Consider the following 114,286-nt stretch of genomic DNA (forward strand, 5'->3'; position numbering starts at 1 on the left):
TATTTTAGGTGCTGGACATTTTCTTATTTATTTTGCAGTTAAAAATGTCAAATATGATGAGGGAAATGCGAGTAAAGCAAGTGTTGTAACGCAAGGGAACGCGCAAAACCAAACTGAACCAGAAGGTTAACTTCTCGTTTGTTTTATGCTAGAATAGAAAAAGATGTAAGACAGCAGTGAGGACACCTGTATGAAGGTGTCCCTTTCACATTACATAGCTGTTGGTAGAGGGGGTTTGTATGAGCAAGAAACAGAAGCAAAATAAGAAAAAGACCCACGTTCCTTTTCGGTTAAACGTGCTGTTTTTCTGCGTGTTTTTAATGTTCTCCGCGGTTATTGTAAGGCTCGGATATGTACAAATTGTTCGTGGTGAAGAATATAAGAATGAAGTGGAGAAGAAAGAAAACTCAACGATAAGTAATCCTGTACCGCGTGGGAAAATATTTGACCGTTATGGGCGAGCTGTAGTAGATAATGTAGCCATTCGTACTATTACATTTACAAAAATGAAAGGATCAACTGCAGAAGATCGCTTAGAAACAGCGAAAAAGCTAGCAGATTTGATTGAAGTACCGACAGATAAATTAACGGATCGCGATAAAAAGGATTATTGGCTTGCTATGCATAAAGAGGAAGCTAAAGAAAAAATTACGAATAAAGATCGTCAAGAGTTTAAAGATAAAAAAATTGATGATAAAGAATTAGACGAGCGCCAGCGAAGTCGTGTAACAGAAGAAGAGGTTAATCAATTATCCGCAAAAGATCTAGAAATACTAGCGATTAAGAGTAAGATGGATGGCGGATATGCAATGACACCTCAAGTTATTAAAAAGGATGCTACAGAAAAGGAATATTCGATTATTAGTGAAAACTTAGCAGCATTACCAGGTGTAGATACGAATGTTGATTGGGATCGAAAATATACGTACGATGATTTATTCCGAAGTGTACTTGGTGGGGTGTCGACATCTGATGAAGGTTTACCTAGAGAAAGACTAGATTACTATCTTGTTCGTGATTATAATCGAAATGACCGAGTAGGAAAAAGTTATCTTGAGCAACAGTATGAAGATAGCCTACACGGTACGAAAGCAGAAGTTAGAAATGTTACAGATAAAAACGGTAATATTTTAGAAACGATTAATGTATCAAAAGGACAAAGTGGTAATGACCTGAACTTAACAATTGATATGGAATTACAAAAGCGCGTGGAAGATATTCTTGCGAAGAATTTAATGAGGTTTAAAGGAAGCGAACCTCTTTTAGATCGCGCATTCGTTGTAATGATGAACCCAAAAAATGGCGAAGTTTTATCTATGGCGGGGAAACAATTAGTTAACGAAGATGGTCAAACGAAAGTAAATGACTTTGCATTAGGTACCATGACAAGTTCTTATCCGATGGGATCAACTGTAAAAGGTGCAACAGTACTTACTGGATATCAAACTGGTGCGATTCAACCAGGATCGGTGCAATTGGATGAACCAATTAAATTAAAAGGTACACCTACGAAGTCGTCTTGGAAAACGATGGGATACATTAATGACCTTACAGCTTTAAAAATGTCTTCTAACGTTTATATGTTTAAAACAGCGATGAATATCGCCGGTGTTCCATATGTGAGAGGTGGTACGTTAGATATACCTCAAAAAGCATTTGATACGATGCGTTATTATTTCGGACAGTTTGGACTTGGTGTAAAAACAGGAATTGATTTACCGAATGAATCTGCTGGTCAGATGGGTAGAAGTAGTCAACCAGGTTTCTTACTAGATTTATCAATTGGACAGTATGATACGTATACACCGCTTCAATTAGCGCAATATATTTCGACGATTGCCAATGGCGGATATCGTATGCAACCACAAGTTGTAAAAGAAATTCGTCAACCGGCAGTGAAACCGGATGAAGTTGGGAAAGTTGTTCAATCTATGGAACCGAAAGTATTAAATCGTGTTGATATGCCAGAATCGCAAATTAAACGTGTTCAAGAAGGATTTAGACAAGTGTATAATGATTCAGGTGGTACAGCTACAAAATACTTTACAGGTGCAAAATATAAAGCGGCAGGGAAGACAGGTACCGCGCAAACTGTGTATGGCGGAGATAAAGAGATTGGTAGAAAGGCAAACGGTGAACGTGTGGAAACATATAACTTAACATTAGTAGGTTATGCGCCACTTGAAGATCCAGAAGTAGCATTCTCTGTTGTCGTTCCGTGGGTACATGATGATAAGACTGGTATTAATGGATATATTGGTCGTGAAATTATGGACGCTTACTTTGATTTGAAAAACAAAGAAGTAAATGGTGAAGCTCCAAAAGATGATAAAGACAATAAAAATAAAGAGCAAGATGATGAATAAAAAAGTTGTAAAAAAGCACACTATCTGAAAAGATAGTGTGCTTTTTTTTATGGTTTATGCATATCGTGTAATAAATGTGGACAAGTATACAACATTGAAAAAAACGCGGCCGTATAAATGATACTTGTATATGGTGGGATAGGGGATAAATATTTTATAGGGAAATCATCATAGGAAATGAATAGCTACTACTGAATTAAAATTGTACCGTATGTTGATTTATGTGGAACTTTACAAAACTTTTACAAACAATTAAAACCGAATTAATAGTTTAGCAGTATTCTTATATCTGTAATCCTGTTATTTCCGGTTACTTCTAGGAGGAAGAACACGTGAAATGGATGCGTACACCGATTAAAGTTTTCGTATTATCAATATGGTTCCTCTGTTTTGAAATGTCTACTGCATTTGCTTTAAATGATACGGGAGAAGTGAGAGTTGATGGATCCTCAACGGTTTTTCCTATTATAGAAGCAGTAGCGGAGGAATATACAAAGGTGCATCCAGACGTGAAAATTTCCATCAGTATTTCTGGAACTGGGGGAGGATTTAATCGTTTCAGTAAAGGAGAAGTAGATATAAATAATGCTTCGAGAGTAATGAAACAAGTCGAGAAAAATGAAATGAAGAAAAACTCTATTCAGTTCACACCTTTTGAGGTTGCTAACGACGGTCTTACGATTGTTGTGAATCGCCATAATACATGGGTAGACGATATGTCAGTAGACGAGTTACGACTACTTTGGAGTGAAGATGGAAGAGAGAAGCGATGGTCACAAATTCATTCAACATGGCCACGTGAACAAGTGAAGTTTTATGCACCAGGCGTAGACTCTGGTACGTATGATTATTTTCAAAATGTCATCTTACAAAATCATCGCATTGTAAAAAAAGTCTCTTTGTCTGAAGATGATCAAGTTATTATGCAAGGGGTAATGAATGATAAACATGCCATTGCTTTTGTAGGATATGCTTATTATATGGCTAATCGAGATAAGGTGAAAGCAATAAAAGTAAATGGTGTATTTCCGACGAAAGAGACCATTCAATCAGGTAAGTATAAGCCGTTATCTAGGCCACTACTTACTTATGTGAATAATGCATCTATCCGAAATAAAATGAATGTAGCAAACTATGTTGAGTTTATGATTCAGCATGTTGGTAACCTCGCTGAAGAGGTCGGGTATGTAAAATTAAGAAAAGAAAAATACAATGAACAGCTGCGTATGTTAACAGAAATAAAAAGGTAATGTCAGGGTGGAAAGGGGTTTTCATCTTTGGCTCATAATGACAAAAGTCAAATTACATTTTCTGTACAACATTTGATTGAAAGAAATACAAAACAAAGAAAAAAAACGCAGCGAATCAATCGAATAGTGCCTTTATTACTAAAAATAATTGCTAGCGTTTCTATTGTGACGACACTTGGCATTGTTTTTACGCTCTCTAATGAAACAATCATGTTTTTTCAAAAAATATCATTATACTCCTTTTTGACGGAGAAAGAATGGTTACCATTTTTTGAAGACCCTAAATTCGGTATATTACCACTTATATGTGGAACGTTCCTTGTAACAGCAATTGCTATGTTTGTAGCAATTCCTATCGGTTTAGCGTGTGCCGTATTTTTAAGCGAATATGCTTCAAATAGTGCACGGAAAATATTAAAGCCGATGTTAGAGCTATTAGCGGGTATCCCGACAATTGTATATGGTTTTTTTGCATTAACAGTTGTTACACCGCTTTTACAAAGGATTATACCAGATTTACAGTTTTTTAATGCGATTAGTCCAGGAATCGTTATCGGATTTATGATGATGCCTACAATTGCATCTCTATCTGAAGATGCGATGAGAGCTGTGGCGAAAGGGACGAAAGAAGCTTCATTAGCACTCGGAGCGACGCGGTTTGAAATGGTAAAACAAGTGGTGTTTCCGTCCGCTTTTACAGGGATTATGGCAGCAATTATATTAGCAGCTTCTCGTGCGATTGGTGAAACAATGATTGTTGTAATTGCAGCAGGATCCACACCAAATGTATCGCTTGATCCGACACATTCTATTCAAACGTTAACAGCCTATATTGTGCAAGTAAGTTTAGGTGATGCTCCGCATGGAACGATTACGTATTACAGCATGTATGCTGTAGGCGCAACGTTATTTTTGTTTACCTTTATTATGAACATCATTTCGCAGGCAATTATGCGCCGTTTTAGGAGGATGACATAATATGCGAATGTTAAATCATAAAAAAATACAAAAAAATATGGCATCACGCTTTTTAAAAGATCGAATTTACAAATTGTTATTTTATATAGCAATTTTATTTTCAATCGTAATTTTGTTTTTGTTACTGTTTCAAATTGTTGAAAAAGGTATAAGTTATCTTTCAATAGATTTCTTTACAAATTTCGCTTCACGTAATCCGAAAGAAGCTGGTATTGCTGCAGCTTTGTCAGGGACAATATTATTTATGAGTATTGTTATACCTGTTTCTTTTATATTTGGAGTTGGAACAGCACTTTATTTAGAGCAATATGCGAAGGAATCTCTATTTAAAAAAATAATAGAGATTAATAATCAAACGTTAGCAGGAGTACCATCCGTTGTATTTGGATTGCTTGGTTTAACTATTTTTGTATATGCTCTTCATTTAGGAGAGAGTATAGTTGCAGCAGCATTGACGATGAGTCTACTCGTTTTACCAACAGTTGTTGTGGCGAGTCAAGAAGCAATTCGATCAGTACCAAGTGTTTTATTAGAGGGTTCTTACGGATTAGGTGCTACGAAGTGGCAAACGATGTATCAAATTGTATTGCCATATGCTTTCCCAGGGATTATAACGGGCTGTACGTTAGCGATATCAAGAGCAATTGGAGAGGCTGCACCACTATTAGTTATTGGGGCACTTGCGTTTGCAAATTATGTTCCATTTAGTATGTTTGATAGATTTACAGTTCTACCAATTCAAATTTTTAATTGGATGAGTAGGCCACAAGAAGAATTTCAGTATGTAGCAGCAGCTGGGATGATTGTTTTGTTAGGTTTGTTGCTATTTATCAATATATTTGTTTTATGGTTACGAAATCGAAAATAAGTTGGAAGTGGATGAAAGGGGAATTCAAATGGTAGCAACAGTAGTAAATGTACAGGTGAAAAACGAAGAGAAAATCGAGACTGCGCCAAAGAAGGTAGTATTTGATACGAAAAACTTAAATTTATGGTACGGGGAAGACCATGCTTTAAAAGATATTAATTTAAGTATTCATGAGAATGAAGTTACAGCCATTATCGGTCCAAGTGGCTGTGGTAAATCAACTTACTTAAAAACATTAAATCGCATGGTAGAGTTAGTACCGATCGTTCGAACTACAGGTGTAATTGAGTATAGAGAACGCAATATATTTGATAAATCATATCCAGTTGAAGAATTAAGAACGCATGTAGGAATGGTGTTCCAAAAGCCAAATCCATTTCCAAAATCTATTTATGAGAATGTAACATACGGTCCAAAAATCCATGGTATTCGTGACAAAAAGACATTAGATGAAATTGTTGAAAAAAGTTTACGTGGAGCAGCGATTTGGGATGAGTTAAAAGATCGTTTGCACGATAATGCATACGGTTTATCTGGTGGACAGCAACAGCGTCTATGCATCGCACGCTGCTTAGCTATTGAGCCAGACGTTATTTTAATGGATGAGCCAACATCGGCATTAGACCCAATTTCAACATTAAAAGTAGAAGAATTGATTCAAGAGCTAAAGAAAGATTTTAGTATTGTTATCGTAACGCATAATATGCAACAAGCAGCGCGTATTTCAGACAAAACAGCTTTCTTCTTAAGCGGGGAAGTTGTGGAGTATACAGATACAAACAAATTATTTACGACTCCTTCAGATAAGCGTACAGAAGATTATATTACAGGTCGCTTTGGTTGATATCGTTTCAAAGCTAAGAGCAAATGCCCTCTTAACAGAGGGCATTTCTTATTTTATCTTACTGTTAATAAAGAAGTAATACTTCTCCTTATCTTAAGGTTTATTACAAGCGTAAGAGGCTATGTAGGAGATTTACCCCGCTATTTGCGGGCAGTAAGACCCCCACCTTAAAATTTAGCGAAAGCAAAGAAGTTAGGGAGGGGATCTTGCTGCCTATCAAATCCCGATTGATGAGGGTTGATTAAAGTTTCACTTTTATATAATGGCACATAATATTGAGGGGGAAGAAAAATGGTAAGAGAACAGTTTCAAGGTGATTTAAAAGCGTTACAGCAAAAGGTGATTGAGCTTGGAGAATTAGCAAATGCGGCTTTATTGATTGCTATGGAAGGTTTGCATACAAGGGATGTAGAGAAAGCGTTAGAGGTCATTGATGGTGATTACCGCATGGATAATTTAGAAGAGGAAATAAACGATCTTGCGCTTATGCTCATTACGAAGCAGCAACCTGTAGCAAGTGACTTAAGAAGGATTTTTATTTCAATTAAAACAGCGACAGATTTAGAGCGCATTGCAGATCATGCTGTTAATATTGCAAAGGCTACAATTCGTCTTGGGGAAAAAGAAGTGGCTGTTAGTTTGCACAACCTAGATGAAATGTTTGCGGTTGCAAATGAGATGTTGCATTTAGCGTTAGAAGCATATGAACAAGAAAATTTAACTTTTGCGAAACAAATTGCTGAAATGGATGATTCCGTTGATGAAATATATGGAAAAGCAATTCGTGAGTTTATATCTTCAGTTCCGGAACAACCAGAAGCAATTACGCAAATTACACAATTATCATTTGTCGCGAGATATATTGAGCGTGTAGCAGATCATATTACAAATATTGCTGAAAATGTCTTTTATTTAGTAAAAGGAAAGCATTATTTATTGAATGAGTAGGAAAAAAAGCAGGTGATGAGAAATCACCTGCTTTTTTTAGTCAAAACATGACAAAAAAAGCTCGTTGTTTCCTTTAGTTTATGATGATAAGATGTATCATAATGTAATGGAAAAATTAGTATATATGTTTGTCGTTAATAAGTATTATTTACCAATTTATAGTAAGCGCTTTCTTGTTGTTTGAAATGTACGTTTTTATAGGTTAGAAATTTAATTATATAGTCTTCTAAATGAGGATGTGTTTAACTAATCAAGTTTATGCTGCTAGTTCATGTGGGATAGGGAATATACATATGGTATATGGAGTTACTGAACATTATATAAGTGGAGGCTGAAGTATATGAAGGGGGTTATTTTAGCTGGAGGAAAAGGAAGGCGCCTTAGACCATTAACATGTAATACTCCAAAGCCGATGTTACCATTATTAGAAAAACCAGTTTTAGAATATAATATTGAGTTATTACGCCAGCATGGTATTCGTGAAATTGCAATTACTGTTCAATATATGAGTACGACCATTAAGCAATATTTTGGTGACGGTAGTAAATGGGGAGTTAACTTGTATTATTTTGAAGACTCTCCTCCGCTTGGTACAGCAGGGAGTATTAAACAAGCAGAACAATTTTTAGATGAAACATTTGTTGTGATAAGCGGGGATGCATTAACTGACTTTCAATTATCAGAAGGAATTAGGTTTCATGAACAAAAGAAAAGAATGGTAACAATGTTTGTGAAAGAAGTAGAAAATCCACTCTCATTTGGATTGGTTGTAATGAATAAAGACCAGGAGGTTACACGATATATAGAAAAGCCGGGCTGGAATGAGGTAGTATCTAATGTTGTGAATACAGGCATATATATTATGGAGCCAGAAATCTTTTCTTACATACCGCCTAGGCAATTTTTTGATTTCAGTCATGATGTGTTTCCGTTATTGGCAAACAAAAATGTGTTATTCGCATATTTGTCAGAAGGTTATTGGTTAGATATCGGCACATTTAATCAATATCGACAAGCACAATTTGATTTGTTAACGAAAAAGTTACAAGTACCTATTCCTTATACAGAAGTATTACCGATGGTATGGATGGGAGAAGGGGTGACGATTGGTAAAGGGACGAAAATTCATGGCCCCTCTTTTATTGGAGAAGGAGCAAAGATTGGTACAGGAGCTGTAATTGAGCCATATTCTATTATTGGGAAAAATAGTATCGTTTCAAATTATTCTCATCTTCAAAAAAGTATTGTTTTTGCAAATGCCCACATTGGGAAGTATTGTGAACTATTAGAAACGACAATAGGAGAGCGTACAATAGTTGAAGATGATGTTACACTGTTTCAAAAAAGTGTTGTAGCGGATCACTGTCATATCGGAAGAAGTACGGTAATTAAGCAAAAAGGAAAACTATGGCCTTATAAGGCGATTGATAGTCATTCGATAGTAGGAGCGGCTGGTATTCAAGAGAGTGAAATGAGTGCAGGGTGGTTACAAAAAAGCCGCATTGTAGGAAGAGGGAATGTTGAAATTACTCCCCAGTTTATCGTGAAGATTGCGATGGCGTATGGTTCTCTTTTTAAAAAAGGAGAAAGTATATTAATTGGAAGTCAAGAAAATATAGAAACAACCTCTTATAAAAATTTATTTTTACATGCTATTCATGGTATAGGGATTCATACGATGGAATGTAAAGAAATGAACGAGTCACTTTTTCAATATAGTGTTCACCAGTTGCAATGTGCAGGTGGTGTTTTCATTCAAATGGAGAATGAGAATGAGATTGTTATAAAGTTATACGGTCAAGCTGGCATGCCGTTAACGTATAAGCAGCAAAAAGAGATAGAACAAGTATATATGTCCGAATTGTTTTATTACGTGCATGAGAAAGAAATGGGGCGTAATAAGCTCGTTCATGTTTCTATGAATGAGTATATAGAAGTTATATTGGAGCATATTGATATCGAGAAAATACAGATGCAGAAGTTTCATCTTCTTATTAATAAGAGAAATGATACGTTGCAACATTTACTCATGCTCTTTCTGCAAAGACTTGGTTGTACAGTTACATGGATTTATGCAAGCGAACAAAAAGATCATGTGAAAGCTTTGATGAAATCAAGTAAAGCGAATATGGCTCTTATGTTTTCTGAGCAAGGAAATCATTTCGAGTTATACGATAAACATAGTAATATTTACCAAGGTACAGATTTGGAAGAGGTAGATATTCCAGATTTCTTACTCGAATCGACAGGAAATATTTACCCAATGTCTTTGAAGTTAGGAGAATGTTATCTTCTATTTTATACGCAGGATGAAAGAAAGTCGTTTCAAGTAAGGTGGAAGCGAGATATTTTATATCGGATTGGAAAATTATTCGAGCTAATAGCATTGCAAGGAAAAACGTTTCTCAGCATAGTAGAGCAATCACCTCCGCTCTATTTACTTTATGATGAAGTGGTATGTTCATGGAATGAAAAAGGGGAAATTATGAGGAAATTATTAGATGATATAGAAAGGAAGGGAGAAGGTATATTTGAAGGAGTACAGTTCAAATATACTGAAAAAGAGTGGTCTTATATCGTTTCTGACACAAAACAACCAAAATTTTTGGTGTATTCACATGCTAGAAACCCAGTAATAGCAAGGGAAAATATGAAAAATCTTATAGAAAAAATTAGACAATATCAAAAGGTGTAGAATTTTTATTTTAAAAGTGGTATTATAGTATAGTCTGATTTAAGTTATTAGTACTGGAGGGAAATAAGAATGCGTGTGAATATTACTCTAGCATGTACAGAATGCGGAGATCGTAACTATATCTCAAAGAAAAATAAACGTAACAACGCTGAGCGTATCGAGCTTAAAAAGTATTGCAAGCGTGACAAGAAGTCTACGTTACACCGTGAAACAAAGTAAGCAGTAGGAATATTTTCCTACTGTTTCTTTTTTTATTCGATTCCTATGTTAAAAGTGATACACTATCAGCATAGAGTAAAGTGTCACTGTAAGGGGGAGAATGTGTGAAAGCAGAGAAAGTACGTTTACGTAAACAAATAATAGAACACATGAATTCTTTATCAGAAGAACAGTATACAACTTTATCAGAACAGATTGCATTTTCGTTGTATGCGCAAAAAGAGTGGGTTGAAGCTAAAACAATTGGAATTACTCTTTCAATGGAAAATGAAGTGAATACATATCCTGTTATCGAAAAAGCTTGGGAAGAAGGAAAGAAAGTTGTAGTTCCTAAGTGTAATAAAGGAACTAGAACGATGTCCTTCCGGCAAATTAATAATTTTGATCAATTAGAAACGGTGTATATGAATTTACGTGAACCGATTCCTGGGCTTACGGAAGAAGTGAATATGGATGAAATTGATCTTCAAATTGTGCCGGGCGTAGCTTATACAGAACGAGGAGAGCGAATTGGGTACGGCGGTGGCTATTATGATCGTTATCTCGTGCATTATAAAGGGAAAACGCTGTCATTAGCGTATGATTTTCAAATGGTAAAACACATTCCAGTAGAGCCATTTGATAAAAACATAGAAAAAATTATTACAGAAAAAGGAACACTGCTTATAAATAAGCTTGTATAGACAAATAAAAATTGACGAGACTTTTTCTTCTTGATTATAATAAAATATGTGAACGTTTTCTTATTATAATTTTTTATAGTAAGTGAGCATAGAGGGTGATGAAATGGTATCTATTTATGATATTCAGCAATTGCTAAAGAAATTTGGTACGATTATTTATACGGGAGATCGAATTGCAGATTTACAATTAATGCAAGATGAATTGCGTGAATTAAATCAATCACAGCTAATCGATCCACAAGACTATCAAACAGCTTTATTTTTATTGAAGCAAGAAATTCAAAAAGAGCTAAATAAGAATTAGATAAAGGTAGGTAAGCAACATGGAAGAGAAATGGTTAGTTGGTGTTGACCTTGGTGGTACAACGATTAAATTAGCATTTATTAATGTATACGGTGAAATTTTACATAAGTGGGAAATCCCTACGAATACAGGTGAGCAAGGAAAACATATTACACTTGATGTTGCGAAAGCAATTGATAAAAAGCTAGAAGAATTAGGCGAATTGAAGAGCAAATTAATTGGTATTGGTATGGGAGCTCCTGGTCCTGTACATGTGGCGTCTGGAATGATTTATGAAGCGGTTAATTTAGGATGGAAAAACTATCCGCTAAAAGATTTATTAGAAGTAGAAACAGGATTACCTGTTGTTATTGATAATGATGCAAACTTAGCAGCGCTTGGTGAAATGTGGAAAGGTGCTGGTGAAGGTGCAAAAGATTTAATCTGTATGACACTTGGTACGGGCGTTGGTGGTGGTGTAATCGCCAATGGTGAGATTGTACACGGCGTGAGTGGTGCTGCTGGTGAGATTGGACATATTACAGTCGTTACAGAAAATGCTTTCCCATGTAATTGCGGGAAGTCTGGTTGCTTAGAAACAGTAGCATCTGCGACAGGTATTGTACGTGTTGCTATGCAAAAAATACAAGAGACTAATAAAGAGAGCATGTTGCGTTCTATGTTAGCTGAAGAAGGACGTATTACATCAAAAGATGTCTTTGAAGCACTTGGACAAGGTGATGAATTAGCAGGTGAAGTAGTAGAAAAAGTAGCTTCTTATTTAGGATTAGCTGTAGCGAACCTTTCTAGTACATTGAACCCAGAGAAAATTGTTATTGGTGGAGGCGTGTCTAAAGCTGGAGATGCGTTATTAGAACCAATTCAACGCTATTTCGAGCAATACGCTTTCTCACGTGCTGTAAAGAGCACGAAGTTAGCTATTGCAACACTTGGTAATGATGCAGGTGTTATCGGAGGAGCTTGGCTTGTAAAAAAGCACAAATACGAAGCGAAGATGATATAAGTTGTGAAATATGAAAAGAGGAAGGGGGAACCCTTCCTCTTTTTGTGTAAAATCTCGATGAAGAATAAAGTGTAAACGAATTAAGCTGCTGGTGGATACCCGTTATATAGAACAGTCATGATCGTAAACCATCCGAAAACGAGTACAGTTGCAATTGCAAAGCCGCTCGCGAAAAAGTTTTTTTCACGAAGTGTTCTAAGCGTAGCAAATACAGCTAACAGAGTGACAAGTGTAAAAATAATAACAAGGCCCATACAATATCCTCCTCTGTCTACCCATTTCTTATTATGAGTTTTTGGAATATTTACTCTTTTATATTGTACATGTTTTAAAAATAATTGTCGAGATAGCATCCTTTCTTTTCCTCAGAGAAAGAAATGTTGTATCATTAAAAGTAAGTTTAACAACTGGAGGAGATTTTCATATGAAATGGATACAAATGCCGTTAGGCCCATTACAAACAAATGCTTATATTTTAATGAACGATCAAAAAGAGTGCATTATCTTTGACCCTGGTCATGAAGGTGAAAATCTCGTTACATATTTACAAGAAGAACAATTAAAACCATTGGCTGTTTTATTAACACATGCTCACTTTGATCATATCGGTGCTGTTGATGCCGTAAGAGACGCTTTTCATATTCCTGTGTACGTACATAAAGAAGAAGCAGATTGGTTAGGAGATGCAACTGTAAACGGCTCTCAAATTTTTATGATGAACCGCAGTATTACAGCAAAACCAGCGGATCATATTATTGATGCAGAAGGTACATTAACAATTGGATCATTTAATTTTGAAATTTTTGAGACACCAGGACATTCTCCAGGAAGTATTTCTTATTATAGTAAAGAAGCGAATGCTGTATTCTCAGGAGATGTATTGTTCCAAATGAGCATTGGAAGAACAGATTTGCCTGGTGGAAGTTTTGCTGAATTAATTGGAAGTATTGAAGAGAAATTATTTGTATTACCAGATGAAACAGCGGTGTTATGTGGACATGGTCCAGAAACAAGCATTGGCTTTGAAAAAGAAAATAATCCGTTTTTACAATAAGGAGTCATTATGGGAATGGAGCTCATTTTAAGAGAATGGATGGGGAAAGAAAAGGATTATTCAATTTCATATAGTACGTATATGAACCTTGTATTGTATACGGAGGGTCATGGATATTATATGAAAGAACGTGAAAAGATTGGAAGACAAGGGGATTTTTTTACAAGTAGCAATGTATCCTCTGTTTTTGCAAAAACTTTTGCTAAACTTTTTATTCGTCTTGTTGAAAATGGTGAAGTTGCTTCGAATATTTGTGAGGTTGGTGGGGGAACAGGGAAGTTTGCCTATGATGTTTTACAAGAATGGAAGCAATTATCTCCAAACACCTTTATTAATTTAAACTATTCAATGATTGAAGTGAGCCCTTTTCATAGGAAATTACAGCAGGAGCAACTTGGCTCATTTTCTAATGTATCGTACTATACCTCCTATAGTGAAATGGGAGATTCTTTCGAGGGAATTCTTTTTTCGAATGAGTTGTTTGATGCATTTCCTGTTGAAGTAATTGAGAAAAGAAATGGTATATTGTATGAAGTACGTATTACATATACAGAGGAAGGAAACCTTTCAGAAGTATGTAGGCCGTTAAATAAAAGAATTGGTCGCTATTTATTGAAATATAATATTCATATTGCTGAAGGGCAACGTTTTGAAGTACCAATTGTTATGGAGGAGTATATAAAAGAAATTTCGAAATGGTTTCAAAAAGGTATATGTATTACAGTTGATTACGGATACACAAAAGAAGAATGGATGCATCCAGCACACCGCGAAGGAAGTTTGCGAGGATATTATCAGCATAAGCTAATGCGTAACCCACTAGCGCATCCAGGTGAAATGGATCTTACTACTCATGTTCATTGGGACGAGCTAAAGGAGATGTTTAGTATGCAAGGAATGAGTGCAGTATGGCATAAGAAACAATCTGAGTTCTTGTTAGCTGCAGGGATATTAGAACAGCTTACGAGCCATCAAGACACGAATCCTTTTTCTGAAACGCAAAAACAAAATCGAGCAGTTCGTTCTATGATTTTAAATGGAGGAGTAGGGAGTTCGTTTGATGTTGTTATACATACAAAAGATATGCAACATTTACATTTGGATCAGTATGTAACAATATAAAAAAACAAGACACAGTATATACTGTGTCTTGTTTTTTAATACGACTTATGTAGTATTATATATTTCCTCTCATGATATATATTTATATTAAAGATATGAGATGAAAAATATAGAATACGTTCTTTTTCTGCGATTATTAGTCCCTAACCTAATAATACACGAACGAGTTGAATGATTGTTTCATTCTCTACTTTGTAATAAATTTCCAATCCTTTTCTTTCACTAGAAACGATTTTAGCGCTTTTTAATTTTGCTAAATGCTGTGAAATTGTAGATTGTGGCATGTTTAAGCCAGTATACATTGTAGAAACGTTGCTTGGACCGCGCTCGATTAATCCTTTTACGATACATAAACGAACAGGATGAGCTAGCACTTTTAATAATTCTGCATTACTTTCATATAGTTCTAATTCTTTTTGAAAGGTTTCTAACATGTTCTTTTCCACCTCCGTGTGAGCTATTATACCATACTATACATACCAAAAATTTAAAGAAAAGAAAATAGTTGTTGCAGAAAAAAAGTCCTAAAGTAAAGAAATTGTAAGAAAAGAGACCCGGATGTAAATAAAATAGGTAAATTAGCATGTTTTTGTAAAATGACATTTTTGGGTGAAAATTTCGATGCGTTTTAAAAATTGAAAGATATAGATATATTTGTAACACAATTTTATCATGATTTTCTTATTCTTTCAAATGAATATACGAAATTTTTAAAATAATATGACAAAGGAATTATAATGATATATATAGAATATAAAACAGGTTAAAAGAAAAGAAGCTGAATGTCATTCGCTTCTTTATGGTGATAATGAAATATTTGATTAAGGCTGATAAATCTTAGGATGATCAAGTCATTAGTCATTTATTCTAAAATTCATCTTTTAGCAACGTTAAAAATCTGTGATTCCATATGTTCTCATAAAAATCAATTGTCTCTTTTGCGGACATAAAAGGATTATTCAACGTAGAGGTTGTTTTCTGTCCCATAAAGTTTTCGTATCCTAGTCCGTGGGCAAACTTAATCGTTGCATCCATACAGTACTCTGTTTGGGCGCCACAAAATTCAATGCGATTTACAGATAATTGATCTAAAATTTCTTTTAAGTTTGTTTTATAAAATGAATTTGCATGTGTTTTTCTTACAAAAAAATCTTGTTCTTGAACATCTAGATCGGTATGAATAGCCCAAAGTTCTTTCTCGGGTACTAAATCATCATCACAATGTTGAACAAAAAGGATTGGTTTATTTAATTTTCTATATGAAGAAATTCTTTTATTTACTTTTGTTAGTAAGTTCTGTAAATCAAATAAATGCTCCTCGCTATAACATACGCCATTTTGTAAATCGATAACGATTAAAATATCTGCACAAGTATCCATTATTTTCACCCCTTTTTATTTCTTAATATATCAATTAATCCATTATTTAGAAATAGATGATATACTTTTATTTTTTATGGACTATAAGAAAAGAAGAAATTCAAATGAATATAACTAAACCGCATAAAAAGAAGATATGAAAACCTAATCTCATATCTTCTTTTTCTCTATGCATTTACAGGTTCTTCTACATAAGAAAGGGCATTTTCAAAATCGGATATTAAATCGTTAACATTTTCAAGACCGACTGATAACCGAAGTAATGAATTAGAGATTCCTCTTTTATCACGAGCTTCTTGCGACAGTGCTGCATGTGACATTTTTGCTGGATAAGAAAGAATTGACTCTACAGCTCCTAAACTAACTGCAAAAACAGGTAATTTTACTTTTGATAAAAATTTGCGGAGTGCATCTTCTGACTGCAAAGTAAACGATAAGACCGCTCCAGCTGATGTTGCTTGAGATTGTTGAATATCAAATCCGAGATGAGTTTGTAATCCCGGATAATAGACATTTTTTACTTTAGAGTGCTCTTGTAAATAATGTGCGATTTTATTGGCATTTTTAGCTGAATGTTCGAGGCGTACATGCAATGTTTTTAGACCGCGAAGTACGAGAGAACAATCTTGAGGTCCTAAAATAGCACCGAATGCATTTTGTAAAAATCCAAGCTTTTGAGCGAGTTCTGAATCTTTTACTACTGCTAATCCGGCAGTAACATCACTATGACCAGCAATAAATTTTGTAGCACTATGAAGAACGACATCAGCTCCAAGTTCAAGTGGTTTTTGGAATAGTGGTGTCAAAAATGTATTATCAACAAAAGTAAGAGCGCCAATAGATTTTGCGAGTTTAGAAACCTCGCGAATATCTGTCACTTTTAAAAGTGGGTTAGAAGGTGTTTCTACATAAAAGAGCTTTGTATTTGGTTTAATGTTTTGTTTTATTTCTTCTAAATTGGTCATATCAACAAATGTATGTGAAACACCGTAACGGGAGAGTACCTCAGTTATCACTCGGTAAGTGCCTCCGTACACATCTTCTGAAATGAGTACGTGATCACCTTGTGAAAGAAGGAGGAATGCAGTGGAAATCGCTGCAATGCCTGATGCAAAGGCGAATCCTTTTGTTCCGCCTTCTAATAAAGCAATGATATCTTCAAGAGCTTCACGAGTTGGATTTCCTGACCTGCTATAGTCATATTTTCCGAACGTATCTACATCAAACTGGTGAAAAGTTGATGTATTATAAATAGGAACGTTCACAGCGCCTGTTTGCGAGTCGTGTTTATATTGGTTGTGTAGTAAGAGTGTATCTATAGAATAGCTCATATTCTTACACCTTCTTTTACGAGTTTAATTGCTTGCTTTAAGTCTTGAATTAAATCGTTACTATTTTCAATGCCAACTGAGAATCGAAGAAGACGATTGCATACGCCGTTTGCTGTTCTAATTTCTTCAGGAATATCAGCATGTGTTTGCGTTGCTGGATAAGTCATTAAACTTTCTACACCACCAAGACTTTCGGCAAATGTAATTAAGGATAAAGATTGTAAGAATGGATTAATCCAAGCTTCATCTTTAAGGCGGAATGAGATCATGCCACCTCTTCCTGGATAAAATACATCTGTCACCCCGTCCTCATCATTTAAATACGCAACAACTGCTTTCGCATTTTCTTCATGTTGCCTCATGCGAAGCGCTAACGTTTTCATACCGCGAATTAATAACCATGAGTCAAATGGGCTTAAAACTGCACCTGATGCATTATGATAATGAGCGATTTCCTCGCAAAGTTCCTTTCCTTTTGCAACGACAAGCCCGCTTAGTACATCGTTATGTCCCCCTAAATATTTCGTTGCGCTATGAAGTACAATGTCAGCACCTTCTGTTAATGGTTGCTGTATATAAGGTGTGTAGAAAGTGTTGTCTACAATAAGAAGTAGTCCGTTCCTTTTCGCTACAGTTGCGACAGCAGCAATATCAGTAACTTGCATTAATGGATTAGTTGGAGTTTCTATGAAAATAGCCTTCGTTTCAGTTGTGATAGCTTGCTCAATTTGTTTAATAGACTGTGTATTTACGTATCTACATCGAACATTCCACTTTTTTTCATGCTCAGAAAATAATCGATACGTTCCCCCGTATAAATCTTCAGATACAATAAGTTCGTCTCCAGAGCGGAATAGAGAAAGGACGAGGAGAACAGCCGCCATCCCTGAACTACAGGCATAACCTTGTTCGCCACATTCTAAGTCTGCAATCGCCTGTTCTAAAAGACCGCGAGTTGGATTGCCAGTTCGTGAATAGTCAAAGCCAGTAGATTTACCAATTCCTTCGTGACGATAAGCGGTTGAGAAATAAACTGGTGGATTAACCGTTCCAGTTGTAGTTTCACTGCGATTTCCGATTTGTGCTAGTTTTGTTTCGATTGTTGACATGTGAAAATTCCTCCTTTTTAAATTGAAACATTAAGTGAATATAAAATAAAAAAAGCCTTCTAAGAAGAAGGCTTTCGGTTTGAATAGAGTCTTCTTCTCATCTGTCAAATCTTTCACAATTTGCTGGAATTAGCACCTTATTAACAAAATGTTAATGGTTGCTGAGGCGTCACAGGGCCAGTCCCTCTACCTCTCTAGATAAGAATGTTCGTATGAAATTTTTATTATGTTTTTAACTTTACAATAAAATATAACTGAATTGCAACTTTATTTTAAATAATTTTTATTTTTCCGCAAGTGTCATTGACTTTTACTTTTGTGCATGCTAAATTTATTAAAAAATTAACAAACATTGTTAAAAGGGGAACGCATTTCCTTTTAGCTACATAAATAAAATAATAAAGACAACTCTTATTGAGAGCGGTGGAGGGAAAGGCCCTGTGAAACCCGGCAACCTTCAAACGAAATGTTTGAAACGGTGCTAATACCTGCAAAACGAATGTTTTGCATAATAAGAGGAGGAACGATTATGTCCCCCTCTTCAAAGTGAAGAGGGGGTTTTTATATTGATAGAAATGAGGGAGATTCGTGAAATTACTAGATTTATTATCAAACGGAATTGTAATAGGTGATGGTGCGGTTGGGACGTTATTGCATTCACATGGTTTGCAAAGTAGCTTTGAAGAATTGAATGTATCTGATCCAGACTTAATTATATCGATTCATAAACAATATGTAGCTGCTGGAGCAGATGTAATTCAAACGAATACGTATGGAGCAAATGAAGCGAAATTACGTATGTATGGTTTAGAAAATCAAGTTATAGAAATTAATAGAGCGGCAGTAAAACTGGCGAAAGCATCTGTGACAGATAAAAATGCAATTTTAGGAACAATTGGTGGTATGAAACATATCGGAGCTGTTACAACGACTGATATGGAAAGAGAGTTTATGTTACTTGAACAGGCAGGGGCTTTACTAGAAGAACAGGTTGATGGATTACTATTAGAAACTTTTTACGATGAATTTGAATTACTTCATGCCGTTAAAGTATTGCGTAAGCAAACGAATATTCCAATTGTTGCGCAATTAGCGTTACATGAAGCAGGTACGACTCAAAATGGAAATGATGTCAATGAAATATTAAAGCAACTTATAGATTACGGTGCAAATGTTGTTGGATTGAATTGTCAACTAGGGCCGCTTCATATGACGGAAGCTTTCAAAATGATATCGATTCCTCAAAATGGCTATTTATCAGCATACCCAAATGCAGGCCTCCCGAATTATGTGGAGGGACGTTACGTATATGAGGGAAGCCCAGCTTATTTTGAAGCGATGACACCGAGATTTATTGAGCAAGGTATTCGGTTATTGGGTGGTTGTTGTGGTACGACTCCAGAACATATTCAAAGTATGAAGCGCGCTGTTGCGAATATTACCCCTGTAATAGAAAAAGACACGATTCAAAGGCCGAAAGTCGTTCATACGCATGAGAAACGTTCGAAGGCTCACGTCACTCTAGCAGAGAAAGCGAAAAAACAAACGACAGTTGTAGTGGAATTAGATCCACCGAAAACGTTAGATACACAGCGTTTTTTTGAAGGAGCAAGAGCGTTAAAAAGAGCGGGAGCAGATGCTATTACTCTAGCAGATAATTCATTAGCATCGCCTCGTGTTTCTAATATGGCGATGGGTGCGTTATTAACGAAGCATGATATCCCAGTATTGACGCATTTAACGTGTAGAGATCATAACGTCATTGGACTACAATCTCATTTGTTAGGTTTATCGGCGTTAGGGATGGAAGAAGTGTTAGCTTTAACTGGTGATCCAGCGCGCGTTGGTGATTTTCCCGGTGCCACTTCTGTATATGATTTATCCTCTATTGAGCTTATTAAAATGATTAAAGAAATGAACGATGGACGTTCAATTTTAGGGAAATCAATTGGACCGGCGACAAGGTTTTCTGTAGGCGGCGCATTTAATCCTCACGTGAGGCACTTAAAAGCAGCGGTTAAGCGAATGGAACGAAAAATAGATGCTGGAGCGGAGTATTTTTTAACTCAGCCAATTTACGATATCAAGTTAATTGAAGAAGTGTATGAAGCGACAAAGCATTTGGAACAACCTATTTTTATTGGAATTATGCCGTTAGTAAGTAAGCGGAATGCAGATTTTCTTCATTTTGAGGTGCCGGGTATTACTCTTCCTGAAGAAATAAGAGAGAGAATGGATGGACATGAAACGAAAGAGGCAGCAATTGAGGAAGGGATCCGCATTTCACAAGAATTGGTCGACGCAGCGATGAAATATTTTAATGGTATTTATCTTATTACACCATTTTTAAAGTATGAAATTACAGAACATCTTGTTAAATATGTAAGAGAAAAGCAAGAAGTGAAAGAAGGTATTAATTGATGAAGTGTATAGAAGAAAAATTAAAAAATAGCATTTTAATATTAGATGGTGCAATGGGGACAATGATTCAGCAAGAGGATTTAACTGCTGAAGATTTCGGAGGAGAAGAGTACGAGGGCTGTAATGAATATTTAGTGGAAACAAGACCAGACGTTATTTTAAAGATTCATAAAGCTTACATTGAAGCTGGAGCGGATATTATTGAAACAAATACATTTGGGGCAACGAATATTGTACTAAGTGATTATGATCTGTCTCATTTAGATGAAGAACTAAATGAAAAGGCAGCACTTTTGGCGAAGCAAGCTGTTAAAGAAAGCGGGAAGGAAGTATATGTTGCGGGAGCGATGGGACCAACAACGAAAGCAATTAGTGTTACAGGTGGTGTGACTTTTGAAGAATTGATTGAGGCTTATACAAGGCAGGCACGAGGATTATTAAAAGGAGCAGTTGATGTATTACTCGTTGAGACGAGTCAAGATATGCGTAACGTGAAAGCAGCTTATATTGGAATTCAAGCCGCTTTTGAAGAACTGAAAAAAACGGTTCCTATTATGATTTCAGGAACGATTGAGCCAATGGGAACGACTCTGGCTGGGCAAACAATTGAAGCTTTTTATTTATCAGTAGAACATATGAAACCATTATCTGTTGGGTTAAACTGTGCGACTGGTCCGGAGTTTATGAGGGACCATATTCGGTCACTATCTGATTTATCGGAGTGTTACATTTCTTGTTATCCAAATGCAGGTCTTCCTGATGAAGATGGACATTACCATGAATCTCCATCTTCTCTTGCTGAAAAGGTGAAGCGATTTGCTGAAGAAGGATGGGTTAATATTATTGGTGGTTGTTGTGGCACGACACCAGAACATATAAAAGCAATGAAATCCGCGCTAGCATCTCTTAAGCCTCGTGACCATCATGAGAGAGAAGGACATGGAATTAGTGGATTAGAAGCACTGCAATATGATGAGTCTATGAGACCGTTATTTGTAGGTGAAAGAACGAATGTTATTGGGTCACGTAAATTTAAACGCTTAGTAGCAGAAGGGAAATTTGAAGAGGCTGCTGAAGTGGCAAGAGCGCAAGTGAAGAAAAATGCTCATATTATTGACATTTGTATGGCAGATCCTGATCGCGATGAAATAGAAGATATGGAAAACTTCTTAGCAGAAGTTACGAAAGTATTAAAAGTACCGATTATGATTGATTCAACAGATGAAAATGTGATGGAGCGAGCTCTTACTTATATTCAAGGAAAAGCTGTTATTAATTCAATTAATTTAGAAGATGGAGAAGAACGATTTAAAAAAGTGACACCGCTTCTTCAGAAGTATGGTGCCGCTATAGTTGTAGGAACAATTGATGAAGACGGTATGGCGGTTAGTGCGGAACGAAAGATAGAAATTGCGAAAAGAAGCTATGAATTACTTACAAAGAAGTATGGGATACGCCCGTCAGATATTATTTTTGATGCACTTGTGTTTCCAGTAGGGACAGGTGATGAAGAATATATTGGCTCAGCGGCAGCGACTATAGAAGGAATTCGCCTTATTAAAGAAGCGTTACCAGAGTGTTTAACGATTTTAGGTGTAAGTAACATATCATTTGGTTTACCACCGGCTGGACGTGAAGTATTAAATTCAGTTTTTTTATACCATGCTACGAAAGCAGGATTAGATTACGCGATTGTGAATACGGAAAAATTAGAACGCTATGCGTCGATTCCAGAGGAAGAAAAACGCCTTGCAGATGCATTACTGTTTGAAACGACGAAAGAGACGTTAGAAGAATTTACAAACTTTTACCGAGTTGCTAAAAAGAAAGATGTCGTTGTGCAAGAAACGTTAACGCTTGATGAAAGACTAGCAAATTATATTGTAGAAGGTACGAAACAAGGATTACACGAGGATTTAAGTCTTGCACTTGAAGAAGGAAGAAAACCTCTTGATATTATTAACGGTCCGCTTATGACAGGGATGGACGAGGTAGGACGACTATTTAATAATAATGAACTTATTGTTGCTGAAGTATTGCAAAGTGCCGAAAGTATGAAAGCCGCTGTAAGCTATTTAGAGCCACATATGGAATCTAGTGATAGTGCGAAAAAAGGGAAAGTATTGTTAGCAACTGTAAAAGGTGACGTGCATGATATTGGGAAAAATCTCGTTGAAATTATTTTAGCGAATAACGGATATGAGATTATTAATTTAGGAATTAATGTACGTTCGGATCGAATTGTTCAAGAAGTACAAGAAAAGAAGCCGGACATTATAGGCCTTTCAGGTTTATTAGTAAAATCAGCGCAACAAATGGTAACGACTGCTGAAGATTTAAAAGCGGCAAATATTGATGTGCCCATTGTTGTAGGTGGTGCAGCGTTAACGAGAAAGTTTACAGATAATCGGATTTCACCATCATATAAAGGACTCGTTTGTTATGCGAGTGATGCGATGACGGGGCTCGATATTATTAATAAGCTTCAAAAAGAAGAAGAGCGTGAGAAGATGAAGCAGGATAAAAAAGAACGTCATCTTCATATCGTAAAAAAAGAGGAGAAGAAAGTAGAAATTCCAGCAGTAATTGAGCCATTACCAAAATCAGAGGTTATGGTGCCTGATTCAACAAAACGAATTGTATTACGAGATGTTCCCGCCCTTCATCTCGCACCATTTCTGAATAGACAAATGCTACTTGGGCATCACCTTGGATTAAAAGGAAATGTGAAGAAGCTTTTGAAAGAGGGAGATAAGAGAGCACATGAATTAAATGATTTAATAGATGAATTATTGCAGGAAGGACAATCTTGGTTAAAGCCGAAAGCAGTGTATCAATTTTTCCCAGCGCAAAGCGACGGACAAAACATTGTAATATATGATCCAGAAGATCATACGCGTGTTATAGAGCGTTTCACATTCCCTAGACAAGGAAAGGCTCCCTATCGTACTTTAGGTGATTATTTGCGCCCAATAGGAGATGAGATGGACTATGTTGCTTTCTTATCTGTTACGGTTGGGGAAGGAGTTCGGGATATTGCTGAAGAGTGGAAGGCGAAAGGTGATTACCTACGTAGTCATGCCATTCAATCGTTAGCGCTTGAATTAGCGGAAGGACTTGCTGAAAAAACACATATGCTCATTCGTGACCGCTGGGGCATTCCGGACTCACCTGAACTGACGATGGAAGAACGTTTCCGTACGAAATATAGAGGAATACGAGTGTCATTTGGTTATCCGGCGTGTCCAGAACTTGCAGATCAAGAAAAGCTATTTCGCTTAATTCATCCAGAGGAAATAGGTATTTCATTAACAGAAGGATTCATGATGGAGCCAGAAGCGTCCGTAACGGCTATGGTATTTTCTCACCCTGAGGCAAGATATTTTAGTGTATTATAGTCTAGAAGGGGGAGACGTATGAAGAAAATAGTCTTTACAGGTGGCGGTTCGGCAGGACATGTAACACCTAATTTAGCCATTATCCCATATTTACAGGAAGACAACTGGGATATCTCTTATATTGGTTCTCACCAAGGTATTGAGAAAACGATTATAGAAAAGGAAGGCATTCCCTACTATAGTATTTCGAGTGGAAAGCTACGTCGTTATTTTGATTTAAAAAATATAAAAGATCCTTTTCTTGTAATGAAGGGGGTTATGGATGCGTATGTAAGAATTCGAAAACTAAAACCAGATGTGATTTTTTCAAAAGGCGGTTTCGTATCTGTACCAGTCGTAATTGGCGGATGGCTAAATAGAGTACCAGTTTTATTACATGAATCTGATATGACGCCAGGACTAGCAAACAAAATTGCGCTTCGTTTTGCTTCGAAAATATTTGTTACATTTGAAGAAGCTGCGAAACATTTACCGAAAGAAAAAGTAATTTATACAGGATCTCCTGTACGTGAAGAAGTACTAAAGGGAAATCGTGAAAAAGGTTTAGCATTTTTAGGCTTTTCACGTAAAAAGCCAGTTATTACAATCATGGGAGGAAGTTTGGGCGCAAAAAAAATTAATGAAACGGTTCGATCCGCGTTACCAGAACTTCTGAAAAAATATCAAATTGTTCACCTTTGCGGAAAAGGTAACCTTAATGAAAGTTTACAAAATAAAGAAGGATATAGACAATTTGAATATGTACATGGAGAACTGCCAGATATATTAGCGGTAACAGATTTTGTTATTTCACGCGCGGGCTCCAACGCAATTTTTGAATTTTTAACATTACAAAAGCCGATGGTTTTAATTCCATTATCGAAATTTGCAAGCCGTGGAGATCAAATATTAAATGCAGAGTCCTTTGAAAGACAAGGATATGCCTCCGTATTATATGAAGAAGATGTAAATGTAAAATCTCTTATAAAGTATGTCGAAGAATTAAGTCAAAATAATGAGAAGTATAAAACAGCACTAAAAAAATATAATGGAAAAGAAGCAATTAAAACAATCATTCAAAATATTTCAGAGGCATGATGAAACAATCATGCCTCTTTTAGTAGGGTGAAAGATTCCAAGAATTGATATTTTTATGTTACAATAAAGTGAAACTTTAATCAGTTGGGTGCATCCCACATCTAACTTCTTTACTGTTACTGAATTTTGAGGAGGGAGTCTTACTGCCCTCAAATAGCGGGATAACAAATGGGTTAATAGGGAAATTCCAATTAATGAGGCGTGAAAATACGAATGGATTAGGAGTGACTGTGTTGGAGCTAAGTCTCTATGAAAATACTGCACTTATTATATGCTTTGTGTTGTACGTTGGTAGTGTTATTGTTTATATTTCAAGGAAATTTTCGCAAGAAAGAGAGCTTGAAAAGTCAGAGATAACAGCTGAACTAGAAATGTTAGCTGATGAAAGTTATAAAAAACAAAAAATAAAAGAAGACCATGAAGCATCCCATCATTTAAACGCAAATAAGTTTTAAAGATGGGGATTTTTTTTGAAGTTGTTCTTTATTGTAGCTATAACAAATAACGCTAAAAAGGAGTTTCCCCATACATAATGAAGGAGTGTATATAAATGAATTTTTATATCGCCTCAGGTTTCCAAAATAAACATCTTGTACGTTCCGTAGCAAATGAACTGAAACATGCAGGATGGCACCATACATATGATTGGACCAAAAATGAAAGAGCAGCGAATGAAGAACAATTAAGAGAAATTGGTCAGGCAGAACAAAATGCTGTAAAAGAAGCGGATGTATTTTTACTTATATTAGATGGCGGAAACGGGAGCCATACAGAGTTTGGAATGGCGATTGCACTAGAGAAAACGATATATGTATATCATGCAGGAAACCCGCTCCAAACAACGTTCTATCACTTGCCAGAAATAAATATTTTTGAAGGAGATGTAGCTGAGTTTGCATCTTATGTTATGAATCATGTGAAATAATAGTAACTACCTAAAAGGTTATAAAAGTGATCTTTTGGGTACAGTGATGATAAGAAACGTATATAAAGGAGTACATAATATGAAATTAGAAAATGGATGGGAAACGAGCTTTTTAGAAGTCGTACAAAATAGTGAATTTAAGAAAGAGGCACTTCTTAGTCAATTGCTTTGTCAGGATAGTGAAGAAGTAGAAGAGCTTGTGGATGATTACGGCTACGAAGAACTTGTTGAACGTGAACATGATGATGAGTTAGCTGAAATCTTAGGAGAAGAACTTTTTAGTGAGATGGAACGCCAAGTATTCTTATCTTCAAACCCAGAAGAAAAATTGATTTCATTCGTCAATGGATTAGGTTTTCATGTGTTAGATTGGATCGTTCTTCTTGAAACAGAATTTGACATTGATAGTGCAAACTTTACATCAGATGCTGTGAAGGTGTTAGAAAAGCGTTTCAGACAGTTTCCATACATAGAGGACAAGACAATTTTTGATATGACATTTGGAGAATCGATGGATGTATTAGAATCTGTTACAGGATTACAACTAAAGGAAAAGATGAACGTATAATGAAAAAAGAACGTGATTGGATCACGTTCTTTTTTACATAATAATAATTTTATCATCTAGTTTTGTCTGCCCGGTAAGAAGTGCATTTAAATATTCCACTTTTCTTATACAAGCTTGTATATGTCTTTCAATCTCTTGTAACTCTGCTTGGTGATGCGTTTCAATTGGATGAATTTGTACGTTGAATTTTTCAAATTGACTACTATATGTTATTTCTGCATAGCCGCTCATAATATCGGTTTCGTTATGAAATAAAAATTGCCTCGTTTTGTCACAGAATGATACATCCTGAAAGCCATATACTTTTAATGCTTCAATTACTTTTTTAATCATTTTTGTATTCATTTTTTAACCCTCTTTACGAAGTTCTACTTATATATTATAACATAAAAAATTACATAGAAAGCGCTTCCAAGTGTATTTTATTATAAACTTTACGTTTCAATCACAAAAATGAAACAAAGAAAAAATAATTGTAAAGAAGGAAGGACTCTTTTATTGTTTCGTCATATATATAGAGAAATAGTGCAATGAAAGGAAATTTTCCGAGGTGGAGATCGTATTTCCAATTTGAGCGCAGTAAAAGAGGTGAGAATTTTGAACTTTGATATTGTAGGACAAAAAGCATATATAAAAGATGGACCGCATCGGAACCGAATTGGAATTGTAAAGAAAAACGAGACAAAATTAGCATCGCAGTTTGCTATTGTAATTGGAGAACAAGTCATTGATGTAGAGCTAAAGGATATCGTGTTAGTTGGAGTAGACGTAGGACAATTTCATAAATGGTGCGAACAAAATGGTTATTTGTGAAAAGGACGGGCTGTGAGATAATGAAATATATTTGAGGAAAGAGGATATGTTATTGTATTCTCTTTTTCTATGTTTAAGGAGGCGAAAATGAAATATAAAGAACAGGAGTTTACGTTGGAGTTAAAAGAGAACATTCAATGTATGGAGAAGGAAATAGAGCGAATATCACTTAAACTGCATAAAGAGTATTCACGTTTATACATAGAAAACCAAATGGAATTAGATATGGGATTTGCAAGGGAAAAAGAGAATCCCTTTGAGGTGGGTTATTATTCATCAGTTGCTATAGCTATATTAGATGAAGAAAAAGAGCTGATTGAATTTCATAATATTCCAATTTATAAATGCGAAAGAATCTTTTTAGGAATGCCAATTCAATCAAACATTTTGGGGAGTAAGAAAGTAGGGGAACTCGCTGATGAATCTTGTTATGAGATTGAGGAAGAGTTAAAAGAGCAACTAGAAGAATACTTAGAGTGATAATTCTCAAGATAAAATCTATAAAGAGGGAACGGAATAAAAAAGACGCTAACAATTGTATGTTAGCGTCTTTTTTTCATTATGAAGCAATTTCACCAGTTTTTGTATCATCTTGATTGTACGTATCTAGATCTAATTCACCAAGCCATTTACTTGAAATAAGACCTGCTGTCATAGAGCCACTTACGTTAAGAGCTGTACGCCCCATATCGATTAATGGCTCAACCGAGATAACTAGAGCAACAATACCGATTGGTAAGTTCATTGTAGATAGTACGATTAAAGCTGCGAATGTTGCGCCGCCACCAACTCCAGCAACACCGAATGAGCTAATAGCAACAACAGCGATTAAAGTTAAAATAAATTGTGGTTGTAATGGATCAATTCCTACAGTTGGAGCGACCATCATTGCAAGCATTGCTGGATAAATACCTGCGCAACCGTTTTGTCCGATAGATACCCCAAATGAAGCTGCGAAGTTTGCAATTCCTTCGGAAATACCAAGCTTTTCTTTTTGCGCTTCAATATTTAATGGCATCGCACCAGCACTAGAGCGAGATGTGAATGCAAAAGTTAGTACAGGGAACACTTTTTTCAAATATTGAATTGGATTTAAACCAGACAATGCAATTAATAATAAGTGAATGATAAACATTACGATAAGTGCTACGTAAGAGGCTAACACGAAGTTACCAAGTTTTAAAATAGCATTTATATCGCTACCAGCAACTGTTTTTGCCATAAGAGCTAATACGCCGTATGGAGTAAGGCGTAAAATTAATGTTACCATACGCATTACGATTGCATATACAGCATCAAGCATTTTCTTAAATAGCTCTGCTTGTTCTGGGTATTTTCGTTTTACACCTATAAAGGCAATGCCGATAAAGGCTGCAAATATTACGACAGAAATTGTTGATGTTGGACGAGCGCCTGTTAAATCAAGAAACGGATTTGTAGGCAATAGCTCTAATAATTTATCTGGAATTGTTGTCTTTTCAATAGAAGTAAATCTTTCTTCAACTAGTTTCAGACGAGCAGATTCTGCATCACCTTGTTGTAGGCCTGTTGCAGATACATCAAATCCTGCACTTGCAGCGATACCGACAGCTGCAGCGATTCCTGTAGTAAGAATTAAAATACCGATAATAAGGCCACTAATTTTACCAAGATTTTTCGTTAACTGTAATTTTGTAAATGCTGAAATAATAGATACTAAAATAAGTGGCATAACGATCATTTGAAGTAATTTTACATAACCGTTACCGATTAAGCCAAACCAAGTATTTGATTCAATAATTACTTTAGAAGTTGGCTCATAAATAAATTGTAATATAAGACCGAATAAAATTCCGACTCCTAAAGCGGTAAATACACGTTTATTAAAAGATACATGCTTACGTTGCATATAATATAATACGCCAACTAAGATGAGCATGACTGCAACGTTAATTCCGACAAGCAGTGTATTCATGTTGATTCCCCCTAATTCCAATCTGTTATATAGAATATAAGGTAATAAAACCTATAAGTCAACTAGGAAATTCCGGAATTAAAAAAAAGATGGCAAAATGCCATCTTTTAATGTCCGGCCCCAGGCACAAGTAAGAATGTCGTGTAGTATGTAAATCCTATGAAGAAAACAGTTAAATATGCCCCAAATACGTATATATACATACGCTCTGTTAATTTTAAATAGCTTAAAAGTACGAAGAAACCTGTTTGTCCTAAAAATAGTAGTGCGGCCGGTTGCATATCCCCTACGTAAAACATGACCGAGAAAATTCCAGTCCAAAAGCCGAGAACGCGAAACATGCGCTCCATGCGATCTCCCTCCTTTTCTAAAAAAAGTAAACCTCACCTCATTATAGTTTATTTTTCTTACTATTGTAAATATTCGTTCATATAAAAAGAAGCCAATTATTATTGGCTTCTTTTTATATGAAAAATTAAATTGTTAGTTTATAATTACAAGATTTACATCCATCTAATAGACTATCATTTCGAGTTAATTCCATGTTAGGGAATAGGATTTCAAAAATTCCTTTCATCATATCTCCGTGCATGTTACAAATTTCAGTTGGATGATGAACAGCAACTTCTTTAAATGGACAATTGTGTACATCATAGAAAATTTTTGTTCCATCTGCACTTAATTCAAATGCAGGTGATAAGCCAGCTGTTGAGAAAGCTTCTTTTGCAATTTGAACTTTTTGTTCCACTGTTAAAGCATCTTCACTCACATTTAAACGTTGCATATGTTGTTGCATTAATTCAGCTCCGAATTGTTTTCCTGTTTCGTATAGCGCTTTTTCACCAGCAGCGCCAAGGCTAAGTAAAGAATTAAATGCGATTCTTGCTAACAATTGATAATCACGGAATGGAAATTGTAATTGGATAACATCTTCAGATAAGACATACAATCTGCTCGGTCGTCCGCCTTTTCCAGTTTTCTTCGTTTCCGATTTTAGCATATGAACATCTTCTAGTTTAGATAAATGTAAACGCGCTACGTTTGGATGAATGTCAAACTCATCTGCAATTTCTTGTACCGTTACGTAACTATGTTTTTGCGAAATATATTTATAAATGTAATAACGAGTTGGGTCAGATAATACACCTGTAATTTTTAAAGCTTGTTCCATGAGGATCTCCACCTTTATCACTTTATCCAAGATAATAACATTATAATACAGATAAACATGAGTATAGGTAATTTCAGACAATAATTCGGAAATTGTTCATAATTTCACAAACATATTTTTCCTTTTTCCTCTATTGAAAATACAAAAGTCCAAATTTTTATTGCGCATGTTTTCATGCTATATACATAGTGAGGAGGGAAAAGTGATGAATGGGATTGAAATTTTTGCGAATGCAATTTTAAAAGAAGCGTGTAGGGTACAAGCGTCAGATTTACATATTGTGCCCCGGCAGAAGGATGTAGCGGTGCAACTACGTATAGGAAAAGATTTAATGACGAGACAGTGTATTGAAAAGGAGTTTGGAGAAAAACTTGTCTCACATTTCAAATTTTTAGCATCTATGGACATAGGCGAGAAACGGAAGCCACAGAATGGTTCGTTGTATTTGCAAATTGATGGACAAGAAGTGTATTTACGCCTTTCCACACTTCCAACAGTATATCAAGAAAGTCTTGTTATTCGTCTTCATTTACAAGCATCTGTTCAGCCCTTATCACATCTTTCGTTATTTCCAAGTACGGCAGCAAAACTACTCTCGTTTTTACGCTATTCACAGGGGCTACTTGTGTTTACTGGACCGACTGGATCTGGGAAGACGACGACAATGTATGCATTATTAGAGGTAATTAGAAAAAAGAAAACACGTCGCATCATTACACTTGAAGATCCGGTTGAAAAAAGAAGTGACGATGTATTACAAATTCAAATAAATGAAAAAGCGGGTCTCACATATGAAACAGGATTAAAGGCTATTTTACGTCATGATCCAGATATTATTTTAGTAGGTGAAATCCGTGATGAAGAAACAGCAAAAATAGCTATAAGAGCAAGTTTGACAGGACATTTAGTAATGACAACGCTGCATACGAATGATGCGAAAGGAGCAATCATTCGTTTCATAGATTATGGTATAACGAGGCAAGAGATTGAACAGTCTTTATTGGCTGTAGCTGCACAGCGACTTGTCGAATTGAAGTGTCCGTTTTGCAGAGGAAAGTGCTCAACTTTATGTAAATCAATGAGGCAAGTAAGGCAGGCTAGCATTTATGAGCTACTATATGGATATGAGTTAAAACAAGCGCTTAAAGAAGCTGATGGAGAATGTGTTACTTACAAACATGAGACTTTAGAATCATCAATACGAAAAGGATATGCTTTAGGTTTTTTAGAAGAAGATGTTTATGTTTAAGAAAACTTGGAGTTTAAGTGATCAAGTAGTATTGTTGAAACGTTTAGGAGAATTATTAGAAAAAGGCTACTCTCTTTTACAAGCATTAGAATTTTTACAGTTTCAATTACCTGTAGAAAAGAAAGTACAATTGCAGCGCATGATTGAGGAGTTAAAAGATGGGAAAAGTCTACACGATTCTTTTCATCAGTTAAAGTTTCATCAGGACATGTTAAGTTATTTATTTTATGCCGAGCAACATGGTGATATTTCTTTTGCTTTGCAACAAGGAAGTGCACTTCTTTATAAGAAAGATAAGTATAGGAGAGACATGATGAAAATAATGCAGTATCCTATGTTCTTGATGTTTTTTCTACTAATCATGCTCTTTATTTTTAAACTCATTTTATTACCTCAGGTTGAAATGGTTTATAGTTCGTTCGGTTCTAATACACCACTACTTACAGAAAAAATTTTAAGTGCAATAAAACTGCTACCTTACATTATTTTAGTCGCTATTTTAACTGTTATTATTGGAGGTATTTTATACATGTTGTATTTTAGGAAACTTCCACATATTAGACAGGTAAAAATTATGCTTCGTATTCCCCTCATCAAAACATTTCTTATTTTAAAGCATTCACATTATTTTGCTACTCAGTTGAGTGGTTTATTAAATGGTGGACTATCAGTATGTGAAGCTTTAACAATAATGATGGAGCAAAGATATCATCCGTTCTTTAAATATGAAGCGAGCCGGATTGAAAGACAATTAATTGGAGGAGAACAGTTACAATCTATCATTGCTAAAAGTGGGTATTACGAGAAAGAACTTTCTTATGTTATTACGCATGGACAAGCAAACGGCAATTTAGGGATTGAATTAGGTGACTATAGCGATCTTATTATGGAAAAGATGGAACGGAAAATTAAACATATGTTAGTTATCATTCAGCCTATTTTATTTACATGTATTGGAGGAATCGTTGTCCTTATGTATTTAGCGATGATTATGCCGATGTTTCAAATGATGAATTCTATTTAGGGGGCATTTGTATGCAGAATGAGGAAGGATTTACTCTGTTAGAGATGCTATTAGTGATGGTTGTCATAACTATATTATTACTATTAATTATTCCGAATGTAGTTACACAGCGCTCATCGGTCCAAGGAAAAGGGTGTGCAGCTTACGTGAAAGCTATAGAAGCGCAAATACAAGTATATCAATTACAACATAATAAAATTCCATCGTTAAAAGAACTGACAGATGAAAAATATATTACAACTGATAAGTGCCCGAATGGCGAATCTATTCATATTTCAGATGATGGCGCAGTATCAATTAGGGCATTGTGAAACAACAGGGGTTTACTTTTTTAGAAATGTTACTCGTTTTATTTGCTATTTCTGTATTAAGTATAGTTACGTATTTTAGCGTGCATTCCTTATACGAGCGACAAAAAGTTGAACAATTTTTGAGGCAGTTTTCAAATGATATTTTGTATATGCAGCAATTAGCGATAAACCGTCAAAAGCACTATACATTACGTTGGCATAAAGATAGAAATATGTATGCTATAAAAGAGTCAGGTACAAAGTATTATATCGTCAAGCGAGAGTATGAAGAAGATATACAAATTGATTTGCATACGTTTCCAAATCCGATGACATATAATCCAAGTGGAAATATTAATAGAGGTGGTACGATTATAATTTCGTATAGAAATTATAAATATGAAATTGTATTTCAGCTTGGAAGAGGGAGATTTACGTATCGTGAAATGTCAAAAAGGATCTATAATGGCTGAAATGATTGTATCGTTAAGTGTTTTAATGATGGCTGTATCTTTACTACTACCGCAAACAGTATTAGTTATGCAAGAAAGAAAAAATATACAAATTCGTTATAAGGCATCTGGATTATTAAAAAAAGAAGCAGCTATATATATGTATGGAAATGAAGAAAAGCGAATAATAGAAAAGAATATAAATGGAATTGTGTATTACACATATTGGGGAGGCAATGAAGTTTGTACCATGTGGAGAGATGTGAAAGACAGAATGATGGAACAATGCTTTTATGTAGGAGAAAAAATAAATTAGAATTTGGCTTTTCATTAATAGAAATGATTGTATGTCTGTTTCTATTATCAATATTTTTTTTGCTCCTTCCCCGCCTACATTTCATTGAAATGGGAAATAAACAGTCAAAAGGATTAAATGATTGGGAGTGGGATGTGTATTTAGGGCAAATGCAATTGGAGTTTCGTGAAGTATCATCTGGAGAACAGCTAGCATTTGAAAATGGAGAAAGTATTTTACGATTCCGATCGCGTAATGGGAGTGAAGTATCGTATGAAAAAGAGAATAGTCGTCTTATAAGAAAGGTAAATAGGCGCGGGAGGGAAGTTGTTTTACAAAATATTGGAACAGTTTCTTACAAACTAACACCTCATGTACTCATTATAAATGTAAAAGATACTAGTGGGAAAATATATGAAGGTGTAGTTATGCGATATAGCGAAATAGGAATAAACGTATGAGAAAGCAAAATGGATTTACAATGCCTGGAACTATTATCTTTCTTATTTTATTAACTTCTTTTTTTATATACGAAACAAATATGTTGTTTACAGATAAAAATTTTTATATAGAAATAGAACAAAAGTTTTTATTGGATGAATTACTTAACCGATCTATTACAGATATAAAAAAAGATTTACAGCAAAAAGAAAAAGAAGGTACATTTTTCTTTCAGTATGAAAAGGGAGAAGCGAGTGGAAATTATGTCTTTGAAAATGATTTAATTCTCGTTACGTTGCAGTGCACACTCAAACAGGAAGCTTTCTATACGGTGAGTTTTCGGTATAGAAAAAAGGATGGAAAAATAGTGGATTGGATAGAAGGATAATATGTGAAATATATGGAGATAAACCAGGATTTTCTATTGTAAATTGAATTGATTTTTTAGAAGAAATGGATAAATATAATGATTAAAAGTTTAAATTTTCTCAAAAAAGAGAAAGGTAGAAAGAATATGATATATTCATGCTATCCAATCATTATTTTTAGGGAGAATAGGGAAATGACAAACAACAATCAAATAGGTGAAAATAAGGAACAAACTATTTTTGATCATAAAGGAAATACGATTATGACAGAAGATAGAGAAATACACATTATTTCAAAATTCGAAGAACCTCTTATTGTCGTATTAGCAAATGTACTAAGTGATGAAGAGTGTGGTGAATTGATTGAAATGTCTAAAAATAAAATGGAGCGTTCTAAAATTGGTTCATCACGTGATGTAAATGATATTCGAACAAGTAGCGGTGCATTTTTGGAAGACAATGAACTTACTTCAAAGATTGAAAAACGAATTTCATCTATCATGAATGTTCCTGCGTCGCATGGTGAAGGATTACACATTTTAAATTATGAAGTGGATCAACAATATAAAGCCCACTATGATTATTTTGCGGAACATAGTAGATCAGCTGCTAACAATCGTATTAGTACGCTTGTAATGTACTTAAATGATGTAGAAGAAGGCGGGGAAACATACTTCCCGAAATTAAATCTTTCTGTACACCCTAGAAAGGGAATGGCAGTATACTTTGAGTATTTTTATCAAGATCAATCACTAAATGAGCTTACGTTACACGGAGGAGCACCTGTAACGAAAGGTGAGAAATGGATTGCAACGCAGTGGGTGAGAAGAGGTACTTATAAGTAAAAGCGAGTGTTACGTTTTGTTCTTCATAGTATAAGAACAAAACGTTTTTTTATTAAACAAAGTAGCATCTTTCGTTATAATAACAATTAATAAATGACGATTGAGAGGACAGAAAATGAAATCTATATACATAACCGGCTACATGGGAGCAGGGAAAACAACAATTGGAAAAGCGTTAAGTAAAGAACTTCATATGGATGTTATCGATACAGACCAAAAAATTGAAGAGAAGCAGGAGAAGGCAATTCGTGATATTTTTGCTGAAGAAGGCGAAATGGCTTTTCGGGAATATGAAAGTGAAATGTTACGTGCGCTACCAGTCCATAATGTCATTATTACAACTGGTGGGGGAATTATTGAACGAGCGGAAAATCGCAAGTGGATGAAAGAGAACGGAACTGTCGTGTATTTATATTGCGATCCGCATGTAATTGCAGAAAGGCTTCGTGAAGATACGACACGTCCACTATTTCAAAAGAAAGATATAGATGCATTTGTAAAGAAATTTGAATCACGCCGAGCTTATTATGAAGAGGCTCACATTCATATCGATACGACAAATAAGTCTGTAAAGCAAATTATGAATGAATTAAAGGAAAAGATTAATGTGTAAAAAAGTGGACATACTAATCAAGTAGAGGTGATGATAATATGTCTACTAATGATTATGTTCGCTTTGTGACGCAGCAGTTTGTGTCGTATATGGATGCTCCAAAAGAAGATCGAAAACAAAAGAAAGAACAACGCCGTGCTGAAAAAGAGCCATTTATGAATAAGTGGTTTGGTGTTATGCCGCTGAGTGCTGCTTTGTTTTACCGAAATGTAAAAAGTAAAAGAAAAAAATCAAGTTGAATTTTAGTCATATGTTTAGCAAACCAAAAATCCCCTAGTGTCGTATTACACTAGGGGATTTTTATTTACTGCACGGATTCTTGTTCTTCCGTAACGGCATGTATTTTATTGTTCACCCATACAAATCCTATTCCGATACAAATAGAAATGCCCCAGCCTACAGCGGTCATAATCGCTCTCATTTCACCATAGCCATCTACACCAAAAACAGAGATGAAATAAATTTTTAAGAAGCTTTTTAATATGAATTGTAGACCAAAAAAGAGCGTTAAATATTGCAATGCTGGATAGATACGACTATCACGATACAGTTCACGACTTTTATCACGGTCATGCCCTTGCAGCGCTGCAATATCCGCAGCGAAATATAACATGAGTGGTTTTTTTATGAAAATTGTACAGATGACGATAATACCGAGTACGATGTGATAATATGCATCATTCCACAACATTCGTTCAGCTGACCCAGATAATAAATCTACCGTTGTATTAGAAATGAGTGTAATTAAAATAAAGAACCCTGTCACGTTAAACTGTTTTTCTTTTTTAAAGGTATACAATGTATAAATAATCCCCGGAACAGAGGAAAGTAACATCGCGTAATAAGGATCGATATAAGGTTTTGCAAATTTCCAAATGAGGAATGGGATTACGAGATAAAAGACAAGATCTAATATAGCTTTTTTATTTTGATTCATACAAAGCCTCCTTAAGTCATACATATATTTTATAATATAATTTCTGAAAATTGTATAAGGTTTAATGGGAAAAGAAAAAATATATCAATTTTCGAGGGGTTAGTAGATTGAAAAAAATTGCCCCTAGCGTAGTAAGTTTTTTTAGTATATAATAAAGGAAACGCTTTCATTTTTAATTTGTTCACAAAATGGACGGAAAATCACATATTTACTATCGATATGTTGCTTTATAATGAAACTAATTAAATATACATGCATACAATATTGTGAAATAAATAACATAAATAATCTATATAAATGTAAACGTTATCAAAAGAGAGAGGTGGAGACAATGAGTAAATTTTTCTTCAATCATAATCCAGCAACAGTAGAGGATGGAAGGCTTGTTAAATATGCTGAAATTATTTATGGAGAAGGTGGCCGTTCTGTATTAGAAAATTTAATGGTGAAGGCATCTATCAGATTGCGTGATCGTTATCCGAATAAATCTGACGAGCAGATCTCGAACCTAGTAAATAAAGGCATCCATGATATGTTTCAAAAATATGTGAGCGAGTAAGAGTGGCCAATGGCTGCTCTTATTTTTTTGTATAAGGATTGTCACTCTAGCTGAAAATAAACATGTATTCTGAAAAACGTAAAAAGGAGTGGGAAAGATGAGCAATGGAATTGGACGTTCGAAAGAAAATCTTCCAACTGATGCAAATCATGTGAGCGCGAAGGATCGTGCGTATCAAAAACGCATGGCAAAGCAAAAACAACAAGAGCGTAATGAAGATAGAGAGTAACTCGAAATAAAGCTCCTTCTAAAGCAGAAGGAGCTTTATTTTGATAGAAAATGATTCGCGGTAACATAAAAGAGTCCACCGTTAATAATTTGCACTGTAATACGTGGTTCATACTGTTCTTGCAGAGCTTGTTTTTCAATTTCATAGCTCTCAGGAAGTTCGTCACTTTCTTCATAAAAACGGTTTAAAAGGTCTAAATCATGATTCCAACGCACTCTTGCTTCTTTTGCCCACGTATGGTCATCTTCTGCAATTATATTTTTTAAAGCGTCTTCTATGCGTTGTAAACCACTTTGAGGTTTAATGATGGGCGAGAGCGTAAAACAAAAATCAGGTATTTTTGGTGTAAGTTTAATGTTTGTTAATGTTTCATGAAAGTTTGCCATCATTGTTCCAGAAATGAGATGAATACCAATCGAGTGAAGGATGTCTTTTTTTCGATCACATTGATAGGAAACTTTTATATTAATACCGAGCCAAGGGTGGAGCGGTGTATGTGTTGCCCCATTATGTCTTACATCCTCATATAAACGTATGTATGAGCCTAATTCTTTTGTCGTTTGGAAAATTTGATGTAGACGTGGTGAACCGTAGTGAATAAGCTCACCATCATTTTCTTCATTTTCTGGATTTGTAATAAGAGTAAGGCGCATCGGATTCGGTACGCCTCCTGTTTTCTCAAGATAGTGCCAATAAAAAGGGCGATTCATTAATAATTTATCCATCTCAATTGTTAATTGTACATCTAATAAATGAGGAGAACGTTCTAAAATTTCACAGTTATTCGCCTCAAAGAAATTGTATAAGTAATTATGAATTTCATGTTGCTGCATAGCCCTGCACCTCAGCTTCATTTCGTTTCGCAAAGTCGATAATAGATGTTAAGTTATCCATCTTAATTCTAATTTCACCTTCGCTTTTTGATTGCGCAAATATTTCTTGAATGTGCGCGTCGATGTTTTTCATATTAATTCTCGTTAAAATTTCATCCAGTTCACCGATAACACGCTCAAATAAATTGATTTTTTCATATAACAATTTCAAAATATGTTCTTCAACAGTATGCTTTGTAGCTAAGTTATAAATATGAACATCATTCTTTTGACCGAGACGGTGAATACGTCCGATTCTTTGCTCAAGACGCATTGGATTCCATGGCAAATCATAATTGATCATATGGCTACAAAACTGTAAGTTAATGCCTTCTCCGCCAGCTTCCGTTGCAATTAACACTTGGGCACGATTTTGGAAAAGTTCCTTCATCCAATCTTTCTTCCCGCGTTTAAATCCGCCGCGGAATGGAACGGAAGAAATACCGTGTTGTTGTAAAAACCATTGTAAGTACATTTGTGACGCTCGATATTCTGTGAAGATAACGACTTTATCGTCAATTTCTTTTATAAGCTCAAGAGCTTTATTTGCTTTTGAGTTGAAAGGAATATGATTAATTTTGTCCATTAGCACATCGATATGTGGATCTTTTATATAATGTTCATTTTCTTTCTGTCTTTTTTCTACATGCTTTTTCAATGAATAGTAAACAGCCTCACGACTACTACACGCTTCCCGTTTTAAAGTTAACGATGAGAAAGCAGATGTGAAGGCGTCTTGTCCTCGCCAATTTTCGATATCATTATATAGAGCTTGTTCTTGTTCATTAAACTCAACAAAAATTGTACGTACATGTCTCTTCGGCCAATCGATACCGGTATTATGTCGTCTATTTCGCACCATTACTTTATTAATGAGAGCTTTTAAGTCTTCATCTGATTCGGCTGAACGATTTTTGGAAGCGTAATATTCTTCAAAGTTGGATTGATTGCCTAAATGTCCTGGTTTTAATAAAGAAACAAGGTTAAAAATTTCATCAATCTTATTTTGAACAGGAGTAGCGGTTAGTAATAAACAAAACTTCTTTTTTAATCGTTGTGCAAATTCATAGTTTTTTGTTTTATTATTTTTCAGTTTATGTGCTTCATCGATAATAATAAGGTCATATTCTAAGTTCAACACGATATCGCGATGTGGTGAACGTTTCGCAGTATCAATTGATGATACGATTACGTCAGCTTGTTCCCACGAGTAGCTTTTCTTTTGTGCTACAGCGGGAATGAAAAACTTTGTATTCAGCTCGTATGCCCATTGTGATACGAGAGAAGCTGGGACAAGTATAAGTACCTTTTTCACGAGCCCGCGGACCATGTATTCTTTCAAAATAAGTCCAGCTTCGATTGTTTTTCCAAGGCCTACTTCATCTGCTAGAATCGCTTTACCGTTCATTTGTTCAATCACATTTTGAGCGACTTCTAATTGATGCGGAAGCGGTGTGAAATGGGATAAATGTTTCGGTGCTTGTAGTCCATCAAAAGTAGGAACAAGTAACGATTTTTCTGTTTCATAAGCTAAGTGATATAAATCCCAGTTTGTCCAAGGACCATCTTCGTCAATTCTATTTAAAAAATTGTTTTGCCATGTCCGATCTACGGAAATATCGACATTCATTACAACTCTCCCACCTTTTATAAACTAAAGTAATTATTTTTTAATGTATGATGATTTGCCTTAAAAGAAGGCATAATTATCGTTATTAAAGGCTATATGATAGACAATAATAAAGTATTAAATCTCAAAAGCTGTATTTATTGTGTTTTAACATAAAAAATTCTAAATTATTTTTTATGCTAGAATATTGATGAAATATAGCGAATGATGTTAGGATAATGGTGTGAAATGTGTGGAATCTTTCGTATTTTATCCAAGAAAGTGATTTTTTATTTACGCTTTCATAAAAAAATATAATGAGATTCCGTATATCCTATCTTTTCAGAATGAAAATGTTTAGAAAAGGGAAGCAACTTTTATTGATTTGTCAAAGCATAAGGGGGAGAGAGCATGATTACATTACAACGTACACCGTTATTTGATGTATACGCGAAGTATGGTGGGAAAACAATCGACTTCGGTGGTTGGGAATTACCAGTTCAATTTTCAAGCATTAAAGAAGAACACGAAGCTGTACGTACAGCTGCAGGTTTGTTCGATGTGTCTCATATGGGAGAAGTTGAAGTAAAAGGTGTAGATAGTTTAGCATTTTTACAACGTGTTGTTACAAATGACGTATCTACCTTAAAGGTAGGGGGCGCACAATATACAGCTATGTGCTACGAAAATGGTGGTACAGTAGATGATTTATTAATTTACAAACGTGGTGAAGAAGACTATTTATTAGTAATCAATGCATCAAATATCGAGAAAGATTACGAATGGTTAGCAAGTCATGTAATTGGCGATGCGACAGTAGTCAATGTTTCTAGTGAAGTTGCACAGCTTGCAATTCAAGGACCAAAAGCAGAAGGCATTTTACAAAAAGTTGTGTCAGAAGATTTGAAAGAAATTAAGTTCTTTAAATTTAAAAACGATATTCTTGTAGACGGAATTCCAGCACTTGTATCTCGTACAGGTTACACAGGTGAAGATGGATTCGAAATTTACTGTAAGAGTGAAGATGCTGCAAAACTTTGGGAGAAACTTCTTGAAGTTGGAGCAGAAGAGGGCTTAAAAGCATGTGGTTTAGGTGCTCGTGATACACTTCGATTCGAAGCAACATTACCACTTTATGGACAAGAATTATCAAAAGATATTACACCGATTGAGGCTGGAATTGGCTTTGCGGTAAAAACAAATAAAGAAGCAGACTTCTTTGGAAAAGCAACGTTAAAAGAGCAAAAAGAAAACGGTGCGCCTCGTAAATTAGTCGGCATCGAAGTAATCGAACGTGGAATTCCTCGTACGCATTACCCTGTATTTATTGGTGAAGAAAAAATTGGGGAAGTAACAAGTGGTACACAATCTCCAACGTTAAAGAAAAGCATTGGTTTAGCACTAATTGATGTAAAATACGCAGCAGTTGATACAGAAGTAGAAATTGAAATTCGTAATAAACGCGTCAAAGCAGTAGTTGTTCCAACACCATTTTACAAACGTTCAAAGTAACGGGGAGAGGGGTAGATTTCATGTTGCATCGTTATCTTCCAATGACAGAAGAAGACAAAAAAGAAATGTTACAAACGATCGGCGTTCAAACGATCGATGAATTATTCTCTGATATTCCAGAGAGTGTTCGTTTTAAAGGGGATTTAAAAATTAAAGAAGCAAAATCAGAGCCAGAGCTTTTAAAAGAGCTATCTCAAATGGCTAGTAAAAATGCTAACTTAAAAGAATACGCTTCTTTCTTAGGAGCAGGCGTATACGATCATTATGCTCCAGTAATTGTAGATCATGTTATTTCTCGCTCAGAATTTTATACAGCTTACACACCATACCAACCGGAAATTTCACAAGGGGAATTACAAGCAATCTTTGAATTCCAAACAATGATTTGTGAATTAACAGGAATGGATGTAGCAAACTCTTCTATGTATGACGGGGGTACAGCTTTAGCTGAAGCGGCAATGTTAGCAGCTGGCCATACTCGCAAAAAGAAAATTCTTGTATCTAGCGCGGTTCATCCAGAATCAAGAGCAGTACTTGAAACGTATGCAAAAGGTCAAAATCTTGAAGTTGTTGAAATTAATCATAAAGATGGTGTAACAGATTTAGACGTATTACAAAGTGAAGTAGATGATACAGTTGCTTGTGTAATCGTTCAATATCCAAACTTCTTCGGACAAGTTGAAAAATTAGCTGATATTGAAAAAATCGTTCATCAACAAAAATCATTATTTATCGTTTCTTCAAATCCATTATCATTAGGCGCATTAACACCACCAGGGAAATTTGGTGCTGATATTGTAATCGGTGATGCACAACCATTCGGTATTCCAACGCAGTTTGGTGGACCGCACTGTGGTTACTTTGCAACAACGAAAGCATTTATGCGTAAAATTCCAGGACGTCTTGTTGGACAAACTGTAGATTCAGATGGTAAACGTGGATTTGTATTAACGTTACAAGCACGTGAACAGCATATTCGCCGTGATAAAGCGACGTCTAATATTTGTTCAAACCAAGCGTTAAATGCATTAGCAGCTTCTGTTGCAATGACGGCACTTGGTAAACAAGGTGTGAAAGAAATGGCACGTCAAAATATTTCTAAAGCACAGTATGCAAAACGTCAATTTGAAGCGAAAGGCTTCACAGTAACATTTGCTGGACCATTCTTCAATGAGTTTGTTGTAGATTGCAAACGTCCAGTGAAAGAAGTAAACGATGCATTATTACAAAAGAATATTATCGGTGGTTATGATCTAGGCCGTGATTATAAAGAGCATGAAAACCATATGCTTGTAGCAGTAACTGAGCTTCGTACAAAAGAGGAAATTGACACACTTGTAAACGAAATGGGGGCTATCCAATGAAGAACCAAGATCAAGCACTTATCTTTGAAGTGAGTAAAGAAGGACGCATAGGATATAGCTTACCCAAATTAGATGTAGAAGAAGTGAAACTAGAAGATGTGTTTGAGAGCGATTATATTCGAGTAGAAGATGCAGAGCTACCAGAAGTATCTGAACTTGATATTATGCGCCACTATACAGCACTTTCAAACCGTAACCACGGTGTTGATTCTGGATTCTATCCACTTGGATCTTGTACGATGAAATATAATCCGAAAATTAATGAGAGTGTAGCTCGTTTCGCAGGATTTGCAAATATTCATCCACTGCAAGATGAAAAGACAGTACAAGGTGCAATGGAATTAATGTACGACTTACAAGAGCATTTAATTGAAATTACAGGTATGGATACTGTTACTTTACAACCAGCAGCTGGTGCACATGGAGAATGGACAGGTTTAATGTTAATTCGTGCATACCATGAAGCGAATGGTGACTTTAACCGTACGAAAGTAATTGTGCCTGACTCTGCTCACGGAACGAACCCAGCATCTGCAACTGTAGCTGGTTTTGAAACAATTACAGTAAAATCAAATGAAAATGGTCTTGTTGACTTAGAAGACTTAAAACGTGTTGTAAACGAAGAAACAGCAGCACTTATGTTAACAAATCCTAATACATTAGGGCTATTCGAAGAAAATATTTTAGAAATGGCAGAAATCGTCCATAATGCAGGCGGTAAATTATACTATGATGGTGCAAACTTAAATGCGGTATTAAGCCAAGCACGCCCAGGAGATATGGGATTTGACGTTGTGCATTTAAACCTTCATAAAACATTTACAGGTCCTCACGGCGGTGGTGGCCCAGGTTCTGGTCCAGTAGGTGTGAAAGCTGATTTAATTCCGTACTTACCAAAACCGATTTTAGAGAAAACGGAAAATGGTTATCACTTCAACTACGACCGTCCAGAAGCAATTGGTCGTGTGAAACCATTCTATGGTAACTTCGGAATTAACGTTCGTGCATACACGTATATTCGCTCTATGGGTCCAGATGGCTTGCGTGCAGTAACGGAGTATGCTGTATTAAATGCGAACTATATGATGAGAAGATTAGCGCCATTCTACGATCTTCCATTCGATAGACATTGTAAGCATGAATTTGTATTATCAGGTCGTCGTCAAAAGAAACTTGGTGTACGTACATTAGATATTGCAAAACGTCTGCTTGATTTCGGTTACCATCCACCAACAATTTACTTCCCATTAAATGTGGAAGAATGTATTATGATTGAGCCGACAGAAACAGAATCAAAAGAAACATTAGATGGTTTCATTGATAAGATGATTCAAATCGCTAAAGAAGTAGAAGAAAATCCAGAAGTTGTACAAGAAGCACCGCATACGACAGTCATTAAACGTTTAGACGAAACGATGGCTGCACGTAAACCAGTTTTACGTTATGCGAAGCCAGCTCCTGTACAAGTTTGATTAAAATAACAAAGGAAGAACTCGCTGAGGCGGGTTCTTTTTTTGTATGGAGAATTTGTCCCGCATTAACGGACAGTAAACTCCCAACTCAAAACTTAGCTGGTGCAAAGAAGCCAGGTGGGAGATAAACTGTCCGTAAATGCCCGATTGGTTCAACTAATAATCAGTGGGGATGAACAAAAATCCCCACTGATTAAAGTTTCACTTTATGCAGAAATAGTGAAGAAAATGTTAAAAAAATATGTTTTTTGTTTCCTAATGGTGTAAAGGTGTAGTTTTATAGGTAGTTTTGTTGAAAAAGTCGGTTTGATAAAAGTATTTATTTTTGTTAGAATTTTATTGAAATTAAGAAGATGTGATGAGGCAAAGATTACTCATTTTTATGTATATGTGAAAAAACGAACAAGACGGGGGTGAAAGTGTGGGATATCGATGTTATAGAATGGTATACCATTTAGAAAATGGAGAAACAATTAAAGATGTAAAAGAATTTTGCTATCGAGACCAAGGGAAAGTATTAGAAAGAGTAGCAAATCGTGTAATGGATAATAGAGAAGTGACGGCGATTGATAAACAAGGAACAATCATTTCAATAGCATGTGAGGACATTGTAAAGGTAGAACTTGATTACATAACAGAAAGTTAACCTTGAGTCATATCGAATTATTCGATAAAATAAACTGTTGAATGGTGAAGTGAGAAGAGAGGAGTTTATCATGGGTAGTACAAGACACTTTTATATGTTTATCTTAGCGTTTGTTCTTGTTGTGGCATTAACGATTTACTTAATTGTTGACAGCAGCTGGTACAACACAGTTCATCCGGCATTCCTTCTGTTTATGTATATAGGAATTGCAGTAGTAAGTTTCGGAATGAGAGACGAGATGTTAGATCGCTTTGAAAAGTGATACATATACGAAAGACCAACAGGAAAATGTTGGTCTTTTTTTCTTGCCAAAAATAGGATGGTGTGTATATACTGTATATATAAGGTATACACAGCATATACACACACTGGAGGAAAACATGAATATTATTATTTCGAATTCTTCCCAAGACCCTATTTATGTGCAAATAAGAAAACAATTAAGCCAGCTTATTTTAAATGGCGGTTTAAAGGGTGGAGATCAATTACCGTCTATTCGTAGCTTAGCGAAGGAATTACAAATTAGTGTCATTACAACGAAGCGTGCATACGAGGAGCTTGAAAAAGAAGGATATATAGAAACTGTTGCTGGGAAGGGGACTTATGTTTCACGTAAAAATAATGAACTATTAAAAGAACAAAGGCTTCGCCTATTGGAAAGTAAAGCTGAAGAAATCGTAAAAGAAAGTAAAGTGTTGCAGCTTTCACTTGAAGAATTGCAGCAGATGATTGCGTGTTTATATAAGGGGGAATAAGAGATGTTAGAGTTAAAAAATGTTTGTAAAAGTTATCAAGATTTTGCAGTGAAAAATATAAGTTTTGCATTACCACGAGGATATATTATGGGGTTTGTCGGACCAAATGGGGCCGGGAAAAGTACAACGATCAAAATGATTATGAATTTAATTAGAAAAGATAGCGGCGATATAAAAATTTTTGGCAAAGACAATAAGAAAGCCGAAAAGGACATAAAACAGAATATTGGTTTTGTATATGATGAAAATCATTATTACGAAGATTTAACGTGTGAACAAATGAAACGTATTATTGCACCGTTATATAAAAAGTGGGACGAAAATCAATACCAATCGTATATGCATAGATTGCAAGTTCCAAAGTATAAAAAAATTAAAGAGCTATCTAAAGGGATGAAAATGAAGTTTGCGATTGCCATCGCACTTTCGCACCACGCAGAGTTTATTATTATGGACGAACCGACAGCAGGGTTAGATCCAGTTGTTCGAAGTGAATTACTTGATATGTTGCAAGAAATTGTAATGGAAGATGAAGTATCCGTATTATTCTCAACGCACATTACAACAGATTTAGAGCGCATTGCAGATTATGTTACGTTCATCAATGATGGAGAAATTATATTTACTGGTGAAAAAGAAGACTTAATGGAGAACTACGTAATCGTAAAAGGAAGTAATGATTTATTAGACCAAGAAGGAAAAGAACTATTTGTTGGATTACGAAAAAATAAATTTGGTTTCGAAGGTTTAGCGAAGGATAAACAAGGAATTATTGATTGGTTTGGAAATGAGGTTGTACTAGAAAAGCCTACATTAGATGACATTATCGTTTACACTGCGAAAGGGAGAGGTGCCTATGCGTCAGCTTGTATATAAAGATTTGTTCTTTTTTCGGGTAATGTGGTTAGTGAATTTTGTTATGCCTCTTTTGTTTTTTATGTTAGAGCCAAGTGGTGAATTTTTATTTCCGATGAGTTGTCTATTTATAACCCTCTCCTCCGTTATGACGTTAACCTTTATGGATGAAAGAAATAAAAGTGACATTATTATAAATAGTTTACCAGTAAGTCGGAAGGATATCATTATTGCTAGATATATTTCCTGTGCAATATTTATTGTCGGTGCCATGGTTTCAACTATGATAATTGTATTCCTTTTAAGAGGTATTGCTGTTATTGATGATATTGGTGTATACCATCCTAATTTTTATATTGAAATTCCATGGTATGTAGTGGTAAGTGGAGTGATTTATTCTGTAGTATTTGTGGCGACATTTTTTCCTAGTTATTATGGTACAAAATCAAAGGGCATGAGAAGTATAGTATCAGCCGTAGCAATGGGGATTGGTGTACTTCTTTGGATATTTATTAGTGATGGGCTGAATGAAACAACATCTTCATTCAGTGAGTGGATTATGAATCCAGTACATATTGGTGTATTTACAGTTGGAGGAATGATATTAGCTAGTGCCTATATCGCTTCTATGTTTCTTACAATTAAAATTTATAAAACGCGTGATTTATAGAGAGGGGAATTCATATGCAACAGTTGATTTTGAAGGAGTTTTTTTTACAGAAGAAGATGTTTCCTTTCTATTTTTTAATCCCTATTTTATCTATTTTTAAGAATTCCGTCGAACCAATGGGGATTGCAATAGGATTATTTATAACATGTAGTACGATTATATATATTTCTTTTTATTATGACGAGAAAAGTAAAGCGGAAAAAGTATTAGTGAGTTTACCTATAACGAGAAAAGAGATAATTATAGCTAAATATATTTCAAGCACATTATTTATTATGGCTGGTTTGAGTGTAACTTTTATAGTCGTAATATTAGGAAATATTTTATTGGACAGGGATATAGTCATGCCTGGATATGCAGTGTTTTCAGCGATAGTAGCAACTTTGATTTATTGTGTAATAACGATACCGACTAATTACATTGGGGGATATAAAGTTATTACAGTCTTGAATTTGATTATGCTGTTTCCTTTAATAGGTATGATTGGTCTTATGTGCAATATTTTTGGTGATAAAACAATTATGTTAAAAGTACTTCACTCTCAAGAGGCTACACAAGCAATGGGTGTTCTTGGTATTGGAGTATTAGTGAGTATATTCATATCAATGTTCCTCTCAATGAAAATGTTTCAGCAGGCAGAGTTATAGAAGGGACATTTTCATATTAGGAGGTGCAATACATGATCAAGCAACTAATTTTAAAAGATTTCATTATTCAATGGAAATTTTTAATTTGGTACATACTGTATCCTGTTTTCTTTTATATGGCCTTAACAGATACGGAAAATCTGTTCATAATTATGTCAGCAATTATTACAATTGGGGCAACAGTAAAAACATTTGAAGCAGATAGTAAAAATGAGAGTGAAGTTATAGTAAATAGTTTACCAATATTGAGAAAACAAATTGTGTATGCGAAATATATAGTAGCAATAATTATTCTTTTTATAAGTATAACGGTCGGTTGTTTCACGATAGGAATGAAGAGCGGGGTTAACTTATTTGAATTTATTGAAACGACAATGGTTGCTAGTATTAGCTTTATTTTAGTGTATTTAAGCTTTGTTTTACCGATATCTTTTTGGTTGGCCTATAAAAAAACTATTTTTATTGCGATTTTTATACTAATAGCACCTATGGCCGTTTCTTCTATTTTCTTTGGAATCAACCTAGAACAAATTCAACTATATAACAGCTTGTTATTCATTAGTTCAATATGCATGTTTATAATATCTATCTTTGTTTCAGTAAAAATATATGAAAAAAGAGAATTTTAAAAGGTGCCTTAAAAAAGGCACCTTCTTCAATAACGACAATACGAGAGCAGTAGTTTATAAAAAGAAACGCTATTTGGTACATCTTTTGGAGTATGTAATATAAAGCTGAAAACGATAACGAGAATAAGAAAGAGGAAAAATAAAAATAGAATTTGCTTATGTATAGAATTTTGCATATTATCCACTCCTTTTTTAGGTAGTATGTCCAAAAGAAAGGAGTGTATGAAAAATGTTAGGAGGGGAGAATGATGAACAAAAGAAAATGGTTATATAGAATAGGAATATTTTTATTTTCAATCGGTCTCATATTAGCAAATGTTTACTCGGATATACCACCGTTATTTCCAAGTTTACATAAAAGGGTTGGTATAAGTATTGCCATAGTTGGTCTGTTTTGTCTTATCACATCTAACTTCTACAGAAAGTCTGAATGAATATAAAAAAGGACAGTTACTCTTTTTCAGAAGTACTGTCCTTTTTTAATAACTTATTCCATAGTTTGGCGATACTCCATATAATGACGATTGCAATGGAGGCGATAATGGACCAAACAATTGATATAATTTCAAGTGTCATGTTAGGAAGGAATGTGAGAATGGATAATACTTTATGAAACAATGATTCTATTATATGAAAACTTATTTGTAATAGAATGACGATACCAAGTGTGATCCATGCTAATATTTTCTTTCCTTGTTCTTTCCACATGACATTCACCTCACGTTAGCTTAATAGTTTTAAGCCAACAGCGCCGCATAGAATACAGCTTAAGAAAGCAAGACGACGCCAATCCGCTGATTCTCGGAAAATGAGAATGCCTAGAAGTGCACTTCCAGCAGTTCCGATTCCAGTCCAAATTGCGTAAGCAGTTCCCATCGGTAATGTGTTCATCGCAAGAGATAAGAAGAAGAAGCTTACGCCGAAGTTAGCGATTAAAATAACTTTTGGTGCCCAGCCTTTCTTTTCAGTGGCTACTTTCATAAAGAGTACACCAATAATTTCACAAATACCAGCTAGAATTAAAAATACCCAAGCCATTTTATGCGGCCTCCTTCGCTTCTTTTTCTTCTGTTACTCGTTTTAAACCAATTACTCCGAAGAAGATTAAACCGATTAATAAAACTTTTACGATAGAGAAAGGTTCTCCGAAGATGAAAATCTCTGTAAGAACGATTCCACCAGCTCCGATTCCTGTAAAGACTGCGTATACAGTGCCGACAGGTAAATCTTTATAAGCTCTAAATAATAAGACGAAACTAATTGTAATTAATAGAGCAACACCAGCCCATTCAAGTGGTGCCTCTGCTTTTTTTAGTCCAATCACCCAAAATATTTCAATAATACCAGCGATGATTACATAAATCCATGCCATATGTCATTTCTCCTTCCTACCAGTCGTTAGGTAAAGGGCTTCAAAACGACGCATTGCAAAGGAGCAATCCGTCAGTTTGAAAGTCCGCGCCAAAATACTTTCCAAGAAGCGTCTAAACGTGTCTCAAAACGATTTAAACCTGCGTATAATAGTTCAACCATAAGACCGTCGAGTAAGCATAGAAAAGCCTCTAAGGCGTCTTTTACTTCAATGTTATGCAGCTCATCTTGTTCGCTTGCTCTTTTAAATACAGGGAATAAAAGTTTTCCGACGTTTTCAATGTGTACATTTGCTTTATTAATAATTTGTTCGCGAAATGCATCAGGCGGAAAATAAGAAGTTCGTAACCAAAACATTGATTCTTCACTTTCACCAAATCGTTTTGCATACCCTTTTAATAATTTTAAAAGCAATTCTTCAGTGGACGAATTGGAAAAGCTTTCGATATCGCCTGTGAAGCTCTGCAAATCTTTTTGAAGAGCAGATTCTAAGCATATGAAGTATAGCTCTTCTTTTCCTTTAAAGTGTGCGTAAATCGATGGTTTTTTAATCCCAACTTCTTGAGCAATATTTGCCAATGAAGTTCCTTCATAGCCGTAGCGTGCGAAATGAGAAAGTGCTACAGCTTTAATGCGGTTTGCTGTCATTTTCATCCCCTACCTACCGTTCGTTAGGTTCATTATATGAGATGGGAAATATAAAGTCAATAGGTGAAGAGCTGAAGAGCTGAAAAAGAGCGTTATAGGTAACGCTCTTTTTAGACAGTCTCTCGCTCAATTAAATGGAATGAAAGTTCTTTTGCACTGCCGATAATTTGCTCGCTTTGGATCTGCTTATGGAATAAAGAAAAAGCATGTGAGCCCATTGCGAGACCGGGATGTTCAATTGTGGAAATTTCTAATGCCTTTGAAATTTCATGATTATCAAACCCAAGGATAGCAAGGTCTTCAGGTACTCGAATACCATGTTTTCGAGCCTCTGTTAATAAACCAGCTGCAACTTGATCGTTCGCTGTGAAAATAGCAGTTGGACGATTTTTCATATTTAAAATACGATGGAGTATTTGTGCTCCGTCCTGCATTGTATAGCATTGGTGGAAAATCCATTCAGGATGCAACGTTTTCCCTTCGTTACGAAGGGTATCGGCGAACGCTTTTTCGCGCTCCATGGAATTTACACTTGTTTTTCTTGCTAAACAAATTCCGATTTTTTCATGGCCTCTACTTAGTAAATAGGCAGTACCGAGACGGAAACCTTCATAATGATCTACGTAGATGGATGAAATGAGGGGATGCTTCATTTTTTCACATGAAATAATAGGGGCAAATTTTGCAAAAGGTTCGATTTGTTCCCAAGAGCTCGTTCGGGAGCAAATAATCATCCCATCAAATTGTTTCATTTTCATCATTTCAAGAACACGAATTTCTTCAATGCTATCGTAATTCGTTTGACATAAATTAATATGATACCCAGCTAATAACGCTTCGTTTCCGATTCCTTCAATAATCGTACTGAAGTAGGGGAGGTTAATGAAAGGAAGCATAACGCCAATTGTATATGTTTTCCCTCTTATTAAATGGACAGCATTTATATTTTTTGCGTAGTTTAATTCTTCAACAGCATCTAGAACACGCTTACGCTTTTCTTCTTTTACGTAAGGGTGATTATTCAGGACACGAGAAACAGTTGATATCGATACACCAGCAGTTTTAGCAATTTGTTTTATATTGGCCATATGTATCACCTCTTTCCCTTATTATAAAGGGAAAATAATAAGAAAGAAAAAATCTTGACCTGAAAAGCTTTTCACAAACTATGGTATTAATAAGACTTCTTTTTATTCGCGTAACCTTTTCACTTGGGCGTAAGAATGATAGGGGTCTTTTTTGTTTGCAAAAAGTGTTGTCAAAATGTGTGAGAATAACGTGGAAAGTTTTCAAAGGTGGAGTTTGGTGACAAAGCGAATATGAAGAGAATATCAACGCTTCGTTCGTTAAGAGAGCGGTATGAAAGGGCGGAAACAAATTGAAAAAAAGAATCATTTGTTTCGTGTTTTCTAGTTTCGTGCTTAGTTCGTGTTCGTTTCAGCAAACGATGCAAGAAGAAAAACACTTTGTGGGAACAACGGGAGGAGCAATGGATCGTGTTACGGATCCTATTCCGTTAAAGGAACTTCCAAAATATTTTCCGGTGAAGTTTAAAGTTCCAACGTTTTTACCGTACGATATTACAAGTGATGTGAAGGGGGAAGTAAGGACGCTTTGGAAAAAGAACACTGTCTTAACGATTAAATATAAACAGAAAGAACCAGGTAGAAATGAGTATATTGAGTTAAATGTCGCGAACTTTCCTTATAGTTTTCCGGATCTTGTGGAAGAGAAGCGATTTCAAGAACAAATGAAACTGAATAATGGAATGTCTGCTTATTTTAAAAATAAAGATGATTATGAACGTGGTGACGAATTTGCTACGCTTATATGGAAAGAGAAAGGAATTGAATATCAACTGCTGTATCGGAATGTAGAAGAGAACGATGAAAAGGTAATCAAGCAGAATTTATTATACATTGCAAATAAGATGAAATGAAAAAACTAGCTGATTTATTCAGCTAGTTTTTTGTATGTTATTATTTCTTTTTAATTTTGCCTGTCCAAGATTTAAATCCACCTTGTAATTGGTAGAAATCTTTGTAGCCTTGTTTTTTTAAGTATTGCGCTGCACGACCTGTACGGAATCCGCTTTGGCAATATAAGTAAACAGGTTGATCTTGACGAAGTTCTTTATGGCGAAGGCGAATTTGTGATAACGGAATGTTACGTGCACCTAAAATATGCCCTGCGTTATATTCGTCTGCTTCACGAATATCGATAAGCTGTGCTTTACGGTAGCCAGCGCGAAATTCTTCTTCTGTAAGAGTTTTAATTAATTTTTTCTGATAGAAGTACATCCATACAGTGTAGCCGATAAATGCTACGATTACGGCTAATAAAATAATCCAAGTTGTTGACACGATTCTATCGCTCCCTTTTTTCTTATCCTACTTTCAATATTATAATGCCCTTATGTATTTATGCAACAGATTCATTTGCATATAAGAAGAAATTTCGTATTCTTTCACAAATTTTGTCGAATTTGGTAGACTAGAGAATGTGAAAAATAATTGGTTATATGAGGTGCAGGATGGGAAAAGAAAAATGGTGTTATATTAACTCTGGTCAATGTTCACCGGCATTTAATATGGCGTTAGATGAATGTTTATTAAATTGGCAAAGTGAAAAGAAAATGCCACCAACAATTCGTTTTTATGAATGGGAAGTACCAACATTAACAGTTGGGTATTTTCAACGTGTTGAAAAAGATATTAATATGGATGTAGTTAACGAAAAGAAATATGGATTCGTTCGTCGTCAAACAGGCGGCAGGGGTGTACTACATGACAAAGAGTTAACGTATAGTGTTATTGTGTCTGAAGATCACCCGAATATGCCGAAAACAGTTACAGAAGCGTATCGTGTTATTTCGCAAGGTTTATTAGATGGTTTTAAGGCATTAGGGTTAGAAGCATATTATGCAGTTCCAAAAACAGAAGCAGATCGTGAAAATTTAAAAAATCCACGTTCCGGCGTATGTTTTGATGCACCATCTTGGTATGAAATTGTAGTGGAAGGACGAAAAATTGCTGGTAGTGCTCAAACACGTCAAAAAGGTGTTATTCTACAGCATGGATCGATTCCATTAGAAATTGATTTAGATGAACTATATGATCTATTTTTATTCCCAAATGAACGTGTGAAGGAACGCATGAAGAGTATGTTCTCTTCTAAAGCAGTAGCAATTAATGAATTAACAGACCGTACATTTACGATAGAACAGTTAATTAAAGCGTTTGAAGTTGGCTTTGAAAAAGGATTGGATGTAGAACTTGTTCCATATGAATTAACAGAAGAACAGTTACATGAAGTTCAAACGTTAGCAAAAGAAAAGTATGAAAGTAATGAGTGGAATTATAAAAAATAAGAGATGGCAATTGCCACCTCTTATTTTTTTATAGTAAATTAAGTACTTTTTCTACTTTGATTCCTTTATCTTGTAAAGAACGAAGGCGACTTACAACGTCCATAATTTCTTTGTCAAATGTAACGCTAATACCTTGGCTTTGTAGTTCTTCTTTTAAGCTTTCAATAGAATCATCTATGTCGATGCCAAGCTCGTAATCTTGACAAACTTCAATTGTCTTTTTCACGAGTTTAACATAATTTTCTTGTAGTTTTGAATTTGTTTCAGTCAAAGCAGGCTGCTTCGGTTTTGCAGGAGCAACCGGTGCTGTCTCTTGCTTTGTAACTGGAGTAGGGACTGCTTTTTTCACAGGCGCTGGAGTAACTAGTTCTACAGCTGCTTCTACGCTTACTGGCTTCGGTGACGGTACCGGAGTAGGCTTAGGTGCCATAGCAGGTGTAATTGCTTTTGGAGCTTCTACAACTACTTCTTTTTTCGGTGCTGCTTCTACCTGTGTTTCTTCTTGCTCGGCAGCTTCTTTATTTTCTTTACTCCACATAACGCGTTCAATTTCTAGAGACACATTGTTTTTGTTCATCGCTGTTAATGTAACTTTACCAACTTCAGCGTTTCCAGTGAAATCAACAATTTTATAAATAACACTCTTGTTCCAATCCACGTTTCCGCTCAAAAATAATTCTTCGTTACATTTCGGCGTTAAGCCCTCGATTTTAATTTCTGCGTTTACACCGTTTTCACTATATACCATAATTAGCGAAGCATTTACATCTTCGTCTGCTAACATTAGTTCACGTACCATTTTGCCGGTGCGTACTTGCGTTTTCTTCTTAACTGACATCTAATTTCTCCTCTCAAAAATTCAGTAATAATAAAAAAATCGTATAACGAAAAATAATTGCTCACGAAGATTTATGATACCGATAATAAAAGCATCACGTCAACAATTAACTTTAATTATTTTGCATTTTTCTTATTTTCTTTATGAAATTTTTCAATTTGTAAAATTAGACAGAAGAAAAAACAGCCTTTTGAAGGGCTGTTAAAAATTTGATTTTTTATATAGTAATTTATATAAAATAAAAAATAAGATAGCAATTAAAGCATTTTGCCAAAAGTTTAGATGATAAATGAGGTAAGGTTGCTTTTGGAAATAAATATTTAAGAATACAGCGGAACAAAATGGAGTAGCAAATGCGAATCCAAATAGAATTCTTCTTTTCCAATTCATTTTCTGATTAAAGGAGTAACGCTTTAATAAATATAAAATAAATAGTATACCTAGTATAATTATTGAAACAGACAAAGTAGTTCCAAGGATGCTAAAAGGCGGACTTGATAATGTATTGTTTTTTTCAAAGAAAAACATAAAAAATGAAATAATTGCATTTATGCCAAACTGTATAGCAAGAAGTAAGCTAATAGAAAATCCAATTAAAGAGGCTTTTTCTAACTTTGTTTGAGTTGGTAAAGCTGATATAAGTTCATCGCAATAAGATTGTAAATTATCTCCAAAGATGTCATAAGCGTTTTTATTTTCTGCTTGTGCTTCGATGAGGTGATCTAATATTTCTAGTGACAGTTCTTCCATTTGTTGCTCGGGTACGTTTGATATTCGAAGATATACTAACATATCACCATAAGCAGCCTCGTTTTCGGAAGTTAGAAGCTCACGTTTTTTATTATTCAATTCAATCATGTCTTGTGCATTCATCCCTATCACTCCCTCTGTAATAAGTTATTTACCGTAGTAGAAACCATTCCCCAGCTTTGTTTAAATTCTTTAAGTTGTTCTAATCCTTTATCGGTTATGTGATAATATTTTCGCTTTGGACCGAGTGAGGAAGCTTTTAATGTGCCTTCGATCAATTTTTCTTTTTGCATACGTAATAATAACGGATAGATGCTTCCTTCGCTTACGAATGTAAAGCCATGTTTATTTAATTTTGTGCTCAGTTCATATCCGTACACTTCTTCTTGTGAAATGATGTATAGGATGCAACCTTCTAGTACACCTTTTAACATTTGGCTGTGCATGATTTCACCACCTTTTACTCAGGTAACTTGCGTTGCAAGGTAGCCGTTATCCGGATTATAACATTCAGTAACTTGCAACGCAAGTTACTGAAGTGGAAAACTTTAATGAGTGTTAATTTTTCAATGTTTCCCATACTAACGAGAGGAGGGAAGCGTATGAAACCATTTATGCCAAAACTCGTTTACTTTGAACCGAAGGCACTTGAATATCCACTTGGAAAAGAGCTTTATGAGAAGTTTACGAAGATGGGATTAGAAATTCGTGAAACGACATCCCATAATCAAATTCGGAATTTGCCGGGTGAAAATGATTTGCAAAAGTATCGTAATGCAAAAGCAACGCTTGTCGTTGGGGTGAGGAAGACATTAAAGTTTGATACTTCAAAACCGTCAGCTGAATATGCAATTCCGCTTGCAACAGGATGTATGGGACATTGTCATTATTGTTATTTGCAAACGACACTTGGGAGTAAGCCTTACGTTCGCGTGTATGTGAATCTTGATGAAATATTTGAGAAGGCACAGCAATATATGGATGAAAGAGCACCTGAAATCACAAGGTTTGAAGCTGCTTGTACATCAGATATCGTTGGGATTGATCATTTAACACATGCATTAAAGCGGGCGATTGAATTTATTGGAGAAAGTGAGCATGGGCGTTTGCGTTTCGTTACGAAATATTCGCACGTTGATCATTTGTTAGATGCAAAACATAATGGGAAAACGCGTTTCAGGTTTAGTATTAATTCACGGTATGTAATTAAAAATTTTGAACCAGGGACATCACCGTTTGAAGAAAGAATTGAAGCTGCTCGTAAAGTAGCAGGCGCGGGTTATCCACTTGGTTTTATAGTTGCGCCACTTTATATGCATGAAGGATGGGAAGAAGGATACCGTGAACTATTTGAGCGACTGTACAATGCGCTGAAGGATATGACGATACCAAATTTAACGTTTGAATTAATTCAGCATCGTTTTACGAAACCAGCGAAAAAGGTTATTCAAGAGCGTTATCCAAATACGAAGCTTGAAATGGATGAAGAGAAGCGAAAGTATAAATGGGGACGATATGGCATCGGAAAATATGTATATAAAAAGGATGATGCAGCAGTATTGGAAGAAACGATAAGAGGTTATATAAATGAATTTTTTCCTAATGCAGAAATACAATATTTTACTTAAGGGGGGTCTGTATGCAAATACAGATTCTTTTTTGTTTTATATATTTAGGCTCGTTTTCAACTTGTCACGTTATTCTTTCTGGTGTATCATTTTATTGATTGCTTCGTACGGAATAAGCAAAATGAACTTGGATGGAGGAAACCGATGCCTACCCCTAGTATGGAAGATTATATTGAACAAATTTATTTGTTGATTGATGAAAAGGGTTACGCCCGCGTATCTGATATTGCTGAAGCGCTTAGTGTACATCCATCCTCTGTAACAAAAATGGTGCAAAAATTAGACAAAGATGAATATCTAATTTATGAAAAATATAGAGGGCTTGTATTAACAACAAAAGGTAAAAAAATCGGAGAACGTCTCGTATATCGTCATGACTTGCTAGAGCAATTTATGCGTATTATCGGTGTGGATGAAAGTAAAATTTACAATGATGTAGAAGGAATTGAACATCATTTAAGTTGGGAAGCGATTGATCGCATTGGTGATTTAGTGCAATACTTTGAACAAGATGCAGTCCGAGTGGAAACGCTTCGCGGTGTTCAAAGAGCAAATGAAGAGAAAAGTAATTAAGGGGAACGTATGGCGTTTCCTTTTTTATTTCAATTCGAAAAGGATGGGAGAATTATGAAAGCAATTATTTTTGATTTTGATGGATTAATTGTGGACACAGAAACGATATGGTTTCACTCTTTCAGAGATGCTGTTCGTGAATACGGCGGGGAACTACCTTTAGAGGAATTTGCGAAATGCATTGGAACAACAGATGAGGTACTTTATACATATTTAAATGATCAATTAAAAGAGAAGTTTAACAAAAGTGTATTAAAAGAAAAAGTGGCAACTTTACATAAAGAGAAAATGAGAATACCAGAAGCTCGTGACGGGGTAAAAGAATATTTAGAAGAAGCGAAAGAAATGGGATTAAAAATCGCACTAGCTTCTAGTTCTTCTAGAGAATGGGTTATTCATTTTTTAGAAGAGCTACAAATTCGAGAATATTTTGAAGTAATTAAAACGAGAGAAGATGTTGAGAAGGTAAAACCAGATCCAGCTCTTTATCGAGTTGCAATAGAAGAATTAGGAATTAAGCCATCTGAAGCTGTTGTATTTGAAGACTCATTAAATGGATTGAGAGCAGCAGTTGCAGCGGGATTAACGTGCGTTGTGGTACCTAATGATGTGACACGGAATTTACCGTTTGAAAATCATCATCTTCGAATTGAAAGTATGAGAGAGAAAAGTTTAAAAGAAGTGCTTCAAAGTATAAAAAAAGACCGTATTTCCTAAAAGGAAGCACGGTCTTTCTTTTTGCTTTTTTTGCCTTCAATGACAGTTAAATGAGACTGTTTTCTTTTTCGTTTCAAAGTGGAAGAATTCCCTTTTTTATTTTTGTCATTAGAAGTATTTGACTTAAAGAAAGAATTGCCTAGGGGTGCTACATTTTGTTTCCCATGTTTGCGGTTCGATTGTTTTGCCGCACGCTTATATGAGCTTTGCGAATTTGCGGAACCACTGGAATTTGTAAACATCTTGTATAGCAAGTAAAAGATACCGACAACAAGTAACATGTACCCGATATTTCTTAATACACCCATGGGATTTGTAATAACAGATGAAACAAGGCCGAATATTGCCAATCCGATAATAAGCATAAATATAGCGAAAGTAAACGAACGACCGTTCATAAGGGACACCTCCTAAAAACATATATTGAAATTAGTATATTAACGATGAGGAAAGGAGTTGAACACCATTTTTAAATAATTATTGTTTGTTTTCTAAACGTAATAATTCTTCAAACGATGCAATTGCTACTTCCACTTGATCATCTGTTGGTTCTTTCGTTGTTAATAGTTGTAGCCATAATCCAGGATATCCAAGTACGCGTAATACGGGAATATCTCGTAATCGATTTGTAAATTGCAATACTTCAAAAGAAATACCAAGTACAACTGGAATTAATAAAATTCTGTTTATAACTCGTGCCCAAAGAGGATCTGTAGGGACTAGGAAATAAACGAACATTCCAATAATGACTGTAAATATAATAAAGCTACTGCCGCATCTATAATGGAGACGAGTTTGCTTTTGAACGTTTTCTACAGTCAGAGGAAGGTTATTCTCGTAAGCATTGATTACTTTATGCTCTGCACCGTGATACTGAAATACCCGCTTAATAAGTGGGGTTAAAGAAATAAAGTATATATAGCTCAATAATAGCATGAGCTTAATGACACTTTCGACAATGATTTGCCCAGTATGAGATGGGAAAATCGGTCTCGTTAATTCAGCTAATAGTGCAGGAACTGCTGTGAAAATGACTTTACCGAATATAAAAGATAAAACGCCAACAGCTGCAACTCCTAGTACCATCGTTAATTTTGATTGTTCTTCTTTTTTATTTGCAATTTGTTCATCATCTTCTGGGTGGACGTCAAATCGTTCTGAAGCGAAGTTTAAATGCTTTGCTCCATTCGCACTTGCATCCACAATAGCGGCAATCCCTCGTAAAAATGGAATTTTTTTTAGGGTAGATAGTACTTTATTACGAACGCGTGGTAATCGATAAAATTCAATCGATTTATCTTTACGACGAACCGCTGTAACAGTATATTCTCTACCGCCAAACATAACTCCTTCTATGACCGCTTGCCCGCCATATATTTGTTTTGACTCTTCTGCCATGTTAACACCAACCTGTATTTGTTTCTCTCTTATGTAGAAAAAGAGGCAATTGTCATACTGGGTTCTGTCGTTTTGAAATAAGACAATCACCGAGTTTCCTTTATTTTATCGGCAAATACAAGTAGATGACAAGGGAAAATGTTATGAGAGTCGGACATTTCTTATTCTTTTTATAGACAAATTTCGCAGGATTTAAACATGCTTCAAAATAGTTTCGGGCATACTATTGAGCGGAGGTGTCGATGTGAGTCAAGAACAATTAGGAACAAGGAATTTTGTGCAGATTGGTTTGTTTGGTGGAATCTTTTGGGGCGGGATCTGGTATTTCCTTCATATATTTTCATTCACGGAGGCGGGACCGAATTATTTCCTTTTACCATTTGCGTTTGGAAGTTGGAAAGAGGGTGTATGGGGCAATGTGTTCGGAATAGTGTGTATGGGACTTCTTTCAATTTTGATCGCCTTTTTGTATAAAGCATTTTTTGCGAAGTTTGAAGGGATTATAGCGGGAATTATTTATGGGCTATTTTGGTGGGCACTACTGTTTTTGGGGATGGGTTTAATGGCTCCTGTTATTAAAAGTGCGCTCCATTTACCAAAAGAGACAATTGTGACGACAATATGTATTTTTATATTGTATGGTGTGTTTATAGCATATTCTGTTTCTTACGCAGTAAATAGCAATAAAGCAGAACAAGAAGGGCAAGAGAAGACGAACTATTCAAATAAGTAACTCCTATGTTAAAATATTGTATAGATATTTAATATTAAGGAGTTTTAAGAATATGAAAAAGTTACTCCTCGTAAACGGTCCTAACCTAAATCGCCTCGGTGTTCGTGAGGTAAATGTATATGGAAAGGGCACGCTAGCGACACTTGAAGCAGATATGAAGCAAGAAGCAGAAACAATGGGAGTGGAGTTAGAATGTTTCCAATCGAATCATGAAGGTGCGATTATCGACATTATTCATGAAGCGGAAGATATATATGAAGGGATCATTTTAAATCCGGGAGCATTTACGCATTATAGCTATGCGATTCGTGATGCCATTGCGAGCATTTCGATTCCTGTTATTGAAGTACATATTTCTAACATTCATCAGCGTGAATCGTTCCGTCATGAATCTGTGACGGCAGCTGTTTGTGCAGGTCAAATTGTAGGATTTGGTTTTTATGGCTATAAGTTAGCGTTATTTGCATTAATGGAGAAATTGAGGGAGGCATAAAGTAATGGAGAAAATTGAAAGATTACGAAGTGCATTTGATGAGGCTGGCATTGACGGTATTTTGTTAACAAATGAACATAGTCGTAGATATATGGCTAACTTCACAGGAACAGCAGGCGTTGTTCTTATTTCAAAAGATCGTGCTCAATTTATTACAGATTTCCGTTACGTCGAGCAGGCAAGTAAACAAGCGGTTGGATATGAGGTTGTACAGCACGCAGGATTGATCATTGATGAAGTGGCAAAGCAAGTGAAAGAGCTTGGAATTCAAAAACTTGGTTTTGAGCAAGATACTCTTACATATAGTTCTTATTCAGTGCATAAGGAAGCGATTGATGCTGAATTTATCCCGACTTCTGGACTTGTAGAAAAGTTACGCTTGATAAAGACTGATTCAGAGATTAAGATATTAAAGGAAGCTGCACAGATTGCAGATGCTGCCTTTGAGCATATTCTATCATTCATTCGCCCGGGAGTATCTGAAATTGAAGTGTCAAATGAACTTGAATTTTTCATGAGAAAACAAGGAGCAACATCTTCTTCGTTTGATATTATCGTTGCTTCAGGTCTTCGTTCGGCATTACCGCACGGCGTGGCATCTGAAAAAGTGATAGAAACAGGAGATTTCGTTACATTAGACTTCGGCGCTTATTACAAAGGATATTGTTCTGATATTACTCGTACGATTGCAGTCGGTGAACCATCTGATAAATTAAAAGAAATTTATAATATCGTTTTAGAAGCACAACTACGTGGTGTGAACGGTATTAAAGCTGGTTTAACAGGTCGCGAGGCTGATGCGCTAACGCGTGACTACATAACGGAAAAAGGATATGGTGAATACTTTGGACACTCTACTGGTCATGGAATAGGTCTTGAAATCCATGAAGCACCAGGTTTAGCGTTCCGTTCTGATACAGTACTTGAACCAGGTATGGCTGTAACAGTAGAGCCAGGTATTTATATTCCAGGTATTGGCGGCGTACGTATTGAAGATGATATCATTGTGACAAGTGAAGGTAATGAAGTAATTACGAAATCACCAAAAGAACTTATTATTTTGTAATACACAGGAGGATTTTTTTACATGATTTCAGTAAACGATTTTCGTACAGGTTTAACAATTTCAGTGGACAATGCCCTTTGGCAAGTACTTGATTTCCAACACGTAAAGCCAGGTAAAGGTGCTGCATTCGTTCGTTCTAAACTACGTAATCTTCGCACAGGTTCTGTTCAAGAGAAAACATTCCGTGCAGGTGAGAAAGTAGAAAAAGCACACATCGAAAACCGTCGTATGCAATACTTATACGCAAGCGGTGAGGCTCACGTATTTATGGATAACGGAACTTATGAGCAAATCGAACTTGGTGAAAAACAAATCGAGCGCGAGCTTAAATTCCTAAAAGAAAACATGGAAGTAGCAATTATGACTTACCAAGGCGAAGTACTTGGTGTTGAACTTCCAAACACAGTTGAATTACAAGTTACAGAAACAGAGCCTGGTATTAAAGGTGATACTGCTTCTAACGTAACAAAACCAGCTACATTAGAAACTGGTCTTGTTGTACAAGTACCAATCTTCATTAACGAAGGCGAAATGCTTATCATCAACACTGGTGAAGGTAAATACGTTTCTCGTGCATAGTAAAAAAGCACTCGTGATAATTCACGAGTGCTTTTTTTATAGGAAATAGGGTAGATAGTAAATAGCTGTTATTATAAAACTGACTAAAACAAGTGAAAGGGTACCCATAATAGATGGAGTCAAAACAATTTGAAATGGTTTTATTTCGCCAGTCTCAACGCCAGTTAATGTTTTACTAATTGCGTGATCTGTAATGTTATTTCTATGGTTACTCATAATAATTAACCACATAATTGCAAATATTGCTAAACTACCAAGGAAAAAGGTCTCTATAAATGACCAACCGACTAATAATGAAAAAAGATAAATAAGAGCTAATTCTACTACAACGGTTAAACTAATTTTCAATGCCTTCATATTTTTCCTCCTCATTCTGTAATTTCAACCAGTTTAAAAAATTTTCACGTGACACGACATGCAGAGAGCAAGGTGACCTTACTTCTTTCTCTAGTGCAGCGTGTTCGTCTGGAAACTTGTTTTCCACATGCAATGAAATATAGGGTAGTTTTTCTTGTGCTTTTAGTGAGCGGATATTATTCGTTTTAGCACCAGCAAATACGTAGGAAAGTTGTAAGTCTAAAAAGGCGATTTTAAAGATTTCTTTTTTAGCAGCCTCGTTATAGCCTTTTCCCCAGTATGGATAGCCAATCCAACTACCAATGTGAGATTGCTTTTTTTCATTATTAATATGTTTAAGTGTGGTGAGGCCAATTATTTCATTTTCTTCATTCACAATCATTCTCGATAAGGATTTCTTTTGACGCTCTTCTTCTATTGCGAAAAGAAGAAATGTTTTCGTGTCTTCGATGTTTTCTACCGTTATCCCCAATGCATTTTTTATATGTGGATCACTTGATAGCTCGAAAATCACATTTGTATAGCATAAATCTAGTGGTAATAAAGTGACGTGCTGCATGGTTTAAACCCCTTTTAAACTAAATATACCATAATATACCATGAAGTAATATGAATATTCAGATTGTAATTCAGACTTTAGAGAAAAATTATGTTTTTACTTCTGAAATAGACAACCTCTGCATATGGTTGTACAAATATATTCTTTTTTAGAATACGAAGTTAGTAACTGTTACGGGAGAAGGTGGAAGAATGAAACAGTGGCTAGCGGCAATGGAAACATCCGTGCTTGTTATGGGGGCACTTCGATTATTTTCAGGTAGTGCGGAGATATTTGCTGCTTTGCTTATGCTTTATGTGAATGATGCGAAGAAAGCGTTGTTTATAAATGGTATGTTGGCGTTTGTTGGACCTACCGTATTAATTTTAACAATGACAATTGGGATAGCGAGTGTAGCAAGTGAAATTTCTTTCTTGAAGCTCTTTTTTCTAGCGCTTGGAATTTGCTGTATTTTTATCGCATTACTGAAATAGTAAGTCGAGTATAGTGGGGAGAAGCCGATGAAAGAGGTATTAGAAGTTTTACCAAAAACGATGAAGTACTTAATTGAAGAATGTAAGCAATACGATGCTTTAGAGGAAATTCGTGTTCGAATTGGAAGGCCGCTAGAGTGTATTGCACACGGAAAGGTGTTTTTTTATGACTATATCACTACTGTAGAGGATGCTATTTACTTATTGAATAAATTAAGTCAATTCTCAATTTATACGATGGAAGAGGAATTAAAACGTGGGTATGTGACGCTTCGCGGGGGGCATAGAATCGGGTTAGCAGGAAAAGTCATTACAGAAAAAAGCGCAGTGAAAATGATTCGTGATGTCTCTTCCTTTAATATTCGTATTGCTCGTCAAAAAATAGGGATTGCTGAACCGCTTTTGCCATATTTGTATGAAAAAAGGTGGTTAAACACGATGGTAATTGGCCCTCCCCAAACGGGAAAAACGACGCTTTTAAGAGATGTAGCACGTTGCATGAGTCAAGGGGTAAGTGCTTCCGAAATTCCTTCCTGTAAAGTGGGGATCGTTGATGAACGGTCAGAAATTGCTGGCTGTGTAAAAGGGATCCCGCAATATGATTTTGGTACCCGAGTCGATGTGTTAGACGCATGTCCAAAGGCAGAAGGAATGATGATGATGATTCGTTCTATGAGTCCTGATATTTTGATCGTAGATGAAATTGGCCGTAAAGAAGATAGTGAAGCAATTATGGAGGCAGTGCATGCAGGGGTTCAGCTTTTTATAAGCGCACACGGATTTTCCTATGAGGATGTTGTGAGACGTCCATCGCTCAAGGCAGTGCTAGAGCTTGGTATATTTGATAGGTTTGTGGAGTTGTCAAAAGCGAGGGGTCCAGGAACGGTTATGCAGGTGAAAGATAAATATGGAAAACCAGTGTTATCAAATAGAAAGGCTGAGGGCGTATGGTGAAAATATTTGGTGCAGTGTTAATCGTTGCGGTCAGCACCTTTTTCGGGTTTTCGTACGCTAAAAGATACAGTGAGAGGCCGAGGCAACTTAGGTTATTAAAATCAGCACTTCAATCATTAGAGGCAGAAATTATGTATGGACACACACCTTTATCTGAGGCTGCCGAGCGATTAGTTAAACAAATGCCAAAGCCATTAAATTGGATATTTCAAAGTTTCGCTAAAAAACTAGAAAGTGGAGAACAAACGGTAAGGGAAGCTTGGATAGATAGTTTGAAAGAGAATTGGAAGTTGACGGCTTTTCAACAAACCGAGTATGAAATACTGCAGCAATTTGGTGAAACCCTCGGGCAACATGATCGTGAATCACAACAAAAACATATTCGCTTATGTATTACACATTTGGAGAGAGAAGAAGAGGAAGCGAAAGCTTTACAACTGCAATACGAAAAAATGATTAAGAGCTTAGGGGTACTAGCAGGGCTACTTATTGTAATTTTACTGCTATAGGGGGGAGAAAGGCGATGTCCATTGATGTTGGATTAATATTTCAAATCGCCGGAATCGGCATTGTTTTAGCTTTCATTCATACTGTACTAAAAGAATTGAAGCGTGAGGATATTGCAAATTGGGTTATCCTTGTCGGTTTTGTCGTCATTTTATTTCATGTTGCATTTTTAATTAATACGCTATTCGACAAGATTAAAAGTGTCTTTCTCTTCCAGTAAAGGAGGCGGTTCGAATCGAAATTATACAAATTGTCGGATTAGGCCTCGTTGCTACGTTTTTAGCTGCTGTTTTGAACCAGCATAAATCTAGTATTACATCTTTATTTATTGTGTTCGTAGGTAGCGTGATGTTTCTTATTTTAATCGATCAAATTCATTCTATTTTACAAATGATTGAGAGAGTTGCGAGTGAAGCGAAAGTTAGTAACGTCTACGTGGAAACGTTACTAAAGATTATTGGAATTGCTTATATTGCCGAGTTTGGAGCTCAAATTACAAAAGATGCTGGTCAAGGTGCCATCGCTTCGAAAATTGAACTTGCTGGGAAAATCTTAATTCTCGTTATGGCAATTCCTATTTTGACGGTTGTAATTGAAACTATTCTCGGATTTTTACCGACGGGATAAGGGGGAGTGAATGTTGAGGAGGTTTGGAGCTAAGCTGCTATTTGCTTGCTTCCTTTTCTTTTCTTTACCAGTTGTTGTACAAGCTTCTCCTGTAGAAACAAACGTCGTTGATCAACAATTGGATAAGCTCGGAATTGAAGATGTGAAGCAATTTTGGGACGGGCTTGTTACAAAATATGGAGGCTATTTGCCAGAGAGTCAAAAAGGGAGTTTTATGGAGTTTGTAAAGGGAGAAAAAGAATTCTCTCTAAAAGAGTGGATGATAGGGTTATTAAAATATTTATTTCATGAGCTTGCAGCTAATGGAAAACTGCTTGGCACACTCATTATGCTCACAATCTTTAGTGCATTGTTGCAATCACTGCAATCCGCTTTTTCAAAAAGTAGTGTAAGTAAAATTGCTGATGCTGTTGTATATATGGTACTTATTATTTTTGCTTTAAATAGTTTTTATGTCGTTATGACATATGCAAGAGAAACGATACAAACAATGGTAGATTTCATATTAGCGCTATTGCCAATTTTATTGGCGCTTATAGCGACTGGTGGCGGGGTTGTATCTGTATCTTTCTTTCATCCGATTATCATTTTCTTAATGAATACAAGCGGGCTTCTTATGAATTATATCGTTCTACCGCTTTTATTACTGGCAACGATATTAAGTATTGTAAGTACAATGAGTGATCAATATAAAGTGACGAAATTGTCCAAGCTTCTGCAAAACGTTAGCGTTGGGATTATCGGTATCTTTTTAACGATTTTTTTAGGGGTATTATCTGTACAAGGAACAGCAACAGCCGTTGCTGATGGAATAGCTGTGAAAACTGCTAAATTTGTAACAGGGAACTTCATTCCAGTAGTTGGAAGGATGTTTACAGAAGCGGCAGATACTGTTATTAGCGCATCAGGATTATTGAAAAACACAGTCGGAATTATTGGGCTCGTCATTTTATGTTTAATTGTTGCTTTTCCAGCGATTCAAATTTTCTGTATCGCATTTATTTATAAATTCGCAGCAGCAGTATTGCAACCGGTTGGCGGCGGAGCAATTATTCAATGCTTAGACATTATTGGACGAAGCATCATTTACGTATTTGCTTGCTTAGCTATCGTATCATTTATGTTCTTTTTAAGTATTACAATTATTATTGCTGCGGGGAATATTACACTTATGATGCGGTAGGAGGTGAAGAGTATGCAATTTGTTACAGAGTGGATCAGAAATATTATCGTTTTTTTGCTCTTAGCGACAATGCTTCATCTTATTCTTCCAAATTCGAATTTGCAAAAATACGTTAAATTCGTTGTAAGTCTTTTGTTAGTCGTATTAATTTTAACACCTCTTTTTAAACTATTGCAGACAGATGTAAATGAAGTAATTGCAAATTTTAATGAAGAAAAGTACGTAGCAGAAGGATCTGTAAAAAATTCAATAGATTCGAAGAAAAAAGAAATACAAGCTCTAACACGTGCATATAGTTTAGAAGAGATGGCTACCAAAATGAAAAAAGAAGTAGGAAAAGAGTTTGAGAAACAGTATGGTATGTCAGTCTCTGAAATACAAATAGTCGCAGCGGAAAGCACAGCGGAAGTAAAGTCAGCGAAAGATATTCAATCTGTTGTTGTGACGTTAAAAGAAAAAGAACGTAGTAAAAATGATGCAATCGAAACAGTAAAACCAGTTGAAATTAACACGAAAGAACCACCGAAAAAAGTAGAGGAAACGAATGTAGAAATGAAAGACTTCTTTTCAAGCAGGTGGCAACTAGAGAATAAACAAATCCAAGTTCAAATGGAAGGGAGGACAGGTAGAGTAAATGGACAATAAAGATAAAAATTCGAAGTTCTTATTTTTTCGAAACTTATTGAATGGGGATCAAAAAGAAAGCAACGAGAAGGGTAAAAAGGTAACACCTAAGTTTTTACTTGTCCTACTCATACTTGGAATTTTGCTTATGTTTTCTAGTAGTCTCTTTTCAAGTAAAAAAGAAGAAGTACCTGTATTTAAAGAACAAAAAACTCAAAACCAAGAAAAAGACGTACCAACTTTCGGACAAAAAAGTAATGATAGTATGTCAAATGTAGAAAAATATGAAAAAGCGTATGAGCAAGAATTAAAAACTGCTTTAGAAGAAATAGCAGGAGTAAAAGACGTAACGATTAAAGTGAATTTGGATTCATCTGAAGAAAAAATTTTAGAAAAAAATACAGTGAAACGCTCACAAACAACAGGTGAAACAGATAAAACAGGCGGTAAGAGAGAAGTAGAGGACGAGTCTCTTGATGAAAAGACTGTCATTATACGTGAAGGGGATAAAGAAACTCCTGTTGTTTTACGAACAGAGAAGCCGAAAGTACGTGGTGTTCTTGTCGTAGCAAAGGGAGTGGATAATATACAAGTTAAAGCAATGGTAAAAGAAGCTGTGATAAGGCTGCTAGATGTACCGGCCCATCGCGTTTCAGTTTCACCGAAAAATTGATAGGGAGGAAATAAAGTGTTAAAAAAACAAACAGTTTGGTTATTAACGATGTTAAGTTTAGTTGTTGTACTATCTGTGTATTACGTGACAACTCCTGACAAAATGAATACAGCATCGCCAGCAACAGGTGAAAAGATTGGACAAGAAAAACAAGGTACTGATAAAGCAGTAACAAACGAAGCGCCTAAAGAAACTCCGAAAAAAGAAAATACAAGCAAAGAAACAACAAATAAAGAAACAGACAAAAAAGAAAATGCAAAAAAAGAAACAAGTAAAAAAGAGGGCAATGTATCAGTTCAATCAAGTGATGAGAATTTCACAGCTTTACGTATGCAAATGGAAGATCAGCGTAGTGAAGAGAAAGCAAAATTACAAGAAGTGATGAATTCTTCGAAATCTTCAGCGACAGAAAAGAGTAAAGCGAAAGATAACTTTGATGCAATCACTACAATGGAAACGAAGCAAGAATTACTTGAGACAGTAATTAAATCTCAAGGAGGATATCCAGATGCTCTTGTAAGAGCTGATGGTACTGATATTAGAGTAACAGTTAAAGCGGCAAAACATTCACAGAAAGAAGCAAATAAAATTATTCAACTTGTAAGAAGTGAAGGCGGATCAAAAGATGTAGGTGTGAAATTTGATCCACCAGCGAAATAAGTGAAACTTTAATCCGTAGGGATTTCCCTGCGGATTATTATCTTTTACTAAGCAAGGGGTATGCAAATAGTAAAAAGAGTATGTAAGTACGTGTGAATAGAAAAAAGCTATCATTTTCGATAGCTTTTTTCTATTTCGTCTTTGTAATTATTTTTACTATGTTCAACTCGGAACGGAGAAATACGTTGTGAGTAAAAGATTAGTGGTTCATGGTACTGATGATTACTTTTTCCGGATTTGACGTGGATGAAAAGAACGCATGCCCAAACGATTACGGCAGGTAAAAAGAGAATGAGCCATATCATATTTCCACACCTCGACACAATATATTTTCTACACTTTGAACATACTATTCTTATATGAAGGAATGATGAACGGCGTGTAAACAAAAAAATAATATTTGGTAAAAATATGTTATTGACTATAGGTGTGGTGAAGAGTGGAGAGGGAATGGCATGTTTGCTGTGTAACGTTTTGAAAAAGTAGTGAATGTTTTTTTAGAAGTGGTCTTGCCAATTTCATGTGAAACTTGGTATTATTACTAGGTATTAATTTTTTATTGGAATAATATTTTTACAGGAATTTCGATTTATTATAAAGAAATATAAATTGGAATGTTTAAAAAATTTATCGTAAGATGGAAATAGTAAATATTTCTATTAGTTAATGAAATATATTTTCTAATAGAGTACATCGTATTTTTACAGTCAATCTAGTTTTCGTGACGAGAATCTGTAAAAACGGGACAAACAAGAGTATGGGAGTGGATTTTACATGTTTAAAATTCAAGAAGTTCGCGAATTAATTAAATTAATTGATAGCTCTAATATTGATGAATTTGAATACAAAAAAGACGGTACAACAATCAAAATGAAAAAGCGTGGTAATGAAGTTGTTGCTGTGCAAGCACCTGCAGCAAAACAAGCTATGCAACCAGTAGCGCCTGTTGAAGTTGAAACGAAAGTAGCAGCAGCACAAGCAGAAGCACCAAAACAAGAAGAGAAGAAGGCTGTTCAAAATGAAAACCTACATAAAATCACATCACCGATGGTAGGTACATTCTATTCTTCTTCTTCGCCTGATACCCCTCCATATGTAAGTGTTGGGGATAGAGTATCGAAAGATTCTATCGTATGTATTGTCGAGGCTATGAAGTTATTTAACGAAATTGATGCTGATGTAGAGGGCGAAATTGTTGAAATTCTTGTTAATAACGGACAACTTGTTGAGTATGGACAACCGCTATTTCTTGTAAAAGCGTAATAAGGGAGTCTTTGTGATGATAAAAAAAGTATTAATAGCCAATCGTGGGGAAATTGCTGTACGAATTATTCGTGCTTGTAAAGAAATGGATATTGAAACAGTTGCAATTTATTCAGAAGCAGATAAAGAGTCACTTCACGTACAGATTGCAGACGAGGCGTATTGTGTAGGACCAACGATTTCGAAAGAAAGCTATTTAAATTTGACAAACATTATTAGCGTTGCGAAGTTAACAGGCTGCGATGCTATTCATCCGGGATACGGATTTTTAGCAGAGAATGCAGATTTCGCAGAGTTATGCCGTGAATGTAACTTGATTTTTATCGGTCCAAGTCCAGAAGCTATTTCAAAGATGGGCACAAAAGACGTTGCTCGTGATACAATGAAAGAAGCAGGGGTTCCGATTGTACCAGGTTCACAAGGGATTATTAAAAATACCGAAGAAGCGATCGAGCTTGCTAATCAAATTGGATATCCAGTTATTATTAAAGCGACTGCAGGTGGTGGCGGAAAAGGTATTCGTGTTGCACGCTATGAAGAAGAGCTTATAAAAGGAATTCAAATTACACAGCAAGAAGCTAGTACCGCTTTTGGGAACCCTGGTGTATACTTAGAAAAGTACGTTGAAGATTTCCGCCATGTTGAGATTCAAATAATGGCAGATACACACGGAAATGCCATTCATTTAGGAGAGCGTGATTGTACAATTCAGCGCCGTTTGCAAAAACTATTAGAAGAAAGTCCATCACCTGCACTTGATGAAGATATTCGCAAGCAGATGGGTGAAGCGGCAGTTAAAGCGGCGGTAGCGGTTGATTATACAGGTGCTGGTACGGTTGAGTTTATTTATGAATATAAAACGAAAACCTTTTATTTCATGGAGATGAATACGAGAATTCAGGTTGAGCATCCGGTTACTGAAATGGTAACGGGAATGGACTTAATTAAAGAGCAAATTCTTGTTGCTTCAGGAGAAAAGTTATCGTTACAGCAAGAAGAAGTACAATTTAATGGTTGGGCAATTGAATGTCGAATTAATGCGGAAAACCCTGCCAAAAAATTTATGCCATCTCCAGGTAAAGTAGAAATGTACTTACCACCAGGAGGATTTGGTATTCGCGTCGATTCAGCTGTATATCCGGGATATTCAATCCCACCTTTCTATGATTCGATGGTTGCTAAATTAATTGTTCACGGAAAAACACGTGAAGAGGCAATTGCAAAAATGAAGCGCGCACTTAGTGAATTTGTCATTGAAGGCGTACATACAACAATCCCGTTCCATTTGCAATTGCTAGATCATCCTGATTTTGTAAAAGGTGAGTTTAATACGAAATTTTTGGAAGAGCATGAACTTGTGACGCAGTGATACATTAAAGGAGGTTTTTTTCATGGCTGAACATATGTTAGATATGGGTCAAGATACAACTCTTGGTAAAGTAGAAATTGCACCAGAAGTAATTGAAGTAATTGCAGGTATTGCAGCTGCTGAAGTAGAAGGTGTAGCGGCAATGCGCGGTAATTTTGCTACAGATGTTGTTGAGAAGTTAGGTAAGAAAAATCATGGTAAAGGTGTAAAGGTTGAATTAGCAAACGAAGATATTATCGTTGACCTTTATGTTGTAATGTATTTTGGTGTAGCAATTCCAGTTGTTGCACAAAAGATTCAAGACAATATTCGCCAAGCACTCTTTACAATGACAGGACTTGAGCCAAAAGAAGTCAATGTTCACATCGTTGGCGTAACATTCGAAACACAAAAAACAGAAATCGAACCAGTGTAAGAATGAAAAGGTGCCTAGTAACATAGGCATCTTTTTTATCGTTTCATTTCTTCACAAATTACAACCCTCTAATTATTATACTATTTCAAAAAATAAGAAATAAACAAGAAAATGTGTCGTTTTTCCAAAAAACGTACATTGTGATAAGATATGGAACTTGAAGTTAATCTTTTTATTATTTTTCAGCCTTGTAACCCGTGTGTGAAACGATAAATTGTGTTATTATCATTGTATTATAAGGTTGGAAAATCAATGAAAACTGTAAGAGTAAGTGAATTGACGGCTTATAAATTATAATAATATAACAAAGTATAAGGAAAGACTTGAAGCATAAAGGAGAGTTACAATGAAACGTAGGACGGCTAGAGAAAGAGCAATGCAAGCATTATACCAAATGGATATTACAGGTGAATTAGAACCGAAAGTAGCAGTGGAAAACACGCTAGATGAAGGCGAAGAAACAAATGAGTTTCTAGAGTCACTTGTAGTAGGTTTTGTAGAAAATAAAGAAGCAATCGATGAAGCGATTCGTCAAAATTTAAAAAAGTGGAAGCTTGAGCGTATTAGTATTGTTGATCGCAGTATTTTACGTGTAGCTGTGTATGAAATGAAATACATGGAAGAAATTCCACACAACGTAACAATTAACGAAGCAATTGAAATTGCTAAAACATTTGGGGATGAGGAATCTCGTCGTTTTATTAACGGCGTTTTATCTAATATAAAAGATACACTGTAAATTCTTTAAGGGGGAATCTTAAAATGGTAGCAGTAATCATCAAAGGAAATGAAGTTGCGGAGAAAAAACGAGCACAATTAACAGAAGAAGTTGTGAAGTTGAAAGAGCAAGGTATTGTACCAGGATTAGCAGTTATTTTAGTTGGAGAAGATCCAGCATCTCGTTCTTATGTGAAAGGAAAAGAAAAAGGCTGTGAACAAGTAGGGATTTACTCAGAGCTAATTGAACTTCCTGAAACAATTACTGAGGAACGTTTGCTTGCTGAAATCGATCGCTTAAATGGCGATGACCGTATTAATGGTATATTAGTGCAATTACCTTTACCAAAACATATTGAAGAAAAAGCTATCATTGAAAGAATTTCACCAGAAAAGGATGTAGACGGATTTCACCCAATCAGCGTGGGACGCATGATGACGGGACAAGATACATTCCTTCCATGTACACCGCATGGTATTGTAGAATTAGTAAAAGAAACAAATCTTGATATTTCTGGAAAACATGTAGTGGTAATTGGAAGAAGTAATATTGTCGGTAAACCAGTGGGGCAATTGTTTTTAAATGAAAATGCAACTGTCACATATTGTCATTCTAAGACGCAAAATATGAAAGAGTTATCGAAGTTAGCTGATATTTTAATCGTAGCTGTTGGACGACCTAAAATGATAACAGCGGATTATATTAAAGAAGGAGCGGTTGTAATTGACGTTGGTGTTAACCGTTTAGAAACAGGAAAACTTTGTGGTGATGTTGACTTTGACAACGTGTTAGATGTTGCGGGTTACATTACACCTGTTCCAAAGGGTGTTGGTCCAATGACAATCACAATGCTTCTTCATAATACTGTTGAATCTGCCAAACGTGCAGGTGTCGTTTGTAAATAATTTGATTCGGCTATGAGGAGAGAGAAATGGAGAAGCAATATTTAACCGTTACAGCGTTAACACGCTATATAAAAACAAAAATAGAATATGATCCGCATTTGCAGTCTGTTTGGTTAAAAGGTGAAATTTCCAACTTTAAAAATCATAGCCGTGGCCACATGTATTTTACATTGAAAGATGAAAATGCAAGAATCGCAGCGGTTATGTTTGCGGGCCATAATCGTAATATTAAATTCAAACCGGAAAATGGGATGAAGGTACTCGTGAAAGGAAAAATCTCTGTTTACGAGGCGAGTGGTTCTTATCAAATTTATATTCAAGACATGCAGCCTGACGGAGTCGGAAATTTACATTTAGCGTACGAACAGTTAAAAGTTCGTTTAGAAGAAGAAGGACTTTTTTCTCAAGTTTATAAAAAAGCGATTCCTCCTTACGCTAAAACAATAGGTGTGATTACGTCGCCAACAGGAGCAGCGATTCGTGATATTATAACAACGATTAAACGTCGTTATCCAATTGGGAATGTTATTGTATTTCCGGTACTTGTACAAGGGGAGTCAGCGGCTCCCTCGATTGTACAAGCGATTCGTACAGCGAATGAAATGGGAGAGATAGATGTACTAATCGTTGGTCGTGGTGGAGGTTCTATTGAGGAATTATGGGCTTTCAATGAGGAAATGGTTGCAAGAGCAATCTTTAAGAGTGAAATCCCTATTATTTCGGCAGTAGGCCATGAAACGGATTTTACAATCGCAGATTTTGTTGCAGATTTACGCGCGCCAACACCGACCGCAGCAGCTGAGCTGGCAGCACCTAACATTATAGAGTTACAAGAAAAGGTATTACAAAGAACTCTGAGATTGCAAAGAGCAATGAGAGAGTTAGTACATAAAAAAGAAGAAAAACTACAAGTGTTGCAAAAATCGTATGCGTTCCGTTATCCAAGACAAGTATATGAGCAAAAGGAAGAGCAATTAGATAGAGCGCTAGAACAGCTTGTTTTAGCGAAAGAGCGCTATATTGATAAAAAGGTGAATCAGTTAAAGCAACTTTCATTTTATTTAGAGAAGCACCACCCATCTCAAAAAATTATGCAAACGAAGGTAGCTGTGGAAACGTTGCAAAAGCAATTACAACGTGAAATGCAAACGTTACTTCAAACGAAAGAATTTGCCTTTGTAAGAGCTGCTCAAAAACTTGAAGCATTAAGTCCGCTTAAAGTAATGATGAGAGGGTACGGGCTTGTATATGATGAAGAGAAGCAAGTGTTAAAAAGTGTGAAAGATGTAAGCCTTGGAGATGCTGTTTCAGTTCAATTACAAGATGGAATACTAGATTGTAGCGTATCAGGCATAGAGGAGCGTGAATTGAATAATGGAAAATAAATTAAGCTTTGAAGAGGCAATTTCGCAACTTGAGCATCTTGTTTCTAAGCTAGAACAAGGTGACGTACCTTTAGAAGAAGCGATTTCTTATTTTAAAGAAGGTATGGAATTATCTAAGCTTTGTGATGAGAAGCTGAAGAATGTACAAGAACAAATGGCAGTTATTCTTGGGGAAGATGGAGAGCTTGAACCGTTTACTGCTTTAGGAGATGAAGCATAGTGACGATTGCTTTTGATACTTTTTTGAAAGAAAGTAAAACTTTCGTAGAAGAAAAACTTGTAAGCTATGCAAATGGATTACAATGTCCAAATGTACTTCGTGAAGCGATGGCATATTCTTTGGAAGCGGGTGGAAAACGTCTCCGCCCGTTACTTTTGTTTGCAACATTACAAGCGTTTGGGAAAGAAAGAAATCTTGGAGTAGGTGCAGCTTGTGCTCTTGAAATGATTCATACATATTCGTTAGTTCATGATGATTTACCTTGTATGGATGATGATGATTTAAGAAGAGGAAAGCCCACAAATCACAAAGTATTTGGTGAAGCGATGGCAGTTTTAGCAGGAGATGGCTTATTGACATACGCTTTTCAAGTTATTATGGCATATGAGCAAAAAGAAATTTCTGCTGAAAAAAAAGTAAGACTTGTACTTGAACTCGCAAAAGCAGCAGGACCAGAAGGGATGGTTGGCGGACAAGTGGCAGATATGGAAGCGGAAGGGAAACGCCTTACGATTGATGAATTGGAGTACATCCATAAACATAAGACCGGAAAACTACTTGAATTTGCTGTACTTGCGGGTGCGATACTTTCTGATGCGACAGAAGAGCAAGAAGAAAAGTTGCTTACGTTTGCCAAATATATCGGTCTAGCTTTCCAAATTCGAGATGATATTTTAGATGTCGAAGGAACTGAAGAAGAGATTGGAAAACCGATTGGTAGCGATCTTTCTAATGAAAAGAGCACATATACGACGTTGTTTACTGTAGATAGAGCAAAGGATATTTTAGAAGAAACAATTGCAGAAGCAAAAGGTGCGATTAGCTCCTTGCAATTACAAGATGAATATTTACTATCTATTTGCGATTTGATTGCAAAACGTAATAACTAATATAACAGCGTTTTCATTTGTTGAGTCATTCATCATTTTATGATATAAATGTAGGAAAAGGTTTTTCTTTTCTTGTTATTGGCAAAAATATATGTAGATTACATTGCCGTTATCACTTCGTGTTAGCGGCTATTTTTTTCATCGCCTGAAGAAATATGGTTTATAATAGGATTAAGGCGCAATAGACTGGTTAATAGCGGGACAAGACGAAAAATAGAAAAGAGAATTTCTTGTTTTGTGTAAATGTTTTTTATAATATTTGACATGTTGACAGATTATGAAATGAAAGTGAGTGATCCATGTGGATCTAACGCAAATTCAAAACCCTAGTTTTTTGAAAGATATGTCTATCAGTGAACTAGAGGGATTGAGTGAGGATATTCGTAAGTTTTTAATTGAAGAGCTCTCTCAAACAGGTGGACATATTGCACCTAATTTAGGTGTAGTAGAACTCACAATTGCTCTGCACAAATTATTTGATAGCCCGCAAGATAAATTTTTATGGGATGTAGGACATCAATCCTATGTACATAAAATTTTAACTGGACGCGCGAAAGAGTTTGGTACATTAAGGCAATATCAAGGTCTATGTGGTTTCCCGAAACGTTGTGAGAGTGAGCACGATGTATGGGAAACTGGTCATAGCTCGACTTCGTTATCGGCTGCAATGGGAATGGCTCTGGCACGTGATTTAAAGAAAACGAAAGAATATGTTATACCAATTATTGGAGATGGTGCTTTAACAGGCGGAATGGCTTTAGAGGCATTGAACCATATTGGACATGAAAAAACAGACATGATTGTTATTTTGAATGATAATGAAATGTCAATTGCACCAAACGTTGGTGCGCTTCATAATGTGCTCGGTCGTTTACGTACCGCAGGAAAATATCACTGGGTAAAAGATGAATTAGAGTATATATTAAAGAAAATCCCAGCAGTTGGCGGGAAAGTGGCTGCGACAGCAGAGAAAATAAAAGATAGTCTTAAATATTTACTAGTATCTGGTGTCTTTTTCGAAGAGTTAGGCTTTACATATTTAGGTCCAGTCGATGGGCATGATTATGAAAAGTTATTCGAAACGTTGCAATATGCAAAGAAAACAAAAGGCCCAGTACTCGTTCACGTTATTACGAAAAAAGGAAAAGGTTATAAACCGGCTGAGAGTGACGTTATTGGAACTTGGCATGGAACAGGACCTTATAAAATTGAATCAGGTGACTTCGTTAAGCCGAAAGAAGTTGCACCAGCATGGAGTGCTGTCGTTAGTGAAACAGTACTTAAGCTAGCGAGAGCAGATGAGCGTATCGTAGCAATTACACCTGCAATGCCTGTTGGATCAAAACTTGAGAAATTCCAAAAAGAATTCCCAGATCGTATGATTGATGTAGGTATTGCAGAACAGCATGCTACAACAATGGCAGCAGGTATGGCAACGCAAGGAATGAAGCCATTCTTAGCGATTTATTCAACATTTTTACAAAGAGCATATGACCAAGTTGTTCATGATATATGCCGCCAAAATTTAAATGTTTTCATCGGAATAGATCGTTCGGGATTAGTAGGAGCAGATGGTGAAACGCATCAAGGCGTATTTGATATCTCATTCTTACGTCACTTGCCGAATATGGTGCTTATGATGCCGAAAGATGAAAATGAAGGGCAACATTTAGTTTATACGGCGATGCAATATGAAGATGGACCAATCGCATTGCGTTATGCGCGCGGTAATGGACTTGGCGTTCATATGGATGAAGAATTAAAGGCGATTCCAATCGGTACATGGGAGACGTTAAAAGAGGGTACACAAGCAGCTATTTTAACGTTTGGTACGACAATACCAATGGCAATGGAAGCAGCTGAGCGTCTTGAAAAAGCTGGGGTTTCAGTGAAAGTAGTGAATGCTCGCTTTATTAAACCAATGGATGAAGCATATTTACATGATCTTCTAGGAAAGAATATACCGATTTTAACGATTGAAGAAGCTTGTTTAATCGGTGGTTTTGGAACAGGAGTAGTTGAATTTGCATCTGAAAATGGTTACCATAGTGCATTAGTTGAACGAATGGGTATTCCAGATCGCTTCATAGAGCACGGAAGTGTAACAAAATTATTAGAAGAAATTGGTTTAACGACAGATGCTGTTGTAGACCGTATTCATACAATGATTCCATCAAAACAAAAAAGGGCGTAACAAATGAGCGTAAAAAAAGAAAGAGTAGATGTACTATTAGTAGAGCGAGGACTTATAGAAACGCGTGAGAAAGCAAAGCGCGCCATTATGGCCGGACTCGTATATGCGAATGAGATGAGACTTGATAAGCCAGGAGAGAAAATCTCGCAAGATACTGAGATTACGGTGAAGGGACAAGTTATGCCGTATGTAAGTCGTGGTGGTTATAAACTTGAAAAGGCATTAGAGACATTTCATCTTGATTTACAAGATAAAGTTATGATAGATATTGGTTCATCAACTGGTGGCTTTACAGATTGCGCGCTTCAAAATGGAGCGAAATTATCTTATGCATTAGATGTAGGATACAATCAACTAGCGTGGAAATTACGTCAAGATGAGCGTGTTGTTGTAATGGAACGAACAAACTTCCGTTACGTGACACCAGCAGACTTAGAACGTGGTTTACCTCAATTTGCAAGTATTGATGTTTCATTTATATCATTAAAGCTTATACTGCCAGTTTTAAAAACAATGCTTATGCCTAACGGAGATGTAGCAGCGTTAATTAAACCGCAGTTTGAAGCTGGAAGAGAGCAAGTTGGGAAAAAAGGTATCGTTCGCGATAGAAAAGTACATGAAGCTGTTGTAGAAATGATTGTCGAGTTTGCTTTAAAAGAAGGCTATGATGTGGAAGGTTTAACATTCTCACCAATTACGGGTGGGGATGGTAATATTGAATTTTTAATTCATCTGAAATGGCATGGTGAACGTGAGAATGGCGAAAATCATTCTCCGATTTCTATAGAGCAAGTTGTTACAGAAGCGCATGAAGTTCTAAAACAAAAAGGGAAAGGGGAATAACATATGTTGTTCCTCTTTTTGCTGTAATTGTATAATGATTGTAAAAACAATTGTGTACAAGAAACGAATTATAAGTTAACATAAATAAGTGAAGTATACCAATGTTTAAACTATGGTAAGAGATAGTGTGAGGTGCAAATGTATGAATAAAGGTCAGCGCCATATTAAAATCAGGGAAATTATTGCAAACAAAGAAATTGAAACACAAGATGAATTAGTTGATATTTTACGTAATGAGGGATTTAATGTAACGCAAGCAACAGTATCGCGCGATATTAAAGAACTGCACTTAGTGAAGGTGCCATTACATGATGGGCGCTATAAATATAGCTTGCCAGCAGATCAACGATTTAACCCGTTACAAAAATTAAAACGAAATCTAGTGGATTCATTTGTAAAATTAGACACGGCAGGACATATGCTTGTGCTAAAAACATTGCCTGGTAACGCTCATTCACTTGGAGCACTTATTGATCATTTAGAGTGGGATGAGATCATCGGAACCATCTGTGGTGATGATACTTGCTTAATTATTTGCCGTACACCTGACGATACAGGTGTTGTCTCTGATCGTTTCTTAAATATGTTGTAACAAAAAATCTTGTTTGCTTTCCATCGTAAAGTGGAAAGTGAACAAGATATTTTTATTGGTTAAAAATATGAATTTTCAATTGTAATATAATATTTTGTTTGCATAAAGTTAGAAAATAGATGGATTGACCCGTAAAACAAATGTTTGGTACAATGAAGCGGGTTAGAAGAGTATATACATACAAATATATAGCATGATTATTTGAATGAAGAACTGAGAAAATCCTTTAGTAAGGGATTATTTTATAACGAGGTGAATGGGGCATTGTTATCGGAATTATCGATTAGAAACTTTGCTATTATTGAAGCATTAAATATTTCTTTTCAAAAAGGTTTAACGGTTTTAAGCGGTGAAACAGGGGCCGGAAAATCGATTATTATTGATGCAATTAGTTTACTTGTAGGTGGCCGTGGGTCAGCAGAATTTGTTCGATATGGAACAGAAAAGGCTGAGATTGAAGGGCTATTTTATGTTGAAGATGAGAAGCATCCATGTATTGAAAAGGCAGAAGAGTTAGATATAGAAATAGAAGATGGCATGATTATTTTAAAGCGTGATATTGCTGCGAACGGGAAGAGTGTATGTCGTGTAAATGGGAAGCTTGTTACACTTAGCATATTAAAAGAAATTGGGAAAACACTTGTTGATATTCATGGACAGCACGAAACGCAAGATTTAATGAATGAAGAACGACATCTGTTTATGCTTGATCACTTTGATGGGGATCGAATCGTTAAACAATTAGACATATATCAAAACGTATACGCTGACTATGAAAAATTAAAAAAACAATTGAAATCGTTAAGTGAAAATGAGCAACAAATGGCACATCGCTTAGATTTAATTCAATTTCAGCATGAAGAAATTCGCAAGGCGGATTTAAAGATGGATGAAGAAAATGAATTAACTGAGGAACGATTGCAAATTTCTAATTTTGAAAAGATTTATAAAGCGTTAGGTGATGCATATCGTTCGTTAAGTGCCGACGGACAAGGGTTAGATAATGTAAGAAGTGCAATGGGGCAAATGGAAAGTATTACACATTTAGATGAAGTGTATCAGGAAAATCATGATTCAATTGCAAATAGCTATTACTTATTAGAAGAGGTTGCCTATCAACTGAGAGAAAAGCTCGATATGATGGAATATGATCCAAATCGTTTAGATGAAATCGAAACACGTTTGAATGAAATTCGTATGCTAAAGAGAAAATATGGAAATACTGTAGAAGAGATTTTAGCGTATGCTGATAAAATTGAACAGGAAATTTTTACGATTGAAAATAAAGACGTTCATATTGAAACGACGAAGAAACAGTTGAAGGAATTAGAAAGTGTTATTCTGAAAGAAGCAACGTTGTTAAGTAATATGCGTCATGAACTTGCAGAACACCTTACAAATGCAATTCATCAGGAATTAAAAGAATTATATATGGAAAAAACGAAATTTGAAGTGAGAATTATGAAGAGAGAAGGAAATGCAGAAGAGCCCCTTGTGGAAGGTGCGCCGGTAAGACTTACGGCGGATGGTTACGATCATGTGGAATTTTATATTTCAACGAACCCAGGAGAGCCGCTAAAACCACTTTCAAAGGTTGCTTCTGGCGGAGAGTTATCTCGTATCATTTTAGCTTTAAAAAGCATTTTTTCTAAGCATCAAGGAGTTGCATCTGTTATTTTTGATGAAGTGGATACGGGTGTGAGTGGCCGGGTCGCGCAGGCTATTGCGGAAAAAATTTATCGAGTATCAGTAAACTCGCAAGTACTTTGTATTACGCACTTACCTCAAGTAGCTTCAATGGCAGATTCACATTTATTTATTCGAAAACAAGTAGCGAATGATCGGACAATTACATCAGTTACTGTTTTAACTATGGAGGATAAAGTAACAGAAATAGCTCGAATGATTTCTGGTGTGGAAATCACAGATTTAACGACGGAGCATGCGAAAGAATTACTTACGCAAGCACATCATTTTAAACAGACAGCAGAGGCTATCCAGTAATGGATAGCTTTTTTTCTCAAATGACGATTTCTTAATTCTTCCGGTTATAAATAAAGCACTGCAAGGAGAGATTAAAAAGTGAAGCCAAGAGGCTGAATGTGGGGTAGGAGCGAGGAGAGTGAACAAGTTGAAATTAGAAAAATTTCGAAAAATAATAGGTCTTTGTCTCCTTGTTTCTTTAGTTTTTATTGGATGTTTTAAACCGCTTCGAACGTTTATTTCATCACCGAAACAACTTGTTGTTTTTGAAGGACAACGATCAGAAATATCATCATTACCAGTTTTCAAAGCTTCATCCACAAATCGTCATGTATTTACAGTGAGTTCGAATGAACAAAAACAAGGACTTATGGTAAATTCTCATCAAAATGGTGAAGCTGATATGGTATTTCAGCTTGCTGGTTTTCCAGTGAAAAAAGTAAATGTGAAAGTGTTAAAAGATTTTAAAGTGATTCCAGGTGGACAATCAATTGGTGTGAAATTAAATACAAAAGGTGTACTTGTTGTAGGCCATCATTTAATTCAAACTGAAAAAGGTAAAATATCTCCTGGTGAAATAGCAGGTGTACAAATTGGAGATATGATTACTGAAATTAATGGTAAAACAATTGAAAGAATGAGTGATGTAGCACCGTTTATTCATAATAGTGGAGAAACAGGTGAACCGCTTAATCTTGTATTGTTAAGAGATGGAAAATATATTCGTACGAAGCTAACTCCACAAAAAGACAACGGTGAATCGTCTTATCGAATTGGCTTGTATATCCGTGATTCGGCAGCTGGAATTGGAACGATGACATTTGTTCATCCAGATTCTATGAAATATGGGGCACTTGGTCATGTTATTTCTGATAATGATACGAAAAAGCCGATTCAAGTCGAAGATGGACAAATTATGCGCTCGACAGTTACATCAATTGAAAGAGGTAGTCATGGGAATCCAGGGGAGAAATTAGCAAGATTCTCACCAGACCGTGAAGTGATTGGCAATATTACAATTAATAGTCCATATGGTATTTTTGGAAAATTAAATACGAATATGAAAAACGGTATAATGGATAAAGCGATGCCTATCGCATTATCTCATCAAGTAAAAGAAGGACCGGCAAAAATATTAACAGTTATTGATCAAGATAAAGTAGAAGCGTTTGATATTGAAGTTGTTAGTACAGTGCAACAAAAATTCCCAGCCACAAAGGGTATGGTAATAAAAGTAACAGATAAACGTCTATTAGCGAAAACGGGCGGTATCGTACAGGGAATGAGTGGAAGTCCAATTGTACAAAATGGAAAAGTAATTGGTGCTGTTACACACGTATTTGTAAATGATCCAACATCAGGATATGGTGTTCATATTGAATGGATGTTACATCAAGCTGGAATTAATATTTATGATCAAGAGAAAAAAGCGAGCTAATATATATTATTAGCTCGCTTTTTCTGTTGAAAAATTCGTTGAAATTTTGTAAAAGCTCCGCAAGAGGTGTTTTTTGTTGTAAAATAAAAGGAAAGGGTTGAACGTTTCGTTGTATTTCTATGATGGAATGTGTTGCGAAAGGGAATAAATGAACGATAAACATATTTTTTTGTGATTTTATCGGAAAGTAAGAAACTTTAAAAGGGAATTTTCACACAATTGTCGAACAATTCATGTAGCCTAGAAGGATACACATGTCGGAGAATCGATTCGGTAAGGGAGGAAAAGCTGTGGAGAAAATTAAAGTATGTCTTGTGGATGATAATAAAGAATTAGTATCAATGTTAGAGAGCTATGTAGCCGCTCAAGATGATATGGAAGTAATCGGTACTGCTTATAATGGTCAAGAGTGTTTAAACTTATTAACAGATAAGCAACCTGATGTACTCGTTTTAGACATTATTATGCCACACTTAGATGGTTTAGCTGTATTGGAAAAAATGCGACATATTGAAAGGTTAAAACAGCCTAGCGTAATTATGTTGACAGCATTCGGGCAAGAAGATGTGACGAAAAAAGCAGTTGACTTAGGTGCCTCATATTTCATATTAAAACCATTTGATATGGAGAATTTAACGAGTCATATTCGTCAAGTGAGTGGTAAAGCAAACGCTATGATTAAGCGTCCACTACCATCATTCCGATCAGCAACAACAGTAGATGGAAAACCGAAAAACTTAGATGCGAGTATTACGAGTATCATTCATGAAATTGGTGTACCCGCTCATATTAAAGGATATATGTATTTACGAGAAGCAATCTCCATGGTATACAATGATATCGAATTATTAGGATCGATTACGAAAGTATTGTATCCAGATATCGCAAAGAAATATAATACCACAGCAAGCCGTGTGGAGCGCGCAATTCGTCACGCAATTGAAGTAGCTTGGAGCCGTGGGAATATTGATTCTATTTCGTCCTTATTCGGTTATACAGTATCCATGTCAAAAGCAAAACCTACGAATTCTGAGTTTATCGCAATGGTTGCGGATAAGCTGAGACTTGAACATAAAGCTAGTTGAGAGTAAAAGTAGTAAGGAATTTAAGCTTTAGTAAAGCTTAATAATTCTTGAAATTGATACTCGATATCAAATTTAAAACCAATGAACTTTTTATTTAAAGACCAATGAATATTATAATTCGTTGGTCTTTTTATTTTGTTGGGAAAAAGAGATTATTTGATAGTGTGGAAAATAAAACCTATTTTCAGTAATATTACATGTAAGTGAGTTTTTATAAGGCAATAAAATAGATATAGATAGGGAGCAGGGGAATGGAAAATAAAATTTCAACTTGGCTAGGAATAGTAGCAGCTATGGGAGTTCTTGCTATTGCAGTTACATTTGGAATGTTAGAACTTGCAGATAATCCAGTAGATAAAGAAGTGAGCGCTCAAATAGATAAAAAAGAAGACCAAACAATAGTAGGTAGAGAGGTAGATGGGGTCTTTGTTGATGTGTATGTTACTGGAAATTCTATTGAAAGCGAAGTCATTACAGCGATGCATCGCATGACTCATCAAAAAGTGGTGGCAGAACGAAAATCGGGCTCTATCCCAATGATTCAAAATAATGCTAAAAAATTAAAAGAAATTATAAATAAGAGTAGCTTTGCGAAGAAAAATGAACTTTTAGCAATTGCTGATAGATGGGCGAAAAAAGATTTTAGTAAAATTGTAGAAGATCACAATTATTTCTCGGATGCGCAAGAAGATAGCGTTTGTAAAGCAACTAGAGCAATGGATGCGTTAGAAGAGCAACATTATATTTTAACTACATTCGGGGAGGAAAAAGCGAAAGAACTATACGAATCAGGGGATGCTCCGCACGTTCAATAAAAAATAATATAAAGGACTTCTCTAGTTTTTTTATGATCGTGTTTTAAGGACGTAATGGGGACTTATAAATAAATGGTCTGCTTTCTTTATGACGTGTAACAAAAAAAGAAAAGATGTGATTCATTATTAAATGATGAAGGAACGGCTAAATCACATCGTAGTACATCTGTTAAAGGATTTTAGTAGGAAAGGCATCCGTGATATAATAGAAAATAATAAAAAGTCCTGCAAAACAGGACTGTATTATTCTTCGTCTTTATTTTGTTTTTCTAATTCAACTAGCTTTTGAATTAAAATGTGCTGCGGCATATGCATGAGTTGTTCAAGTGGAACACCTAGTGCTTTTGATAAGCGGACTGCAGTATCTGGAGAGATTTGTAATGGTCTCATAGAAGTACCTCCTTTTTCGTATAGTATAGCATAAGATTGGGGGAGTGAGGATGACTCTTATATTTGCACATCGTGGTGCGGCTGGAACGTACCCAGAAAATACAATGATTTCATTTGAAGCGGCTGAGTCTTTTAGAGCGGATGGAATTGAACTTGATGTTCAATTAACGAAAGATGGAAAAGTTGTCGTCATTCATGATGAAACGGTGGACCGGACAACAAATGGAAAAGGTGCGGTTCGGAATTATGTATATGAGGACTTATGCAAGTTAGATGCAAGTTATAAATTTGGTGATAAAGTAGGTTTTTGTAAAATACCACTTTTAGAAGAGGTATTAGAATGGCTTGCACAAACGAGTTTGCTACTTAATATTGAACTTAAAAATAATAAAATTCCATACAGAGGTTTAGAGGAAGAAGTTATAACGCTTGTACGGAAATTTAGTCTAGAGGATCGTGTTATATTTTCTTCGTTTAATCACTACAGTATGAAACGGTGCCATATGATGGCTCCTGATATTCAAACAGCAATTTTATATCGCGAAGGTTTGCATAGTCCGTGGGCATACGCGAAAAAAATGGGGGCTACAGCAGTACATCCGAATTATCGTTACCTTCAAGATGCTATTGCCGAACTAACGATGGAAAGTGGTGTAGAGGTTCGCCCTTATACAATTAATGAAGAAACGCTTATGCGTAAATATTTTGATATGAATATATCGGCGATTATTACTGATTACCCTGAAACGGCAAGAACGTTAATTCCAATAAAAAAATGAGACCGCGTGTAACGGTCTCATTTTTTTATTTATAAATAGTGGGGCATTCCTATCTTCTAAAGCGAGCTTGTACTTTATTTCGTTTACGGTCTCGGTGCAAGACGAAGCCACCGAAGATATAAAACCCGAGCCCGAAGCAGAGAGCGCCGATTAAAAATTGTAACCACAGTATAGAGATTGGTGGAAATAGAATCCCGAATACAGTATCTCTCATTAACTTTATACCAAACACAGCTAATGAAATAGGGATGAGTGCTAATAGTAGAGCAACGTAACGCTGCATACATAACGCTCCTTTTCAGATTATTTCGTATATTTTAATGATGTTATAAGGAAAGGGGGTTTGTCAAGAGGGTGCTGAACGAGTAAGATAAGGGTGTGAAAAAATTTGCAGAGTTACTTCGAGAGGAAGTGGAATATATGAAACAAAAAGTATTAATTGTTGGTGCAGGTGAAGGCGGGAGCGCACTGCTGAATCTGTTACAAAGTTCGAATATATTTCAAATTATAGGGATTATTGATATAAATCCGTTGGCAAAAGGAATACAAATTGCTAAGGAATACGGGATTGCAATTGGAGAAAGCGTAACTCCATTTCTTTCTATGCATATCGATGTAATATTTGATATGACAGGTGAAGATGATGTGCATAAGGTTTTATTGGAAAAAAAGAAAAAAGACACTCTTCTTATACCAGGTGATATCGCAAAAATTGTTACAGGATTAGCGCATGAGAAGGAAGGGCTAATTGGGCGATTAGAGGAACAAACGCAACAAGGAGAATTAATTTTAAATTCTACACATGACGGCATGATCGTAATTGATCGAGAGGGACAAGTTCGTCTTTTTAATAAAAGTGCAGAGCGTATTATCGGATATAAAAAAGAAGAGGCGATAGGAAAATATATTTTAGAAGTCATTCCAACTAGTAAATTACTTCGCATTATACGTACGAAACAAATAGAAGTAAATTATGAACTAACATTAGAGAATGGAAAGAAAATTATTACAACGCGTATACCGATATTAAAAGAGGGCGGAGAGGTACAAGGGGCATTTGCGATTTTTAAAGATATAACAGAAGTTGTAGATTTAGCGGAAGAAGTTACAGATTTAAAGGAAATTCAAACACTATTAGAGGCAATTATTAACTCATCTGAAGAAGCAATTTCGGTTGTGGATGAAAAAGGAAGAGGTTTAGTCATTAACCCGGCATATACGAAATTAACGGGTTTAACAGAAGAAGATATTATTGGGAAGCCTGCTACAACTGATATTGTAGAAGGCGAAAGTATGCATATGAAAGTACTTCGAACGCGTCGTGCGGTGCGCGGAATACATATGAAGATTGGGCAAAAAAAGCGCGATGTAATTGTAAACGTGGCACCAGTCATTGTGGATGGAATATTGAAAGGAAGCGTCGGCGTTATCCGTGACGTGTCGGAAATTCAAAAGTTAACAAATGAATTAAATAGAGCAAGGCAAATTATTCGCACATTAGAAGCGAAATATTCATTTGATGATATTGTCGGGAATTCAGATGAAACAACGGCAGCTATCGAACAGGCGAAGCTAGGAGCAAATACACCAGCAACAGTACTGTTACGCGGTGAATCTGGGACTGGTAAAGAATTGTTTGCACATGCAATCCATAATGGAAGTAATCGAAAATACAATAAGTTCGTCCGTGTAAACTGTGCGGCCATTTCGGAGACATTGTTAGAAAGTGAATTATTTGGTTATGAGGAAGGGGCGTTTTCTGGAGCGAAAAGAGGCGGGAAACGTGGGTTCTTTGAGGAAGCAAATAACGGTAGTATTTTTTTAGATGAAATAGGGGAGTTATCTGCAAATACACAAGCGAAACTCCTTCGTGTACTGCAGGAAAAAGAAATTGTAAAAGTTGGTGGAACGAAAGCGATACCTATTAATGTTCGAGTAATTGCAGCGACGCATGTGAATTTAGAAAAGGCTATTCTAGAAGGGAAGTTTAGGGAGGATTTATATTATCGATTAAATAAAATCCCAATTCAAATTCCATCTCTTCGTCAACGTAAAGGAGATATACCGACAATTGCGGACAGATTGATTCAAAAAATTAATCAAGATTACGGTCGTAATGTAGAAGGGCTCACTGATTCAGCTATTTTATATTTACAATCATACGAATGGCCAGGGAATGTGAGGGAACTTGAAAATATTCTGGGAAGAGCTATTATCTTTATGAATTATAACGAGACCTATATTGATGTACACCATTTACCGCCATTACATAACGAAGAGCAGGTGGAGTCAAAGCAATCACATTTATTACCTGAATTAGAAGAAAAGCCACTTGAACATTTAGTGACAGAGTTTGAAGGGAATATTATTCATGAATATTTGGAGAGATTTGATGGGAATAAAACGCAAACTGCAAAAGCGTTAGGAATTTCCGTTCGAAATTTATATTACAAGCTAGAAAAGTATGACCATGCAAAAAATAGCATGCAATAAATTGCGTACCGTGCAATTTATTGCATGGTATACAAAAAGTGACAAAATAAGACAGAATCTTTTGTTATTTTCCAAAGTATTGATTTTACTGCATTTTGAATGCGTTTTCATTATTGGTAAGACCACTTTTAAAAGTTGGCACGGTATTTGCTTTATAAATAGACGAGGGACGACGGAAAGGGTTGATTACAAAATATGAAGTTAGAATACTTAATTGATCAAGCAGCAGGACAGCCTAAAAAAACTGTGGCTGTAGCAGTCGCTGAAGATCATGAAGTAATTGAAGCTGTAGCGAAAGCAATTAAATTACAGCTAGCTCAATTTCGTCTATATGGAAATCAAGAAAAAATAATGGGGATGCTACAAGAACATGGTTTACAAACTTCAGAACATGTTGAAGTGATTGCAGCAATGTCTAGTGCAGAGGCTGCAGAACTTTCTGTTAAAGCTGTGAGAAATGGTGAAGCAGACGTGCTTATGAAGGGGAACATCCCAACAGCGAATATTTTGAAGGCTGTGTTAAACAAAGAGTGGGGCCTACGTAAAGGTAGCGTACTTTCACATGTAGCAGCATTTGAAGTTCCAAATTACAATCGTCTTATTTTCGTTACAGATGCAGCGATGAACATCGCACCTGATGTAACACAAAAAGCTGCTATTATACAAAATACTGTAGAAGTTGCCCAGGCAATAGGAATCGACTTGCCAAAAGTGGCACCAATTGCAGCAGTAGAAGTTGTGAATCCAGCGATGCAGACGACAATTGATGCAGCGATGTTAACACAAATGAATCGCCGCGGACAAATTAAAGATTGTATCGTTGATGGACCACTTGCTTTAGATAATGCAGTATCACAAATTGCAGCAGAGCATAAAGGCATAGTAAGTGATGTAGCAGGTAAGGCAGATATTTTACTCGTCCCAACGATTGAAGCTGGAAATGTGCTATATAAATCACTCGTATACTTTGCGGATGCAAAAGTAGGAGCAATGATTGCTGGCGCAAAAGCACCGATTGTTTTAACATCTCGTGCTGATTCAGCAGAAACAAAAGTATATTCATTAGCATTGGCAGTTGCGACTGCTTCAAAATAAACCAAAAAGGGTAAAACATTAGGGGGAAACGACAATGACATTAGAAATCTTCGAATACTTAGAAAAATATGATTATGAGCAAGTAGTATTTTGTCAAGATAAAGAATCTGGTTTAAAAGCAATTATTGCAATTCATGATACAACACTTGGACCGGCTCTTGGTGGAACAAGAATGTGGACATATGATTCTGAAGAAGCGGCGATTGAAGATGCATTGCGTCTTGCAAAAGGGATGACATACAAAAACGCAGCAGCTGGTTTAAACTTAGGTGGTGCGAAAACAGTAATTATCGGTGATCCTCGTAAAGATAAGAGCGAAGCAATGTTCCGTGCACTAGGACGTTATATCCAAGGACTAAACGGACGTTACATTACAGCTGAAGATGTTGGTACAACAGTAGATGATATGGATATTATCCATGAAGAAACTGACTTTGTAACAGGTATCTCACCATCATTCGGTTCTTCTGGTAACCCATCTCCAGTAACTGCATACGGTGTTTACCGTGGTATGAAAGCAGCTGCAAAAGAAGCTTTCGGTACTGACAATTTAGAAGGAAAAGTAATTGCTGTTCAAGGCGTTGGTAACGTAGCATATCACCTATGCAAACATTTACACGCTGAAGGAGCAAAATTAATCGTTACAGATATTAATAAAGAAGCTGTACAACGTGCTGTAGAAGAATTCGGTGCATCAGCAGTTGAACCAAATGAAATTTACGGTGTTGAATGCGATATTTACGCACCATGTGCATTAGGCGCAACAGTTAATGATGAAACTATTCCACAACTTAAAGCAAAAGTAATCGCAGGTTCTGCAAATAACCAATTAAAAGAAAATCGTCACGGTGACATCATTCATGAAATGGGTATTGTATACGCACCAGATTATGTAATTAATGCAGGTGGCGTAATTAACGTAGCAGACGAATTATATGGATACAATAGAGAACGTGCACTAAAACGTGTTGAGTCTATTTATGACACAATTGCAAAAGTAATCGAAATTTCAAAACGCGATGGCATAGCAACTTATGTAGCGGCAGATCGTCTAGCTGAAGAGCGCATTGCAAGCTTGAAAAATTCTCGTAGCACTTACTTACGCAACGGTCACGATATTATTAGCCGTCGCTAATCATTCATATATAACTTTTACAAAAGGCGTGGTTACCTCTTATGAGGTTTCCACTTCCTTTTGAATTTATTAGTGGAGGTAGCAACATTGTCTGTAAATCGAATTCTTGTTATTAACCCAGGTAGTACATCCACAAAAATTGGTGTTTTTGATAATGAAAGACCCGTTTTAGAAGAAACGATTCGTCATGACGTAGAACAGATTGGGAAATACAAGCGAATTATCGACCAATATGAGTTTCGAAAAGAAACGATTTTAGAAGTTCTACATTCTCATGGTATTAACATTTCAAAATTAAACGCTGTTTGTGGACGTGGTGGATTACTTCGTCCAATCGAAGGCGGTACGTATACAGTAAACGATGCGATGTTAGAAGATTTAAAAAATGGGTTTAGCGGTCATCACGCTTCAAACCTTGGAGGCATTTTAGCATATGAAATTGCTTCTGGATTAAACATTCCTGCATTTATTGTGGATCCTGTCGTTGTAGATGAGATGGAGCCAGTTGCTCGTATAAGTGGTATTGCTGGTATGGAACGTAAAAGTATCTTCCATGCATTAAATCAAAAAGCAGTTGCTCGTAAAGTAGCCGAACAGTTAAACCACAAATATGAGGATTTAAATTTATTAGTTACACATATGGGCGGTGGTATTACAGTTGGTGCTCATAAAAAAGGAAGAGTAATCGATGTGAATAACGGTTTAAACGGAGAAGGACCATTTAGTCCAGAGCGTGCTGGTACAGTACCAGTAGGGCAACTAGTAGAAATGTGTTTCTCTGGTGAGTATTACCGAGATGAAATGATTAAAAAGCTTGTCGGACAAGGTGGACTTGTAAGTTTAATCGGTACAAATGATGCGATTAAAGTAGAGAAAATGGTTGAAAAAGGTGATCCTGAAGCAACTCTTATTTATAAAGCAATGGCATATCAAGTTGCAAAAGAGATTGGCGGAGCTAGCGCTGTACTTCACGGGAAAATCGATGCAATCGTATTAACTGGTGGACTGGCATACAGTAAAATTCTTGTCGATGAAATAAAAGAGCGAGTGGACTGGATTGCAGATGTTATCGTACATCCAGGCGAAGATGAGTTAGAAGCGTTAGCAGAAGGAGCACTTCGTGTATTACGTGAAGAAGAAGCTCCAAAAGAATATGTTGTACGTGAAAAAGAAACGGTAGCTAGGGGTTGAGATAATGGCAAAAGAATATGATTTAGTCATCGTTGGCGGCGGTACTGGTGGATATGTTGCTGCAATTCGTGCATCACAACTAGGGTTAAAAACTGCACTAGTCGAAAAAGAAAATCTTGGTGGTACTTGTTTACACAAAGGATGTATCCCTAGTAAAGCTCTTTTACGTAGTGCGGAAGTATATGCAACTGCTAAAAAAAGCGAAGAGTTCGGAGTTATTGCAAGCAATGTAGAACTAAACTTTGCGAAAGTACAAGAGCGTAAAGAGAAGATTGTAACGCAGCTTCATAAAGGCGTTCAACACTTAATGAAACAAGGTAAAATTGATGTGTTTGAAGGTATTGGCCGTATTCTTGGCCCATCTATTTTCTCTCCGATGCCAGGGACAATTTCAGTTGAACTTGCAAGTGGAGAAGAGAATGAAATGTTAATTCCAAAAAATGTACTTATTGCAACAGGTTCTCGTCCAAATTCATTACCAGGTTTAGAATTAGACGGAGAGTACGTAATGTCTTCAGATCATGCCCTAAAAATGGAAACGCTTCCTAGTTCGATTATTATCGTTGGTGGCGGTGTAATCGGTATTGAGTGGGCATCTATGCTTGCTGACTTCGGTGTAGAAGTTACAGTATTAGAGTATGCGAAAACGATATTACCACTAGAAGATCAAGACGTTTCAAAAGAAATGCAACGTCTATTCAAGAAAAAAGGTATTAAAGTGGTAACTGGTGCAAAAGTATTACCAGAAACATTGGTAAAAGATAATGGAGTAACAATCCAAGCTGAACACAACGGTGAAAATAAAGAATTTAAAGCAGAAAAAATGCTTGTATCTGTAGGAAGACAAGCGAATACGCAAAATATTGGCTTAGAGAACACAGATATCGTTGTGGAAAAAGGATACATTCAAACAAATGAGTTTTATCAAACGAAAGAATCGCATATTTACGCAATTGGAGATGTAATCGGTGGCCTGCAACTTGCTCACGTTGCTTCTCATGAAGGAATTGCTGCAGTAGAACATATTGCAGGGAAAGAAGTTACACCAATTGATTACTCTATGGTATCAAAATGCGTATATAGCAGTCCAGAAGTTGCTTCTGTCGGTTTAACAGAACAAGAAGCGAAAGAAAAAGGCTATAAGTTAAAAGTAGGTAAGTTCTCATTCCGCGCAATCGGAAAAGCACTTGTATACGGAGAATCAGATGGTTTCGTAAAACTTGTAGTTGATGAAGAGACAAATGACATTCTTGGTGTTCATATGATTGGACCACATGTAACAGATATGATTTCTGAAGCGGGTCTTGCAAGAGTACTTGATGCAACACCTTGGGAAGTAGCACATACAATTCATCCGCATCCATCATTATCTGAGGCGATTGGTGAAGCAGCACTTGCTGTAGATGGAAGAGCGTTACACGCATAAAAATGTGGATTTAGGAGGTTATGAAAAATGGCAGAAGTAAAAGAAAAGCGCCATGAAGAGCTTGGCTTAAGTGATGAGCAAGTATTAGAAATGTTCCGTACGATGTTACTTGCACGTAAAATTGACGAACGTATGTGGTTATTAAACCGTGCTGGTAAAATTCCATTCGTAATTTCTTGTCAAGGACAAGAGGCTGCACAAGTTGGAGCGGCGTTCGCTCTTGATAGAGAGAAAGATTATGCATTACCATACTACCGTGATATGGGTGTTGTACTAGCATTTGGTATGACAGCTAAAGAGCTTATGTTGTCTGCTTTTGCGAAAGCTGGAGATCCAAACTCTGGTGGTCGTCAAATGCCTGGTCACTTCGGTCAAAAGAAAAATCGTATTGTTACAGGTTCATCTCCAGTAACAACACAAGTACCACATGCAGTTGGTATTGCACTAGCTGGAAAAATGGAGAAGAAAGATTTAGTAACGTTCGTTACATTTGGAGAAGGTTCTTCAAACCAAGGTGACTTCCATGAAGGGGCAAACTTTGCTGGTGTACACAAACTACCTGTTATTTTTATGTGTGAAAATAACAAATATGCAATCTCTATTCCAGTTGAAAAACAATTAGCATGTAAAAACGTATCAGATCGTGCGATTGGTTACGGTATGCCTGGATATACAATAGACGGAAACGATCCACTTGCAGTATATAAAGCTGTAAAAGAAGCAGCAGATCGCGGTCGTCGTGGTGAAGGACCAACTTTAATTGAAACAGTATCATATCGTTTAACAGCACATTCTAGTGACGATGATGATCGTGTTTATCGTGATAAAGAAGAAGTAGAAGAAGCAAAGAAAAAAGATTCAATTATAACATTCGCGGCTTATTTAAAAGAAGCTGGTGTATTAACTGAGGAATCGGAAAAACAAATGTTAGATGAAATTATGCATATCGTAAATGAAGCAACAGAATATGCAGAAAATGCTCCGTATGCAGCACCTGAAGATGCATTGAAGCACGTATACGCAGAATAGGGGGGAACGTTTCATGGCTGTAATGTCTTATATTGATGCTATTACATTAGCAATGCGCGAAGAAATGGAACGCGATGAGAAAGTATTCGTTTTAGGAGAAGATGTTGGTAAAAAAGGTGGCGTGTTTAAAGCGACACACGGTTTGTATGATCAATTTGGTGAAGATCGTGCGCTTGATGCACCGCTTGCAGAATCTGCAATTGCTGGAGTAGCAATTGGTGCGGCAATGTATGGGATGCGTCCAATCGCTGAAATGCAGTTTGCTGATTTCATCATGCCAGCAGTAAACCAAATTGTTTCTGAGGCAGCAAAAATTCGTTATCGTTCTAATAATGATTGGACTTGTCCAGTTACAATCCGTGCACCATTTGGCGGGGGTGTTCACGGTGCATTGTATCATTCGCAATCTGTAGAAGCGATGTTTGCAAACCAACCAGGTTTAAAAATCGTTATCCCTTCTACACCATATGATGCAAAAGGTTTATTAAAAGCAGCCATTCGTGATGAAGATCCAGTATTATTCTTCGAACATAAACGTGCATATCGTTTAATTAAAGGTGAAGTGCCGGAGGATGACTACGTATTACCAATCGGAAAAGCAGATGTAAAACGTGAAGGTGATGATATTACAGTTATCACGTACGGATTATGTGTTCATTTTGCTCTTCAAGCGGCTGAAAAGTTAGCACAAGATGGCATCTCTGCACACATTCTTGATTTACGTACTGTATATCCATTAGATAAAGAAGCAATCATTGAAGCAGCTTCTAAAACAGGTAAAGTTCTTCTTGTAACAGAAGACAATAAAGAAGGAAGCATTATGAGTGAAGTGGCAGCAATTATTGCTGAAAACTGTCTATTTGATTTAGATGCGCCAATCGCACGTCTTGCAGGTCCAGACGTTCCAGCAATGCCATATGCACCAACAATGGAAAAATTCTTTATGGTAAATCCAGATAAAGTTGAAAAAGCAATGCGTGAACTTGCGGAATTTTAATCGGGGGGACTATACATGGCTGTAGAAAATATTACAATGCCTCAGCTCGGGGAGAGCGTTACAGAGGGCACAATTAGTAAATGGCTCGTTAATGTTGGCGATCACGTAAACAAGTATGATCCGCTTGCAGAAGTAATGACTGATAAAGTAAATGCTGAAGTACCATCTTCTTTCACGGGGATTGTGAAAGAGTTAATCGCTGGTGAAGGTGATACGTTAGCTGTAGGTGAAGTAGTTTGTGTGATTCAAGTAGAAGGCGCAGATGAAGTAGCAGCAACAGCTGTTGAGGAAAAAACAAAAGAAGAACCAAAGGCGGAAGTAGCTACGTCTGAAAAAGCACCGAAAGTAAAACAACCAACTGATGGAAAACCACGTTTTTCACCAGCTGTGTTAAAACTTGCGGGTGAGCATAACGTTGATTTAGATCTAGTAGAAGGTACGGGAGCAAACGGCCGTATCACTCGTAAAGATATTTTAAAGCTAGTGGAATCTGGAAATATTCCGCAAGCAGGTGCGGCGAAGAAAGAGGAAGCTGTAGCGGCAGTAGTAGAAGCTCGCCCAGAAGCACCAAAAGCAGCACCAGTAGCGCAAAAAGTAGAAGCTGCGAAACCAGTTTCTGTACCTACAATGCCTGGAGATATCGAAATTCCAGTAACAGGTGTGCGTAAAGCAATCGCAGCAAACATGTTACGTAGTAAACACGAAGCACCACATGCTTGGATGATGATTGAAGTAGATGTGACAAACCTTGTGTCATACCGTAACTCAATTAAAGGTGACTTTAAGAAGCGTGAAGGCTTTAACTTAACGTTCTTTGCTTTCTTCGTAAAAGCAGTAGCACAAGCGTTAAAAGAGTATCCTCAAATTAATTCAATGTGGGCTGGCGATAAAATTGTTCAGAAGAAAGATATTAACCTTTCTATCGCTGTTGCAACAGAGGAAGAACTATTTGTACCAGTAATTAAGCAAGCGGACGAGAAAACAATTAAAGGTATCGCTCGTGAAATTACAGAACTTGCAGGAAAAGTACGTACGAAATCGTTAAAAGCAGACGAAATGCAAGGTGGAACATTTACAATTAATAACACAGGATCATTCGGTTCTGTTCAATCTATGGGTATTATTAATTACCCACAAGCGGCTATTCTACAAGTTGAATCAATTGTAAAACGCCCAGTAATTATGGATAACGGTATGTTCGGTGCTCGTGATATGGTTAACTTATGTTTATCACTTGATCACCGAGTACTTGATGGTTTAATTTGTGGTAAGTTCTTAGGACGTGTTAAAGAAATTTTAGAAAACATGTCAGAAAACAATACATCTGTATATTAATAAAAAGCTCGCTTATGCGAGCTTTTTATTATCTTATTTCTTCATCTACATCCTACTATATGTATAAATACCTTTCCCAGTAATCTTACAATAAACGATTATGTATTAGGAATTTACGAAAATACATTGCTGATATATGGTATATGGATATAAAATAAGAAAAGAATAATTTTTTTGGCAAATCTTACTGATGAAACTGTAGTATAATATATTGTATTGTATGAAAAAGAGAGTTATTCTATATAAGTGTTTTATAGATAATGTGTAATCAGTCGTCAAAACATGAAGAATGTTGACTCCTGGTTTTTTATTTTTGCCGTAACAATGTTTCAGGAGGATGTCATGAAAAGAAGTACCGAGTTTCTAAAAAGTTTAGATGTAAAATTAATTTTAATTTTGTGTGCACTATGTGTGACGAGTATAGCTGCTATATATAGCAGTCAGCAAACGGGACAGTATGGAGCTGCAAACTTTGCTATGAAACAAGGTGTTAACTACATAATTGGGGTTGTATTGTTACTTCTTGTTGCAAGCATCGACTTAGATCAATTGCAAAAATTGTCTTGGCCACTTTATATTGCCGGGTTTGCTTCACTTATTCTTTTGAAAGTATTACCACCATCAGGTTTTACACCTGAAAAATTAGGTGCAAAAAGATGGTTTGTTTTCCCAGTATTTGGACAAATTCAGCCGTCTGAGTTTTTCAAAATTGCATTGCTACTTGTAGTAGCGAGTATAGCAGTAAAACATAATGCACAGTATATGGCAAGGACATTCCAAACAGATTTAAAGCTAGTAGGTAAAATTATGCTAGTGTCACTTCCACCTATGGCGGTTGTATATAGTCAACCTGATACAGGTATGGTGTTCTTATATGCTGCTGCTATTGCATGTATTTTATTTATGTCAGGTATTCAAAAGAAATTGATAGCATTATGTACAGTTATTCCGTTGACCATATTATCTGCTTTAATATTTATTTTCTTTAAGTATCAAGATTTTTTCTATAATAATTTAGTTACTTTACTAAAACCTCACCAACAGTCGCGTATTGTAGGTTGGTTAAATCCATTTGAAAATGCAGACCAAGGTTATCAAACACAGCAATCGATTTTAGCTGTAGGTAGTGGAGGAATGGAAGGTAAAGGGTTTGGGGGAGGAAGCGTCTATATCCCAGAGAAGCATACTGACTTTATTTTCGCTACAATTGCCGAAGAAGGTGGATTTATCGTAGCAGCCTTGGTTGTTTTCTTGTTCCTATTACTACTATATCGAACAATTATTATTGGTTATTCCGCTGATAATTTATTTGGTACATTATTATGCGCTGGATCGATCGGTATATTAACAGTTCAAATATTCCAAAACATCGGTATGATCGTTGGATTAATGCCTGTAAAAGGTATTGCATTACCTTTCTTATCGTATGGGGGAAGTTCCTTATTCTCGAATATGATTATGATGGGGCTCATACTATCGGTACGGAAAACTTATAAAAAATATATGTTTTCCGTTAAGTAAAAAAAGCTGGTTCGTTTTTAAACGAACCAGCTTTTTTTACATATATGCTCATAAACGTTGCAAACTAAAACAGGATAGCAGTTTGAGACGGGTAAGGAGTGCAAAGTGATGCATATGCATATTTTTGAAGGAGCACGGCATCTTTCTAATAGTGAATGGGTTATTCGGGCTATTATAGCATACATATTTTTAATATTAGTTGCGAAAGCAATGGGGCAAAGGTCTATCGCACAACTTCGTTTTTTAGATGTTGTATTAGTGTTATTGCTTGGTGGGAATGTTTCTAACGCATTGTCTGATGAAAAAGTAGGGTTACTGGGCTCGATGATTACAACGTTCATACTCGTTGTACTTCATATTATAAGCTCAGTTTTAATGCTGAAATGGGATAAATGGAGACGCTTTTTAGAGCCAGCACCTATCATTCTTATACATAATGGTTCCATTGATTTTAGCAATTTGAAAAAGGCGAGAATTACCGTGGAATATTTGTTTTCGGAACTTCGTATGCGAAATGTGAGCGATATTCAAACGATTAAATTAGCATTATGGGAAGCGAACGGTGTCGTTTCTATATTTCGGTATCCAGAATATGAAGCAGTTTCGCGGCTTGATCTTAAAGTGGCGGGAAGAAAATCTCCAGTTTCTTTTGTATTAGTAAAGGATGGGAGGATTCAGAAAGATGTTCTTGCATTATTAGGAAAAACAGAAGCGTGGGCGAGAGAATTTCTAGAGGAGAGTACAGAAGTCGAATCCATTATGTTAGCTACAGTAGATGAATCACATAAAATAAATATTTTGTTAAAAAAATGAAAAATATACGCATTTTGTCGTTTCGTACATATGATACAATAGTGTGGACAACAAAAAAGGAGGCGATACGGTGGGATATGTAGAAGAATTACGAAAAATAGTTGGTCATCGCCCTTTAATTTTAGTTGGTGCTGTTGTACTCGTTATAAATGAAAATGGTCATGTTTTATTGCAGCAGCGGACAGAGCCGTACGGAAAATGGGGGCTACCTGGCGGGCTAATGGAGCTTAGTGAATCACCAGAAGAAACAGCTTATCGTGAAGTATATGAAGAGACAGGAATAAAAGTGAAGAACTTGCGATTAATCAATGTATTTTCTGGAGCGAACTACTTTACAAAATTAGCAAACGGTGATGAATTTCAATCTGTAACAACCGCCTATTATACGGATGAATACGAAGGGGATTTTGTTATGAATAAAGAAGAAGCAGTTCAGCTTAAATTCTTTTCAGTAACAGAACTACCTGACTATATTGTAGGATCGCATAAAAAAATGATTGTTGAATATATGAAGATTATGGAAAAAAAGATATAATAAAAGTGAAAGAAATACAAAAACACAGCTCTGGTTGGTAGTCCAGACGCATGATTTCATGTCAGTAACCTTCCCCTCCGGGATGTCCCGTATTTCTAATTTTTTAAAGGAGGGGCTGTCAATGGAGTTGACAGTATATCACGATGGCCAATTTTTTGTTGGAATCATTACATGTAAAGAACAAGGGAAATTGTATGGAGCGAGGTATATTTTTGGAGCGGAACCGTCAGATGAAGAAGTGCTTATGTTTGTGAATAGTTCACTTTTAGAGCATTTTCAGCATTTTGCAAAATGTGGTGTAGAAGTTAAAGAAAAACAGCGTCCTAAAAACATAAAGCGTATCATACGACAAGCAGCAAAAGAAACAAATGTTAAACGTTTTACTAAGGCGCAAGAGGCGATTAGTTTATCTTATGAATTGCATAAACAAGAAAAGAAAGTGCAGTCTAAGGAGAAGCGAGAAGCTGAAAAAGACAGAAGACGTTTAATTAAAGTACAAAAAGCAAAGCAAAAACATCGTGGTCATTAAAGAAAAGGTGTTAGAGCAAGTGCTCTAACACCTTTTCTATACTTAAATACAAGTAAACTTACTTGTATTTCATAAACATTAACTGGTAAGATACAAATAGGTAGTTTTAGAGGAGGGAAAAGAGTGATTAATTTTAACTTTTTTATGAATGATGTTGTCCGCCAAGCGCGTGAAGAGATTGTCTCTGCTGGATATACAGAATTGACGACGCCAGAAGCGGTAGAAGAAGCGTTTAAAAGAAATGGAACAACACTTGTAATGGTAAACTCTGTATGTGGTTGTGCAGGTGGTATTGCTCGTCCTGCTGCTGCGCATTCCGTACATTATGATAAACGTCCTAACCACCTTGTAACGGTGTTTGCAGGTCAAGATAAAGAAGCGACAGCAAGAGCGCGTGAATATTTCGAAGGATACCCACCTTCTTCTCCATCATTTGCTTTATTAAAAGATGGAAAAATTGTAACGATGGTAGAGCGTCATGAAATTGAAGGTCATGAACCGATGCAAGTTATTGCGAAACTACAATCATATTTTGAAGAGAATTGTGAAGAACTATAAAAAATAAGAGAAAAGGCGGCACGTCCACAATCAAGTGGATGTGCCGCCTTTTTTATTTATTATTAAAATTTCAGAGATATGCATAGTTATGTTATTTTATGCATTATTTTATACATAACAAATAGCATTTATATTGTTTTGTTATTTATTTTTATTTTATATATTGCATAAAAATAAAAGTGCTGATACAATACAAACATCGAATAAATATTCTATTAAACTTTTAAATATACATTATTAGGGGGAAGAAAGATGAAGAAGTTAGTATCAATATCGTTTGCACTTATTTTAATTGTAAGTATATTCAGCGCTTGTAGTAATGGGGAATCAAAAGAAACAAAAGGAAATAAGAAAGTACTCGTAATGGGGACTTCAGCAGATTATAAACCATATGAATACGTGGAAGCTTCAAAAAGTGATGAAATTATTGGTTTTGATGTTGATGTTGCTAAATATATCGGAAAAGAACTTGGGTATGAAGTGAAAGTGAAAGATATGGATTTTGGTGGTTTATTAGCATCTCTTAGTTCAGGAAAAGTTGATTTCGTAATGGCAGGCATGACGCCAACTGCAGAGCGTAAAAATAATGTTGATTTTACAGATATTTATTTTGTTGCGAAAAATATGGTCGTTTCTAAAAAGGATTCTAACATTAAATCTGTAGAGGATTTAAAAGGGAAAAAAGTAGGGGTACAAACAGGATCTATTCAAGAAGAGAAAGCGGCAGAATTTAAAAAACAAGTAGATTTCCAAGTTGAGGGACGTGACCGTATACCAGAAATCGTACAAGAAATTAAAGCTGGTCGTTTTGACGCTGCAATTATAGAAGACACAGTTGCTAAAAATTATTTAGAGAAAATGAAAGATTTACAAGGAATTGAAATTAAAGAAGCGCCAGAAGAAGTTGGAGCAGCAATTGCCCTTCCGAAAAACAGTGATAAAACAGCTGAATTTAATAAAGTAATTAAAAAAATGCAAGAAAATGGAGAAATGGATAAATTAGTGAAGAAATGGTTTGGCAGCGGAAAATAAGCTGCCTTTCACTTTTCTGTGAGGGGAATGAAAAGAATGAACTTAGATTTTTCGGCGATTACGCCTTCGATACCATATATACTAAAAGGTTTAGAAGTTACTTTGAAAATTGTAGCAGTATCAGCTTTAGCAGGATTTATTTTAGGAACGTTATTAGCACTTTGTAAAATTGCTAGAATACGAGCGTTAAATATAGCAGCAGATTTTTATACATCAATTTTTCGTGGTACACCACTTGTATTGCAATTAATGATTATTTATTTCGGTGTCCCGCAAATAATTGGTTATGAAATACCAGCATTCTTAGCAGCTGTACTTGCATTTAGCTTGAATTCAGGTGCATACATGTCAGAAGTAATTCGTGCTGGTATTCAAGCAGTTGATAAAGGACAAACAGAAGCAGCAATGGCTTTAGGGATACCATACGGAAAAATGATGAGAAATATTATTTTCCCTCAAGCATTAAAAAATATATTACCAGCGCTTGTGAACGAATTTGCGACACTTACGAAAGAATCGGCTGTAGTAACAGTAATAGGCGCGACTGATTTAATGCGTCGTGCTTACATTGTAGGTGGTGAGACATTTAAATATCTTGAACCATTACTTTTTGTTGGACTGATTTATTATATGTTAGTCATTATTCTTACATTAGTCGGGAAGGCAATTGAAGGGAGAATGAAGAAAAGTGATTAAAATTGAAAACCTTCATAAATCATTTGGTAAAAACGAAGTATTAAAAGGAATTACAACAACGATTGAAAAAGGAGAAGTAGTTGCAATTATAGGACCTTCTGGATCAGGAAAATCAACGTTTTTACGTTGTATGAATATGTTAGAAGCACCAACGGATGGTCACATTTGGATTGGAACGGAAGAAGTAACGAATCCGAAAACGAATGTTATGCATGTTCGTGAAAATGTCGGTATGGTATTTCAGCATTTTCACTTATTTCCTCATATGACTGTATTAGAAAATATTACGTATGCTCCTATCAATGTAAAAGGGGGAACGAAGCAAGAAGCTGAAAAGAAAGCTGAGAAACTTTTAGAAAAGGTTGGATTAGTAGATAAAAAAAATACGTATCCGAATCGTTTGTCGGGAGGACAAAAGCAACGTGTAGCAATTGCAAGAGCGTTAGCGATGGAACCGGAAGTTATGTTATTTGATGAACCGACATCGGCGCTAGATCCAGAGATGGTGAAAGAAGTGTTAGAAGTTATGAAATCGTTAGTTACGACAGGAATGACGATGGCTATCGTTACACATGAAATGGGCTTTGCAAAAGAAGTGGCAGATCGTGTTCTTTTCTTGGACGGAGGAAAGCTTGTAGAAGATAGTGCGCCAGAAGAATTTTTTGCAGCGCCGAAAAGTGAACGTGCGCAACAATTTTTACAAAAAATATTGTAATATGAAAAGGTTATGTGAATAATAAGTAGAAAAGGATGACATTGTGTCATCCTTTTTTTATACTAGCTGTAAATACGTTTATACATATAGGAGCAATGATATGTTCAAAATTGGATACCGTACAGTAAAAACAGCAATAGGGACAGGAGCGGCAGTTTTTATTGCTCAGTTATTAGGATTAGAATTTTATAGTTCAGCAGGTATTTTAGTTATTTTATGTGTACAAAATACGAAGCGCAAATCGCTTCAAGTGTCGTTACATCGTTTTCTAGCGTGTGTATTATCAATGGTATTCGCGTTTTGTATTTTTGAAACGATCGGCTATACACCACTTGCAATTAGCATATTGTTACTTACATTTATTCCGACTGCAGTAATGCTTAAAATTCAAGAAGGTATTGTCACGAGTTCAGTTATTGTTATGCATCTATATTCATTGAAGCAAATTACATGGCTTATAGTTGGAAATGAAATTGCTATATTAACAATAGGAATTAGCGTGGCGTTATTAGTAAATATGTATATGCCGAGTAGTGAAAATAAGCTAAAAGAGTATCAGGATAAAATAGAGAGTAATTTTAAAACGATTTTGTTTGAAATGGTTGTGTATTTACGAAATCGAGAAAGTAGTTGGAGTGGATCAGAACTCATTGAAACCGAGAATATGTTAAATGAAGCAAGAGATTTATCGTTTAAAAAACTTGAAAATGCATTTATGCGAGAAGATGATTATTACTATCGTTATTTTAATATGCGTATGCAACAATTCGAAATTTTAGAGCGAATGATACCACTAGCAGCTTCTTTATCGTGGACGTATGAACAAGCTGACATGATTGCAGATGTTGTTGAAAATATTGGTAATGCTATTAGCCCTGAGAGTACAGGCGTTATTTCCTTAAGGCAGCTTCAGGAAATGAGGGAATTATTTAGAGACATGCCATTGCCAGCTACACGCGAAGAATTTGAGATACGTGCGAAACTTGTTCAACTTGTGTATGAAATGGAACAATATTTACTCATTAAAAGTCGCTTTAAGGGAAAGGATAATATAAAAGAACTTATATAGAAGGTAGGAATTATCTATGCCGTATCTTCTCTCTATCATATTATGTCTTTCTTTATCGCCAATTTGGCCTCTTGGGGATAATCCACGTGCCGGAGATTCTTTTATTATTGTAAATAAAGCAACGAATAAATTAGCTTACATTGACGATGGAAAGATTCAAAAGGTTTTTCCAGTAGCGACAGGGAAAACGAATGAATTAACTCCAGAAGGAACTTTTGATGTTGTAATGAAAGCGAAGGATCCGTATTACATTGCGAAGGATATTCCAGGTGGATCGCCAAAAAATCCACTTGGATCAAGGTGGATTGGATTTAATGCAAGAGGAACTGATGGAAGTAAATATGGAATACATGGAACAAACCAACCGAGTTCAATTGGAAAGTATATTTCACAAGGATGTATAAGAATGAAGAAAAACGATGTGGAATATTTGTTTGATCGTATTCCAATTGGAACGAAAGTATGGATTGTGAAATCGAAAAAATCATTTCAGCAATTGGCAAAAGAAAAAGGAGCCGTTGCATATGAAAAAGCCAACGAAAAGGTTGGCTTTTTCTATTGTAATAAGTTGTCTTGACATGTGTACATAACCATGCGTTAATGAAAGTATAGAAAGATAAAATTAGATAAAGGGGTTGCTCATATGTACTTGAATCCAAAACTTTCGTATATGCAGTTTTTTATGGGATTTCTATTTGTTATTACATTCATATTGGCAACTTTTAATATATGTTCTTATCTTGTAGCGATTGTATGTATGGCATTACTTAATCTCACTTTTGTTATTGGGGCATTTCAGCAGAAACAATATACAAGTTTTGTAATAGCACTTGTAATGTCATTTTCCTTTAGTATTGTAGCGATTGTGTTTTATATAAAATAAACCATCTCGATGTCGAGATGGTTTATTTTGTCATGTGTAAAAAGTAAAAAAAGGACGAACACATCGCCCTTTTTACCAAAACATACTCGCGCCAGCAAGTAATGTTGTTACAAGCATAGAAATTAGCATCACATAAACCATAATTTTTTGAGCTTTTTTATGCATCGTTATACCTCCTTGCAAATCAGTACAATTTCATTGTAACGAGAAATGAAATTATGGACAAGGGGAGAGTAAGGACAAAATTCGGGAAGGGGTTGCAAAATATAACAGGAAATTTGAGTGTGTGTAGAGAATATAGTAAAAGGGTATATTGTTAATTTTTAGTTGGGCAAGCTGAAGAATGGAGATACGATGATGAAAATATACGAAACAGATCGTTTATACTTAAGGGAAATTGATGAGTCGTATGCTGAAACAGTTCTTCAATATTACGACAGAAATCGTGAATTTTTAAAAGCTTGGGAAGAGTATAGACCGGATGATTTTTTTACGCTAGATTATCAAAAGAAAAAGTTGCAAAAGGATAGAAAAGAGTTCGAAGAAGGGAAAATCATCAGACTATGGATTTTTAAAAAGGGTGATGATACGAAAATAATTGGGTGTATTTCATTTAATTTAATCGTTCGTGGCATTTATCAATCTTGTGTACTCAGTTATAAATTAGATAAAGCAGAGTTAAACAAAGGGTATACGACAGAAGCGCTTAGAAAAGCAATTCAAGTTGCTTTTGGGGAATTTCAGTTACATCGTATAGAAGCTCCGATTATGCCTCGTAATTTAGCATCTATACAAGTAGTGACGAAGATAGGCTTTCAATATGAAGGCGTGTCTAGGAAGATGTTAATGGTAAATGGCGTGTGGGAGGATCATATGCGCTGGGTATTGTTAAATGAGTAATAGAAAGCAGATGGTTATCTAGACATGTAAACCATCTGTTTTTTGTCTTGTATTTCGAAACTTTTGCGAAATTCTGTTATAATTAATAGTGTTACATACATAATGGTAGTGCAGGAGGCGCAGTCTTATGATTAATCAAGAACGTTTAGTAAATGAATTTATGGAATTAGTACAAGTAGATTCTGAAACGAAATTTGAAGCAGAAATCTGCAAAGTATTAACGAAGAAATTTACAGATTTAGGTGTAGAAGTATTTGAAGATGACACAATGGCTGTAACGGGTCATGGTGCAGGTAACTTAATTTGTACTTTACCAGCAACAAAAGATGGTGTTGATACAATTTACTTTACTTCTCATATGGATACAGTAGTTCCTGGTAATGGAATTAAGCCTTCTATTAAAGATGGATATATCGTATCAGATGGTACAACAATTTTAGGTGCGGATGATAAAGCTGGATTAGCATCAATGTTCGAAGCAATCCGTGTTTTAAAAGAGAAAAATATCCCTCATGGTAAAATAGAATTTATTATTACAGTCGGAGAAGAATCAGGTCTTGTTGGTGCAAAAGCATTAGACCGTGAGCGTATTACAGCGAAATATGGCTACGCATTAGATAGCGATGGAAAAGTTGGTGAAATCGTTGTTGCAGCTCCAACACAAGCGAAAGTGAACGCAATTATTCGCGGGAAAACAGCTCACGCTGGTGTAGCGCCGGAGAAAGGTGTATCTGCAATTACTATCGCAGCGAAAGCAATTGCGAAGATGCCACTTGGTCGCATTGACTCTGAAACGACTGCAAATATTGGACGTTTTGAAGGTGGTACACAAACGAATATCGTTTGCGATCATGTACAAATCTTTGCAGAAGCTCGTTCTTTAATTAATGAGAAAATGGAAGCACAAGTTGCGAAAATGAAAGAAGCATTTGAAACAACTGCAAAAGAAATGGGGGGTCATGCAGACGTTGAAGTAAACGTTATGTACCCAGGATTTAAATTTGCTGATGGCGATCACGTTGTAGAAGTTGCAAAACGTGCAGCTGAAAAAATTGGTCGTACACCTTCTCTTCACCAAAGTGGTGGCGGAAGTGATGCAAACGTAATTGCAGGACACGGTATCCCAACAGTTAACTTGGCAGTTGGTTATGAAGAAATTCATACAACAAACGAGAAGATTCCTGTTGAAGAGTTAGCAAAAACAGCAGAATTAGTTGTTGCAATTATTGAAGAAGTAGCGAAGTAATAGAATAGAAAAAGCGTGTAAATCAATTGTGATTTACACGCTTTTTATTTTGATTCGATTGTTTTTACAAGGCGTATAAGCCAATACAAGAAAAATCATAGCAGTATATAATATTAGACGAGAGAAAAATCCAAACGTATTCATGTTGAAAATTGGAAGGAGTAAATAATTAATATAACTACAAGGAACATATAGTTAATTTCACCATAATCAGCCTCTTTCACATGTGTATCCTCTTTATATGGATTATAAAAAAGAACAAGTAATTATTATAACTATTGTGCAAAATTTGATATAATAAAAGAACGAACGTTCTGATTAGGGAGTGAGTACTATGCGAGAAATGTATCCGAAAAATGGTCGTGTAATTTTACATGTAGATATGAATTGCTTTTTCGCATCTGTTGAAATTGCTCATGATCCATCATTACAAGGAAAGCCATTAGCGGTTGCTGGAAATGAAAAAGAGAGAAAAGGAATTATTATAACATGTAGTTATGAGGCGAGAGAATACGGAATACGTACGACGATGCCCCTTTGGGAAGCGAAAAGGTTATGCCCGCAATTAGTTGTAAGGCGTCCTAATTTCACATTATATCGCGAAGCTTCATTTCAAATGTTTCAAGTCCTTTCTCGTTTTACAGAAAAGATACAACCAGTCTCAATAGATGAAGGATATTTAGATATTACAGATTGCTACGCACTTGGTTCTCCTCTTGAAATAGCAAAGATGATTCAACAAGCACTATTAACAGAGTTGCAGCTTCCGTGTAGTATTGGAATCGCTCCAAATCTTTTCCTAGCAAAGACCGCTTCAGATATGAAAAAACCACTTGGTATTACCGTGCTTCGAAAACGCGATATTCCAGAACTGATTTGGCCACGTCCAGTTGGAGCAATGCATGGAATTGGTGAGAAAACAGCTGAAAAATTAAATGATATTCATATACAGACAATTGAACAGTTGGCAAAGGGAGACGAGCATATCATTCGCGCTAAAATTGGCAAGCACGGTGTTGATTTGCAAAGGCGTGCAAAAGGTATGGATGATAGGGAAGTGGATCCGAGTCAAATGGGACAGCATAAAAGTGTCGGTAACTCGATGACTTTTTCAAAGGATATGGATGAAGAGAAAGAATTACTTGATATGTTAGAACGTTTATCAAAGTCAGTGAGTAAAAGGTTACAAAAGCGAACCCTTGTCAGCTATAATATTCAAATTATGATTAAATACCATGATAGGCGAACAGTAACACGGAGTAAGCAATTGAAAAATGCGATTTGGGAAGAACGCGATATTTTTCAAGCAGCATCCCGTTTATGGAAGCAACATTGGGATGGTGATTCCGTTCGTTTACTAGGTGTTACAGCTACTGAAATAGAGTGGAAGACAGAATCGGTGAAACAATTAGATTTGTTTTCATTTGAAGAGGATGCAAAAAAAGAACCGCTACTTGCGGTCATTGATCAAATTAATGATAAGTATGGAACACCACTTTTACAACGAGGTAGTCAACTACTACGTAAGCAAGAGAAGTCGTTTCAACAAAAGTTAGAAAATAAGTTTATGTAGAAGGTGTCATGAAGTAGTAAAATCATGACACCTTTCCTAGTTAACTCGCTTCTAAATTTAAAGAAGTCTTCCATCCAGCTCCAGTAACGCCAGATTCTAATAGCATTCTACTTACTATTTTTTCAATTAAGATAGCCGCATTTGTCTTGCAATGTAATGTAGCCTGTATACACACCTTTTGATTAGAATCTACGTCTTCACTATACAACTCTTTTAAACCGATTCCTTCTGTACTTACCATATGCATAAGTAAAAAACGAATATGTGCTTCATTTTCTTCTGAACAAGTAAGGGAAAGTAAGTAGTTCGTTTGTTCTGGTGATTCTTCTTTTGATTTTTTATTCATAAAAAGAGCAATTGGGCGAAGAAGTATATTTGCTAGTAACACGCCGGCTGCACCTAATATAGCTGCAACGAGGAAACCGGCGCCTGTAAGAGTACCGACAGCAGCTGCACACCATAAAGTAGCTGCTGTATTTAGCCCTCTAATACTAAAACCATCGCGGATAATAACGCCACCCCCTAAAAATCCAATACCACTAACGACTTGAGCAGCAATGCGGGATGGGCTAGCATCATGATCAAGCATGACGGATAATAAAACAAATATACAGGCACCAAGTGATACGAGAGCATTTGTCCGTAACCCAGCCATTCGGTGTCTCCATTGTCTTTCCATTCCAATGCAAGCTCCTACAATAATTGCTATAACTAACCTGAATACAATGTCGTACCATACCATCATGGTCACCTCCATATATAATATGTGTTATGTTTTTTAGAATGAGCGGGGGATACTCACTCATTCTTATTTTTACAACCAGCTATGAAACTTTTTAATATAAAGCTTTTTCAGGAATTGTGTTAAAAAAGCGTAGCCTAATAGTATTCCTACTAACCAAGGGAAATAGTTAAGTGGCAATGCTTGTAAACCAACGGCTGCACCAAGTGGTGAGAATGGAATATAAATCCCGATTGCCATAATAAGAGCGGTTAATAAAACGACTGGTGTTGATGCAGTGCTTTGAATAAATGGAATCTTTTGTGTTCTTATCATGTGAACAATTAAAGTTTGTGTTAACAATCCAACGACAAACCAACCGGACTGGAATAATGATTGCTCGCTCGATGTATTTGCACCAAATACATTCCACATGACTACGTATGTGATAATATCAAATATAGAACTAATTGGGCCGATACAAATAATGAAGTTTCGTAAGTTTGCAGTATCCCATTTTCGTGGTTTTTCTAGAAACTCTTTATCCATTTTGTCCCATGGAATAGAAAGTTGTGAAATATCATAAAGTAAGTTTTGAATTAAAAGATGAATGGCAAGCATCGGTAAAAAAGGAATGAAAGCACTTGCTACTAACACGCTAAACACATTACCGAAGTTAGAGCTAGCTGTCATCTTAATATATTTTAAAATATTTCCGAATGTAGTACGTCCTTCTAAAATCCCTGCTTCTAATATAGTTAAACTTTTTTCGAGTAGAATAATATCGGAAGCTTCTTTCGCAATATCAGTAGCAGTATCAACAGATATTCCGACATCAGCTTCACGTAATGCTACAGCATCGTTAATGCCGTCTCCCATGTAACCTACAGTGTGTCCATTTCCTTGTAATGCGTGTATAATACGAGATTTTTGCATTGGATTAAGCTTCGCAAATACAGTCGTTTCTTCGGCAAGTCTTGCTAATGCTTTATCTGGTAAAGAATCAATCTCGTAACCGAGGATTGGTTCGCAGATATCTAATCCAACTTCTTTACAAACCTTTCTTGTAACAATTTCGTTATCGCCAGTTAAAATTTTCACTTGTACACCATGTTTTTGTAATGCTTGAATTGCAGCTGCTGCAGATGGTTTCGGTGGATCTAAAAAGCCGATATATCCAGCGAGAATCATATCAGTTTCGTCTTTTACTGCGTACTCTGTATCATTTATTCTTCTATCTTTTTTATAAGCCACAGCAATAACCCGCATACCTTCACTATTTAGTGTCTCACTTAGTTTTTTGACATTTGAACGTATTTCCTCGGTGAGTGTAACGATTTTTTCATCCACTTCAGTGTAGTTACAAATTGATAAAATTTCTTCTACGGCACCTTTACAAACCATTGTATGTTCACCTGAAATATCCTTTACGATGACTGACATACGCCGGCGGGCGAAATCGAATGGAATTTCATCTAGCTTTTGAAAAGCTGATGGATTAAATGTATTGTTTTCCTCTGTATGCTTAATAACAGCTTTATCTATTAAATTTTTCAATCCAGTTTGATAGAAACTATTTAAATAGGCAAATTGCAAGACGCGATTGCATTCATTTCCCTTGGGATCTAAGTGACGAACAAGGACAACTTTATCTTCTGTTAAAGTTCCGGTTTTATCTGTACAAAGAATGTTCATAGCACCTAAGTTTTGAATAGAATTTAGCTGTTTTACAATTACTTTTTGTTTAGACATGTTAACGGCACCTTTAGCTAAATTAGCAGTTACAATCATTGGTAACATTTCAGGTGTAAGGCCGACAGCGACGGCAATAGCGAAGAAGAAAGCTTCTTGCCAATCACCTTTTGTGAATCCATTAATGAGAAGGACAATAGGTACCATAATAAGCATGAATGTAATTAAGAGCCAGCTTACTTTGTTTACACCTTTATCAAAGCTTGTTTCTACACGCTTTCCAATTACCTTATTGGCTAAAGAGCCGAAATACGTATCGGTACTTGTTGAGATGACAACAGCTTTTGCGCTACCACTTACAATATTTGTTCCCATGAAACAAAGGTTTTCCATATCGAGTGGATTGTAATTTTTTTTCATGTTTGTCGGTAAGATATGCTTATTTTCTGTATGGTAGCAGTGTTCGTATTTTTCTACAGGAAGTGCTTCCCCTGTTAAAGAAGATTGATTAACAAATAAATCTTTAGCGGATACAATACGCACATCAGCTGGAACGATATCACCGGCTGAAAGGGAAATGATATCGCCAGGTACAAGTTCCTCAATTGGAATTTCTGTTGTGTAATTTCGATTTAAATTCGTTACATTTTTTGTTTCATGTACAAATCCATTTATTCTAAATACGCTCGCAGTTGTTCGAACCATAGCCTTTAACTTATCGGCAGCTTTTTGAGAACGAAATTCTTGGGAAAACCGAATTGTTGCACTAAGTAGTACCATTGCAGATACGACAATTGTTCCTTGCATATCATCCGTGAAAAAGGAGAGTGCTCCAAGAGCTAATAAAACGAAAATAAATGGATTTTTAAATGCCGACAGAAATTGAATGTACCACGGTGCCATTTTATTATGAGCTATTTCGTTCGGACCATATAAAGAAAGTCTACGAGACGCTTCTTGTTTAGATAATCCATCTTGTGTTGTTTCTAAAAGTTTTAACGCAGAGCTTACATCTTGTGTTGCAACCTCCACTAATAATTCGTTATTTGTTTTCATGCTATCTTGCTCATAAGCATGCTTTGTTTCTTGTCTTTGTAAATTAAACATCGGTAGTTCCTCCTCTGTCATGAAGGAGGAAACAATCTGTTACCTAACTATTTGAAATGGTGAGGAACAGTTTCTTTCCTACCTACATGATGAAATATGAATGTAAAACGTATGGGTATCTGGGCCGAATCATCAATTGCCAACTGTTCCTCACCTCCGTACAATTTAGTAGTTTCTGAATATGCTATGTTTGTTTCATAGTAAGGTGCATATAGACGTAAAAAGACCTTTACTCAAAACGAGTAAAGGTCTGAATTCGCAGTTAAAAGAGTCCACAACAAAGACTGTTAGTAGACATAAATAAAAACAGTTTTTGTGTATGACAAAATACATGCACCTCTCCCTCGTTGAGTTTTAGCACTGTATAGCATAGGTACTGAAACCAGCTACATTAAAAAAGGCCTTCATTCCGACCTTTCCTGTTGACCCATTGGCGTCTCTCGACATTTTTGGGCAGCAGCGTTTCTCTATACAGGAGCCTCACCTAACAGAGACCATATTCAATTACATGTTGAATGTTAGCACTGTAAAATTGTAGTGTCAATATCTTTTTTATCTGTGTTTTTAAAATATTAAACGGATTTATAATAGATATGTGGGATGAAATGTATGATATTGATTATAAATAATATGAAAAATAAATATTTTTATAAAAGGGGAATTTGTAATGGGACCACAAAATTTTATTATAAATATTGAGAATCAAAAGTGGTTGTTTAATGAGCAGGAAGATTTATGTTCTCACGGGGAAATTTATTTAAATGTGGATGGAACGATTATTACACAAACAGGTATGGATGAGGAATGGGGAATAAGTGAATCAGCTTTAGCTCTGTTACGAACTTTAGATAAAGAATATATTTGTGATATTGAAAATGAAGAGGGGCTTATTTTGCACGGATGTGGCACTATGCTCATGTTAGGATGCCCAATTTCAATTCATTGGACTATAAACCATATAGGTGAAAATGTGGTTTTAAAGGATTTTGTCAAAGTTATTTCTACTGATCAAAAGGCTATATACTATGAAGGGCTTCATATAGAAGTAAATGAAAATGAATATAGAAAACAAATTGTTTCTTTTGCGCTACAGGCAAAAGAATTATTCAATAAATC

General features: G+C 35.9%; 134 protein-coding genes and 3 riboswitches (2 of these 137 only partly in view). Of the genes, 102 read left to right on the top strand and 32 right to left on the bottom strand.

All coding sequences use genetic code 11. The features are described from left to right. From M1D66_RS06060 to glcK, 12 genes are all read left to right on the top strand, one after another. Positions 1–130, top strand: partial view of an MFS transporter gene (locus M1D66_RS06060; protein WP_000871384.1) — the 3' portion only. It extends 1,148 nt beyond the left edge of the window; only the last 130 of its 1,278 coding nucleotides appear in the window; its start codon lies beyond the left edge, outside the window; its stop codon occupies positions 128–130. 109 nt (positions 131–239) lie between these two features. Continuing rightward, a complete protein-coding gene (locus M1D66_RS06065; RefSeq protein ID WP_086386132.1) occupies positions 240–2,366 on the top strand; it encodes a peptidoglycan D,D-transpeptidase FtsI family protein in 2,127 nt (708 codons plus the stop codon). A 332-nt stretch (positions 2,367–2,698) separates the two neighbouring features. Next, on the top strand, positions 2,699–3,616 hold the full coding sequence (locus M1D66_RS06070) for a PstS family phosphate ABC transporter substrate-binding protein (protein WP_000871830.1): 918 nt from the start codon (positions 2,699–2,701) through the stop codon (positions 3,614–3,616). 27 nt (positions 3,617–3,643) lie between these two features. Further along, positions 3,644–4,594: a phosphate ABC transporter permease subunit PstC gene (gene pstC, locus M1D66_RS06075; RefSeq protein ID WP_000940917.1), complete on the top strand. Its 951-nt coding sequence runs from the start codon at positions 3,644–3,646 to the stop codon at positions 4,592–4,594. Between the two features lies 1 nt (position 4,595). Further along, positions 4,596–5,462, top strand: coding sequence for a phosphate ABC transporter permease PstA (pstA, locus tag M1D66_RS06080; protein WP_001242557.1), 867 nt, complete (start codon positions 4,596–4,598; stop codon positions 5,460–5,462). 28 nt (positions 5,463–5,490) lie between these two features. Continuing rightward, positions 5,491–6,306: a phosphate ABC transporter ATP-binding protein gene (pstB, locus tag M1D66_RS06085; RefSeq protein ID WP_000226686.1), complete on the top strand. Its 816-nt coding sequence runs from the start codon at positions 5,491–5,493 to the stop codon at positions 6,304–6,306. A gap of 291 nt (positions 6,307–6,597) precedes the next feature. After that, positions 6,598–7,254 carry a phosphate signaling complex protein PhoU gene (gene phoU / locus M1D66_RS06090; RefSeq protein ID WP_000251240.1) on the top strand — a complete coding sequence of 219 codons (657 nt, stop codon included), beginning with the start codon at positions 6,598–6,600 and terminating at the stop codon, positions 7,252–7,254. 340 nt (positions 7,255–7,594) lie between these two features. Beyond that, on the top strand, positions 7,595–9,949 hold the full coding sequence (locus M1D66_RS06095; RefSeq protein WP_242555051.1) for a sugar phosphate nucleotidyltransferase: 2,355 nt from the start codon (positions 7,595–7,597) through the stop codon (positions 9,947–9,949). Positions 9,950–10,018: 69 nt separating this feature from the next. Continuing rightward, a complete protein-coding gene (rpmG, locus tag M1D66_RS06100; RefSeq protein ID WP_001265616.1) occupies positions 10,019–10,168 on the top strand; it encodes a 50S ribosomal protein L33 in 150 nt (49 codons plus the stop codon). 104 nt (positions 10,169–10,272) lie between these two features. Then, a complete protein-coding gene (locus M1D66_RS06105) occupies positions 10,273–10,851 on the top strand; it encodes a 5-formyltetrahydrofolate cyclo-ligase (protein WP_070180503.1) in 579 nt (192 codons plus the stop codon). 103 nt (positions 10,852–10,954) lie between these two features. After that, positions 10,955–11,155: a YqgQ family protein gene (locus M1D66_RS06110; protein ID WP_000253699.1), complete on the top strand. Its 201-nt coding sequence runs from the start codon at positions 10,955–10,957 to the stop codon at positions 11,153–11,155. 19 nt (positions 11,156–11,174) lie between these two features. After that, the gene (gene glcK, locus M1D66_RS06115; RefSeq protein WP_000391701.1) at positions 11,175–12,158 is read left to right on the top strand and encodes a glucokinase; all 984 of its coding nucleotides are present in this window, start codon (positions 11,175–11,177) and stop codon (positions 12,156–12,158) included. 80 nt (positions 12,159–12,238) lie between these two features. On the opposite strand, the gene M1D66_RS06120 is transcribed toward glcK, so the two are convergent. Then, a complete protein-coding gene (locus M1D66_RS06120; RefSeq protein ID WP_000524852.1) occupies positions 12,239–12,412 on the bottom strand; it encodes a DUF2759 domain-containing protein in 174 nt (57 codons plus the stop codon). A gap of 170 nt (positions 12,413–12,582) precedes the next feature. Between M1D66_RS06120 and M1D66_RS06125 the strand changes: the two genes are divergently transcribed. Together M1D66_RS06125 and M1D66_RS06130 are read left to right on the top strand one after the other, a co-directional pair. Then, positions 12,583–13,212: an MBL fold metallo-hydrolase gene (locus M1D66_RS06125; protein ID WP_044306406.1), complete on the top strand. Its 630-nt coding sequence runs from the start codon at positions 12,583–12,585 to the stop codon at positions 13,210–13,212. A gap of 9 nt (positions 13,213–13,221) precedes the next feature. After that, on the top strand, positions 13,222–14,334 hold the full coding sequence (locus M1D66_RS06130; RefSeq protein WP_000525152.1) for a class I SAM-dependent methyltransferase: 1,113 nt from the start codon (positions 13,222–13,224) through the stop codon (positions 14,332–14,334). A gap of 143 nt (positions 14,335–14,477) precedes the next feature. Here the strand turns inward: M1D66_RS06130 and M1D66_RS06135 are convergent, their stop codons facing one another. The 4 genes from M1D66_RS06135 to metI all read right to left on the bottom strand — a co-directional run bounded on the left by M1D66_RS06135 (position 14,478) and on the right by metI (position 18,154). Then, complete coding sequence (locus tag M1D66_RS06135) at positions 14,478–14,768, bottom strand: ArsR/SmtB family transcription factor (protein ID WP_000894377.1); 291 nt, start codon at positions 14,766–14,768, stop codon at positions 14,478–14,480. Positions 14,769–15,201: 433 nt separating this feature from the next. After that, positions 15,202–15,714, bottom strand: coding sequence for a cysteine hydrolase family protein (locus M1D66_RS06140; protein ID WP_000379157.1), 513 nt, complete (start codon positions 15,712–15,714; stop codon positions 15,202–15,204). Positions 15,715–15,881: 167 nt separating this feature from the next. Beyond that, positions 15,882–17,045 (bottom strand): cystathionine beta-lyase, encoded by a 1,164-nt coding sequence (gene metC, locus M1D66_RS06145; protein ID WP_000122299.1) that lies wholly within the window; start codon positions 17,043–17,045, stop codon positions 15,882–15,884. Further along, entirely contained in the window at positions 17,042–18,154 is a 1,113-nt protein-coding gene (gene metI, locus M1D66_RS06150; RefSeq protein ID WP_242555052.1) for a cystathionine gamma-synthase/O-acetylhomoserine thiolyase, read from the bottom strand. Before metI ends, metC begins: the two co-directional genes overlap by 4 nt. 94 nt (positions 18,155–18,248) lie before the next feature. Next, positions 18,249–18,359, bottom strand: a riboswitch (SAM riboswitch). Positions 18,360–18,562: 203 nt separating this feature from the next. Further along, a riboswitch (SAM riboswitch) is annotated at positions 18,563–18,672 on the top strand. A gap of 70 nt (positions 18,673–18,742) precedes the next feature. Here metI and M1D66_RS06155 point away from each other — a divergent pair. The 6 genes from M1D66_RS06155 (at position 18,743) to M1D66_RS06180 (ending at position 26,543) form a co-directional block, all read left to right on the top strand. Further along, a complete protein-coding gene (locus M1D66_RS06155) occupies positions 18,743–20,575 on the top strand; it encodes a bifunctional homocysteine S-methyltransferase/methylenetetrahydrofolate reductase (protein WP_044306403.1) in 1,833 nt (610 codons plus the stop codon). After that, positions 20,575–23,973, top strand: a complete 3,399-nt coding sequence (gene metH, locus M1D66_RS06160; protein WP_065222857.1) for a methionine synthase — start codon at positions 20,575–20,577, stop codon at positions 23,971–23,973. The genes M1D66_RS06155 and metH overlap by 1 nt, the downstream gene beginning before the upstream one ends. 18 nt (positions 23,974–23,991) lie before the next feature. Continuing rightward, the gene (gene murG, locus M1D66_RS06165) at positions 23,992–25,050 is read left to right on the top strand and encodes an undecaprenyldiphospho-muramoylpentapeptide beta-N-acetylglucosaminyltransferase (RefSeq protein ID WP_065222858.1); all 1,059 of its coding nucleotides are present in this window, start codon (positions 23,992–23,994) and stop codon (positions 25,048–25,050) included. A gap of 194 nt (positions 25,051–25,244) precedes the next feature. Further along, positions 25,245–25,505: a DUF3966 domain-containing protein gene (locus M1D66_RS06170; RefSeq protein ID WP_001250699.1), complete on the top strand. Its 261-nt coding sequence runs from the start codon at positions 25,245–25,247 to the stop codon at positions 25,503–25,505. Between the two features lie 95 nt (positions 25,506–25,600). Next, on the top strand, positions 25,601–25,975 hold the full coding sequence (locus M1D66_RS06175) for a nucleoside 2-deoxyribosyltransferase (RefSeq protein WP_001012345.1): 375 nt from the start codon (positions 25,601–25,603) through the stop codon (positions 25,973–25,975). Between the two features lie 79 nt (positions 25,976–26,054). Then, complete coding sequence (locus tag M1D66_RS06180; protein WP_149215127.1) at positions 26,055–26,543, top strand: hypothetical protein; 489 nt, start codon at positions 26,055–26,057, stop codon at positions 26,541–26,543. A 33-nt stretch (positions 26,544–26,576) separates the two neighbouring features. Here M1D66_RS06180 and M1D66_RS06185 read toward each other — a convergent pair whose 3' ends face one another. Beyond that, on the bottom strand, positions 26,577–26,888 hold the full coding sequence (locus M1D66_RS06185) for a hypothetical protein (protein ID WP_001093239.1): 312 nt from the start codon (positions 26,886–26,888) through the stop codon (positions 26,577–26,579). A 252-nt stretch (positions 26,889–27,140) separates the two neighbouring features. On the opposite strand from M1D66_RS06185, the gene M1D66_RS06190 reads away from it, so the two are divergent. Further along, positions 27,141–27,356: a DUF3912 family protein gene (locus M1D66_RS06190; RefSeq protein WP_001008327.1), complete on the top strand. Its 216-nt coding sequence runs from the start codon at positions 27,141–27,143 to the stop codon at positions 27,354–27,356. 87 nt (positions 27,357–27,443) lie between these two features. Further along, complete coding sequence (locus M1D66_RS06195) at positions 27,444–27,836, top strand: hypothetical protein (protein ID WP_242555053.1); 393 nt, start codon at positions 27,444–27,446, stop codon at positions 27,834–27,836. Between the two features lie 79 nt (positions 27,837–27,915). Here the strand turns inward: M1D66_RS06195 and M1D66_RS06200 are convergent, their stop codons facing one another. The 3 genes from M1D66_RS06200 to M1D66_RS06210 form a co-directional block, all read right to left on the bottom strand. Beyond that, a complete protein-coding gene (locus M1D66_RS06200) occupies positions 27,916–29,310 on the bottom strand; it encodes an L-cystine transporter (RefSeq protein WP_086386137.1) in 1,395 nt (464 codons plus the stop codon). A gap of 107 nt (positions 29,311–29,417) precedes the next feature. Then, positions 29,418–29,660 (bottom strand): DUF2626 domain-containing protein, encoded by a 243-nt coding sequence (locus M1D66_RS06205; protein ID WP_000440716.1) that lies wholly within the window; start codon positions 29,658–29,660, stop codon positions 29,418–29,420. A 125-nt stretch (positions 29,661–29,785) separates the two neighbouring features. Further along, complete coding sequence (locus M1D66_RS06210) at positions 29,786–30,481, bottom strand: helix-turn-helix transcriptional regulator (protein WP_000434125.1); 696 nt, start codon at positions 30,479–30,481, stop codon at positions 29,786–29,788. Positions 30,482–30,686: 205 nt separating this feature from the next. Here M1D66_RS06210 and comGA point away from each other — a divergent pair, with 205 nt between their 5' ends. The 10 genes from comGA to M1D66_RS06260 all read left to right on the top strand — a co-directional run bounded on the left by comGA (position 30,687) and on the right by M1D66_RS06260 (position 36,297). Further along, positions 30,687–31,730: a competence type IV pilus ATPase ComGA gene (gene comGA, locus M1D66_RS06215; RefSeq protein WP_070180498.1), complete on the top strand. Its 1,044-nt coding sequence runs from the start codon at positions 30,687–30,689 to the stop codon at positions 31,728–31,730. Then, the gene (gene comGB / locus M1D66_RS06220) at positions 31,717–32,754 is read left to right on the top strand and encodes a competence type IV pilus assembly protein ComGB (protein WP_065222862.1); all 1,038 of its coding nucleotides are present in this window, start codon (positions 31,717–31,719) and stop codon (positions 32,752–32,754) included. The genes comGA and comGB overlap by 14 nt, the downstream gene beginning before the upstream one ends. An 11-nt stretch (positions 32,755–32,765) precedes the next feature. Next, on the top strand, positions 32,766–33,065 hold the full coding sequence (gene comGC, locus M1D66_RS06225) for a competence type IV pilus major pilin ComGC (protein WP_001178684.1): 300 nt from the start codon (positions 32,766–32,768) through the stop codon (positions 33,063–33,065). Continuing rightward, complete coding sequence (comGD, locus tag M1D66_RS06230; RefSeq protein WP_086386139.1) at positions 33,062–33,517, top strand: competence type IV pilus minor pilin ComGD; 456 nt, start codon at positions 33,062–33,064, stop codon at positions 33,515–33,517. The genes comGC and comGD overlap by 4 nt, the downstream gene beginning before the upstream one ends. Then, positions 33,510–33,812 (top strand): hypothetical protein, encoded by a 303-nt coding sequence (locus tag M1D66_RS06235; RefSeq protein WP_000829464.1) that lies wholly within the window; start codon positions 33,510–33,512, stop codon positions 33,810–33,812. The genes comGD and M1D66_RS06235 overlap by 8 nt, the downstream gene beginning before the upstream one ends. Continuing rightward, positions 33,782–34,252, top strand: coding sequence for a competence type IV pilus minor pilin ComGF (gene comGF, locus M1D66_RS06240; RefSeq protein WP_033692316.1), 471 nt, complete (start codon positions 33,782–33,784; stop codon positions 34,250–34,252). The genes M1D66_RS06235 and comGF overlap by 31 nt, the downstream gene beginning before the upstream one ends. Continuing rightward, positions 34,249–34,620 carry a competence type IV pilus minor pilin ComGG gene (gene comGG, locus M1D66_RS06245; RefSeq protein WP_001231318.1) on the top strand — a complete coding sequence of 124 codons (372 nt, stop codon included), beginning with the start codon at positions 34,249–34,251 and terminating at the stop codon, positions 34,618–34,620. The genes comGF and comGG overlap by 4 nt, the downstream gene beginning before the upstream one ends. 174 nt (positions 34,621–34,794) lie before the next feature. Then, the gene (locus tag M1D66_RS06250) at positions 34,795–35,445 is read left to right on the top strand and encodes a 2OG-Fe(II) oxygenase (protein WP_113303575.1); all 651 of its coding nucleotides are present in this window, start codon (positions 34,795–34,797) and stop codon (positions 35,443–35,445) included. 115 nt (positions 35,446–35,560) lie between these two features. Continuing rightward, positions 35,561–36,058: a shikimate kinase AroK gene (gene aroK, locus M1D66_RS06255; RefSeq protein WP_000836624.1), complete on the top strand. Its 498-nt coding sequence runs from the start codon at positions 35,561–35,563 to the stop codon at positions 36,056–36,058. Between the two features lie 38 nt (positions 36,059–36,096). After that, complete coding sequence (locus tag M1D66_RS06260) at positions 36,097–36,297, top strand: YqzE family protein (RefSeq protein ID WP_000106083.1); 201 nt, start codon at positions 36,097–36,099, stop codon at positions 36,295–36,297. Between the two features lie 65 nt (positions 36,298–36,362). Here M1D66_RS06260 and M1D66_RS06265 read toward each other — a convergent pair whose 3' ends face one another. Beyond that, entirely contained in the window at positions 36,363–36,995 is a 633-nt protein-coding gene (locus M1D66_RS06265) for a VC0807 family protein (protein WP_001073111.1), read from the bottom strand. Positions 36,996–37,136: 141 nt separating this feature from the next. Then, positions 37,137–37,253, bottom strand: a complete 117-nt coding sequence (locus tag M1D66_RS06270) for a hypothetical protein (RefSeq protein WP_001987222.1) — start codon at positions 37,251–37,253, stop codon at positions 37,137–37,139. A 73-nt stretch (positions 37,254–37,326) separates the two neighbouring features. Between M1D66_RS06270 and M1D66_RS06275 the strand changes: the two genes are divergently transcribed. Both M1D66_RS06275 and M1D66_RS06280 read left to right on the top strand, forming a co-directional pair. Then, positions 37,327–37,554: a hypothetical protein gene (locus M1D66_RS06275; protein ID WP_000032702.1), complete on the top strand. Its 228-nt coding sequence runs from the start codon at positions 37,327–37,329 to the stop codon at positions 37,552–37,554. A 97-nt stretch (positions 37,555–37,651) separates the two neighbouring features. Then, the gene (locus M1D66_RS06280; protein ID WP_000064668.1) at positions 37,652–37,783 is read left to right on the top strand and encodes a hypothetical protein; all 132 of its coding nucleotides are present in this window, start codon (positions 37,652–37,654) and stop codon (positions 37,781–37,783) included. A 35-nt stretch (positions 37,784–37,818) separates the two neighbouring features. On the opposite strand, the gene M1D66_RS06285 is transcribed toward M1D66_RS06280, so the two are convergent. Then, positions 37,819–38,616 (bottom strand): YqhG family protein, encoded by a 798-nt coding sequence (locus M1D66_RS06285; protein WP_001183964.1) that lies wholly within the window; start codon positions 38,614–38,616, stop codon positions 37,819–37,821. Next, complete coding sequence (locus tag M1D66_RS06290; protein ID WP_242555054.1) at positions 38,603–40,285, bottom strand: DEAD/DEAH box helicase; 1,683 nt, start codon at positions 40,283–40,285, stop codon at positions 38,603–38,605. The genes M1D66_RS06285 and M1D66_RS06290 overlap by 14 nt, the downstream gene beginning before the upstream one ends. A gap of 390 nt (positions 40,286–40,675) precedes the next feature. On the opposite strand from M1D66_RS06290, the gene gcvT reads away from it, so the two are divergent. The 11 genes from gcvT to M1D66_RS06345 all read left to right on the top strand — a co-directional run bounded on the left by gcvT (position 40,676) and on the right by M1D66_RS06345 (position 49,248). After that, on the top strand, positions 40,676–41,776 hold the full coding sequence (gcvT, locus tag M1D66_RS06295; protein ID WP_000631769.1) for a glycine cleavage system aminomethyltransferase GcvT: 1,101 nt from the start codon (positions 40,676–40,678) through the stop codon (positions 41,774–41,776). A gap of 20 nt (positions 41,777–41,796) precedes the next feature. After that, on the top strand, positions 41,797–43,140 hold the full coding sequence (gene gcvPA / locus M1D66_RS06300; protein ID WP_000903240.1) for an aminomethyl-transferring glycine dehydrogenase subunit 1: 1,344 nt from the start codon (positions 41,797–41,799) through the stop codon (positions 43,138–43,140). Then, positions 43,137–44,612 carry an aminomethyl-transferring glycine dehydrogenase subunit 2 gene (gene gcvPB, locus M1D66_RS06305; RefSeq protein ID WP_000795702.1) on the top strand — a complete coding sequence of 492 codons (1,476 nt, stop codon included), beginning with the start codon at positions 43,137–43,139 and terminating at the stop codon, positions 44,610–44,612. The genes gcvPA and gcvPB overlap by 4 nt, the downstream gene beginning before the upstream one ends. Before the next feature lie 442 nt (positions 44,613–45,054). Next, positions 45,055–45,258, top strand: a complete 204-nt coding sequence (locus M1D66_RS06310; protein WP_000262496.1) for a DUF3929 family protein — start codon at positions 45,055–45,057, stop codon at positions 45,256–45,258. Positions 45,259–45,328: 70 nt separating this feature from the next. Further along, on the top strand, positions 45,329–45,520 hold the full coding sequence (locus M1D66_RS06315) for a hypothetical protein (RefSeq protein WP_000535933.1): 192 nt from the start codon (positions 45,329–45,331) through the stop codon (positions 45,518–45,520). A gap of 118 nt (positions 45,521–45,638) precedes the next feature. Next, positions 45,639–46,013 carry a GntR family transcriptional regulator gene (locus M1D66_RS06320; RefSeq protein WP_001021349.1) on the top strand — a complete coding sequence of 125 codons (375 nt, stop codon included), beginning with the start codon at positions 45,639–45,641 and terminating at the stop codon, positions 46,011–46,013. Positions 46,014–46,016: 3 nt separating this feature from the next. Further along, positions 46,017–46,889, top strand: coding sequence for an ABC transporter ATP-binding protein (locus M1D66_RS06325; protein WP_242555055.1), 873 nt, complete (start codon positions 46,017–46,019; stop codon positions 46,887–46,889). Beyond that, positions 46,870–47,538 (top strand): ABC-2 transporter permease, encoded by a 669-nt coding sequence (locus tag M1D66_RS06330; RefSeq protein WP_242555056.1) that lies wholly within the window; start codon positions 46,870–46,872, stop codon positions 47,536–47,538. The genes M1D66_RS06325 and M1D66_RS06330 overlap by 20 nt, the downstream gene beginning before the upstream one ends. 14 nt (positions 47,539–47,552) lie before the next feature. Further along, positions 47,553–48,185: an ABC-2 transporter permease gene (locus M1D66_RS06335; RefSeq protein WP_242555057.1), complete on the top strand. Its 633-nt coding sequence runs from the start codon at positions 47,553–47,555 to the stop codon at positions 48,183–48,185. A 32-nt stretch (positions 48,186–48,217) separates the two neighbouring features. Beyond that, positions 48,218–48,814 carry an ABC-2 transporter permease gene (locus tag M1D66_RS06340; protein ID WP_242555058.1) on the top strand — a complete coding sequence of 199 codons (597 nt, stop codon included), beginning with the start codon at positions 48,218–48,220 and terminating at the stop codon, positions 48,812–48,814. A 245-nt stretch (positions 48,815–49,059) separates the two neighbouring features. After that, positions 49,060–49,248 carry a hypothetical protein gene (locus M1D66_RS06345; RefSeq protein WP_002164431.1) on the top strand — a complete coding sequence of 63 codons (189 nt, stop codon included), beginning with the start codon at positions 49,060–49,062 and terminating at the stop codon, positions 49,246–49,248. Positions 49,249–49,264: 16 nt separating this feature from the next. Here the strand turns inward: M1D66_RS06345 and M1D66_RS06350 are convergent, their stop codons facing one another. The 5 genes from M1D66_RS06350 to M1D66_RS06370 form a co-directional block, all read right to left on the bottom strand. Then, on the bottom strand, positions 49,265–49,522 hold the full coding sequence (locus tag M1D66_RS06350; protein WP_000265430.1) for a DUF3975 family protein: 258 nt from the start codon (positions 49,520–49,522) through the stop codon (positions 49,265–49,267). A gap of 15 nt (positions 49,523–49,537) precedes the next feature. Next, the gene (locus M1D66_RS06355; protein ID WP_000312623.1) at positions 49,538–49,852 is read right to left on the bottom strand and encodes a DMT family transporter; all 315 of its coding nucleotides are present in this window, start codon (positions 49,850–49,852) and stop codon (positions 49,538–49,540) included. 1 nt (position 49,853) lies between these two features. Then, positions 49,854–50,186, bottom strand: a complete 333-nt coding sequence (locus tag M1D66_RS06360; protein ID WP_000312339.1) for a DMT family transporter — start codon at positions 50,184–50,186, stop codon at positions 49,854–49,856. Between the two features lie 71 nt (positions 50,187–50,257). Continuing rightward, on the bottom strand, positions 50,258–50,839 hold the full coding sequence (locus M1D66_RS06365; RefSeq protein ID WP_002005730.1) for a TetR/AcrR family transcriptional regulator: 582 nt from the start codon (positions 50,837–50,839) through the stop codon (positions 50,258–50,260). Positions 50,840–50,943: 104 nt separating this feature from the next. Further along, positions 50,944–51,921 (bottom strand): LacI family DNA-binding transcriptional regulator, encoded by a 978-nt coding sequence (locus M1D66_RS06370; RefSeq protein ID WP_242555059.1) that lies wholly within the window; start codon positions 51,919–51,921, stop codon positions 50,944–50,946. A gap of 314 nt (positions 51,922–52,235) precedes the next feature. On the opposite strand from M1D66_RS06370, the gene M1D66_RS06375 reads away from it, so the two are divergent. Continuing rightward, positions 52,236–52,772: a DNA polymerase III subunit delta gene (locus M1D66_RS06375; RefSeq protein ID WP_242555108.1), complete on the top strand. Its 537-nt coding sequence runs from the start codon at positions 52,236–52,238 to the stop codon at positions 52,770–52,772. A 40-nt stretch (positions 52,773–52,812) separates the two neighbouring features. Here the strand turns inward: M1D66_RS06375 and M1D66_RS06380 are convergent, their stop codons facing one another. Further along, on the bottom strand, positions 52,813–53,196 hold the full coding sequence (locus M1D66_RS06380) for a rhodanese-like domain-containing protein (RefSeq protein ID WP_000108653.1): 384 nt from the start codon (positions 53,194–53,196) through the stop codon (positions 52,813–52,815). 170 nt (positions 53,197–53,366) lie between these two features. Between M1D66_RS06380 and M1D66_RS06385 the strand changes: the two genes are divergently transcribed. Beyond that, positions 53,367–54,203 carry a lipoate--protein ligase family protein gene (locus M1D66_RS06385; RefSeq protein WP_000514081.1) on the top strand — a complete coding sequence of 279 codons (837 nt, stop codon included), beginning with the start codon at positions 53,367–53,369 and terminating at the stop codon, positions 54,201–54,203. Positions 54,204–54,231: 28 nt separating this feature from the next. On the opposite strand, the gene M1D66_RS06390 is transcribed toward M1D66_RS06385, so the two are convergent. From M1D66_RS06390 to M1D66_RS06400, 3 genes are all read right to left on the bottom strand, one after another. Further along, entirely contained in the window at positions 54,232–55,041 is an 810-nt protein-coding gene (locus tag M1D66_RS06390; RefSeq protein WP_242555060.1) for a hypothetical protein, read from the bottom strand. A 201-nt stretch (positions 55,042–55,242) separates the two neighbouring features. Then, complete coding sequence (locus M1D66_RS06395) at positions 55,243–55,914, bottom strand: DUF1129 family protein (protein WP_242555061.1); 672 nt, start codon at positions 55,912–55,914, stop codon at positions 55,243–55,245. Between the two features lie 5 nt (positions 55,915–55,919). Continuing rightward, positions 55,920–56,237, bottom strand: coding sequence for a PadR family transcriptional regulator (locus M1D66_RS06400; protein WP_000556079.1), 318 nt, complete (start codon positions 56,235–56,237; stop codon positions 55,920–55,922). Between the two features lie 156 nt (positions 56,238–56,393). Between M1D66_RS06400 and splB the strand changes: the two genes are divergently transcribed. The 3 genes from splB to M1D66_RS06415 all read left to right on the top strand — a co-directional run bounded on the left by splB (position 56,394) and on the right by M1D66_RS06415 (position 58,709). Next, positions 56,394–57,419 (top strand): spore photoproduct lyase, encoded by a 1,026-nt coding sequence (gene splB / locus M1D66_RS06405; RefSeq protein WP_000802121.1) that lies wholly within the window; start codon positions 56,394–56,396, stop codon positions 57,417–57,419. A 144-nt stretch (positions 57,420–57,563) separates the two neighbouring features. After that, positions 57,564–57,992, top strand: a complete 429-nt coding sequence (mntR, locus tag M1D66_RS06410; RefSeq protein WP_001143084.1) for a transcriptional regulator MntR — start codon at positions 57,564–57,566, stop codon at positions 57,990–57,992. A gap of 54 nt (positions 57,993–58,046) precedes the next feature. Further along, positions 58,047–58,709 carry an HAD family hydrolase gene (locus tag M1D66_RS06415; RefSeq protein WP_025687934.1) on the top strand — a complete coding sequence of 221 codons (663 nt, stop codon included), beginning with the start codon at positions 58,047–58,049 and terminating at the stop codon, positions 58,707–58,709. Here the strand turns inward: M1D66_RS06415 and M1D66_RS06420 are convergent. Both M1D66_RS06420 and M1D66_RS06425 read right to left on the bottom strand, forming a co-directional pair. Continuing rightward, positions 58,706–59,107 (bottom strand): SA1362 family protein, encoded by a 402-nt coding sequence (locus M1D66_RS06420; RefSeq protein ID WP_086386147.1) that lies wholly within the window; start codon positions 59,105–59,107, stop codon positions 58,706–58,708. The two genes, M1D66_RS06415 and M1D66_RS06420, sit on opposite strands and share 4 nt — an antisense overlap. A gap of 79 nt (positions 59,108–59,186) precedes the next feature. Beyond that, positions 59,187–60,107, bottom strand: coding sequence for a DUF1385 domain-containing protein (locus M1D66_RS06425; RefSeq protein WP_000807121.1), 921 nt, complete (start codon positions 60,105–60,107; stop codon positions 59,187–59,189). Positions 60,108–60,351: 244 nt separating this feature from the next. Here M1D66_RS06425 and M1D66_RS06430 point away from each other — a divergent pair, with 244 nt between their 5' ends. Genes M1D66_RS06430 through efp form a run of 4 tightly spaced genes read left to right on the top strand, consistent with a single transcriptional unit; the run spans position 60,352 to position 62,978 of the window. Further along, positions 60,352–60,840, top strand: a complete 489-nt coding sequence (locus M1D66_RS06430; protein WP_000076881.1) for a YqhR family membrane protein — start codon at positions 60,352–60,354, stop codon at positions 60,838–60,840. Between the two features lie 52 nt (positions 60,841–60,892). After that, positions 60,893–61,333, top strand: a complete 441-nt coding sequence (gene aroQ, locus M1D66_RS06435; protein WP_000735140.1) for a type II 3-dehydroquinate dehydratase — start codon at positions 60,893–60,895, stop codon at positions 61,331–61,333. Positions 61,334–61,337: 4 nt separating this feature from the next. Further along, positions 61,338–62,399 (top strand): Xaa-Pro dipeptidase, encoded by a 1,062-nt coding sequence (gene pepQ, locus M1D66_RS06440; RefSeq protein ID WP_000411040.1) that lies wholly within the window; start codon positions 61,338–61,340, stop codon positions 62,397–62,399. A gap of 21 nt (positions 62,400–62,420) precedes the next feature. After that, positions 62,421–62,978 (top strand): elongation factor P, encoded by a 558-nt coding sequence (gene efp / locus M1D66_RS06445; RefSeq protein ID WP_000626516.1) that lies wholly within the window; start codon positions 62,421–62,423, stop codon positions 62,976–62,978. 36 nt (positions 62,979–63,014) lie between these two features. On the opposite strand, the gene M1D66_RS06450 is transcribed toward efp, so the two are convergent. After that, positions 63,015–63,335, bottom strand: coding sequence for a hypothetical protein (locus M1D66_RS06450; protein WP_000645571.1), 321 nt, complete (start codon positions 63,333–63,335; stop codon positions 63,015–63,017). Next, positions 63,316–63,894 (bottom strand): GNAT family N-acetyltransferase, encoded by a 579-nt coding sequence (locus M1D66_RS06455; RefSeq protein ID WP_001164986.1) that lies wholly within the window; start codon positions 63,892–63,894, stop codon positions 63,316–63,318. The genes M1D66_RS06450 and M1D66_RS06455 overlap by 20 nt, the downstream gene beginning before the upstream one ends. Positions 63,895–64,085: 191 nt before the next feature. On the opposite strand from M1D66_RS06455, the gene M1D66_RS06460 reads away from it, so the two are divergent. From M1D66_RS06460 to M1D66_RS06500, 9 genes are read left to right on the top strand one after another with little or no spacing between them, the layout of a single operon-like run. After that, positions 64,086–64,367 carry a YqhV family protein gene (locus tag M1D66_RS06460; protein WP_000816050.1) on the top strand — a complete coding sequence of 94 codons (282 nt, stop codon included), beginning with the start codon at positions 64,086–64,088 and terminating at the stop codon, positions 64,365–64,367. A 27-nt stretch (positions 64,368–64,394) separates the two neighbouring features. Beyond that, a complete protein-coding gene (gene spoIIIAA, locus M1D66_RS06465; protein ID WP_086386149.1) occupies positions 64,395–65,321 on the top strand; it encodes a stage III sporulation protein AA in 927 nt (308 codons plus the stop codon). Then, the gene (spoIIIAB, locus tag M1D66_RS06470) at positions 65,315–65,830 is read left to right on the top strand and encodes a stage III sporulation protein SpoIIIAB (protein ID WP_000238702.1); all 516 of its coding nucleotides are present in this window, start codon (positions 65,315–65,317) and stop codon (positions 65,828–65,830) included. The genes spoIIIAA and spoIIIAB overlap by 7 nt, the downstream gene beginning before the upstream one ends. Before the next feature lie 14 nt (positions 65,831–65,844). Further along, positions 65,845–66,048 (top strand): stage III sporulation protein AC, encoded by a 204-nt coding sequence (gene spoIIIAC, locus M1D66_RS06475; protein ID WP_000020914.1) that lies wholly within the window; start codon positions 65,845–65,847, stop codon positions 66,046–66,048. 23 nt (positions 66,049–66,071) lie between these two features. Next, positions 66,072–66,455 carry a stage III sporulation protein AD gene (gene spoIIIAD / locus M1D66_RS06480; RefSeq protein WP_077393170.1) on the top strand — a complete coding sequence of 128 codons (384 nt, stop codon included), beginning with the start codon at positions 66,072–66,074 and terminating at the stop codon, positions 66,453–66,455. Between the two features lie 10 nt (positions 66,456–66,465). Beyond that, on the top strand, positions 66,466–67,638 hold the full coding sequence (spoIIIAE, locus tag M1D66_RS06485) for a stage III sporulation protein AE (protein WP_000946110.1): 1,173 nt from the start codon (positions 66,466–66,468) through the stop codon (positions 67,636–67,638). A gap of 12 nt (positions 67,639–67,650) precedes the next feature. Further along, entirely contained in the window at positions 67,651–68,283 is a 633-nt protein-coding gene (spoIIIAF, locus tag M1D66_RS06490) for a stage III sporulation protein AF (RefSeq protein WP_001161052.1), read from the top strand. After that, positions 68,273–68,935: a stage III sporulation protein AG gene (spoIIIAG, locus tag M1D66_RS06495; RefSeq protein WP_242555062.1), complete on the top strand. Its 663-nt coding sequence runs from the start codon at positions 68,273–68,275 to the stop codon at positions 68,933–68,935. The genes spoIIIAF and spoIIIAG overlap by 11 nt, the downstream gene beginning before the upstream one ends. Before the next feature lie 15 nt (positions 68,936–68,950). Further along, positions 68,951–69,595: a SpoIIIAH-like family protein gene (locus tag M1D66_RS06500; protein WP_000914709.1), complete on the top strand. Its 645-nt coding sequence runs from the start codon at positions 68,951–68,953 to the stop codon at positions 69,593–69,595. A gap of 110 nt (positions 69,596–69,705) precedes the next feature. On the opposite strand, the gene M1D66_RS06505 is transcribed toward M1D66_RS06500, so the two are convergent. Continuing rightward, positions 69,706–69,900, bottom strand: a complete 195-nt coding sequence (locus tag M1D66_RS06505; protein ID WP_000638000.1) for a hypothetical protein — start codon at positions 69,898–69,900, stop codon at positions 69,706–69,708. A gap of 469 nt (positions 69,901–70,369) precedes the next feature. Between M1D66_RS06505 and accB the strand changes: the two genes are divergently transcribed. The 15 genes from accB to M1D66_RS06580 all read left to right on the top strand — a co-directional run bounded on the left by accB (position 70,370) and on the right by M1D66_RS06580 (position 85,710). Beyond that, positions 70,370–70,858, top strand: coding sequence for an acetyl-CoA carboxylase biotin carboxyl carrier protein (gene accB, locus M1D66_RS06510; protein ID WP_000472859.1), 489 nt, complete (start codon positions 70,370–70,372; stop codon positions 70,856–70,858). A gap of 16 nt (positions 70,859–70,874) precedes the next feature. Next, a complete protein-coding gene (gene accC, locus M1D66_RS06515; RefSeq protein WP_242555063.1) occupies positions 70,875–72,227 on the top strand; it encodes an acetyl-CoA carboxylase biotin carboxylase subunit in 1,353 nt (450 codons plus the stop codon). Positions 72,228–72,249: 22 nt separating this feature from the next. After that, complete coding sequence (locus tag M1D66_RS06520) at positions 72,250–72,642, top strand: Asp23/Gls24 family envelope stress response protein (RefSeq protein WP_000807630.1); 393 nt, start codon at positions 72,250–72,252, stop codon at positions 72,640–72,642. A gap of 346 nt (positions 72,643–72,988) precedes the next feature. Continuing rightward, complete coding sequence (gene nusB / locus M1D66_RS06525) at positions 72,989–73,381, top strand: N utilization substance protein NusB (RefSeq protein ID WP_000830247.1); 393 nt, start codon at positions 72,989–72,991, stop codon at positions 73,379–73,381. Between the two features lie 23 nt (positions 73,382–73,404). Further along, complete coding sequence (folD, locus tag M1D66_RS06530; protein ID WP_000226732.1) at positions 73,405–74,265, top strand: bifunctional methylenetetrahydrofolate dehydrogenase/methenyltetrahydrofolate cyclohydrolase FolD; 861 nt, start codon at positions 73,405–73,407, stop codon at positions 74,263–74,265. A gap of 26 nt (positions 74,266–74,291) precedes the next feature. Then, positions 74,292–75,650, top strand: a complete 1,359-nt coding sequence (gene xseA, locus M1D66_RS06535; RefSeq protein ID WP_000415249.1) for an exodeoxyribonuclease VII large subunit — start codon at positions 74,292–74,294, stop codon at positions 75,648–75,650. Next, positions 75,640–75,870, top strand: coding sequence for an exodeoxyribonuclease VII small subunit (gene xseB, locus M1D66_RS06540; protein WP_000428423.1), 231 nt, complete (start codon positions 75,640–75,642; stop codon positions 75,868–75,870). Before xseA ends, xseB begins: the two co-directional genes overlap by 11 nt. Further along, complete coding sequence (gene ispA, locus M1D66_RS06545; RefSeq protein ID WP_000150380.1) at positions 75,870–76,760, top strand: (2E,6E)-farnesyl diphosphate synthase; 891 nt, start codon at positions 75,870–75,872, stop codon at positions 76,758–76,760. Before xseB ends, ispA begins: the two co-directional genes overlap by 1 nt. 301 nt (positions 76,761–77,061) lie before the next feature. Beyond that, positions 77,062–78,954 (top strand): 1-deoxy-D-xylulose-5-phosphate synthase, encoded by a 1,893-nt coding sequence (gene dxs, locus M1D66_RS06550; protein ID WP_000366452.1) that lies wholly within the window; start codon positions 77,062–77,064, stop codon positions 78,952–78,954. A 3-nt stretch (positions 78,955–78,957) separates the two neighbouring features. Continuing rightward, complete coding sequence (locus M1D66_RS06555) at positions 78,958–79,797, top strand: TlyA family rRNA (cytidine-2'-O)-methyltransferase (protein ID WP_000111875.1); 840 nt, start codon at positions 78,958–78,960, stop codon at positions 79,795–79,797. A 142-nt stretch (positions 79,798–79,939) separates the two neighbouring features. Next, entirely contained in the window at positions 79,940–80,389 is a 450-nt protein-coding gene (argR, locus tag M1D66_RS06560) for an arginine repressor ArgR (RefSeq protein WP_001032580.1), read from the top strand. Between the two features lie 264 nt (positions 80,390–80,653). After that, positions 80,654–82,393, top strand: coding sequence for a DNA repair protein RecN (gene recN / locus M1D66_RS06565; protein ID WP_000947767.1), 1,740 nt, complete (start codon positions 80,654–80,656; stop codon positions 82,391–82,393). Positions 82,394–82,511: 118 nt separating this feature from the next. After that, positions 82,512–83,810, top strand: a complete 1,299-nt coding sequence (spoIVB, locus tag M1D66_RS06570; protein WP_242555064.1) for a SpoIVB peptidase — start codon at positions 82,512–82,514, stop codon at positions 83,808–83,810. 290 nt (positions 83,811–84,100) lie between these two features. Next, complete coding sequence (gene spo0A, locus M1D66_RS06575) at positions 84,101–84,895, top strand: sporulation transcription factor Spo0A (RefSeq protein ID WP_011110369.1); 795 nt, start codon at positions 84,101–84,103, stop codon at positions 84,893–84,895. Between the two features lie 251 nt (positions 84,896–85,146). Next, positions 85,147–85,710 carry a PRK06770 family protein gene (locus M1D66_RS06580; protein WP_086386152.1) on the top strand — a complete coding sequence of 188 codons (564 nt, stop codon included), beginning with the start codon at positions 85,147–85,149 and terminating at the stop codon, positions 85,708–85,710. Positions 85,711–85,953: 243 nt separating this feature from the next. Here the strand turns inward: M1D66_RS06580 and M1D66_RS06585 are convergent, their stop codons facing one another. Further along, the gene (locus tag M1D66_RS06585; RefSeq protein WP_001247671.1) at positions 85,954–86,100 is read right to left on the bottom strand and encodes a YycC family protein; all 147 of its coding nucleotides are present in this window, start codon (positions 86,098–86,100) and stop codon (positions 85,954–85,956) included. A 50-nt stretch (positions 86,101–86,150) separates the two neighbouring features. Between M1D66_RS06585 and M1D66_RS06590 the strand changes: the two genes are divergently transcribed. Beyond that, positions 86,151–86,879, top strand: a complete 729-nt coding sequence (locus M1D66_RS06590) for a glycerophosphodiester phosphodiesterase (RefSeq protein WP_242555065.1) — start codon at positions 86,151–86,153, stop codon at positions 86,877–86,879. A 49-nt stretch (positions 86,880–86,928) separates the two neighbouring features. Here the strand turns inward: M1D66_RS06590 and M1D66_RS06595 are convergent, their stop codons facing one another. Next, positions 86,929–87,162, bottom strand: coding sequence for a DUF2627 domain-containing protein (locus M1D66_RS06595; protein WP_001190211.1), 234 nt, complete (start codon positions 87,160–87,162; stop codon positions 86,929–86,931). Between the two features lie 137 nt (positions 87,163–87,299). Between M1D66_RS06595 and M1D66_RS06600 the strand changes: the two genes are divergently transcribed. The 19 genes from M1D66_RS06600 (at position 87,300) to M1D66_RS06690 (ending at position 105,931) form a co-directional block, all read left to right on the top strand. Beyond that, entirely contained in the window at positions 87,300–89,372 is a 2,073-nt protein-coding gene (locus M1D66_RS06600) for a sigma 54-interacting transcriptional regulator (protein ID WP_242555066.1), read from the top strand. 195 nt (positions 89,373–89,567) lie between these two features. Beyond that, on the top strand, positions 89,568–90,467 hold the full coding sequence (gene yqiS, locus M1D66_RS06605; RefSeq protein WP_242555067.1) for a phosphate butyryltransferase: 900 nt from the start codon (positions 89,568–89,570) through the stop codon (positions 90,465–90,467). Positions 90,468–90,501: 34 nt separating this feature from the next. Continuing rightward, on the top strand, positions 90,502–91,602 hold the full coding sequence (locus M1D66_RS06610; RefSeq protein ID WP_000171357.1) for a leucine dehydrogenase: 1,101 nt from the start codon (positions 90,502–90,504) through the stop codon (positions 91,600–91,602). 87 nt (positions 91,603–91,689) lie between these two features. Beyond that, a complete protein-coding gene (buk, locus tag M1D66_RS06615) occupies positions 91,690–92,793 on the top strand; it encodes a butyrate kinase (RefSeq protein ID WP_000115780.1) in 1,104 nt (367 codons plus the stop codon). 4 nt (positions 92,794–92,797) lie between these two features. Next, positions 92,798–94,219: a dihydrolipoyl dehydrogenase gene (gene lpdA / locus M1D66_RS06620; RefSeq protein ID WP_001051289.1), complete on the top strand. Its 1,422-nt coding sequence runs from the start codon at positions 92,798–92,800 to the stop codon at positions 94,217–94,219. A gap of 27 nt (positions 94,220–94,246) precedes the next feature. Next, the gene (gene bfmBAA, locus M1D66_RS06625; RefSeq protein WP_000852551.1) at positions 94,247–95,248 is read left to right on the top strand and encodes a 3-methyl-2-oxobutanoate dehydrogenase subunit alpha; all 1,002 of its coding nucleotides are present in this window, start codon (positions 94,247–94,249) and stop codon (positions 95,246–95,248) included. Between the two features lie 13 nt (positions 95,249–95,261). Continuing rightward, a complete protein-coding gene (gene bfmBAB / locus M1D66_RS06630) occupies positions 95,262–96,245 on the top strand; it encodes a 3-methyl-2-oxobutanoate dehydrogenase subunit beta (protein ID WP_000290071.1) in 984 nt (327 codons plus the stop codon). Between the two features lie 15 nt (positions 96,246–96,260). Beyond that, positions 96,261–97,580 carry a dihydrolipoamide acetyltransferase family protein gene (locus tag M1D66_RS06635; RefSeq protein WP_000257660.1) on the top strand — a complete coding sequence of 440 codons (1,320 nt, stop codon included), beginning with the start codon at positions 96,261–96,263 and terminating at the stop codon, positions 97,578–97,580. Positions 97,581–97,922: 342 nt separating this feature from the next. Further along, a complete protein-coding gene (locus tag M1D66_RS06640; protein ID WP_000831181.1) occupies positions 97,923–99,101 on the top strand; it encodes an FtsW/RodA/SpoVE family cell cycle protein in 1,179 nt (392 codons plus the stop codon). Positions 99,102–99,209: 108 nt separating this feature from the next. Then, positions 99,210–99,914, top strand: coding sequence for a DUF421 domain-containing protein (locus tag M1D66_RS06645; RefSeq protein WP_098276611.1), 705 nt, complete (start codon positions 99,210–99,212; stop codon positions 99,912–99,914). A gap of 70 nt (positions 99,915–99,984) precedes the next feature. After that, positions 99,985–100,449: an NUDIX hydrolase gene (locus M1D66_RS06650; RefSeq protein WP_242555068.1), complete on the top strand. Its 465-nt coding sequence runs from the start codon at positions 99,985–99,987 to the stop codon at positions 100,447–100,449. Between the two features lie 121 nt (positions 100,450–100,570). Then, complete coding sequence (locus tag M1D66_RS06655; protein ID WP_242555069.1) at positions 100,571–100,978, top strand: YjdF family protein; 408 nt, start codon at positions 100,571–100,573, stop codon at positions 100,976–100,978. Between the two features lie 144 nt (positions 100,979–101,122). After that, positions 101,123–101,536, top strand: a complete 414-nt coding sequence (locus tag M1D66_RS06660) for a BrxA/BrxB family bacilliredoxin (RefSeq protein ID WP_001979317.1) — start codon at positions 101,123–101,125, stop codon at positions 101,534–101,536. Between the two features lie 252 nt (positions 101,537–101,788). Next, positions 101,789–102,568 (top strand): transporter substrate-binding domain-containing protein, encoded by a 780-nt coding sequence (locus M1D66_RS06665; RefSeq protein ID WP_000737678.1) that lies wholly within the window; start codon positions 101,789–101,791, stop codon positions 102,566–102,568. A 36-nt stretch (positions 102,569–102,604) separates the two neighbouring features. Then, complete coding sequence (locus M1D66_RS06670) at positions 102,605–103,264, top strand: amino acid ABC transporter permease (RefSeq protein WP_001046915.1); 660 nt, start codon at positions 102,605–102,607, stop codon at positions 103,262–103,264. After that, on the top strand, positions 103,257–103,979 hold the full coding sequence (locus M1D66_RS06675) for an amino acid ABC transporter ATP-binding protein (RefSeq protein ID WP_242555070.1): 723 nt from the start codon (positions 103,257–103,259) through the stop codon (positions 103,977–103,979). Before M1D66_RS06670 ends, M1D66_RS06675 begins: the two co-directional genes overlap by 8 nt. 100 nt (positions 103,980–104,079) lie before the next feature. Continuing rightward, the gene (locus M1D66_RS06680; protein WP_106824136.1) at positions 104,080–105,048 is read left to right on the top strand and encodes an aromatic acid exporter family protein; all 969 of its coding nucleotides are present in this window, start codon (positions 104,080–104,082) and stop codon (positions 105,046–105,048) included. 16 nt (positions 105,049–105,064) lie between these two features. Further along, on the top strand, positions 105,065–105,625 hold the full coding sequence (locus M1D66_RS06685) for a L,D-transpeptidase (RefSeq protein WP_106824138.1): 561 nt from the start codon (positions 105,065–105,067) through the stop codon (positions 105,623–105,625). Positions 105,626–105,691: 66 nt separating this feature from the next. Then, a complete protein-coding gene (locus M1D66_RS06690) occupies positions 105,692–105,931 on the top strand; it encodes a DUF3894 domain-containing protein (protein WP_000281167.1) in 240 nt (79 codons plus the stop codon). A gap of 72 nt (positions 105,932–106,003) precedes the next feature. On the opposite strand, the gene prli42 is transcribed toward M1D66_RS06690, so the two are convergent. Beyond that, on the bottom strand, positions 106,004–106,096 hold the full coding sequence (prli42, locus tag M1D66_RS06695) for a stressosome-associated protein Prli42 (RefSeq protein ID WP_000549037.1): 93 nt from the start codon (positions 106,094–106,096) through the stop codon (positions 106,004–106,006). A gap of 189 nt (positions 106,097–106,285) precedes the next feature. On the opposite strand from prli42, the gene M1D66_RS06700 reads away from it, so the two are divergent. The 3 genes from M1D66_RS06700 (at position 106,286) to M1D66_RS06710 (ending at position 109,650) form a co-directional block, all read left to right on the top strand. Next, entirely contained in the window at positions 106,286–106,831 is a 546-nt protein-coding gene (locus tag M1D66_RS06700) for a GNAT family N-acetyltransferase (RefSeq protein WP_001987197.1), read from the top strand. 127 nt (positions 106,832–106,958) lie between these two features. After that, positions 106,959–108,077, top strand: a complete 1,119-nt coding sequence (locus tag M1D66_RS06705) for a tripeptidase T (RefSeq protein WP_000609803.1) — start codon at positions 106,959–106,961, stop codon at positions 108,075–108,077. Positions 108,078–108,411: 334 nt separating this feature from the next. Next, a complete protein-coding gene (locus M1D66_RS06710; protein WP_001208854.1) occupies positions 108,412–109,650 on the top strand; it encodes a DNA polymerase IV in 1,239 nt (412 codons plus the stop codon). A gap of 40 nt (positions 109,651–109,690) precedes the next feature. On the opposite strand, the gene M1D66_RS06715 is transcribed toward M1D66_RS06710, so the two are convergent. Both M1D66_RS06715 and mgtA read right to left on the bottom strand, forming a co-directional pair. Next, positions 109,691–110,392, bottom strand: a complete 702-nt coding sequence (locus M1D66_RS06715) for an MgtC/SapB family protein (RefSeq protein WP_000262342.1) — start codon at positions 110,390–110,392, stop codon at positions 109,691–109,693. Between the two features lie 72 nt (positions 110,393–110,464). Beyond that, positions 110,465–113,170 carry a magnesium-translocating P-type ATPase gene (gene mgtA, locus M1D66_RS06720; RefSeq protein WP_140335864.1) on the bottom strand — a complete coding sequence of 902 codons (2,706 nt, stop codon included), beginning with the start codon at positions 113,168–113,170 and terminating at the stop codon, positions 110,465–110,467. Between the two features lie 331 nt (positions 113,171–113,501). Further along, positions 113,502–113,669, bottom strand: a riboswitch (M-box (ykoK) riboswitch). 168 nt (positions 113,670–113,837) lie between these two features. Between mgtA and M1D66_RS06725 the strand changes: the two genes are divergently transcribed. Next, positions 113,838–114,286: the 5' portion of a hypothetical protein gene (locus M1D66_RS06725; RefSeq protein ID WP_048536132.1), read on the top strand. 91 nt of this gene lie beyond the right edge of the window; the window shows 449 of its 540 coding nt (coding positions 1–449); its start codon is at positions 113,838–113,840; its stop codon lies off the right edge, out of view.

The sequence above is a fragment of the Bacillus sp. PK6-16 genome, from assembly GCF_056530295.1.

Coding starts and splice junctions, on each gene's coding strand:
- M1D66_RS06065 (WP_086386132.1), top strand. CDS start 240: ATGAGCAAGAAACAGAAGCAAAATAAGAAAAAGACCCACGTTCCTTTT.
- pstA (WP_001242557.1), top strand. CDS start 4,596: ATGCGAATGTTAAATCATAAAAAAATACAAAAAAATATGGCATCACGC.
- pstB (WP_000226686.1), top strand. CDS start 5,491: ATGGTAGCAACAGTAGTAAATGTACAGGTGAAAAACGAAGAGAAAATC.
- phoU (WP_000251240.1), top strand. CDS start 6,598: ATGGTAAGAGAACAGTTTCAAGGTGATTTAAAAGCGTTACAGCAAAAG.
- M1D66_RS06095 (WP_242555051.1), top strand. CDS start 7,595: ATGAAGGGGGTTATTTTAGCTGGAGGAAAAGGAAGGCGCCTTAGACCA.
- rpmG (WP_001265616.1), top strand. CDS start 10,019: ATGCGTGTGAATATTACTCTAGCATGTACAGAATGCGGAGATCGTAAC.
- M1D66_RS06110 (WP_000253699.1), top strand. CDS start 10,955: ATGGTATCTATTTATGATATTCAGCAATTGCTAAAGAAATTTGGTACG.
- glcK (WP_000391701.1), top strand. CDS start 11,175: ATGGAAGAGAAATGGTTAGTTGGTGTTGACCTTGGTGGTACAACGATT.
- M1D66_RS06120 (WP_000524852.1), bottom strand. CDS start 12,412: ATGGGCCTTGTTATTATTTTTACACTTGTCACTCTGTTAGCTGTATTT.
- M1D66_RS06125 (WP_044306406.1), top strand. CDS start 12,583: ATGAAATGGATACAAATGCCGTTAGGCCCATTACAAACAAATGCTTAT.
- M1D66_RS06130 (WP_000525152.1), top strand. CDS start 13,222: ATGGGAATGGAGCTCATTTTAAGAGAATGGATGGGGAAAGAAAAGGAT.
- M1D66_RS06135 (WP_000894377.1), bottom strand. CDS start 14,768: ATGTTAGAAACCTTTCAAAAAGAATTAGAACTATATGAAAGTAATGCA.
- M1D66_RS06140 (WP_000379157.1), bottom strand. CDS start 15,714: ATGGATACTTGTGCAGATATTTTAATCGTTATCGATTTACAAAATGGC.
- metC (WP_000122299.1), bottom strand. CDS start 17,045: ATGAGCTATTCTATAGATACACTCTTACTACACAACCAATATAAACAC.
- metI (WP_242555052.1), bottom strand. CDS start 18,154: ATGTCAACAATCGAAACAAAACTAGCACAAATCGGAAATCGCAGTGAA.
- metH (WP_065222857.1), top strand. CDS start 20,575: ATGAAGTGTATAGAAGAAAAATTAAAAAATAGCATTTTAATATTAGAT.
- murG (WP_065222858.1), top strand. CDS start 23,992: ATGAAGAAAATAGTCTTTACAGGTGGCGGTTCGGCAGGACATGTAACA.
- M1D66_RS06170 (WP_001250699.1), top strand. CDS start 25,245: ATGAGGCGTGAAAATACGAATGGATTAGGAGTGACTGTGTTGGAGCTA.
- M1D66_RS06175 (WP_001012345.1), top strand. CDS start 25,601: ATGAATTTTTATATCGCCTCAGGTTTCCAAAATAAACATCTTGTACGT.
- M1D66_RS06180 (WP_149215127.1), top strand. CDS start 26,055: ATGAAATTAGAAAATGGATGGGAAACGAGCTTTTTAGAAGTCGTACAA.
- M1D66_RS06185 (WP_001093239.1), bottom strand. CDS start 26,888: ATGAATACAAAAATGATTAAAAAAGTAATTGAAGCATTAAAAGTATAT.
- M1D66_RS06195 (WP_242555053.1), top strand. CDS start 27,444: ATGAAATATAAAGAACAGGAGTTTACGTTGGAGTTAAAAGAGAACATT.
- M1D66_RS06200 (WP_086386137.1), bottom strand. CDS start 29,310: ATGAATACACTGCTTGTCGGAATTAACGTTGCAGTCATGCTCATCTTA.
- M1D66_RS06205 (WP_000440716.1), bottom strand. CDS start 29,660: ATGGAGCGCATGTTTCGCGTTCTCGGCTTTTGGACTGGAATTTTCTCG.
- M1D66_RS06210 (WP_000434125.1), bottom strand. CDS start 30,481: ATGGAACAAGCTTTAAAAATTACAGGTGTATTATCTGACCCAACTCGT.
- comGA (WP_070180498.1), top strand. CDS start 30,687: ATGAATGGGATTGAAATTTTTGCGAATGCAATTTTAAAAGAAGCGTGT.
- comGB (WP_065222862.1), top strand. CDS start 31,717: ATGTTTATGTTTAAGAAAACTTGGAGTTTAAGTGATCAAGTAGTATTG.
- comGC (WP_001178684.1), top strand. CDS start 32,766: ATGCAGAATGAGGAAGGATTTACTCTGTTAGAGATGCTATTAGTGATG.
- M1D66_RS06235 (WP_000829464.1), top strand. CDS start 33,510: ATGGCTGAAATGATTGTATCGTTAAGTGTTTTAATGATGGCTGTATCT.
- comGF (WP_033692316.1), top strand. CDS start 33,782: ATGCTTTTATGTAGGAGAAAAAATAAATTAGAATTTGGCTTTTCATTA.
- comGG (WP_001231318.1), top strand. CDS start 34,249: ATGAGAAAGCAAAATGGATTTACAATGCCTGGAACTATTATCTTTCTT.
- M1D66_RS06250 (WP_113303575.1), top strand. CDS start 34,795: ATGACAAACAACAATCAAATAGGTGAAAATAAGGAACAAACTATTTTT.
- aroK (WP_000836624.1), top strand. CDS start 35,561: ATGAAATCTATATACATAACCGGCTACATGGGAGCAGGGAAAACAACA.
- M1D66_RS06260 (WP_000106083.1), top strand. CDS start 36,097: ATGTCTACTAATGATTATGTTCGCTTTGTGACGCAGCAGTTTGTGTCG.
- M1D66_RS06265 (WP_001073111.1), bottom strand. CDS start 36,995: ATGAATCAAAATAAAAAAGCTATATTAGATCTTGTCTTTTATCTCGTA.
- M1D66_RS06270 (WP_001987222.1), bottom strand. CDS start 37,253: ATGCATGTATATTTAATTAGTTTCATTATAAAGCAACATATCGATAGT.
- M1D66_RS06275 (WP_000032702.1), top strand. CDS start 37,327: ATGAGTAAATTTTTCTTCAATCATAATCCAGCAACAGTAGAGGATGGA.
- M1D66_RS06280 (WP_000064668.1), top strand. CDS start 37,652: ATGAGCAATGGAATTGGACGTTCGAAAGAAAATCTTCCAACTGATGCA.
- M1D66_RS06285 (WP_001183964.1), bottom strand. CDS start 38,616: ATGCAGCAACATGAAATTCATAATTACTTATACAATTTCTTTGAGGCG.
- M1D66_RS06290 (WP_242555054.1), bottom strand. CDS start 40,285: ATGAATGTCGATATTTCCGTAGATCGGACATGGCAAAACAATTTTTTA.
- gcvT (WP_000631769.1), top strand. CDS start 40,676: ATGATTACATTACAACGTACACCGTTATTTGATGTATACGCGAAGTAT.
- gcvPA (WP_000903240.1), top strand. CDS start 41,797: ATGTTGCATCGTTATCTTCCAATGACAGAAGAAGACAAAAAAGAAATG.
- gcvPB (WP_000795702.1), top strand. CDS start 43,137: ATGAAGAACCAAGATCAAGCACTTATCTTTGAAGTGAGTAAAGAAGGA.
- M1D66_RS06310 (WP_000262496.1), top strand. CDS start 45,055: ATGGTATACCATTTAGAAAATGGAGAAACAATTAAAGATGTAAAAGAA.
- M1D66_RS06315 (WP_000535933.1), top strand. CDS start 45,329: ATGGGTAGTACAAGACACTTTTATATGTTTATCTTAGCGTTTGTTCTT.
- M1D66_RS06320 (WP_001021349.1), top strand. CDS start 45,639: ATGAATATTATTATTTCGAATTCTTCCCAAGACCCTATTTATGTGCAA.
- M1D66_RS06325 (WP_242555055.1), top strand. CDS start 46,017: ATGTTAGAGTTAAAAAATGTTTGTAAAAGTTATCAAGATTTTGCAGTG.
- M1D66_RS06330 (WP_242555056.1), top strand. CDS start 46,870: ATGCGTCAGCTTGTATATAAAGATTTGTTCTTTTTTCGGGTAATGTGG.
- M1D66_RS06335 (WP_242555057.1), top strand. CDS start 47,553: ATGCAACAGTTGATTTTGAAGGAGTTTTTTTTACAGAAGAAGATGTTT.
- M1D66_RS06340 (WP_242555058.1), top strand. CDS start 48,218: ATGATCAAGCAACTAATTTTAAAAGATTTCATTATTCAATGGAAATTT.
- M1D66_RS06345 (WP_002164431.1), top strand. CDS start 49,060: ATGATGAACAAAAGAAAATGGTTATATAGAATAGGAATATTTTTATTT.
- M1D66_RS06350 (WP_000265430.1), bottom strand. CDS start 49,522: ATGTGGAAAGAACAAGGAAAGAAAATATTAGCATGGATCACACTTGGT.
- M1D66_RS06355 (WP_000312623.1), bottom strand. CDS start 49,852: ATGGCTTGGGTATTTTTAATTCTAGCTGGTATTTGTGAAATTATTGGT.
- M1D66_RS06360 (WP_000312339.1), bottom strand. CDS start 50,186: ATGGCATGGATTTATGTAATCATCGCTGGTATTATTGAAATATTTTGG.
- M1D66_RS06365 (WP_002005730.1), bottom strand. CDS start 50,839: ATGAAAATGACAGCAAACCGCATTAAAGCTGTAGCACTTTCTCATTTC.
- M1D66_RS06370 (WP_242555059.1), bottom strand. CDS start 51,921: ATGGCCAATATAAAACAAATTGCTAAAACTGCTGGTGTATCGATATCA.
- M1D66_RS06385 (WP_000514081.1), top strand. CDS start 53,367: ATGGGAAAAGAAAAATGGTGTTATATTAACTCTGGTCAATGTTCACCG.
- M1D66_RS06390 (WP_242555060.1), bottom strand. CDS start 55,041: ATGTCAGTTAAGAAGAAAACGCAAGTACGCACCGGCAAAATGGTACGT.
- M1D66_RS06395 (WP_242555061.1), bottom strand. CDS start 55,914: ATGAATGCACAAGACATGATTGAATTGAATAATAAAAAACGTGAGCTT.
- M1D66_RS06400 (WP_000556079.1), bottom strand. CDS start 56,237: ATGCACAGCCAAATGTTAAAAGGTGTACTAGAAGGTTGCATCCTATAC.
- splB (WP_000802121.1), top strand. CDS start 56,394: ATGAAACCATTTATGCCAAAACTCGTTTACTTTGAACCGAAGGCACTT.
- mntR (WP_001143084.1), top strand. CDS start 57,564: ATGCCTACCCCTAGTATGGAAGATTATATTGAACAAATTTATTTGTTG.
- M1D66_RS06415 (WP_025687934.1), top strand. CDS start 58,047: ATGAAAGCAATTATTTTTGATTTTGATGGATTAATTGTGGACACAGAA.
- M1D66_RS06420 (WP_086386147.1), bottom strand. CDS start 59,107: ATGAACGGTCGTTCGTTTACTTTCGCTATATTTATGCTTATTATCGGA.
- M1D66_RS06425 (WP_000807121.1), bottom strand. CDS start 60,107: ATGGCAGAAGAGTCAAAACAAATATATGGCGGGCAAGCGGTCATAGAA.
- aroQ (WP_000735140.1), top strand. CDS start 60,893: ATGAAAAAGTTACTCCTCGTAAACGGTCCTAACCTAAATCGCCTCGGT.
- pepQ (WP_000411040.1), top strand. CDS start 61,338: ATGGAGAAAATTGAAAGATTACGAAGTGCATTTGATGAGGCTGGCATT.
- efp (WP_000626516.1), top strand. CDS start 62,421: ATGATTTCAGTAAACGATTTTCGTACAGGTTTAACAATTTCAGTGGAC.
- M1D66_RS06450 (WP_000645571.1), bottom strand. CDS start 63,335: ATGAAGGCATTGAAAATTAGTTTAACCGTTGTAGTAGAATTAGCTCTT.
- M1D66_RS06455 (WP_001164986.1), bottom strand. CDS start 63,894: ATGCAGCACGTCACTTTATTACCACTAGATTTATGCTATACAAATGTG.
- M1D66_RS06460 (WP_000816050.1), top strand. CDS start 64,086: ATGAAACAGTGGCTAGCGGCAATGGAAACATCCGTGCTTGTTATGGGG.
- spoIIIAA (WP_086386149.1), top strand. CDS start 64,395: ATGAAAGAGGTATTAGAAGTTTTACCAAAAACGATGAAGTACTTAATT.
- spoIIIAB (WP_000238702.1), top strand. CDS start 65,315: ATGGTGAAAATATTTGGTGCAGTGTTAATCGTTGCGGTCAGCACCTTT.
- spoIIIAC (WP_000020914.1), top strand. CDS start 65,845: ATGTCCATTGATGTTGGATTAATATTTCAAATCGCCGGAATCGGCATT.
- spoIIIAE (WP_000946110.1), top strand. CDS start 66,466: ATGTTGAGGAGGTTTGGAGCTAAGCTGCTATTTGCTTGCTTCCTTTTC.
- spoIIIAF (WP_001161052.1), top strand. CDS start 67,651: ATGCAATTTGTTACAGAGTGGATCAGAAATATTATCGTTTTTTTGCTC.
- spoIIIAG (WP_242555062.1), top strand. CDS start 68,273: ATGGACAATAAAGATAAAAATTCGAAGTTCTTATTTTTTCGAAACTTA.
- M1D66_RS06505 (WP_000638000.1), bottom strand. CDS start 69,900: ATGATATGGCTCATTCTCTTTTTACCTGCCGTAATCGTTTGGGCATGC.
- accB (WP_000472859.1), top strand. CDS start 70,370: ATGTTTAAAATTCAAGAAGTTCGCGAATTAATTAAATTAATTGATAGC.
- accC (WP_242555063.1), top strand. CDS start 70,875: ATGATAAAAAAAGTATTAATAGCCAATCGTGGGGAAATTGCTGTACGA.
- M1D66_RS06520 (WP_000807630.1), top strand. CDS start 72,250: ATGGCTGAACATATGTTAGATATGGGTCAAGATACAACTCTTGGTAAA.
- nusB (WP_000830247.1), top strand. CDS start 72,989: ATGAAACGTAGGACGGCTAGAGAAAGAGCAATGCAAGCATTATACCAA.
- folD (WP_000226732.1), top strand. CDS start 73,405: ATGGTAGCAGTAATCATCAAAGGAAATGAAGTTGCGGAGAAAAAACGA.
- xseA (WP_000415249.1), top strand. CDS start 74,292: ATGGAGAAGCAATATTTAACCGTTACAGCGTTAACACGCTATATAAAA.
- xseB (WP_000428423.1), top strand. CDS start 75,640: ATGGAAAATAAATTAAGCTTTGAAGAGGCAATTTCGCAACTTGAGCAT.
- M1D66_RS06555 (WP_000111875.1), top strand. CDS start 78,958: ATGAGCGTAAAAAAAGAAAGAGTAGATGTACTATTAGTAGAGCGAGGA.
- argR (WP_001032580.1), top strand. CDS start 79,940: ATGAATAAAGGTCAGCGCCATATTAAAATCAGGGAAATTATTGCAAAC.
- M1D66_RS06580 (WP_086386152.1), top strand. CDS start 85,147: ATGGAAAATAAAATTTCAACTTGGCTAGGAATAGTAGCAGCTATGGGA.
- M1D66_RS06585 (WP_001247671.1), bottom strand. CDS start 86,100: ATGAGACCATTACAAATCTCTCCAGATACTGCAGTCCGCTTATCAAAA.
- M1D66_RS06590 (WP_242555065.1), top strand. CDS start 86,151: ATGACTCTTATATTTGCACATCGTGGTGCGGCTGGAACGTACCCAGAA.
- M1D66_RS06595 (WP_001190211.1), bottom strand. CDS start 87,162: ATGCAGCGTTACGTTGCTCTACTATTAGCACTCATCCCTATTTCATTA.
- M1D66_RS06600 (WP_242555066.1), top strand. CDS start 87,300: ATGAAACAAAAAGTATTAATTGTTGGTGCAGGTGAAGGCGGGAGCGCA.
- yqiS (WP_242555067.1), top strand. CDS start 89,568: ATGAAGTTAGAATACTTAATTGATCAAGCAGCAGGACAGCCTAAAAAA.
- M1D66_RS06610 (WP_000171357.1), top strand. CDS start 90,502: ATGACATTAGAAATCTTCGAATACTTAGAAAAATATGATTATGAGCAA.
- lpdA (WP_001051289.1), top strand. CDS start 92,798: ATGGCAAAAGAATATGATTTAGTCATCGTTGGCGGCGGTACTGGTGGA.
- bfmBAA (WP_000852551.1), top strand. CDS start 94,247: ATGGCAGAAGTAAAAGAAAAGCGCCATGAAGAGCTTGGCTTAAGTGAT.
- bfmBAB (WP_000290071.1), top strand. CDS start 95,262: ATGGCTGTAATGTCTTATATTGATGCTATTACATTAGCAATGCGCGAA.
- M1D66_RS06635 (WP_000257660.1), top strand. CDS start 96,261: ATGGCTGTAGAAAATATTACAATGCCTCAGCTCGGGGAGAGCGTTACA.
- M1D66_RS06640 (WP_000831181.1), top strand. CDS start 97,923: ATGAAAAGAAGTACCGAGTTTCTAAAAAGTTTAGATGTAAAATTAATT.
- M1D66_RS06645 (WP_098276611.1), top strand. CDS start 99,210: ATGCATATGCATATTTTTGAAGGAGCACGGCATCTTTCTAATAGTGAA.
- M1D66_RS06655 (WP_242555069.1), top strand. CDS start 100,571: ATGGAGTTGACAGTATATCACGATGGCCAATTTTTTGTTGGAATCATT.
- M1D66_RS06660 (WP_001979317.1), top strand. CDS start 101,123: ATGAATGATGTTGTCCGCCAAGCGCGTGAAGAGATTGTCTCTGCTGGA.
- M1D66_RS06665 (WP_000737678.1), top strand. CDS start 101,789: ATGAAGAAGTTAGTATCAATATCGTTTGCACTTATTTTAATTGTAAGT.
- M1D66_RS06670 (WP_001046915.1), top strand. CDS start 102,605: ATGAACTTAGATTTTTCGGCGATTACGCCTTCGATACCATATATACTA.
- M1D66_RS06680 (WP_106824136.1), top strand. CDS start 104,080: ATGTTCAAAATTGGATACCGTACAGTAAAAACAGCAATAGGGACAGGA.
- M1D66_RS06685 (WP_106824138.1), top strand. CDS start 105,065: ATGCCGTATCTTCTCTCTATCATATTATGTCTTTCTTTATCGCCAATT.
- M1D66_RS06690 (WP_000281167.1), top strand. CDS start 105,692: ATGTACTTGAATCCAAAACTTTCGTATATGCAGTTTTTTATGGGATTT.
- prli42 (WP_000549037.1), bottom strand. CDS start 106,096: ATGCATAAAAAAGCTCAAAAAATTATGGTTTATGTGATGCTAATTTCT.
- M1D66_RS06700 (WP_001987197.1), top strand. CDS start 106,286: ATGATGAAAATATACGAAACAGATCGTTTATACTTAAGGGAAATTGAT.
- M1D66_RS06705 (WP_000609803.1), top strand. CDS start 106,959: ATGATTAATCAAGAACGTTTAGTAAATGAATTTATGGAATTAGTACAA.
- M1D66_RS06710 (WP_001208854.1), top strand. CDS start 108,412: ATGCGAGAAATGTATCCGAAAAATGGTCGTGTAATTTTACATGTAGAT.
- M1D66_RS06715 (WP_000262342.1), bottom strand. CDS start 110,392: ATGGTATGGTACGACATTGTATTCAGGTTAGTTATAGCAATTATTGTA.
- mgtA (WP_140335864.1), bottom strand. CDS start 113,170: ATGTTTAATTTACAAAGACAAGAAACAAAGCATGCTTATGAGCAAGAT.